Raw genomic sequence first — 115,343 nt, 5'->3', positions numbered from 1 at the left:
GCTCGCCGTGGTCGTCATATTGAGTTCATATACATTGAACTGCCCTTTGTCGGTATGCTTCGAACTGACGACCGTCGCACCGCTCCAAAGGGGGAGGCTTTCCGGATAGCCTGCTTTCATCTCTCCGTTGACGGTCGCTCCGACCTCAGCCACCTGTGAAGCGTCCGCCGCATTCGCAGTGCTTTTTTTCGCGGAACATCCGCTCAGCACCGCAGTGCCTGTGCCCATCAACACGATACACACAAGAACGACCACATATCTACGCTTCACGTTTGCTCCGAATAATGACACCTAGGGGTAGTGCATAAAGATGGTGGCGGAACCGTGTGCGAATCGAACACACCCGAGAAGTTCTTCACCCCTCACGACGGCTTTGAAGGCCGCGTCGCCCACCAGGACGAATCCGGCTCCGAGTTTACAAGCTTTACCATTGTGGGAATAATCACGCCCATTGTCAAACGAGAATTCTCCCATTGCCGATTCGACGCGTAACACCCTGCGAATCGAAGTACTCGAGAAGCGGAATGGCATACTTCCTGCTCAAACCCATTGCAGCGCACAATTCCGAGGCAGATACGGGTGCCTCGGCAGTCGCATCTCGCAGTGCCTTCTTCACGATTTCTTCAGCTTTTGAGACATCTCCGGGCAAAAAATGCAAATCCCCCGCGAGGCGGATGAGTCCCCCTTCGGAGGCGATTCGTCCGAGAATGCGACCGACGAACTTTGAATCCGCCCCCAGCGCTCTCGCCAGTTCAGCGGTCGTTTCGACTTCCAACCCCCGGTGCCCGATACGAGCGAGCGCCTGTCGTGCAATCTCATCTTCGAGCGCATGGATATTCGACGCGGCCCCGGAATGGCTGATTCGACCGGCGACAAGTTCGATTTCCGGCGCTTCGGCGGCGATTTCGGCGAATGCCGCAAAAACCTCCGGTGTCATCCGCGTATCGACTCGGTCTTTGAGCATCGGAAGGGAGAAAGCATGCTCAGAAGGATACCTGTCGTAGAGCGCGAGAAGCTCGGTCTTTATCGCTGCGGCGACATGGTCGTATACGAGAGGATCGACGAACAGCGTCTCTTTGGCGACTTTGATGCGCGCTGCGTTCGAAGTATTGAGCGCAGTTGCAACGCGGCTCCGCTCGCATCCGAGCAGCCCGGCAATCATCGCACTGCTCAGGGGTTCCTTTTTGACGACGAGGAGTTCGCATGCGGCCTTTTCGTAATCTCGACTCGCAAGCGCCTCGAGCAAGTCGTGCTCATCGGCAGAGATTCGCGTACGCTTTGCAGGAGACGCATCGAGGACGACGCCTCCTCCGATGGTGAAAACCGGTGAAAAGCTTCGAATGATGAAATGGTCGAGATAAACGGGAGCTATCGGTTTTTCCAAACGTATCTGAGCGAAGACGCTCCGGTTCGGCCGGATCGACTTTTCGTCGAAGAAAAAAATCTGGCCGACAGTTGCGACGGTTCCATGATGGACGTGAACACGAGTCCCGCTCTTCAACGGCTTGGTGTCGCTTTCCGAGGACTCGGAGCCGATGTAGGTAAAGATTGCGTTGAAGATATTCGTTTCGCGAAGCGCACCCCGCGTGGCAAGCATGTCGCCCCGAGATACCTCGGACTTATCGATATTCGATAGATTGAGTGCGACACGCATTCCGGCCAACGCTTGTTCTACATCGACGTTATGGACTTGGATACCGCGCACGCGGACTTTCTTGTGTGCGGACACCTCTTCCAGCTCATCGCCGAGCACTATCGCCCCCGACCATAACGTGCCCGTCACGACCGTCCCGGCCCCCGAGATGGTGAAAACGCGATCGATCGGAAGCCGAGCGACGGACGTATTGTTTGTCCGTCCCCGCTCAGCAATCTTTTCGGCAGTGTCGTCGAGTGCGCTTAGCAACGCCTCGATGCCGCGTCCGGTCGTCGATGAAACGCGAACGACGGGCGACCCTTCGAGAAGAGTTCCCTCTAAAAGGGTTTCTATATCCATTTCGACGAGATCGGCCCAGTCCGCCTCGACCCTATCGATTTTAGTCAATGCGACGACCGCATGTTCCACACCGAGCAAATTGAGAATGGCCGCATGCTCACGCGTTTGCACCATGATTCCGTCATCGGCAGCGATTACCAGCAATGCGACATCGATTCCGGCGGCACCGGAAACCATGTGGCGCACGAACTTCTCATGTCCGGGAACATCGACGACGCCGAAGTGCACACCTTTCGGTGTCACCAACTCGGCGAAACCGAGTTCGATGGTGATGCCTCGCTCTTTTTCTTCGGCGAGGCGATCGGGGTCCACGCCCGTCAAAGCCTTTATCAAAGTTGATTTTCCGTGGTCGATATGACCGGCGGTGCCCAGAATCAGCGGCGCAGTATTTTGCATAGTTGCTCCACGACGACAGATGCATCATCAGACACGAACGTACGCGGATCGATGAGCAATCTCTCATCGTTTATACGCGCGACGATGGGAACCGGCGAATCGATACGCAAGAGACGCTCGACTTCAGTGGCGGAAACGTCTTCGAATCTCAACGAGAGTACAGCGGTCGGAATGTCGGCCAAAGGCAGCGACCCTCCGCCGGCGCGAGCGATATCGACATCGACGGAAATATCCACAGTGCCGAGTAGACCTTCTTTTCTCAAAGCTTCGAGGAGAGACTCGGCGAGTCCGTTCGCACGTGTCTTGCACTCTTCGAGATCCATCGTCAAAGCGTGAAGCGTGGGAATTTCTTCAACCGCCCTGTCTTCATCGCGATAAATCATCAACGTGGCTTCCAGCGCGGCCAAGGTCATCTTATCGAGACGAAGCACGCGGGCGAGAGGGTGGGCTTTCAACCGGGCAATCGCCTCAGATTTGCCGACGATGATACCTGCCTGGGGACCCCCGAGAAGCTTATCTCCCGAAAAAGTCACGATGCTCGCCCCTGCTTTCACCGATTCGGAAACCGTCGGTTCATAGGGCAAACCGTACTTTCTCAAATCGAGCAAAACACCGGACCCTTGGTCCTCCATAACCGGAATGTCATGTTTCGCACCGAGGTCCACAAGCTCGGCGAGTTCGACTTCCGAAGTGAATCCGATCACGCGGTAATTGGACGAATGGACCTTGAGATACAAACCTGTTTTCTCATTGGTCGCATTTTCGTAGTCTTTAAGATGCGTTTTGTTCGTCGCTCCCACTTCCACCATGTGCGCACCGGACTCCGCCATGATGTCGGGAACACGAAACGAACCGCCGATTTCGACGAGTTGCCCCCGAGAAACGATTGCCTCCCGGCCACGTGAAAAACAAGCGATACACATCATGACCGCCGCCGCATTGTTGTTGACCGCAAGAGCCGCCTCAGCTCCGGTGAGCTCGCAAAGAAGAGACTCTACATGATCATGGCGTGAGCCGCGGACGCCTCTTTCATAGTTGTATTCCAATGTCGAATAATGCGAGGCTACCTCTTGCACCGCTTCGGCGGCCGAATCGGCCAAAATGCTCCGTCCCAAATTCGTGTGAATGATTATACCCGTTGCATTGATGACTCTTCGCAACGAAGGTTGCATACGAATATGTGCACTTGAGATGGTATCCGCCACCACTTCGGCAAGTGACACCGGTTCTGCTCGCGACCCGGTGGCGATGGCAGATCGCATATTTTCTATCGCAGTACGTGCCGAAGTAAGCACCACCGAGCGCGGAACCGCCGGTAGCAGCGCGGCGACTTGTTCCGCGGAGAGAACTTCATCGACCTTGGGCAATGATCTGAAAAGGTCTTGTGTGGTGATGTTTGTTTTCATACTTGCATTGTAGCGTATGTATCCCTGAATCGCGCCTGCGGCTTCAACAAACGGACCCGAAACGAGGCGCTCTTTTAAGAGATTACAATCGAGTCCTCGGCCGTCATGAGCGCTGCGACGGTATCGGGCATCTTTCCCGCCTCACCGACCATCAGTTGCTCACGGATTCCGAAAAAGTCGAGACACGTTCCACAGGCTTTTATCTTCACGCCTCGCGCTTCAACGGCCCTGAGCTCATCGAGGACTTCGGAGCCCTCACACGCCAACTTAACGCCTGCATTCATGAGAGCGAGAACTTCGGGCACCTCTTCCCCCTGCCCCAAACAAGTCAAAAAAACACGTGTGAGAATCGCGCCGAGCTCATCGTTCCCCTTGCCGATTGCGTCTGTTGCAAGCACCATGAATTTTTTCATACCGCCTCCTTTTTGAAAGTGCTGATAGTTATTATAATAATAATTGATATTTGAGAAATATTTCGAGCTAATTAATGGTGATTTTGCCCGGAGTTCCGTGCTCGAACGTTCCGACGACTGCGCATATCGCATCCGAATCGATACGGATGAGATTGTCGTAATACGTTTCAACCTGGTTTTGAGGCATTGCAATCATAAGCCCGCCGCTTGTTTGAGGATCACAGAGAATTTGCATCCACGTGCGGCGCTCCTCCTGAGAATAACTTTCGGCCGACCAGGATAAAAACTCTCGGGTCCAAGCGATGATATCCGCCGTGCGACCCGGAACCACATTCCCGGTTGAAAGTTCATAGACCTGCTCGAGTAGAGGTATGCACTCCGTCTCAATGTGGGCGGCCACACCGCTCGCCTCCGCCATTTCGTGCAGATGACCGGCGAGTCCGAACCCGGTGATGTCGGTAAGGGCATGGACATCGACTCCCTCGAGAGCCTCGCATGCGTATTTATTGAGTTTGGCCATGGATTCGATTGCCTCGTGGGCGGTTGTCTCGTCGGCCACACCGCGCTTAATGGCTGTTCCCCATAGACCGGTGCCAAGCGCCTTGGTGACGACGATTGCGTCAGCCTCACGCGCTCCCTTGTTACGAAGCACCTTGAGAGGATTCACGACTCCGAAGACCGAGAGACCGTACTTCGGTTCTTTATCGTCTATCGTGTGTCCGCCGACGACGACTGCACCGGCTTCCGCGACTTTCTCGGCGCCGCCCCGCACCACTTCGCCGACGATGTCGGGACCCAAAGAACACGGAAACGCAATCATGTTCAACGCGGTGAGCGGTTTGCCTCCCATGGCGTATATGTCCGAAAGCGCGTTGGCCGCGGTGATGCGGCCGAAGTCATAGGGGTCATCGACAATCGGCGTGAAAAAGTCAATCGTCATCAAGCCGGCGATGTCGTCGGTTAGCTTGTAGACAGCCGCATCGTCGCTTGTTTCGAACCCGAGCATGAGATTGTCGCTCTGTCCGGGATCGATTTTATCCAGCACCGCTTTGAGATCCGCCGGACCCCACTTCGCTGCTCAACCGGCTTTGCTCGACATTTGAGTCAGGCGTATTTTTTTTGCTTCATCCATGATTTTGATTATATCCGCAATTCACGGTATCGATTCGAAAAACAGCCGCTCAATCTCGAAAAGATCAAGCGACGTGGTTTTGCAGTGGTAGGGGTGGTGGGATTCGAACCCACACTGTAAGGATTTTAAGTCCTCTTTCTCTGCCGTTGGAATACACCCCCATGCAGTTTTCATGACGTGCGGACGACAATCCGCACACACGCCACGCAATTCACACTTTTCTAGAATAAATCAACACTCAAAATTATGCCATAGAGAATGTCGTAATCGCTAATGGTAAGCATCGAAAGGCGCGAAATCTCCAATACCTGTTCTATTATCAGACATCCGGCCAATATCACCGAAGCTCTTTTCGGTTCGAGCCCCGGCATAGCTTCGCGCTCTTTTTGCGTTTTTGCGCAAAGTTGCTCGATACTATGCGATAAATCCTCGCGCGTTATGACCTTCCCGTGAACGAAAAGAGGATCATAGTCCGCCATCTCATATTTCATGGTCACCAACGTGGTCGCAGTCCCCGCCACCGCGACGAGCTCGCGCGGAGCATGAGGCAACTTCAAGAAATATTCACCGGCGATTTTTTTGATGTAAGTCCGAATGTCTGCAAGTTCTTCCGGTGATACCGGGTCATGACGGATGAACATATCGGTGAGACGACGGGAGCCGATATCCATCGACTGTGCGATGACGGCATCGTTTTCACCGGCTCGAAAAATGAATTCAGTCGAACCTCCGCCGGGATCGATGACGAGGAGATCGTCGCCCCGTCTCCGGTAGGTCGCACCGCGAAAGGAGAGTCTCGCCTCCGTTTGTCCGGAAATGATATGAGGCTCGATGCCGCAGGCGCGCAAGCCGACTTTGAACGCCTCGCCGTTATGTGCGTCGCGAGCCGCACTCGTGGCGGTGCAGATGATCTTGTCGACTTTGCTCTCTGAAATTTTCACCACAAAACGCCGCACTGCTTCATACACGTTTTGCATACCGGTATCACTTAACGCCCCACTCTGAGATAGGCGTGAGCCGAGTTGTGTGATTTCGATATCGCGAACGACCTCGCCGATCACGCCCTCATACACATCGGCGATGAGCAGACGCGCCGTAACGGTGCCGATATCGATTGCAGCTATGCGCATGGTTCTCCCCCTTTGCATGATTCGTTCCCTTCGAAGCGCAATTCTTCAAGAATTTCATTTCCGATAGGATCATGGAGACCCGCCAAGGCATAGGCCACATGGATGTGCAGACATTTCACGCCGTAGATATTGCGTTGCCCGGCCAAACCGACATCTTCGCACACATCATCGTCTTGACCTGAGCTGCGGCATTCAAGAAGACGCACTTCTCGAACTTCCGTATCGAGTCGCTCGAGACAGCTGCGAAGATTCTCCTCACTCGAAACGCGAGCAGCCCACCGGGAAACTCCGCCCTCCGCCTCGATTCGAGAGATTTTTCGAACCAAATGGGGACAGGACAAATACGCCCAGTTCGGAAATCTGTCTCCGTCATCGAGCAACGAGGGGGAAACGATTACTTGGGGAAACTCGAAACGGCAGGTCTTCACGACACGCCACGGCAATCGCGGCGACCGTCCGAGTTGGCGTGAAACAATACTATTTAATCTGGAAGAGTGCATCTAAAAACGGAGTCCATATGCCGAAGGGTTTTGCCGTAACTTCAAGTTCTTGTATTTGCTTCTCGCGTGATTGTTCCGAAACGGTCACTCTTTTCCCACCCTGAAGAACCACCACCATATGATCGCCTTTTTTTACCAGTCCGAGTTGGCTACGGGCGTAATCCTCTGTGCCCTCCGTGGTTTCAAGCGAGACAATTTCTTGTTTTACGGTCACGTTATACTGCTGAACTGCCACGAGTTGCTCGCGCAAAACACGCTCCTGGCGAGCCTCCCGATACAAAATTTTGAGAGGGGCATAATACATGAAGCCGATTGCAGCAAGAATCGCCAAGCTCGCCAAAGGAATCAAAACGCGTTTACGCGCGAAAAATGAAATGCCCGCTTTTTGCGCAGTTGAATCCGCTTTAGTTTTACCGCGTCGACGCGGTGTATCCGACATCGATCAATCCGTCTTCGGAATAAGCATGAGTTGTACTCCATCGTCGACTCTGCGAACGGTTACTTCATCTCGCGCGATTCGATGCGCAGCGGTGCGGAGATTACCATAGAGGCGATTGAGCCCGAGCGGTTCGGTGGCGATGAGTACCGCCCTGTCTCCTCCGGCGACGAAGTAGCGCACAAGCCGAGTCGCCGCCCCCCGAGGAACGGGATAGGGAACGTGGATCGTGCGAGCTTCGAGTTCCCACACACCGTCGAGACGCAAGTCGCGATAAGGACCGACTTTTTCAATCACCAACAATACGGCTCGTTTCATATCATGAATCGATATCTTTTCACTTTCGATGTAAAACTCGGTGCGGACTTGGAAACCCTCGATAGCACAGGCGCGCGAAAGATACGCCCAATCAAGCGAGCCGTCATCCGGTAAAACGACGAGTACCTTTCCGGCTACGAGAGGAGCGATTTCGTTGACGAGCGCAAGCAACCCCGCCCCCCGCCGTGCGGGAAAGGACACTAAAGCGACATCGAAGTGAGCATCCCCGGGAAGATTTTCGGTAAATCCCTCGAAAATCGTCAAGTTCTCGCCGTCACCGAGCGCCTGCAAATCACTGACGAACAGAGGAGACGGCTCGAGTGCGGTGATTCGCGCACCGCATTTGAGCAACCCTTTCGTCAGATGCCCGGGGCCAGGGTCGACCTCGAGCACTTCGATACCTGCGTGTACATAAGGAGCAAGGCCCGAGATGAGCTTTCGAGACAACACGTGTTCGCCGAAAGCCGACCCCTCGTGAATCGCCGCACGTTCACGCCGATCGAGTAACGATTCGAGCGTTGCACCGAAACGAGCATCAGGGGTCAGGAATTTCATAGGAATGTCCTCGCTGGTTCTTTACGCCTTGATATTGTAAAAGGCCTCGAGTCCCGGATAGACGGCTGATTCTCCGAGTTCCTCTTCGATTCTCAGAAGCTGGTTGTACTTCGCGACACGGTCGCTGCGCGCCGGCGCACCCGTTTTGATCTGGCCCGCATTCGTGGCGACTGCCAAATCGGCAATCGTCGTGTCTTCCGTTTCTCCCGAACGGTGCGAGATGATGCACGCATAGCCGGCTTGCTTCGCCGTCTCAATGGCTTCGAGCGTTTCGGTGAGCGTACCGATTTGGTTGACCTTTATGAGGATTGCGTTTGCAACACCGAGCGAAATGCCTTTCTTGAGACGTTCGGTGTTGGTGACGAACAAATCGTCGCCGACGAGTTGGACTCGAGCGCCCAGACGATCGGTCAGCAACTTCCAACCGTCCCAGTCTTCTTCATCCATACCGTCTTCAATTGAAATAATCGGATAGCGATTGCAAAGGTCTTCCCAAAAATCGACCATTTCAGCCGAGCTGAGTTCACGACCCTCACCCTTGAGCATATACACTTTCCGCTCTGCATCATAAATTTCTGAAGCCGCAGGATCGAGCGCGAAACGAATATCCGTTCCCAGCTCATAACCGGCCGTCTCAACCGCCTCGACGATTGCTTGCAAAGCAGCTTCGTTAGAATCGAGATCGGGGGCGAATCCGCCTTCATCACCGACGGCGGTCGAAAGACCGCGAGCCTTGAGAACGCTCTTGAGCGTATGATAAATCTCCGTGCACCAACGAAGCCCTTCCGCAAACGTCGGAGCTCCGACCGGCATGATCATGAACTCTTGCAAATCGACATTGTTGTCGGCGTGGGCCCCTCCGTTCATGATGTTCATCATGGGGACGGGAATTTTTGAAGCATTGACCCCACCGAGGTAACTGTAAAGGGTCAATTCCGTCGATTGCGCCGCCGCTTTTGCAGCGGCGAGGGATACGCCGAGAATGGCGTTTGCCCCAAAGTTGCTTTTATTGGGAGTACCGTCGGCTTCGATGAGAATCGCATCGACGAGACGCTGATCGCTCGCATCGATTCCGATAAGCTCCTCGGCAATCGGACCGTTGACGTTATCCACGGCGGTGAGCACGCCTTTGCCTAAATAGCGCCCTTTATCACCATCGCGAAGTTCAACGGCCTCAAACGCTCCGGTAGAAGCTCCCGAGGGAACTGCAGCACGGCCCATGCACTCATCGTCGAGAACGACCTCGACTTCGAGTGTCGGGTTGCCGCGTGAATCCAAAATTTCGCGTGCGTAAACATCGATTATGTCGCTCATGCCCGTCTCTCCTCTTGTCCTTTGTTCCCCAAATGGATTTTTGCTTGTTGCCAAAACTTTTCTTGCTCTTCGACCGGACATTCATCCAGCGTTTTGTTTTCCTGCGCCGCAAATCTCTCCATATGTTGCCAACGCTCGATGAACTTACGACAGGTGGAGCGTAGCGCCATCTCCGGATCGATAGCATACTTTCGCGCAAGATTAACTACCGTAAACAGTATATCGCCTAGTTCTTCGGATGCCTCGTCCGTTCCGGGTTCCGTTTCACAAAATTCAACGATTTCCTCATCGATTTTGTCGATGACGCCTCCGACCGTCGGCCACTCAAAACCTGCATGAACCGCCTTTTTCGAAATATCGGCGGCGAGCTTTAAGGCAGACAGGGAAAAAGCGACATCGTCGAATAAGCCGGCCGGCACATCGGCGGACGCTTTTTCGCCGCGCTTTATCGCCGCCCACAACACAGCGACATCTTCCTCATTATTTATTTCGCCGATACCGTCCATTCCATGGGCGATTTCAGACGTTCCGTCGCCGAATACGTGCGGATGTCTTCGTATGATTTTTTCTTGCACCGACTCGATGACGTCGGATATATCGAATTCTTGTTCATCGGCGGCGATTCGAGCCTGCAGCACCACCTGCAAAAGCACGTCGCCGAGTTCCTCTTTGAGCGCATCGGGAGTTTTCTTCTCGATGGCATCGACCGCCTCATACGCTTCTTCGAGCATATTCGGAGCTATTGAGATATGCGTTTGTTTTGCATCCCAAGGACATCCGCCGGGAGCCCGCAAAACCGCAATGGTATCGACGAATTCCGCAAAAATGGCGCCGGGATCATCAGCGCCATTTTGATTGTTCACAGGAGACATACCCATCATTTTACTTGGTCGACAGTGTAGCGGCACTTGCACTGCCGCTTGTGGAGGCAGCAGATTTCGCTTTTTTCGCCACGGGGTCGAGAATCTCGATTTTTGCCGAAGATCTCAACTTTTTAACGAGCGTACTGTTCGCTGATTGGCGTTTGGAGGAGAGAAGCGTTTGTACAACGGTTTCTTTTGCGGCCTTGAAGCTTTCTTGCCCGGCTTTACGGGTATCGGTCACTTTGATTATGTGCCATCCGAAGGAGCTCTTCACAAGCCCCGACATTTCGCCTTTCCCGAGCTTGTCGACGGCATTTTGAAATTCAGTCGCGTATGACTGCGTCGGCCAACCGAGATCTCCGCCGTTTTGCGCACTTGCGGTATCGGTCGAATACTCCTTGGCCATGGCGGCGAAATTCGCACCTTCCTGAAGCTGCTCGAGTACTTTCTTCGCGGTCGCTTCGTCTTTGGCGGCGAATAGAATATGCGACGAACGCTTTGCCGCATCGACTTTGAACTTGGTTTTATTGCTGTTGTAATAGGCGAGCGCCTCTTTATCGGTGACAGAGGACACCGGAACGAGTTTGGCAAGAATCGCGTTCGACATGAGCTCCCACTTTACTTCAGCCTGAATCGTATCGAGCGTGTATCCGGCACTTTTCAGCGCTGCCTCGAACTGCGCATCATCGCTATAGCCCGCTTTCAAACTTGCGAGATTTTGCGCCACCACGGCATCGGTGACGGTGATATTTTGTTTCTTCGCCTCTTCCGTGAGCAACTCTTGGTCGACCAACTCATCAAGAAGTGTGGAACGAATCGTCCCTTCACTCGTGCCCGAGCCCGATTTGAAAATCGAAGGTTGTTGAATTTTGAGTTTTGCCACTTCGGCATCGAGCGCCACCGTGGTAATCGGCGTGCCGTTGACTTTCGCGGCGTTCTTGCCGGAATCCGAACACCCGACCAACACACCGGAAAGCAAGGTGACACAGAGAACGGCAACTAGCACATGTGAAGTCGGTCCGTTTTTTTGCATTAACTCTCCCTAAAGCAATTCAAAATTATACCGAATGAAATAAAACGGCGAATCGCATCGCAAAATATAATCAGTTCGAAGCATCAAATAATATAGCACCTACCAGCATGCGCGTTGCCTTTACCACACTCTCTCCATAAGGAATCTTCCATCGAAACATCTTTCGCCTATCATCGTAGAGCGCACCGATGGAACGCAATTCAGCCAAGACATTTTCGTCCGGTTTTGGCATACGCACCTGAATATGCGGTCCGACCACCGTCACCGCGTCCGCTTTGATTTCCGCACAAATCACTTTGATACGCGTCATATCGAACAAATTTTGCGTTTCGACAGGAGGTGTTCCGTGTGCATCGACCATCGCCTGGTAAAGTTTGTCGATACCTTCTTTCGTCGCCAAACCTGCAATGCGTCTGTACAAAACGACGCGCTCGAAGACATCTTCGATGTATTCCTCGGGGATAAACGCCGCTTCGGGCAAATCGACGCGAATCTCCGAAAACACCGGGGCAGCTTCGCCGCGAGCCGCGGCCACCGCCTCAGATATCATACCGGCGAACAAATCGAAACCGACGGCACTGAGCTGGCCGGATTGTTCGGCGCCGATAATCGAGCCGGCACCGCGAATTTCCAAATCCCGCATGGCGATTCTGATACCACTTCCGAGCCCGTCGTTTTCTGCTATTGCCATGAGCCTCTCGATTGCCGTTTGGCTCATTTCGACTCCCAGAGGATACAAAAAATAGGCGAAAGCATGCACATGGCTTCTGCCGACACGTCCTTTAAGCTGGTACAGCTGCGAGAGACCGAGCATGTGGGCGTTTTCGATAACGAGCGTATTCGAGTGTGGGTTATCGATTCCCGATTCGACGATGGTGGTGGCTATGAGCACGTCGATCTCATTGGCGGCGAATTGTTCCATCACTTCTTCGAGTTGGTGTTCAGACATCTGCCCGTGGGCGACGCCGATACGGGCCTCGGGAGCCGCCTTCCTCACGCGCTCGACTGCCGCCTCGATTGTTTTGACACGGTTCGAAACGTAATAGACTTGTCCGTTGCGGGAAAGTTCATTTCGAATGGCGTGTGAAACGACGTCTTCATCCCACTCTCCCACGTGCACCTTCACCGGATACCGATTCGCCGGAGGAGTGTCGATGACACTCATATCGCGCACACCGGATAGCGACATCTGCAACGTGCGCGGAATCGGCGTCGCACTCATGGCGAACACATCGATGTTCGCCCGCATGTTTTTCAACTTCTCCTTGTGTTCGACTCCGAAGCGCTGTTCCTCATCTATGATGAGGAGCCCGAGGTCGTAAGGACTGATATCTTTTGAAAGGAGGCGATGCGTACCGACCAGCACTTTGACGGTGCCTTCGGCGAACTTTTCGACGGCGACGCGCTGCTGGGCCGAAGAACGAAATCTCGAAAGTACCTCCACCTCGATCCCGAAGGGAGCGAAACGCTCCGAAAAGGTCGTGTAATGTTGCTGGGCCAAAATGGTGGTCGGACATAAAATCATCACCTGCTTGCCGTCTTGAACCGCTTTGAACGTAGCGCGAATCGCAACCTCGGTCTTACCGTAACCGACATCGCCGCACACCAGACGATCCATCGGCTTGCTCGACTCCATATCCGCCTTGACATCGGCTATCGCCTCGAGCTGGTCGGGGGTCTCCTCGTAAGGAAACAGCGCCTCCATCTCCGCCTGCCATACGGTATCCTCGCTGAATGCGTACCCTTCGACCTGGCTTCTTCTCGCGTAGAGGTCCACGAGATCGATGGCGAGCTTCTTGGCGGCTGCGCGGGCGCGGGCGGTTGCCTTCGTCCACGACTTCGTGCCGAGTCGCGTGACTTTCGGGGTGCCCCCGTCGGATCCGACGTATTTTGTGACACGATCGATCTGGTCGATCGGTGTGTAGAGCGTATCTCCACCCGCATACTGCAAATGAAGATAATCACGTTCGACGCCGTCGACGATGCGCCTGGTTACTTCTTTGAACAATGCAATGCCGTATGAAGAATGAACGATGTAATCGCCCGGCTTGAAAGGGAACGTGAGCTTGGTGATATCGATATCTTGTCGTTTCTGTATTTTTTTAACCGCACGCGGAAACGCATCACTTTGGGCTATGACGGCGATTCCGGCATCCGGCACGATGAACCCCACCACGGCATCGTGATCGATGAGCTTCACCGAACGGGCTTTGTCACCGACGGGAATCCCTTCGAACACCAGCAGCTCCCCCACGCGTTCGCGAATACGGCGATTCGGCAGACAGAGCGTCACCGAATAACCCGACTGCAGGTAATTTCGAACGGCGGTCACGAGCCGTGCATCGCTTCCGGCGACATCGGGACGTTTGGCGAGAAGAGATACGTCGGCATGCATCGTGTTGAGTGTGGACATCCATGTGAGGCGCCCGCAAGAACCGAAATTCAGTTCCGCCGGCCCCAAGAACAATCCCGACAAGAGTTGCTTTGATTCGAAAGCGTTTTTGAAATTCGCTTTCATCGCAAGAGCGTTATATTCCTCATAGGCCCGCATGGAGACATCGAAAAGGATACGCGGCTCCAAGACTGCGACGCTTGCTTGCGCAGGTAAATACTCGGCGGCCGAGCCCACCCTTTTCACGAGCAGCGGCAAATATCCTTCCATTTCATTGAAGGCGATGCGTTGTGCGATCAGGTCTCGATGGTAAGCGACCATCGGATTGAGAAACGCCGCCTTTTCGAGTGCCATGGTCGCCTCCGCGATCACCTCACCGGTGAGGGAAATCTCGCGCAGGGGATACAGCACGACGTCGCCGGTCGAGCCGAGCGTTTGGCCCGAACCCGGCACCAGTCGCTTCACCGACTCGAGCACATCTCCGAAAAACTCGACACGGACGCTTTGGGTACCGATGGCCGGATGTATATCGAGAACATCTCCGCGCAACGCGAACATTCCTTCATCCGTCGCATAGTCTGCACGGGTATAGCCCATTTCGACGAGTCGTGCCACAACTTCGAGGATATCGATTTCAAGACCGACGGAAAGCTCGAGAGGAGCGAAGAACTCGGGATGGTCGAGCGGAACGGATCTCATGAGCGCTTGCACCGACGCCACGACGACCGCCTCGCGATCGGTCGAGAGGAAATGAAGCGCCCGGACACGACGAGTGACGAGACCGAGCTTAGGCGCTTTATCTTGCCAAGGGAAATCATCGCGCAGAGCCAAGTGGGCCAGCTCATCACCGTCGAAGTACGCCGCGAGGCTTCCGAGCATGGTATCGGCGGCCTCTTCGCTTTCGGTAACGACCAAAATCGTGCGCGGGCGCATCCGAAATTGCGTGAAAATGTACGCCGCCCGAATTATCGTCGGGGTGGCGAGAGAAATATCGTTGCCGGCCGCAAGTTCATTCTCGGTCTCTTTGAATTCGGGCAAACCGCTCAAAGCGGCGACAACGGTATTGGCCAATTGCTTGTTATAACTCATACAGACCTTTCAAATGCGTACCTCTGTAATAGTATAAACTGTGCGTACGTGCGAAAGGAAAAGATGACGAACTATCCTCAACCGACCAGCCGGATAACCTCGGAAATGCGCAAACGTGCAGAGGCTGTCATTGTGCGCTTTTCCGAATACTTCCCACAAGATCCGACTCCGGCATTGCATTTCGCAAATCCCTATCAGTGCGTCGTCTCCATCTCATTGTCCGCGCAAACAACCGATGCCAACGTGAACAAGGTGACTCCGCTGTTGTTTGAAAGGTATCCCGACACAGAAAAGTTGGCTCAGGCATCTCAGGGGGATGTGGAAACCATCATTCATTCCCTCGGTTTTTATCACGACAAAGCAAAAAATATCATCGCGCTCGCACAAAAAGTCCAGTCCGACTTCGGAGGAGAGATCCCCGAGACGATGGAGGAGCTGGTCACCCTTTCGGGCGTCGGCCGAAAAACGGCAAACCTCGTACTATCGGAAAGTTTTCATGTGACGGCGGGAATCGCAGTCGACACGCATGTGTTCAGAGTTTCCCATCGACTCGGGCTTTCGAATGCCACCACTCCGGAGAAAACCGAAGGGGATTTGTGCGCGGTGTTCCCGCAAACGCAATGGCGCATGGTCAACTTCTGGATGATTAACATGGGGCGACGAATCTGTGATGCGAAAAAACCTCAATGCACCGCATGCTTTCTTTCAGACATCTGCCCGAAAAAAAGCGTCACGACCATCGGCTAAAACTCAAGACCCTTCAAGCGATCGAACAAGACATCTTTACGACCGAGAAACTCCCATGGATTGAAAATGATATCGAGAGAACCGCCATCGAGCGGACACCGTTCATCCTCTTCCAAAAGCTCACGAAACGTTTTGCCCGCGCGAGCCTGTTGAAGATCGTCCCATACTTTCATTGCATTTTCTTGAACGACGGCATAGGCGTCTTCGCGAAGCATGCCGGTATCGACAAGCACGAGTAAAACACGTGAGGAATAAATCAGCCCGCGCGTTTTGTTCAAGTTCGCGAGCATGTTTTTCGGATACAACACCATACCGTCGAGAATCCACTCGAGTTTACGCAAAATATAGTCGAGCGCAATCGTCGAGTCCGCGAGCACGACGCGTTCGGCCGACGAATGAGAAATATCACGCTCATGCCAAAGCGCCACATTGTCAAACCCGACCTGCGCATTGGCCTTTATGACACGAGAGAGCCCGCAAATACGTTCGGCGGTGATGGGATTTCGCTTATGGGGCATGGCACTCGAGCCTTTTTGTCCCTTTTTGAAGGGCTCCTCCGCCTCCAGCGTATCGGACTTCTGAAGAGCGCGCACTTCTGTTGCAATCTCTTCTGCAGAAGTCGCGATCGTCGCCAACACGCTGAGGAAAAACGCATGCCTATCGCGCGCGATGACTTGAGTGGAAAGAGGGTCGGGAGTAAGACCGAGATTCTCGCACACGTAGGCTTCGACTTTCGGGTCGATATTGCTATAGGAACCGACGGCGCCCGAAATGGCGCCCACTGCAACTTGTTTGCGGCAAAACTCGAGACGCTCGATGGCACGGTTCATCGCATGCGCCCAACGCCCGAACTTCATGCCCATCGTCATCGGCTCGGCGTGAACGCCGTGCGTACGACCGACGCACAGCATATCTTGCGTCTCAAACGCACGGCGTTGCGCAATGGCGCCGACACGCCTGACATCGTCGATGATGATGTCGATCGCCTGAGTCATTTGGTAGCAAAGCGCCGTATCGCCGAGATCGGAACTGGTCATTCCGTAATGAACCCACTTACTGGGTTCGCCGATGTGTTCCGCCATGTTGGTGAGGAAAGCGATGACATCATGATTGAGCGTCGCCTCAAGTTCATCGATACGCTCGACTTCGAACTGCGCAGTCGCTCGAATCGTCGCAGCCTCTTCGGGCGTGATATCGGCATCGGTGAGTTGTGCCTGAGCCTCACAGGCGAGCACTTCGATTTCTTTCCAAATGCCGAATTTGTTCTCTAGTTCCCAAATTTTTGCCATTTCGGGATAGGAATAACGAGGGATCATTGCCTGACCTTTCTAGCGAAGAGGGTTCACTGTCTCATAAACGACGCCGACCGCGGCACCGACATGCGTGCCGATGACCGGCCGAAGAGGAATTATTTCCACGTCTCGTCCGACGAACGGCTCGATATATTCCCTTTTGAACTTTTCGGCCGGTTCACGCTCCACTATCATGTGAATGCAAATATTTTTCAAACCACCGGCTTTTTGGATATCTTCGGCAAGTTTATCGCGCATGACTGCAAACGCCTTGGGGTATGTTCTGACTTTAGCGTAAGTCGTAGTGACCGCGTTTTCCACAGTCAGCACGGGCACGAGTTTGAGTAGGGAACCGAATAAAGCCGACGCACGTCCGATGCGACCGCCTCGCATGAGATACTCGAGGGATTGCGGAGCGAACAAGAACCGGCTTCTCGCCATGGTATCGCGCGCGGCACGTTCGCACTCATCGAGAGTGCCCCCCTGAGCAGCGCATTCAGCCGCTGACAGCACTGCATAGCCTTCTTGCATGCTGTTCGTCTCGCTGTCCACGATAGAGATTTTAGCGTGTGGTTTTTCTTTTGCAATCATCTCGGCGACCATTTTCGCCGTTTCACATGTACCGCTCATTTCGCTGGAAAGAAAGACCGCGAGAACATCGTCTCCCCCATCGATGATTTCGGAAAAAACCCTTCCGAATTCCTCGGGAGAAGGTTGTGAAGATGTGGGGAGCACGCGCATGTCCTTCAGACGTTCATAAAAAGCCGCGGAATCCATGTCGATTTCTCGGCTGCAGGTATCGCCGTCGTGAATAGAGAGTGAGACTACTCGAATGCCGTAAGTTTTCAATAATTCAGCCGGAATACAGGTAGTTGAATCAGTAACGACCGATACGCCCATAAACATCTCCCGCAGTAGGTGCTCTACGTAGCCACACATACTTATCGTTTGCCGTTGTGTCTTTATAGTATATCGCACGAACCATCGAGATCAGGACGCGCCGACTAAGTCGGAAGATCGGCGCCCTCGTCTTCGAGTTTTCGGAATGTGGCCATTTGGCGGTCCTTTTTCGACTCCTGTTTGATGAAGTACATCTTCTGGTCGGCGGCATGCATGAGTTCGCTGTAGTTCTGCCCGTCGAGCGGGTATTGCGCGATTCCTATACTGGCACGAATGGGAAGAGGGCCCCCGCCATCGCGCACTTGCAGACCACGAGCGAGCGCAGAAGATATCTGCCGAGAGATTTGCTCGGGGCTCGGGTCCGAATCCCGAAGCTCCAAGCACATCGCGAATTCATCTCCACCGACACGACCGATGACCCCGTAACCGTCCGCCGCCGTACGTAATACCACTCCAAAAAAGCGAATGACACGATCGCCGAACGCGTGCCCGTGATCGGTATTGAACATCTTGAAATCATCGATATCGATGAAAAACAGGGTCACCGTCTTGTCAGACCCTTTCGAGTCCTCCAACATCTCGTCGGTCGCATCGTTGAAGGCTCGACTATTCAAGACGCGAGAAAGATCATCCGTACGATTCTGCTCTCTAAGGCGAATCTCCTCGCGTTTGACGGCATCGATATCGGAAAAGGTTCCGAAAGCTCCGTAGTATTCTTGCGACAGATTGTAAAGCGCAACGGTACGAACCTCGAACCACGTATACTCTCCCGATGCGCTTTTGAGACGGACAGAAGCCCTGGAGTTACAATGTCGAATGAAAATATCGTCACAGAATCGCTTGAACTCGGCAACGTCGTCGGGAAACACGATTTCGAGTTTCGAGAATGTGTTCGACACGTTTTCCAGACTCGGATTGAACCCGAACCTCTGGTTGAACAACGGAGCCATCTCCATCGTGTCGGTACCGGCACTCCATTCGAATACTATATAGCGATTTTCTTCGACCATCATACGATAGCGTACCTCGCTGACCCGTAGCTCCCTCTCGCGCTCATCGATATCTTCAACCAAATCATTGAATGCTCGAGAGACCATCCCGATTTCATCGTCTTTGTCGTACTTTATTTTCGTATGTCGGTCTCCGGCGGCAATCGCGTGAATCGCCGGCAAAAAATCCTTTTCAAACGGATCGATCAATCGCCGGGCATGCATATCGGCGACAAAATTAGCCAGTATCAATATGAGGAAAATCACAAGTCCGACGATAAGCGCCGGCGTGACGACCGGTTCGTAAAGCGCGCTCGCTTTTACAAACCCCACCACCACCCACCGAGATCCGGTCGCCACCTGCGCCGCGGCAAGAAACCTGTCTTTACCTATCTCGGTGGAAAACTTCTTCGGTTCGCCCGTACCACGAACGGCTTCCCCGTAAACAATTCCTTGAAACTCCTCATTTTGTGACGATGTTCTCTGCTCCTCGGATAAAATACGTGGATTGCCGACCGCCCCGTTACCTTCGGAATCGAAAATCGCCACTGCTACCATACTGCTTTTTTGAGTCGTCATCATGAGACGTTCAAAATACCCGAGATTGAGAAAAGCGATGATTCTCCCCTTGTATTCCCCGTTCTTAAAACAAGGAGTACTGATGAACATTTCGTCATGAGCCCACGGCAGACCGGAAAAAACCTGTGATGAGACAACCGACGAAACGTACTGGTCTTCGTTATTGTATTGAACGCTCGAACTGTCTTGGGTGAAAACACATCCGACATATTGCGGAAGCGATGAGGCTCTCACTTTATTTTGTTCATCGATCACCATGAAACAGTCAAAATCGTCTGAACTTTCTTTGAAGCTTTTCAAAACATCGCCTTGCGCAGAGTCGTTCCCCTCTGCAAATGCATTTTCAACCGAAGGCGATCGAGCGAGAATTTTTTGATTCGTGATCACATCGGCAAAATACGTGTCGACGGAAAAAGCCGTCGCATCCACAAGACTGGTGGCTTTGCTGTATTCGGAACGATACACTATGCCGTACATCACCGAAGCTGCGACCGAGCCCACTATGAGCAACGGAATCAATGCAAAGGCCAAAAAGCCATATCTGATTCGATTTCTTAGCACAAACCTCTCGTCCCTCTACAGGTGCGTATCGGTATTCATGATACCAGCGGAAGCTGCATGAGCACATCTAGGGGAAGCGGTCGAGACAGCAGGTATCCCTGCCCTTTTTCGCATCCTTTGTTAATGAGCGACTGTTCTTGCGCATCGGTCATGACATCTTGCGCCATTACATGGATACCTAATTTATTTCCAAAGTCCACACTGCATTCCACAAGCATCCGTCGGCGTATGTCCAGCTCCATGGACTCATAATACCGACCTTCGATTTTTATCGCATCGAGAGGTGCGTTTGCAAAACGTACAAGAGCCTCAATTTGAGAGCCGAACTGATCGATGTATACCAAGAGACCCGCCGCTCGCAGCGTCTCAAGCGCCGGAAAAACTTGCTCCAAGATATCGACTATGCCTTCCTCGCTGAATTCGATTGCAACCGAACCCTGTTTGAGTCCATAGTGGGTGAATTTTTCAATGACATATGACACGTAACCCGGATTGAAAAGTTCGAGCGGGGATGCGTTAAACGAAAACACCAAATCTCTATCTGCGTGAGCAGCGGCATCTTTGAATACTTCGTCGACAACCCACCGACCGATTTCGAGAATATGGCCTTCGCTTTCGGCAATGGGCAGGAACTCTCTCGGCAAAAGAACGCCATACTCTGCACTGTGCCATCGCAACAACGCTTCGACCCCCGTCATCTTTTGTGTGCGCAAATCGAATTGAGGTTGATAAACCAACTGCAATTCATCATGCGCAATCGCAAAGGGAAGATTATTTTGAATGAAATTACTTTTTTCCTCACTTTTTTCCATTGCCTGACTATAAAACACAAGGCCTTTCCGGGTGGAACGAGCCTCGTCGAGCGCGCGCTTCGCGACATCGAGAAGCCCTTGTGCATCTTTCCCATTTTCCGGATTCTTATGATAAATATGTGCGCCCATATGCATGGTTACAGTGAGCACGAGCTCGTCGATTCTGATGGGCTCGTTCACCAGTTCTTCGATATCCTGAATATATTCACGGCACTCTCTCCGGGAGTGGAAGCCTGCGCAACTGATAACAAAGAAAGTTCGATCGAAAGAGGTGATAGCGCATTTGCCATCATCGAAAGAAGCGAGCTTCTCGGAGAGCGCCACCACCACTTTTCCAGCAATTCGTCGACTATATACCTGAGGAAATTTCGAAAGCGACTCTATTTCCAGTATCCCTATCACCGCTAATTCATCGGCAGCTAAACCCCTCTTGATGCACTCTATCCTCTCCAAAACGCCTCGTTCATTTTGCGGGACGGCGGCTCGAAGATTTTCTTCGGTCTCGACATCGAAAGGAAGACTTTCCGCCTCTTTCATATGTTTCCTCTCCACCTCGATGACGAGCGTCTCCACAAGGACGAACAACAGCACGGCGATTACTCCGCCGAAGATATCGAGGTAGGTAAAAATATCCTCGACATATGAGTTTGCATTTCGCGTCTGAGTGATAGCGACGATTGACCACCCATTCTGTTTCATAAGGGGGTGATACGCGACTTCATACCCCTGCGACTTAATCACGACCGAGGCGACTCCCGCTTGTTGATTGGTCAAGTCATCGACGAGCTTTTGATAATCTCTCGGAGGCGTTTCTCTTTTTACTTGCTGCAAAAAATCGACATTCCCACGGTCTTTCAAAAGAAAGCGCCTATTTTCGTCCACGACATTCACTTTGTATTCTCCGTCGGTAAGCGATGCCACCGGAGAAGATAAATATTCCGCCGTGTATTGTGAAATGAACGAGACTCCGACTATTGTGCCATTCCAATACAACGGTTGGGCTATGGTGACGATGTCTTTTCCGGAGGATGCATCGGCTATCGCCGAGTTCGATATGGTCGCATTCCCGTCTTTGGACCCCTTGAACCAATCACTGTTCGACGCGTCGAATATCGCACCGGCATAGGTGCGGGCACTGCCGTTGATATCGACGATACCCCCGCGAACGAGGTTATTCTGTTCTCCGAAATATGCCAACGCAGACATTTTCTCATTCAACGGTCGAAAAGGATCCGCAAGCTTTGCAGAGATTTGGAGCGTATTCAATTTCGATTGCATGAGCGTTATTTGATTATCGAGAGTAGAAGCGACGGACCGCGCCGTGAAATCAAGTTTTTGAACCGTGTCGTTTTCAAGCACCGTTCTAATTTCGTGACCACAAAATGCAATCCCGGCAACGGACACCAACAATACAGCAACACCGAACCCAACCAACTTGGGCACTAGATGCCGTATATCGAGTCCATGAAGCAATTTTATTTCCTCCTACCTTGTAATAATACCAAAAATACAAGGTACAAGGTAAGTACTTTCAAACACAGTTGTTACAAGAGCTCCACCATTTCAGACGATGCATGTACACTTATCTCATATATGTTTTGAATCGTTTAGGAGGAGCCATGGCTCACGTTCGCTCATTATTTTTTGAAGGTGCCGCGTCCGAATCGGAAAACAAGGCGCTTCAGGCGGTCAAGCTCGGCCGTCCCAGCAGTTTGATTTGGAACATCACCAATCGCTGCAATCTCAAATGCAATCACTGCTATATGGCCGCCGATGCCCACACGCTTCCCGACCAGCTAACCGACGCCGAATGCATAGACCTCGTGAAGCGTATGAGCGAGGCGAAGGTCCCGGTCGCGTTTTTGAGCGGCGGCGAGCCGATGATGCGCGAAAACTTTTGGGAGATTCTCGAGGCGGTCGCAGCCACCGGTGTCCGTCCCACCATTTCGACGAACTGTACCTTCATCGACGAGAAAAGCGCCAAACGACTCAAGGAAAACGGGGTACGTTGGGTGGCGACTTCGATGTACGGTCCGGAAAAATTCCATGATGACATGGTCGGCGTGCCGGGAACGCACGCAAGAGTAATGAGCGCCATCAAGACTCTTCGGAAAAACGATGTCGGCGTCGTACTCAAGACCGCGCTCACCAAGGAAACATGGAACTATATTTTCGATATCATCCAGATGTGCAAAGATCTCGATTGCGGCATGATTTACATCTGTGACCTCATCACGTCGGGGCGTTCGGAGGGCGAAGAGGACATGCGTGTGACCACTGAACAGTGGCGCGAATTGTGCGATTTCATCGTCGAAGACATCCAAAAGCCCGGCAACGATTTGGATTATGACATCGGCGCCATCCCCTCGGTCATCCCCTACATCGCGGAAAAATTCATCGAACAAGGAATCGATGTCCATAAGGGACTCGAACGTCTCCAAATCTTCTCCGCGTGCCCCGTCGGAAAAGGACATATGACCATCAATTCCGAGGGCGGAGTCATGGCCTGTCAGTTCGCCCAAGATTGGACCGTTGGAAATATCCGAGAGATTTCTTTTGCCGAAGCGACCTCTCGCCTCTTTGAAATCGATACCCAAGAATCCAAGGGGCAGTGCGCCCCCGAGAAGTGCGAATACAGTCGCATCTGCCGCGGCTGCCGCGTCAAGGCCTGGCAGCGCACAGGCGACACCATGGAAGAAGATATATCGTGCATACTTCACCCAAGCGAACGTAAAATACCGACCGCCTATTCAGACAAGGCGATTCCTTGCCAGGGAAGTTGCAGTTAAGCTCAATCTATTTTGAGATATTCAGGAAAAGCCTCACGCCGACACGGAAGAAGACACCGGCTGAGGCTTTTCTTTACGAGCAAATCGATGTTTCGACACGAAATAATACGTCATCAAAGAGACTGCCAATAAGAATCCGAGGGCACCGATAATCCACAGACGCCAGTCTTTTGTAAGCGATTGGGGCAATGCGTCCCACATCGCTTTCATCATCGCCTGCGTTGTGGTCGCAATCCGTCCAGCGATGCCGGCGCTCGCTTTCGCAGAGGCGCTCGCACCGCCGCCGGAAGAATCCGAACTGCTCTCGTTCTTTGTGCTCGATGCGCTCGTACCGACGCCGAAAGAATCCGAAATGCTATCTTTCTTTGTGCTCGATGCGCTCGCACCGGCGGATGCCCCTGAACTGCTATCTTTCTTTGTGCTCGATGCGCTCGCACCGCCGCCGGAAGAATCCGAACTGCTATCTTTCTTTGTGCTCGATGCGCTCGCACCGGCGGATGCCCCTGAACTGTTTTCAGCAACATCGTTTCGACCGAAGCTCGATTGGACGGTAACCCCCGTGCCGATGAGACCTGCGTTGTCTTCGGCGGTCACGGTCACCGCATATGTTCCGTCTTCCACATCCGTCGCCGTGTAATTCGCGCCCATGACGAATATTTCGCGCGTTCCCGAAAATCCCGAGTCTTTCCGAACAATACGAATATGGTAGCCTTTCACGCCCGATACCGCATCGCCCGAACTTTGCCATGAAATCTTCAAATTTTTCTGAGAGGAATCGGATACCGCAGGTTCGACGCTCGCCTTTACGATACTTACTCGACTGGGCGGGGTGTGATCGATATTGAGCGTAAAACTTGTTTCTATTGAATCGTTACCGTACATGTCCGTCGCTGAAATCACGACTTTCCCGCTGCCCTCATCGATAAAAGCAAGCGGAATCGCACCGTAAGAAGTCTGAGTCGCTTCCGTTGTCTCGAGCGAGCCCGCAAGCGTCGTATTTTTCAATGTGACCGCAGGAGCCGACGACTCGATCGACACAATCATACGAACACCTGCATCCGAAGTGATCCATTTACCGAGCGCGACATCGTTTGCCACATTCGAATCGTCGAACTTACAAGTAAGAATCGGTGCGGGAAGCCCCACTGCAACCGGCATCGTCTGCGTCGTGGAGCGATTTCCCGCAAAATCGACCGCCGTGATACCGAGCACATATCGTCCCGCCTTCAGGCCGGTCACGACGCCGTTGGGGCCGTCGAATTCTTTGCTGAAGGTTGCCGCGGTCTCATCACCTTCGGGAGTGACCGTGACTTCATAGCTTTTTATGCCTGAAACTGCATCCGTCGACTCACCGAAAGCACATGAAAATCCATCACTCGCAGGCTCGCTGAAAACGACTTTTCCCGGCATGCTCGGGGGTGTGAAATCAATCCAAACCTCTTGCGCCTGAAGCGTTTCGACTTGTCGATCACTCGTCGATTGATAATAGAGCGAATGTTTGCCTTCGGAGTTGAACGCAATCGGTGTCACATAGTTCGAATCGTTGCCGTCGTCGAGACGATATGTCGTCGTCGTCGCCCATGACGGTGTCTGAAGCGTCACCGTCGTCGGCTGTGCTATCCACGTGGAGAATCCGTCACCCGAAGACAACGTCGCAGAAGTGATGTCACTTTCTTCGAGTGTGGTCATAAACCCGGTGCTTTTAGATGAATCACTCGCCGCGGAGGAGGATGCCTCGGCGGATGCGACCGAAGAGGCCGCATCGGATTGCGTAGCCTCCGCAGAACGCGCGACTCCGAGGAGATCGTCTTTCTGTTGATTCTCCGGCACGATATCGCGCACTGAGTAAACGACGACGAACAGCAGAGCCAATATGGCCGCGGCGATTAAGAATGAAAATGTCTTTTTGCGCTTCATGACCTCATTGTACGCACAAGAAAAGGGACCCTTAAATTACCGGGACGCTTTGTCATCGTTTGGTTGCTCAAATTCACCGAATCTTTACGAATGTCGAAAAGCATTCGTAAGTTCTGACTAGAACGGGCGATATTTTTATCTGCCCATACCCGCATGACCTTTCTTGCGATCTTTCTCGTTGAGAAGTCGCTTGCGCAGACGAATGCTCTTCGGTGTTACTTCGACAAGCTCGCCATCTTCAATATATTCGAGCGCCTCTTCCAAAGTGAAGGTCATCGGAGGCTCGAGAATGATTCCTTTATCGGCCGAGGAGGTACGCATGTTGGTCAGTTGCTTTGCCTTCGCTACGTTTACGACCATATCGCCGGACTTCGAGTGCTCGCCGACGATCATCCCTTCATAACAGACATCGCCCGGTTTTACGAACATCGAACCGCGCTGTTGAAGAGAATCGAGCGCATAGGCAACGGCCTTTTCATTCGACATGGCGATGAGGGAGCCGTTCATACGACCGCTGAGATCTCCTCGGTACGAACCGTACTCTGCAAAATGGTGGAACAGAGTCGCCTCACCGCGCGTGGCGTTGAGAATACGGGTTCGCAACCCCATGACGCCTCGGGAAGCGATTTTAAACTCGAGGTGAACCTGATTATCACGCTGCACCATATCCAACATCTCGCCACCCTTCGCACCGAAAATCTCGATGACTTTACCGGCCAAATCGCTCGGTACATCGACGACGGCGAGCTCAATCGGTTCGATCTTCTTGCCGTGTTCATCCTGTTTGATGATGACGCGAGGACGTCCGACCTGAAATTCATAACCTTCGCGGCGCATGGTCTCCATTAAAACGGTGATATGCAAAACGCCGCGTCCGGCGACTTCCATGCCGGTTTTGTCTTCGGTCTCCGTGATACGCATGGAGATGTTGGATTCGGCCTCGTGCATGAGACGCTCTTTTATCTGACGACCTCCGACAATCGAACCTTCTTGTCCGACAAGGGGGCTTGTCGAGGGCTCGAAGACGACCGACATCGTCGGCTCTTCGACATGAATCGGGTCGAGCTGAATCGGATGCTCACTCGAAGTGAACATATCACCGATGTCGATTCCCTCGACTCCGACGACGGCGACGATATCGCCGGCATGTGCCTCTTCCGCCTCGACGCGGCCGAGCGCTTCGAAGGTGTAGAGTTTCTTCACATTTCCGTCATAGCGGGTACCGTCATTTTTGATGACGAGCACTTTTTCGCCGTCGTGAATCGTGCCGGAGAACAAACGTCCGATTCCGATACGTCCGACATAACTCGAATAATCGATTTTGCACACCTGCAAAGCGAGCGGACCGTTGATATCGACATCCGGTGCCGGGATGTACTCGAGAATCGCATCGAGCAAAGGAACCATATCCATATTGCCGTCGTCGGGTTCGACGCGCGAATACCCGTTGACCGCACTTGTGTAAATCACGGGAAAATCAAGTTGTGAATCGTTAGCGCCGAGTTCGAGCATGAGCTCGAACACCTCGTCGAGAACTTCATGGGGACGAGCACCCGGCCTATCGATTTTGTTAATGACGACCATCGGCTTGAGTTTGTTCTCAAGAGCCTTTTTCAGCACGAACCGTGTTTGTGGCATCGGTCCGTCGAATGCATCCACGATGAGGAGACAGCCGTCGGCCATCTTCAATACACGCTCGACTTCTCCCCCGAAATCCGCGTGACCCGGGGTATCGATGACATTTATCTTTACGTCTTTGTAGCGAATCGAAAAGTTCTTCGCGAGGATAGTGATACCGCGCTCGCGCTCTTGGTCGTTGGAGTCGAGCACACGTTCAGCCACTTCTTGGTTCTCGCGAAATACGTGCGTGGCCTGCAGCAGACGGTCGACCAGCGTTGTTTTTCCGTGGTCGACGTGCGCGATGATTGCAATATTTCTGATGTCGTTTTGCTTCATAAAAAACTAGTACCTTCTCACCGATAGGGAAAAATAAGATGCGCATCACATCTGCGCAAATTTCACGGACATACCATCATACTCGACTTTGAGTAAAAACTTAAATCGGGCTCGATATTACGTGTTAAGGCTTAAACACGGCTGCCGCCCGTGAACGCGATGTCACCGATGGCGTTTATCGTGATGGTCGAAGATGCGGCGTATGCCGAGCGAGGGCCGGCAACCATACATGTATGATTCTCGCCTTCAGAAATACGGTAGGATAGACTTATCTGGTACCCGATTGAAAGTTACTTATGAACATCATTGAATATTATTTATCAATTACATTTTTATCAGTCTGCGGGCTCTTCTTCTCGCTTTTCCCCGTTGACGAACAAAAGGTCGTCTTTGCCTCGGCGCGTGATAACAAGCCGACGGGCAACTTGGCGGCGCTGCTGACCGCCTATAAAAAGCGCTACCCCGACGGCAAAAACGTCATTCTGTTTCGCACCTATTCGTACGGACTGTGGGGAAAAATCTCGTATCTTTTCTCGCTGGTCAAAACGACGTATCACCTTAAAACCGCGCACTACTTTTTTATCGATAACGCGCTCTTCCCTGTTCACGTAATCCCCCATAGAAAGAAGACGAAGGTCATCCAGGTCTGGCACGCGACCGGCGCGCTCAAGAAGTTCGGGCTCGACACGCCCGTCGAAGAACGCAAGGTTGAGAACAGATTCCTGCACAGGGGCTATGACTTCGTCATTGCCGACTCGGAACCTACACGCCAGGCTTATGCCACGGCGTTTGGAATAAGCGAAGACAGGATTCTTGGTCTCGGCAGCCCTCGGACGGACACATTGCTCGCGCCCGATGCGCGACAGAAGGCACGCACGCTCTTATTGACCGAACACCCTGGATTGGCAGGAAAGATCTTATTGCTCTTCGCACCGACTTTTCGCGGATTCAGCGCGGATAAGTCTGCAGCTCAGACATTTAATGTCGAAAGTCTGAAGAATGCTCTCGGTTCAAATTACGCCGTCGTATACAAGCCGCACACCGTGATAAAGGAATCACCCGATACACATTTTGATGCCGTACTCTCATCTAAAAATGATTTAAACGTGTATCTTCCCGCGTTTGACGGACTAATCACCGACTACAGCTCGGTGCTGTTTGAAGCGGCGCTCCTCGGCATGCCGCTCTTCAAGATTTGCGGAGATCTGAAAGACTACCTTAAGCAGAACGGATTCTACATCGATTACCTGCGCGATATTCCCGGCGCCAATTGCCGCACCACCGACGAGCTGAGCGATGCCATCAAAGAGACGCATATCAATACAAGAATGCCCGAACTGGCACAGACAGAATACCGCGCATTCGCTGCGCGCTTTTGCACTTATTCAAAGGGGCATACATGCGAAGCGATTCTCAGTGAGTTTCCTCTCGCCGACGGTGAGAGGAAACAAAGCACGTAAAGCGTCTGGCATTCCTATCTTTCCAATATCTCGTCGACAAAACGTGTGGTACTGTGTCCGTCACACGCACTTAAAAACTTTTGGATGAACCCCCCCATATTGAGAGCGAAATCAAAAGAAGGGTTCAGAATCGCTTCGGCAAGCCCTTCTTGCGAAGTGACAACTGGCCCATAACAGTATGTTGAAAAATTATAGAAGAAGTCTCGCTTGCGCGTGTATTCCTCCCTATCGGGAGTATAAAAAATCACCGGCTTGTTTAAGAGCGCATATTCAAATATCACCGAAGAGTAATCCGTTATAAGCACGTCGGCCATAAAGAGCAGATCGTTGATCTCCCGAATTTCCGACATATCGATTATCCTGTGCTCATTTTCTTGCTGAATGTGTACATCCTGTTTGATAAAGGGGTGGAACTTGATCACGATGACGTAGTCAGAACCGAGAGCCTGTGCCAAAGCGTTGAAATCAATGAACCCGTTCGGATAGTAAGCCGAGTTAACATCGTTTCCCCGATATGTCGGCGCGAACAACACGGTTTTCCGGCCGTCTTTTATGCCACACTTTTGGCGCAGTTCATCACGCTTTCGCTGTTTGTACTTCTCATCAAAGAATATGTCGGTACGAGGAACCCCGATTGGATGTATACGCTGACGGTCAATGCCGAACGCCTCGGCGAAATTGTCGACAACACCCTCTGAGCTCACAATGACATCGGTGTAATTGCGATGTGTCAGCGAGCCTCTGATGGTGGAGCCCTCATGCTCCATACGGGCAAATCCCATGCGCTTAAAAGCGCCGGCTGAATGCCACACCTGGATGAATTTGCTCTGAGGATTAAGCGGCAACGTATACATATACCGGACAAAATCGTCAACGATCACATAGTGGGCATGCGCCACTTGCCGCATGACGTTTTCCATGTCCCGATGGTCGCTTTTGAGAAGGACTGTCGCCTTGAGCGATGTGCTTTTAAGCGCCTTGTTGATGAAGCGAAAATTGCCGTCGAGCTCGTCACGCGTTTGCGAAAGAAAAACAACCTTGTTTTCCCGAATACCGTCTTTCGAGAACTTTCGATAACACGCGATGTTACGGCGGTTCTCGAAGCGCTGTAACTGACGGAAAATCGCCGGCGGACAGAGCCGTTTGAGCTTTTCTATGAAGACAGGCTTATTCATGCAACGCCTTGTAGATAAGATCGACCACGGCTTGCGTTGATTTACCATCACGGCGATCAAAGAACATCTCTGCAAACGGCTTGATCTTCTCAACGGCAAAATCCTTATTCTTGATGGCCGTCACGATGTCGTGTTGTTTCGTCACCAATTTGCCCGGCGCGTAAATATCCAGATCAAAGTAGAAGTCACGTTCGCGAACGTACTTCACGTAATCGAAAACATAGAAAATCATCGGGATTTCAAGCAGCGACGCCTCGAAAACCAGCGACGAATAGTCGGAGATAATGAGGTCGACGACAAACAGAAGGTCATTGATTTCAGTACTGTCAGAAAAATCGTAGACGCGATCTTTATACTCGTCGGACACGGGATGCTTCTCCGTGACAAAGGGATGATGTTTTATCAAGAGCACGTATTCGTCGTCGAGCTGCGACAAAATACTGCCGACGTCGAATTTTTTGAAAGGATAGTAAGCGTCCTCTTTGAGCATGCCCCGAAATGTCGGTGCGAACATGATGAGTTTCTTATCTTTAAGCTCAGGATAATTTCCATAAAAATTCTTCCTGGTATTAGCCGCATATTCCTCATCGAAGAAGACATCCGTGCGCGGGATACCCGTCGGGACGACCACCTTATCGTCAACGCCGAAACCTTCAGAGTGGCACTTGATGCAGTACGAGGAGCTTACCGTGGCATAGTCATAGCTACGATGGTTTCGCGTATCATCAGGCGATCCTTTCGGCTTTCCAGTGCGGGAAAAACCGAAGGTCTTCAACGCGCCGGCTGCGTGCCAAAGTTGCACGAGCCGTGTCGACTTTCGCAGGTCAATATAATGAATTTGAGGAGTAAACTCATCAATTAAAATCACCTTGCTGGTCGCGCAGATATAACAGAACTGAATGATTTTATAAGGATTGCGCATCGAAGTGTTTTTATTAAAGAACGAGACCATCTTAAGCGACGGATCTTTTTCCAGGTATTTGTGCACGAAGGCAAAGTTTCCCGAGAGCTCGCTCCGACGGTACGAAATGTACGCGATTTGATTTTTGTTCACGGGAAATATCCTGCATACCGTGAATATTCCCATATATATAATGCGCCAGAGCTGATTGAGTTTAATCTTGCTATTCGAGAATGAAGCGAACCTCTGATTGCAATGGCCCACAAGTCTCCGAATTTTATTGTCATTCTTAATCGAGGACGAAAGCTCTCCGACACCGACAAACGAAAGCAAGGCCTCCAAAAAGAACCATGGCAAGAGTAAAATACCGAGAACGGTTCCCACCAGATTGTAGGCGAACGTCAAGACAGCCCGAATCGACTTCATTATTCCTTTATTGCGACGCTTGGTCGAGGGGCGTATAAGAATCGCGTTGTCTTTAATCTTGCACTCGAAATTGTTTCTGTCGCATCTGAACTCAACGTTTTCAAAGGTTAAAGGAATTTTCTCATCGTAGACATCTCCCAGCCAAAAGTTGAAAAAGAGTCGCGTGGGAAGATTGTCTTTCCTGGTTTTCCAAAATATCTGAGTGAGATTGTAGGTATAGGTTCCATAAAACGTGCAGCGCCCTGGATAGTTGACAATCGAACTAAAGGGAAACGGAATACGCCGCGTTTCTTTTCCATTATCAAAATATAATACGAGTTTTGGCTTAGGCAGACGTTCGGATATGGACGCCATGTCATTGACGATGCCTTGAATTGCGAGCTCCAACGTGTTGCCCACAATAGATATTTTTTCTATACGGATTTCGTATTTCACCCAAAAACTCCTTGAAGACTAAATGATGGATTCTCGCAGTTTATTAATCGCAGCGTGCCTGTCCATATCACCAAAAACGCTCGACGTGCCGGCAACGAAAATATCGGCACCGCGTTCACGCAGTAACTTTGCATTTTCGAAGCTGATATTTCCATCGACCTCGATCTCGATATCCGGATGTCCCTTCTCAATCAAATACTTTTTGAGCCGAGCGACTTTGTCTATGCTCCCGGGCACGATCTGTTGCCCGGCGAATCCCGGATTGACCGTCATGGCGGCGACGATATCGATGAAGTCCAATATTTCGTCCAAAACGAATATGGGGGTTCCGGGGTTGAGCGCGATTCCCGGCTTCGCGCCGGTCGCCTGAATCGCTTCGAGTGCCTTGATGATATGTCGCGTACTTTCGTAATGGACGATGACGCAATCGCCCGGACCGAAGTTGAACCAACCGATCTTTTCTTCCGGATCGGTGATCATAAGATGAAAATCCATGGGAATGTTCGAGATTTCCCGGATTTTCTTTATGTGATCCATGCCGAGGGCGAAATTCGGAACGAAATGCCCGTCCATGACATCCATGTGAAGATATTCGACATTCTCACTTTCGAGTATGTCGAGGGTCTCGACGAGGTTGCTGATATCGGCGCACATGATCGAGGCGGAGATTTCTCCCGGTTTTTTCGCAGATTCACTCATTGATAAACATCACCTTTACCGTGAACTCGTTTCTGTCGGTAATCGCATCGAATGCCGCTTTATGTTGCTCGAGGCTGAATCTATGGGTGATGAGCTTCGCCAGATCGACATCGTCTCGAGCAATGAATTCCAAAGCATCTTTCCAGTCGTTGGTCTGTGAATTATAACTCGAATTCCACACACCGGTGAGAGTGAGCTCGTTGCGAAGAATCTTCCAGTATGCATTGCGCTCGATGCTCATATCTCCATGAGGATTTCCCACAACGATGATATGTCCCATCTTCTTTGTAACCGACAAAGAAGTTTCAAGAGAAGAATCGCTTCCGACGCATTCGAATACGATATCGGCCCCGCGCTGCGAGGTAATCTCGCGGACGCCGTCAACGACATCCTCCGCTTTAGCATTTATCGCTTTCGAAATGCCGAGAGAACGAACGAACTCCATCTTGCGTTCGCTTGTACCGACGACGACGACTTCCTTCGCCCCGAGTTGCTTGGCCCGCAACGCGATGATGATGCCGATTGTTCCGCTTCCTATAACCACGACCGTGCTCTCGGAGTCAACCTTCGCCTTAGCGACCGCATGCAACGCGACGGCAGTCGGTTCGCACAACGCAGCTTCATCGAAAGAGAGACTATCGGGGAAAATAACCGTATTCCAAAGAGGAACGGCGAGATACTCGGCGAATGCGCCATCGCACCGTGAACCGAAATAACTGTAGTCGAAACAATGCACGTAGCGCTCATCCCGGCAAGAAGGACACACTTTGCAAGGGAGCAACGGAAATACGGCGGCACGTTTCCCGATATACCCACTGTCGACGCCCGCTCCCACCGCGACTATCTCTCCGGCGAACTCATGACCCGGAATTGTGGGAAAATGATACGTTCCCGTCTTCAAGACACGGTCGATATCACTGCTGCAGATACCGCAGGCTCTGATTTTGAGAAGAACTTCGCCCTCGCCGGCAACAGGAGTCTCGACCTCTTTATAGACGAGTTTACCGATATCTTCCAAGACACAAGCTTTCACAAGTAAGCCTCCTCCAGCAATAGACCCCTCGCGACGATTAAATCTTCGGGGGTGGTCAATTTGATGTTGTTGCGGTCACCGGGAATGATGTGGACGGGAATTCCCTTCAGCATACATATTTGCGCGGTTCCAGTAATAATCGCACACTCCTCGTCGGTGAGACTCTCGAGTGATTCTTTCAGTACGTGCAGCTTAAAGCTGTCGGGCGCTTGACCGTGAAAAAGTTTGCTGCGGTCCGGCATCGACTCGACGACTTCTCCGTCGTTAATCCAAAGCATCGTATCGGTGGCGGGCACGGCGGCCACCACCGCAGAATACTCTTTCGCACCGTCGATACTGGCTTCGAGCACTTCTTTGGTGATGAAAGGACGGACGGCATCGTGCAAAACGATGATGTCGTCGTCACTGAGAGGATGACTCTCAACGGCGGCATAGACGGAGTTCGATATGGAATCGAGACGTTCGTTACCGCCCTCGATGACGGTGATGCGGTCACGACAGGGAATATAGGCATCTATCATGTCTTCGAGGTAGGAGACCCAACTGGAGTGGACTGCAATGAAGAGCTTGTCGAACCTTTCGACCTCGAGCATCTTATTAATCGTGAGAATGATAGTCGGCGTCCCATTGAGCTTGATGAATTGCTTCGGTAGGTTACGACTGCGCATGCGCTTGCCTGTTCCTCCGGCTAATACAACACCATATATCACGCGCAATTCCTCCGAATACTTTTGTAATCCAACAACGGCTGATTATACTATAAAGCTCAGCCGCCCATATCTGAATGTGGGTGTTCAGTTCTTGGCGATGTCTGCGAGCTTAATGCTCTCCAGATACTTCATGGTCATCGAATCGAGCTCGCGCCAAATATCATGGATGGGACAGGTCCCCCTACGGGGGCACCAATCGGCCTCGCGTGTGCAGGGCGAACATTCGGGCTTGCCCTGCGTGGATTTTACGATATCCAACAGTGTGATTTCGCTCGTCGACTTCGCGAGAATCGCGCCGCCGCGTGCACCTCTGATCACTTTGACCAGCCCCGCATCGGCTAAATCGCGCTGTATCGCACGTGCGAATTGATAGGGAACATCATCGGCATCCGACAGTACCTTAACGCTCAAAGGACTGCCGAGATCGGTAGCCAGACGAGTCATCATCCTAATCGCGTAATCCGTGCGCCTCTTAACCTCCATGATGCCCCGACCTCTCTCCCGCACGACGTTTATATATAAATTTGCCGGTAATACCGACAAGCGGTCAGTATAGCGCTAAATGTGATGTTCACACTAGCATTGAGCATGGTTTACCACCGAGCGCAAGCAGTATGACGATGACGGGAATCAGCCACGCCCGATTCTTTTTGAAGAACCCTTTCCTAGCCGATTTCTTGGCAAGCTTGTCATCTGAGGCAGACTCTGCGTCACCCGGATAATCTTGAACTTCCAACTCGTTCCCTGAATCCATGTAAGTGCTCCTCCTTAGGTAAGTGCCTCCACTATCCCTCAGTGCCGAAGTGAAAACGTCATACCAGAGGAGTATATTTTTAATCAACCGAAACAATCATTCCCGTTCGGCGAGAAGTCGACCTCCCGACAAACGCATGAACGATTACTCACTCATTTGCATACCCATCGTCGAAGCGAACGCGTTATCGATGGCTGCAATCAAATCGTCCACGTGCTCGAGACCGATTGAAAGCCTGATGGTGCTCGGCGTGATTCCCTGCTCGGCGAGCTCTTCGGGAGTACCCTGCGAGTGAGTCGTCGAATACGGATGGATCACAAGGGATTTCGCATCGGCCACGTTGGCGAGTAGCGAAAAAATATCCAAGTTGTCGATGAACTTTTTGGCCGCTTCTTCTCCACCCTTGATTTCAAAAGTGAATATCGAAGCCGCGCCGTTGGGGAAATAACGGTCGTACAATGCCTTGTGAGGATTTCCTTCAAGGCTCGGATGGTTGACTTTTTCGACAAGCGGATGATTGACGAGATGGTCGAGAATGGCAATCGTGTTCTGTACATGGCGCTCGACACGGATCGAAAGTGTCTCGAGACCTTGCAAGAAGAGGAATGCGTGAAGCGGAGCAATGGTTGCGCCGGTATCGCGCAGCAAAGTCGCACGAATTTTCGTGACGAATGCCGCCGATCCTGCGGCCTCGTAGAAAGAGATGCCGTGATAACTTGGATCGGGCTCGGTCAGCGACGGGAACTTACCGCTGGCAGACCAGTCGAATTTGCCGCTCTCGACGATGACTCCTCCGATTGCTGTACCGTGCCCGCCGATGAATTTGGTCGCCGAGTGCACGACGATATCTGCTCCGTGCTCGAACGGACGGATCAAATAGGGCGTGCCGAACGTGTTGTCGACGACGAGCGGAATACCGTGGGCATGAGCGACCGCCGCGACCGCTTCGATGTCGACGAGTGTCGCATTGGGGTTACCGATGGTCTCGACGAAGAGTGCCTTCGTCTTATCATCGATTGCATCTTCAAAAGCCGAGATGTCGTCGGAATCGACGAACTTCGTGACGATGCCGTAATCGGGTAGCGTGTGCTCGAACAGGTTGAATGTACCGCCGTAGATGGTTTTAGCCGAAACGATGTTGTCTCCGGCATGAGCCAGGTTCAATACCGCATAAGTGACGGCGGCGGCTCCTGAAGCTACGGCCAAGGCGGCCGAGCCCCCCTCAAGCGCTGCAATTCTACGCTCGAAGACATCTTGCGTCGGGTTGGTGAGGCGACCGTAAATGTTACCTGCATCGGCGAGACCGAACCGCGCCTCCGCTTGGGCGGAATCCTTGAACACATACGCCGCAGTCTGATAAATCGGCACCGCACGAGATCCGGTCGCCGAGTCCGGCTCCTCTTGTCCTACATGGAGCTGGAGTGTTTCGAAATGATATTTCTTGTCAGTCATACTATTCCTATCCTATGAATTGAGGAGAAGAGAGATACCTGTCTCCTGTATCCGGGAATACGACCACGATCGTCTTGCCGAAGTTCTCGGGGCGCTTCGACAGCTCGATTGACGCATAAACGGCCGCGCCGGCAGATATTCCCACGAGAATGCCCTCATTATGAGCGACCAACTGAGCGCCGGAAAAAGCGTCGTCGTTTTCCACACTGATAATTTCATCGTAAATTTCCGTATCCAAAACCTTAGGTACAAAACCTGCGCCGATTCCTTGAATCTTATGGGGTCCCGCGTGTCCCTCGGAAAGCACCGGAGACGCCGCGGGCTCAACCGCCACAACCTTTGCATCCGGGTTCTTGCTCTTCAAATACTGTCCGACACCGGTAAGCGTTCCTCCGGTTCCGACACCGGCTACGAATATATCCACTTTGCCCTCTGCATCTTCCCAAATTTCAGGACCGGTAGTCGCAAAGTGAGCTTGAGGGTTGGACGGGTTGTCGAACTGCGCAGGAGTGTAGCTGTCCGGCGTAGCTTCTTGGAGCTCTTTCGCCTTGGCGATTGCGCCCTTCATTCCGGCAGCTCCGTCAGTCAGTACGATTTCGGCACCATACGCCTTCAACAAGTTCCTACGCTCGACGCTCATCGTCTCGGGCATAGTCAATATCGCGCGATAACCTTTTGAGGCCGCCACAGCCGCAAGACCGATTCCGGTGTTTCCACTGGTAGGCTCGATGATGACTGCGCCTGGTTTAAGGACGCCTTGGGCTTCGGCGTCCTCGATCATGGACTTTGCGATACGGTCTTTTACGCTACCTGCAGGATTGAAATACTCCAGTTTCGCCAAGATAGTAGCTTTGAGATCGAGCTTCTTCTCGATATTGGTAAGCTCCAAAAGCGGAGTCTTGCCAACCAGCTCTGTAAAACTCTTGTAAACGGTCATCGCTTCCTCCTAAAAATTATTAACATATATCTCCTATATGTTTACTATGAAATAAAGATAGATAACGTGACTCCTTCTGTCAAGCGATATTTTCAAATAATTTATAAAAACCGCAAACATTACGAAAACGTGACTATATGGAGAAATCCCACGCACCGTCGGGCTTCGCCTGATCGGCAAGTTGCTGAAGGGAGACGGAATCGACATAATCGGAGACCACCTTGTCGAGGCCCTCCCAAAATTTGATTGTTTGACAAACAGGATAACGTTCACACTGATTCTCCGGAGTATCGAGACACGCGACAGGTGCCAAACTTCCCTCGATAACACGTAAGATGTCTCCCGCACTATATTCTTCGGGAGTCCTCGCCAATTTATATCCGCCGTGAGGACCGCGAGCGCTGAGCAAATAACCCGTCTTGCTCAAAGGACTGACAATCTGCTCGAGATATTTCACGGAAATACCCTGTCGCTTCGAAATATCCTTGAGGGCGATCCAATCACCGCTATCATGATTGGCGAGATCGATCATCAAGCGCAGAGCATAACGACCTTTTGTTGATACTTTCATTTCCTACCTCTTCTATATGAAAATTTTATTTATTCCATAATAGCACGGAGGGAAATTATGCGAAATTCATGTTCAATCGGTCGTTCTTGTCTCGAGATTGTCGGCGTCGGTGAGCAGCTCGACTACTTCGGGGGCTTCTTCGTCGGGGAAATACCGCTTCCTGAACGCGAGCGCAACGTTCACTAGGCCGATGAGTACGGGAACCTCCACGAGCGGACCGATGACGGCAGCGAAAGCGGCTCCGCTGTTGATGCCGAAGACGGCGACGCAGACGGCAATGGCGAGCTCGAAGTTATTCGATGCGGCCGTGAATGAAAGCGTCGTCACCTTTTCGTAAGAGAGTCCGGATTTTCTAGCTATGAAGAACACACCGAAAAACATGATGGCGAAATAAAGCAGGAGCGGTATCGCGATTTTCACGACGTCGAGCGGGATCTGGAGGATCAGCTTCCCCTTCAAAGAGAACATGACGAAGATGGTGAAGAGCAGCGCCACGAGCGAGACGGGGCCGACCTTCGGCACGAACACCGTCTCGAACCAGCGAGTTCCCTTGAGTTTGATCAAACCGAACCGCGAGACAACACCCAGTGCGAAAGGAATGCCGAGGTATATCGCGACCGTCGTGGCGATCCTCCCCATCGAAACGTGGACGATCGTTCCCTGAAGTCCGAAAAGCGGAGGCAAAACCGTCACGAATAAGTATGCATAGACGCTGAAGAACAACACCTGCATGATGCTGTTCACAGCCACGAGACCTGCCGCGAACTCCGTATCCCCTTTCGCGAGTCCGTTCCAGATGATCACCATCGCGATGCAGGGTGAAATACCGATGATTATGAGACCCGTCATATAGTGCGGATTCGAGCGCATGGTCGTTATGGCGAGGAGGAACATGACGCTCGGCGCGACGATCCAGTTCATAACCATAGCGAGTCCGAGGGCCTTCTTGTCGCCCATCGCCTTCGGAAGATCCTCGTAATGTACCTTCACAAGTGCCGGATACATCATCGCGATCAATCCGATGGCGAGAGGTATGTTGGTGGTACCGACCGCGAATCTACCGATGAAGTCGGGAATCGCCTTGAAATACGCGCCGACTCCGACTCCGACTCCCATAGCGAGGAAGATCCAGATCGTCAAATACCGATCGAGGAATGAAAGTCTTTTCATTACGTGATTCGCCATCACCATCCACCTTTCGAAATCCGTGTCTTCAAATCGAGTACTTTCCTGTGAATCGACTCGGCCACAGCGGCAAAAGCCTCGTCGCCTTTTCCGGTGGGATCGTCCAGATCCCAGTCCTCGCGATGCGAGCAAGGCAATGACGGACATCGCACCCCGCATCCCATCGTCACCACGATATCGACCGGGGGTATCTCCGCAAGTGTTTTCGGACGCTGCGACTCGTCGATGTCGATTCCGTAAAGACGTTTCACCGTCCTTGCCGCATCCCCATCGATTGATTCCTTTATCTCGGTTCCTGCCGAGAAGCTCTCGAAAACGTCGTCCGCCAGGTGCGCGGCGATCGCTTCGGCTATTTGGCTGCGGCATGAGTTATGCGTACAGACGAACGCGACTTTCGGTAATTTCTCCATTACAGCTCCAACAATTTTTCGCCTTTGATTTCATCGGGACTCCATGCGATCACGGCAAAATTACCGTCCGTGTGCCGCGCGACCTCATCGATCCACTCGATCTCATGCTGTGCTTTCGCCGAAAGAAGCGCATTCGTCGAATTCGCAAGATAGAGTGAAGAGTTTATGACCCACCATTTCGTTGTGATGTCGGCACGGCGCAAATCCTCCTCGAGCCTGAGCGCCTCAAAGACCGGCGTAGCCTCAGGCAAAGTGACGATGATGACTTCGGTTTCCTCGGAGCGCAAACGCGGCAGCAATCTTGCAACCGATTCGGGAACCTCACCTTGTGTACGCTCGACTTCATGGCTGTAACTTTGCGTCGAGTCCAGAAGCAAGAGGGTGTGCCCCGTCGGAGCGGTATCGATCACGACGATTCGGTCGCTTGCTTTTTCGACTATTTCGGCAAATGCACGAAAAACCGCGATTTCTTGTGTACACGGAGAGCGTAAGTCTTCTTCTATATAGGCCAAATCATCTTTCGACATCGTCTCGCGAGCTTTGTCCAAAACCTCTACCCTGTACCGCGCAAGCTCGGCCTGCTCGTCGATTCGACTCATGGTCAAAGAAGCGCCTTCCTCCACCACGAATTTGAGGTGGGCGGCAGGATCGGTCGTTGCAAGATGCACCTTTTTACCGCGCGCGACGAGGTTGAGCGCAATCGCCGCAGCAACCGTCGTCTTCCCGACGCCACCCTTGCCCATGGTGAATATAACTTTTCTCTCATTACGGACCAAATCGTCGACCACGGCGGAAAGGCGCGAGATCTCGCCGGCTTCAAGCGTGAATTTTCTCGAGTCGACCGCATCGGCGGTAAGCAACGCCCGTATATTGGCGAGGCCCAATACATTGTAGGAGCGCAACGGAACATAATATGTCGCTAAGGTCGAGAGGGCCTTCGGTGCATCGGCGAGCGCACGCTGCTGCTTGAGGGAGAAAGCTTCCGACACGGAGTCGTCATAGTCGGCGAGTAGACCGTTGATGATGAGGAACTGATTTTTAGCACCGAGCTCAGACAACTCGGACGAGGCCTTGGCCGCCTCTTTGAGAGGAGTCTGTTCGGGACGAGAAACCAACACGAGGGTGGTCAGCGCGGCATCGGAAAGCGTTGCGACGGCGTGCCCGTAAACTTCCTTTTTTTCTTCGAGCCCGGCAAGTTGCCCGAGGCAAGAAGCCCCATGGGTACTTGTCTCGATGAATCCACTCCACGCCGACGGCAGTTGAAGCATTCTCAACGTATGCCCGGTCGGAGCGGTATCGAAAATGATATGGTCGTACGCTTGCGCGACATCGCTCTCGGTAAGGTATTTGGAAAACTCATTGAAAGCGGCGATTTCAACGGTACAGGAACCCGATAGCTGTTCTTCCATATTGGTGATGACGGATTCGGGGAGTTTTCCTCGGTAGGGACCGACGACACTCTCGCGATATTCCGCCGCCGCTTGTATCGGATCGAGATTCGCCACTACGAGATTCGGCACTTCTTCGAGCGCAATTCCTTTATTGGAAATGTCGGTATGAAATACATCTTGGAGGTTCGAGGCGGGATCCGTGCTGACGAGGAGCACGTTCTTACCCGCATCGGCAAGACCGACGGCGACAGCACAAGCCACTGAAGTTTTTCCGACGCCGCCTTTGCCGGTAAAGAACAGATACTTCGTAAAAACAATCGAATCCAAGCTTAGAGATAACATACGATGTCCTCCGAAATCAACAGCATTTTGATGAGGATGAGCAACCGCAACTTTTCTTTTCATTTTCTTCCACCGGCTTAACATCTTCGGGCGCTCCGACTGCAGAGGCACTGAAAAAATCAGCCTCGAGGTCAAAAACATCAGCGAGCTCATCATTGCTCGGATAACGTCCTGCAATGACGATGACATCGTCGAGCACGACAATCGGCAGCGCGTCGGCGCCTTCGGCGTTCACAAACTCATTGACGATGGAGTTGTCGATGAACTCTTGAGGCGCGCTTGAGAGATTGAAGCGGTCGACCTTTATCCCACGTTTATTCAAGGCTTCGAGCGACGTCGAAATCCTCAGCAGTTCAGAATCGATACTCACGCCGCACAGGCCGGTTGAGCAACACATGGCCGGTTCGAAGATTTGCAGTTTTTTCATACAATCCACTCCTTAGTCGTCAGTTCGTTTGCATGTTCCACCTGTTTTACGGTTCGCACACCCTCGGTTTTTCATCGACGGGAGGCGCGACGATTTCACAGAGCAGTGCGATTATCCGCTCGCCGCCGGATTTGCTTAAAGCGTAATAAGACCACTTGCCCTCTCTCCTTATCTCGACCACTCCGGAGGCACTCAACAGCCCCATATGATAGGAAAGCGTCGGTTGACTGATTTGCAGTCCTTCAAGCAAATCGCACGAACACTGCTCACCATCGCGGAGCCGGTTGAGTATTTTGAGGCGGTTTTCATCGCAAAAAGCTTTGAACAGCAACGCGTTCTTTTGGAAATCCTGCACCACGGTTCACCTCATATTGATAGAATTCGATATGAGGTGAGTATCGTTCACATATCGATGTTTGTCAATATGAAATATCGGTCCCTCTGTCGGAATCGAGCGGTCGCACGTTGCGTCGCCCATATTGAATATCGCCTCCCGCATGGGTAGACTGACGGCAACATAAAAAAATAATTCGATATACCGTCATCGGAGACTAAGCTCATGAACATTATCGAAATGAAGCATCTCACCAAGTACTACGGGAAAGAACGCGGCATAATCGACGTCAACCTTGCAATCGAACAAGGTGAGGTGTTCGGGTTCATCGGACCGAACGGGGCCGGGAAATCGACGGCGATTCGCACCTTGCTCGGGCTTATCCGCCCCAGCAGCGGAAGCGCGACGATTTTCGGAAAAAGTTGCATCGAATTTCCGCAAATCAAACAAGACCTCGGCTATCTCCCTTCGGAGGTTTTTTACTATGACGACATGCGCGTCATCGATTTGCTGGAGTACTCGGCCAGTTTTTACGATAAAGACTGTTCTCGACGAATCGCCGAGCTTGCAGATATCCTCGACCTCAATTTGAAAAAGAAAATCGACAGCCTCTCTTACGGAAATAAAAAGAAGGTCGGCATCGTACAAGGGCTTCTCCACGAACCGAAACTCATCGTACTCGATGAGCCTACCGGCGGTCTCGACCCGCTCATGCAACAGAAATTCTTCGAAATCATCGTGAATGAAAACAAAAAAGGTGCCACCGTTTTTTTCTCCTCACACATTCTTTCCGAAGTCCAGAAAATGTGCGACCGGGTCGCCTTCATCAAAGAAGGCAGAATCATCAAGTCGGAGAAAATAAGCGACATGCAGGATAACAGTTATAAAAAGATCGATATCAAGGCGAAAACAACGCTTTCAGACGATTTATTCACGCTCGCGGGAATTGAAGGCCTATCCGTACACGGAAACTCCGCCGAGTTTATTTTCAGGGGTGACATCAATGACATACTGCGGAAAATCTCCCCTATCGATTTGACCAACCTGACTATCGAAGAGCCCGATCTCGAGGAAATATTCCTCCACTATTATGAACACGGAGAAGAACCCGAAGACGGGTCGGACGGCACGACGGAAAAATCGGAGTGAGCTCGATGAACATCTTTCTCTACGAACTCAAAGCCGCACGCAAGTCGATTGTCATATGGACGAGTTCGCTTATCGGTATAGCACTCCTCTACCTCTCGTTTTATAGAGGAATCGCAAACGATGCGACCGCATGCAAAGCCGTTATGAGCAGTTATCCGCCCGCTTTGCGCGCGTTGCTCGGGGTATCGGTCGATTTGCTGACATCGCCTTCGGGATATTATGCGATGGTGGTTTCCTTCGTTGTCTTGTGTGGGGCGATTCAGGCCATGAATCTGGGGCTCTCGATTTTATTCAAGGAAACACAGAACGGAACGGTCGATTTTCTCTATGTGAAACCGATTTCGCGCCTGAAAATAATATCATCGAAATTGAGCGCCGCGCTTATCACGGTCGCAATCACCGATCTCATATACTTCTGCGCTGCACTGGGAATGATGTCGATTGTTACGAATAATGAATTCAATGTAAAGGTATTCGTGTTGCTCAACGTGCCGTTGCTCTTCATCCAACTCATATTTTTCAGCTTGGGAGCGGGTATCTCGGCTTTTCTTAATCGATCCCGATCCATTCTGCCGATATCTTTAAGCACGGTGTTCGGATTTTACTTTTTGGGAACATTCGTCGCTACAGACGGTGGCAAATATGGCCGACTGATATCTCCGTTTAAGTATTTCGACAGCAATTTCATTATTTTCAACGGTCGCTATGAAACACTCCCCTTGGTGGCGACCGCGGTACTTGCGGCGGTCGGGCTGGGAGTCGCCTACTTCGTGTATGGACGCAAAGATTTGCAGGGGCGAGCTTGATATGAGCATTTTCTTGCGAGAACTGAGGACGAACCTGAAACCGCTCATTCTCTGGAGCGTCGGTATGATTTTGCTCGTCCTGACCGGCATGGCGGACTATAGTGCTTTATCTTCGACCGCACTCAGCGGATCGCTCATCAAAGACATTCCCGCGTCGATTCGCGCCTTATTCGGTTTCGGCTCATTCGATGTCACGAAAATGAGCGGGTACTTCGCCTTTCTGTTCCTGTACCTCGAAATAACCGTGGCGTTTCACGGGGTGACTTTGGGAGCCGGTATCATCGCAAAGGAGGAACGCTTGGGAACCGCGGAATTTCTCGTCACCAAACCGATCTCTCGAAGCGGTATCCTCACAGCCAAGCTGTGCGCCGCACTGATGAATATCACCGTTCTCAATCTCGTAACGCTCGCCTCGTCGCTCGTCATCGTTCCCCTCTACAATAAAAACGCCTCCATTACTGCAGAAATCCTTCGGCTCATGGTTTCGATGTTTTTCGTTCAGTTGCTCTTTCTCGCAATCGGTGCGGTATTCGCCGCCGTAATAAAAAACAACGGTCACGCGAGCGCGATCGCCTCTTGGTTCGTTGTGTTCGCCTATGCGATATATGTAGCTACGAATCTCAACGACGGCATACGTTTTTTGAATATCCTTTCGCCGTTCAAGTACTTCGACACCGCGAGCATCGCAAACGGAAAGGGGCTCGATTCTTTGATGGCAATGCTCTCTTTGCTGCTTGTCGTAATCTGTTCGGGCATCGCCTATTATGCATACGAAAGACGCGACATTCACAGCTGAAAAAATAAAGGTTGCCAACTTACTTGTGCAATCATAGAATGGCTGCTTGTTGAATTCGCCATAAATGAAAGCTTTGGTAACGATGTCAAACTTCAGAAAGTGGAAAAAACGTCTGAAAAACGATCTCCTCGGTCGTCCTTTGAGCAACGACGAGTCGGTTCAACAAAGGCTCTCCAACCCGATTGCTTTAGCAGTATTCGCCAGTGACGCCATGTCATCCGTTGCCTACGCCGGGCAAGAAATCATCCTCGTATTGGCGGTCGCCGGCACTATGGCGCTCAAGCTCGCATGGCCGATTTCCTTGGCTATCGCAGCTTTGCTCATTCTAGTCGTATTATCTTACCGACAAACCATCAAGTCATACCCGCACGGCGGAGGCTCCTACACCGTTGCGAAGGAGAATCTCGGTACCATGCCGAGCCTTCTCACCGGCAGTTCGTTGCTTGTAGATTATGTGCTGACGGTCGCCGTTTCAATTTCGGCCGGAACCGCCGCAATCACCTCGGCGTTTCCCGTACTCTATCCCCACCGCGTCCTGCTCGCGCTCTTCTTCCTCTTGTTGTTGGCTTTCGCCAACCTGCGAGGGACAAAAGAATCGGGTGCGATTTTCACTTTTCCGACCTATGCATTCATTATTTTGCTTGCAATTACCATCTGTTTCGGAATATTTCGCTATCTGACAATCGGCCCGGCTGCCATCAGGGTGCCGGCGTCCGGTGAAATCCATGCGATTACGAGCAACATCACGCTCTTTTTGATTGCACGGGCATTTTCTTCGGGGTGCACCGCAATGACCGGCGTCGAGGCAATCGCCGGCGGTGTCCAGGCATTTAAGGAACCTGAATGGAAAAACGCCCGTAAAACATTGACAGTCATGGCGGGAATCTTGGTGACGCTGTTTATCGGGCTTTCTTGGCTGGCCGTGCATGCGGGGGTTCATCCCAGCGAAACCGATACCGTCATAAGCCAGATATCCCGACAGCTTTACGGAGATGGCATACTCTACTACCTGCTGTCATTCGCAACCATGGGAATCTTGGTACTTGCTGCAAACACGGCTTACGCCGACTTTCCGAGACAGGCCTCGTTTATGGCAGTCGATGGGTTTTTGCCACATCGGTTCAGAGACCTCGGTCATCGTCTGGTGTTCAGCACCGGTTTGATTGTGCTCACCGTCTCCGCAGCAGCGCTCATCTTCATATTCCACGCCCAAACGAGCGCCCTTATTCCTTTATATGCCGTCGGGGTGTTCACCTCCTTCACCATCTCACAAATCGGAATGATCGTTCATCACCTCCGCGAGCGAGAGGATGGGTGGCGGGCAGGGACCGTGTTCAACGCCGTCGGAGCGGTTGCGACATTCGCCGTTCTTCTGGTGATCGCCGTCACGAAATTTACGAGCGGTGCCTGGATGGTGCTCATCATCATTCCCGTCATCATCGGGATATTCCTTTATGTGAAACATCATTACAACAAAGCCGAAGAAGCGGCTGCCATTCCCGCCGAGAATGTCGAAAACGAGTTCAGAAATCTCGTCAGCACGCGGAAAAACCATGTCGTGGTGCTCGCAAAAGATTTCGACAAGCGCCTCTTGGTCGTGTTGCGTTTCGCCAAAGCCAATATCGCCGGCGATATTCGTGCGCTGCATATTTCAGTCGACAATTCAGCGAGTACATTCCGTAAACAATGGGAGGCATACGAAATCGACATGCCGCTCGACGTCGTCGATTCCCCTTACCGCCAAGTCATCGATCCTCTTCTCGAATATATAAGAGAGATGCGCACCTGCGGAGATACCGTAACCGTCGTATTGGGAGAGTTCGCTCCCGACGATTCGGTCGATGCGGTATTGCACGATCAGACTTCGGCCTACATCAAATGGGCGCTATTCAGAGAACCGAAGACGATTGTCGTCAGTGTGCCCTTCATCTTCAAGGACTGACTCACTCGATTACCACAGCCCGACGATTAAACAATCAGGCGATCCATACGAGATAAAGCGCTGCAATAATCAGGCTGGCCCCTCCGAATTTCGTAATCATAGCGGCATAGCGCGAAAACGACCTCATACGTGATAAAGAACCGGATGCCAGCCCAATAATCAATAACGGGACCCCTTTGCCGAGTCCGAATACGAACAACAGCGCAGCGCCCTTGCCCACACTCCCCATAGTCACCGCTATAGTTGCGATTGCAGCGAGAATCGGCGTCGAGCAAGGTGATGCAACCAGTCCGAACAGTGCGCCGAAGAAAAACGCCCCGATGAAGCCTTTCTTTTCGGGTCGTCGTGTCGGCAGAAATGCATTTATTCGGTCTACTGGAATACTTATGATCCCCAGCATTTGAAGTCCGATAACGGCACAGATTCCGGCAACCGCATAGGTCGCCCACGCGCCTAGGAGCAAAGCATGCCCGACGAATCCGGCAGCCGCACCCAACAGTGCGAACGTCGTGCTCATTCCTAAAACAAATATCGCAGAAAGCAAGATATTCTTTTTAAAGAGGCCCCCAGACGTGGTGTGAACCCCAATGCCATTTTGTGCTGTCCCTGTCACGTACCCGAATACCGCCGGAAGCATCGGGAGGACGCACGGTCCGAATCCGGCAAGTACCCCTCCGAAAAAAGCAATAGCGAAGGTGGCGATACCTCCGGTAGAACCTGAGACAAGATTGTTCGCGAGCGCCTGCAGGTTCATTTGCTCTTAACCAAGGTATCGAGTCGTGACCTCATCTGAGACTCCGTCAAAACACCGGTGTAAGAATCGGTGGCTTGCCCGCCTGACCCGATGAAAAATGATGTCGGTATGTATTGGAAAGCAAATTTCGTCGCAAGTGCCTGCCCGGAAGCGTCATCCGTGATTGCGTTCACAAATACGACTCGTTTCTGATAATCCGGCATGACCTTTTCGGCGACGGCAGATATCTCAACACAGGGATCGCATGTGAGGGAATGAAACAACACATATACCGGTTTCCCCGTTTTAAGCGCAGCAGTATAATCCGACACCGCGTCGTTGCGAACCGAAGTAAGAGAGCCCGTCGCAAAAGAATTGCTTGATGCCGCCCGGTCTATCTTCGATGACGAACTTGATTGAACAGCAACGGTCGGAATCGTGAGATTTTTTACTAAGAGGACAATCGCTACGAGCAATACCAGTACCACAATAGTTAAAATGGGAACGACTTTCCGTGAATCCTCCATCACGCCATCACGGCACTCTTCATCGCCGTCATCTTGGCCAAAATCTGATCGGCGGTCGACATTTCGATGTGATCATACATGGTGGTGTTCCTTTTGTTCGTGCCGGGGTATTCCGGCGTGTAGCTGAGGGGGGATCGAAGCGTCGCGTCTAGTGTAGCACCGCGTTGAACAGATAGCCGATCGCCATGATGCCGACCGCGTTGATGCCGAAGTACACGGCGATGAGCTTGGGCTTGATCACCTTGTGAATATGCATGCTCTGCTTGTTTCGGTGGCCGAGCATCAGCCAGAACAACGCTAGCGTCAGTAGCAGCAGCGCAAGTCCGCTGGCAACCGATGTGAACATCGCGGCGTTGACGCCAAGAATCGTTGCATCGGCCCAGGATACTGAGTCGGTCATTCGGTCACCTCTTGTCCAGCCCTTGGTGTTTTATCCCAAATAGACTTCGGTTCAATCAGCCTCTTGTAGGGATGAGGTCACCGCTCGGGACAGATCGATCGTGTATATGCGCCTGTAAAGAGTGTGTCGAAGGTGGCCCCGTGCCATCCACCGTTATGCATAAAGAGTGCGTCCTTATGCATCATATAAGCGTGCTATTTGCATGATTGGTTTCAGTTCTGTATGCTCGGTACATACCCGGTTCATTTGCCGCGTGTTTGTACGACTTGTTTTCGCCGTCCATCGCGCCCCGCGGCATGTATGCCAAACGGCGAACCGGGAGCGTCCGAACCCAACCGAACGGAGGCCTACGAAATGATGAAGATGCGTAATGTACTACTTACTATTGTGATGCTCGTAGCCATATCCCTCATCTCTGGATGCGGCACTACCAGCACGGCTGGCACCAGCACAGACACGGAGAAATTCGTGTTCGCCAACTCCGGGGCCTACAAGCCCTTCAGTTTTGACAAAGGCGGAACGATCGTCGGATTCGACGTGGACATCGCCAATGAGATCGCAAAGCGGATCGGCCGAGAGCCGGTCATGCATTCGCCGGTTCCCTTTGACGCGCTGATCCAGGGGCTCAAGGCGGGTAAGTACGACGCGCTCGTGGCTTCGCATGGCATCACTGACGAGCGCAAGAAAGTCGTTGACTTCTCACGACCGTACTACCGCTCGGGAGCACAGATCTTTGTAGCCGATAGCAACTCATCGATCAACTCTGGCTCTGATCTCAGGGGCAAGAAGATCGGCGTCGTCAAGGCGTCGACGTATCTCGAGCTCGCAAACACGCTGACCGACGAGGGCAAGGTCACTACCTACGACAGTGATGTCATCGCGCTTTCAGACCTGCGCACCGGCCGCGTCGATGCAGTCATCACCGACAAGCTTGTCGGTCTGATCGCCAAGAACGGCTCTGGCCTCAAGATCAAGGCCGTGGGCGACATCCTCAAGCAAGACGAGATGGGAATCGTCGTCCAGAAGGGCGACACCAAGCTCCTGAGCTCGATCAACACCGCCCTGGACGCCATGATCGCCGATGGCACCTACGAAAAGATCAGCATGCGCTGGTTTAACGAGAACATCCTCGGCGAGTAACGCTCATGCCTGCTCTCGGCCAAAGCCGGGACTGGGACCATATCTCACGGGGCCGGCCGCTGATGGCGGCCCCGTTCTTGTCAGGAGACACACGTGGCCTTTTTCAGTTTCATACAGGAGTACTTCTGGGGCTTTTTGATGGCGACGCGTTTGACTCTACTGATAACCGTGGTATCCCTTGCGCTCGCCACGATCATCGGACTGCTATTCGCGTTCCTTAAGATCTCTAGAAACCGCGTTGCCAATCTCATAGCTGACGGCTACATCGGGCTCACTCGAGGCATGCCGTTGATCGTGCAGCTGATGTTTCTCTACTTCGGCATCAGCAAGCTACTTGTGCTCAGCCCATTTTGGGCAGGCACGCTCGCACTTGCGTTCCACTCCGGCGGCTACGTTGCCGAGATACTCCGAGGCGCGATCCAGAACATCGATAGCGGCCAGACGGAAGCAGCACGTTCTCTCGGAATGACGCGCCGCAAGACCATGATGCTCATAGTCCTGCCGCAGGCGTTCCGTCGCGCCCTGCCACCTCTCGGTAACCAGTTCATCATCGGCCTCAAGGACAGCACGCTGGTCGCCTACCTTGGCGTCCCGGAGCTCTTCAGTAAGGCCATGACAGCGGCGGCTGCCAACTACCGTCCGTTCGAGACCTACCTCATGGCTGGCACCTACTATCTCGTGTTGGTCATCGCGTTCACGTGGATGGTCAACAAACTCGAGAAGCGGCTCACGCCCGACCGACAGGAGGCCACGGTATGAGTGTCATTGATATCAAAGGCTTACATAAGAGTTTTGGCGACCTGCACATTCTCAAAGGTATGGACCTTACGATCGAGACAGGCCAGGTGGTCGTCATCATCGGACCGTCTGGCTCCGGCAAGAGCACGTTCTTGCGATGCATCAACTTTCTCGAATTCCCGGATGAGGGAGAGATTCGCGTAAACGGCGAGCTCATCGACCCCAAGACAAGCAACCTGGACAAGGTCCGGCAGCACATGGGCATGGTGTTTCAGCAGTTCCAGCTATTCCCCCACAAAAACGTGCTGCACAACATCACCATCGGGCCAATCAACGTGAAGGGTGTGTCCAACAAGAAAGCGGTCGCCACTGCACGCGAACTGCTCAAGAAAGTCGGCCTGCCTGACAGGGAGAAGGCCTGGCCCTCTCAGCTCTCAGGCGGTCAGAAGCAGCGTGTCGCTATCGCTCGAGCGCTCGCCATGGATCCCGACATCATGCTCTTCGACGAGGTGACCTCAGCGCTCGATCCGGAGCTCGTAAACGAAGTGCAGCAGGTCATGCAAGACCTCGCAGCGGGCGGAATGACGATGGTCATAGTCACGCACGAGATGGGCTTCGCCAGAGAGATGGCCGACCAAGTGGTCATGATGGATGACGGTCTCATCGTCGAGCAAGGCACCCCCGAGCAGATATTCGACAATCCGCAGGAAGAGAGGACGCAGGCTTTCCTAAGCCAGCTGTTCTAGTCACAGAAAGGAGCGCCATCATCCAGTGAACTATTTTGGCTTCGCGGTAACGGTCTTTGCAGGCTTTCTGGCCATCTCGAATCCGATCGCTAGCACGCCGATGTTTCTCAGCATCACGAGTGAGGAGACCAACGAGATGCGCAAGACGATCGCGCTCAGGGCGGTCGTTGTGGCCTTTGTGATCATCGCGGTCCTGTGTGTGACCGGTAACGTCATATTCGAGATTCTTGGCATCACGGTGAGCGCGCTTCAGCTCACCGGTGGCTCCATCGCGTTCGTCATCGGCTTCCGGATGCTTCAGGGCGACTCGTCGACCATTCAGAATCCGAGGTTGCATGGCATGGACTCTCAGGACTTCACTACCACGCTGGACATGGCTATATCTCCGCTGGCCGTCCCCATCCTCGTCGGCCCCGGTACCATCGCCACGGCTCTGAGCTACACCGGGCACGGCGATCCCATCAAAGTCGTGCTGACGATCGCGGCGTTCGGCGTGCTGTGCGTTGTCACATACCTGCTGTTCGTGTTTGGCAAACCACTCGTTCGCTGGCTTGGGCGCACAGGCACTCGCGCGCTCAATCGGCTCATGGGACTGGTTCTTGCTGTTGTGGGCGTACAATTGCTCCTCAAAGGAATCGGCGGAGCGCTCAAGTTGTTCGGATACTAGGATGGTCCCGAACAGCGTGCGGAAACCCGGTAGCGCCGTCAACCCATAGACCCGAGCGGCGTCTGGGGATTAGGCTCGATATCACTGCCGTCGATCAACACGGTCGGCGATCCTCGAAAACCCACGACGACCCCGTGCTCCTCATCCTCGACGCCGATGTCCTCGACCGCGACATCGGCGCGCACCCGCCCGATGCCTTCAGAGAGCGCCTCCATCGGCGTCATCGGTGATGGCGTTGACGAACGTCACCTTGCCTTCATACTCCATAACCACCTGGTCAGCGACAGCGGATATCTGGATGCATGGGTCGCACGTGAGCGAGTGGAAGAGCACGTAGATCGGCTTGCCCGTCTTCAGGGCGGTATCGTATACCGCAACAGGGTCGTCGCGCACCAGAGTGCAGCTGCAGGGTCTTGCGGACAGGTACACCTGTGTCTTCTGTGTTCAATCTAACACCCCTTCGTGTCTCAACCTGTCACATGTCCGCCATTGTGCTCGCTTCTTCTTGAGAGGCGTCGCGAAAACGAGCTCCCCAGTCTTTGCCGATAATGAGTTCCATCAGAGGAGCCATGATGAACGCCGACACGAACAGAAGCCCTTCGCAAAGCAGCGTGAACTTCCAACCGAAGAGCCGCAGTTCGAGCTGGATCATGGGCAGCTTGATCGCCCAAGTCGAGACGATGGCTACGACGACGCCGATCCGAGCTCCCTTAGCGAGCAGCGCGGCCGTGATGCCCGGTAAGATGTAGTCGGTGCTTGTCATCGCTATTCCTTTGTCCTTCCCGATCGCCTTCTGGGGACACAGGTTCTCGCAGATCCCGGTACTCACTTCTTCTCGCCGTCCTGCACCGCCAGTGCGCACATGCCTCCGGCGCAACCTCCCACCGCACATTCGACCTCGAGCGTGGGGTGACCGATCCCGAAGCGCTCCTTGAGCATCTCCTTGACCGTACGCACAACTGTCGTGACATCCGATAGCCGTCCGTCGTCGACCTCGAGGTGCGCGGAGAGGGCGACCTCGGTCGAGGAGATCGACCACACGTGGAGCGCATGCACGCCCTTCACCCCGACCTCGGCCTCCATCGCCTCGGAGATCTCCCAGAAGTCGAGACCCTCGGGTGAGCCCTCCGCTAGGATATGGACGCTCGATTTCACGATGCCCCATGCCTCATTGACCATCCAGATCGACAGTGCGATCGAAACGAGCGCATCAGCCGCATTGAAATGAAACGCCCATATAAGAAAGCCGCCGATAACGACGCCGAGCGAAGTGACCGCGTCGGCGACGAGATGGAGAAACGCGCTTCGGGCATTGAGGCTGTCGTGACCCTTGAGCAGCCAGGCGGCCGCAGTGTTTGCAAGCATCCCGACGCCTGCCACCAACATGACCGTCGCGCCGCCAACCGAAACGGGGTGAAGCAGGCGCAAGATCCCTTCAAACGCAACGAACACGGCAATCGCGATCAACGCGGCCGCGTTGAAGAATGCGACCAGGACCTCAACACGTCGAAAACCGAAAGTGTGAGCGGGTGATGGGGCCTGCTTGCCGACCCGGTTGGCGCCGTAACTCAGCAGCAGCGAGACGACATCGCTCAGGTTGTGGGCCGCGTCCGACAGCAGGCCGAGGCTGTTGGCGAGTAGGCCGCCGATGATCTGGACGACGAAGATCCCGAGGTTGATGGCGACACCGATGAGCAGCTTCGCGCCCAGGGTGTCCGGCGCTGCGTGCACGTGAGCATGCCCCGCGTGGTCGTGACCGGCGTGATCGTGTCCGGCGTGATCGTGGTCGTCAGGCATTGTCGGCAGATACCTCACCGAGGGAGTCCACTAGGATGCGCAGCCCGTCGAGCGAGTTCGAGAACACTGTCGAGGCCAGCGCGAACCGCGCTGCGACGAGCGCGTCGACTATCTCGATGGGCTCGATACCCTGTCGGAGCGCCTGCTCGATCTGGACCTTCAGGCACGACGGCGTGCCACTGCCGGCGACCGCGGCAATCGCGATGAGCTGACGGTACTTGTCCGGGATCGAACTGCCTTCGCTGGCGAAGCGCTTGCTCCGCGCCTGCTCCACGACCATGGACGGCTTGATCTTAGACAGCAACGCCATGGTCTCAGGCGTCCCGCCCATCTCCTGCGCCATCTTCGCCAAGACCTGCTCAGCGGTCGGTACCTCGGTGTGGTCATGCATGGTTGTACTCCTTCTGTCTGGCCGGATCATTCCGGCGTGTAGCTGAGGGGGGATCGAAGCGCCGCGTCTAGTGCAGCACCGCGTTGAACAGATAGCCGATCGCCATGATGCCGATCGCGTTGATGCCGAAGTAGACAGCGATGAGCTTGGGCTTGAGCACCTTGCGTAGGATAATCGCCTCGGGAAGCGACAGGCCGACGACGGCCATCATGAAGGCGAGCACGGTGCCCATCGCCATACCCTTCTCCACCAGCACACTCACGAGCGGGATGACACCGGCAGCGTTGCTGTAGAGAGGCACGCCGACGAGTATCGCGATCGGCACCGCGAACGGATTGCTCGGCCCCGCGTACTTCGCGAGAAAGTCGGCGGGGATGTAGCCGTGCATGACCGCACCGAGTGCGATACCGACAACGACGTAGGGCCAGACCTTCCCGACAATTTCTCCAACGTAGTCTCTGGCGTACTTGAATTTCTCCGGCCAGGTCTGCTCGGCGAGCTCGCCTGCGTCACCCATCCGGATCTTGTAGACGTACTCCTCCACCCAGCTCTCAAGTCCAAGCTTGCCGATGATGATGCCGCTCGTAATTGCGATGAGCAGACCGGAAACTATGTAGAGCACCGTGATCTTCCAGCCGAACAGGCCCCAAAGCAAGATGATCGCGATCTCGTTGATCATCGGACTCGCCACCAGAAACGAGAACGTCACGCCCAGCGGCACGCCGCTCTCAACGAAACCGATGAACAGTGGGACCGCCGAACACGAGCAGAACGGCGTCACGATGCCGAGCAGCGCCGCCGCGATGTTACCTCCGTAGAGCCTGGAGTGCGACAGGAGCTTGCGAGTCTTCTCCGGCGGGAAGAACGACCGGATGATCGCGACGAAGAAGATGACAACGGCAAGGAGGATAAGCACCTTGGGCACGTCGAACAGGAAGAAGTCGAGCGACAGGCCGAGTTTGCCGGTCTTATCCAACCCGAACACGGTATAGGTCAGCCAATCGGCCAGTAGCTGAAGTGGGTAGAACGGATCCATCGCAATGCTCCAATCATTTGTTGAGCGCTATGCCGTTGGGCGAGACAGAAGAGTCACGACCTCGTCGTAGGATGGGACGCGACCCGCGAGAACGAGCTTCTCGTCAATCACCAGCGCCGGAGTCGACATGACGCCGAAGCTCATAATCTCTTGAATATCGGTAACTTTCAACACCTGCGCTGTCATCCCGGTCTTTGCAATAACTTCTTGCACCACGGCCTCCAACTTCTTGCATTTCGAACATCCCGTTCCCAATACTTTGATTTCCATCTGATTCCTCCTATTTCGAATTTTATAGAACTAATATCGCAGCATGGTGCGACTGCCGATCAAGTTTTGAACTACAGTTTGTTTAAAAAGTCTGTGACGATTTTCAACGTGTCGCGATTCAATGAATAATACGACCACAATCCGTCTTTGCGCTCGAATATGAGACCGGCATCGCGCAAAGCTGAAATATGATGTGAAATAGTCGAAGCCGAAAGTCCGATCCGCTCGGATACTTTACAGGCGCATATCTCTTCAGGTGCGCAACAGGTCTTTTCACCTGCGTGCGCCGCATCGCTTAACATCTGAAGGATATCTCGACGATGTTTTGAGGCGAGCGCTTTAAAAATAGCATCGCATGTATCGATGTCGGACATCATTTCATCACCTACCCGCATTCCATTTCCTTTGCCTGCACTGACATTGAATATAAATTCAATCTATTAGTTCGAACATTTTCGAACTAATAGAAAGTTACCACCGAAATCATGATGAGTCAAGCAAACGACATGAGCAAATTGAACGAATGGTATTCTTGGATGCCCCCCCTCACCGACTAGATTCCCGCCGGTCCCTGTGTATCTTTTTCTCGCTGGAGGTTTGCCTGCCTACGGAAGTTGAGTGCTTCGACGGCAAGTGAGAACAAAATGGCGAAATACACATAGTTTCGATTGATTTCATCACCGAAGCCATCGGCGATGAGCAAAACTCCCACCAACACCAAGAATGCCAAAGCGAGCATTTTAAGCGACGGGTGGCGCTCGATGAATTCCGAAAGTACTTCGGCAAAAAACATCATGCCCACTATGGCGACGGTCATCGCTATTATTATCAAAATGTATTCCTTCGTGAGACCGACCGCAGTGAGCACGGAATCCATGGCGAACACCATATCGATAATCATGATTTGGAGGATAACTCCCACCAAGGCTCCGCTTCCGGCTGGCTTTTCATTCGCTTCGTCTTCATCCGTCTCTCTCAATTCAGTTGCCTTGTAAATCTCGGTGACGGACTTAAACGTCAAAAATAAGCCACCGGCTAGCAATATGAGTTGCTTTGCATTGAACGCATGCCCAAAAATCGCAAATACCTGCATGTCGAGGCGAAGCAACCACGATATGCCGAGCACCATAACGATACGACCGAGCAACGCCAAACCGAGACCGGCTTTCCTCGTAAACGATCGCTTATCGGCCGGAGCGCCTTGAGAGACTATCGCCAAGAAAATGATGTTGTCGACGCTCAGTACCAACTCGAGCACGATCAACGTGAAAAGTATCACAACGGACTGTATTGAAAACAACTCATTCATTCATAAATCCTTTCATTGAAATGATGTAATACGGCTTCGGCACAGCGAATGCCATCGACTCCCGCCGACATAATGCCGCCGGCATAACCGGCACCTTCTCCGCACGGGTATACGCCACGCAAATTCGACTGCAACGACTCGTCCCGCACCACACGAACCGGAGATGAGGATCTCGTTTCGACTCCGGTGAGAATGGCATCTCTTGTCGCGAAGCCCCGCAAACGACGATCGAAAATCGGGGCCGCCTCGCGCAATGAATCCACGACATAACCCGGGAGGCATTTCGAAAGATCGGTATAGCGCACCCCGAGAGGATACGTCGGTGCTACACCGCCGGGACCCGACGATGCCTCGCCCCGCATGAAATCTCCGAGAAGCTGCGCCGGGGCATGAAAGTTTCTCCCACCGAGTTCAAAAGCCGCTTGTTCCCATTTGCGTTGATAATAAATCCCGGCGAGCGGATGCTGACTTTCGAAATCACCGGGGACGACATTCACAAGAAATGCCGCGTTTGAATTCGCACCGCTTCGCGCGAACCGGCTCATACCGTTTGTGACGACACCGCCGGGCTCACTTGCAGCCGCCACGACCTCTCCGCCCGGGCACATACAAAATGTATAGACACTTCGACCCGATGGCAGATGACATGACAGCTTGTAATCTGCGGCACCGAGCGCCGGGTGTCCGACCGCCGTGCCGTATTGTGCGCGATTGATCATTTCTTGGTCATGCTCTATTCGCACACCGAGAGAAAACGCCTTTTGCGCCAAGTCGGCGCCGGTCCGATGAAGCATCTCGAAGGTGTCACGCGCACTATGGCCCGTGGCCAAAATGAGCACCTGAGCGGGCAGTTCTTCCCGATGACCATCCTCACCCTCCACGATGATGCCCTCGAGCTCACTTCGCTCATTAATAAGGATCTCGTCGAGTCGTGTCTTGAAGCGAATTTCTCCGCCGCGTCGCTCGATTTCTTTGCGAATGGCGATCACCGCACCCGTGAGGAGGTCCGTGCCGATATGCGGCTTTGCTTGCCACAAGATTTCTTCAGGTGCCCCGGCCTCGACGAATGTCTCCAAAACGATACGGCACCGGGGATTATGGGTGTTCGTCGTCAGTTTCCCGTCGGAGAACGTACCGGCTCCGCCCTCGCCGAACTGAATGTTGGAAGCAGCGTCCAGCGTTCCCTCACGGACGAATGCGCTCACTGCGCTCATACGCTCTTCGACAGTCGCCCCGCGCTCGAGAACAATCGGTCGTGCGCCGGCCCGTGCCAGTGACAAAGCGGCAAACAACCCCGCGGGACCGGTCCCCACTACTATGGGGCGCACACGCGGGGGAGTCTTCAGCTCCGGGAGAACGGAAGGCTGCATGGGCGTTGACAGCAGAACTTCAGCGTCACCGAGCCGCCTTACGAGAGACTCCTCGTTCGGTCTTTCGGCTTCCTCTCGAGAGTCGGCGCTTTGTTTGAGCACCACTCCAAGCGTGACGACGAAATGAATGTCTGTCTTGTGGCGTGCATCGATCGACCGTTTGAGTAATTTGATGCTCTCGATATGCTCCGGAACAATCCCCAACCGCTTTGCGGCGACTTGTTCCAGTTCAGCCTCGTTACCGGGAGCAAAAACTGCGAGAGGAAACTTGAGGTTTCGTATCTCAATCATGATGGTGCCCGGCTGCGAATCGTGCGGCGCCCATTCCGGCGACAAGGCCTGAGGCCCATGCCCAATGGAGATTATATCCGCCGCATCTTCCATCGATGTCGAGCACTTCGCCGGCTGCGAACAGTCCCTCGTCGCGCTCTGAGGTCATCGTGCGCGAATCAAACTCAGCAACCGATACGCCGCCCCGAGTGACTTGCGCCTGCTTCGCATCACCGAGTCCGAGCACGCGTAGCCTGAAGTCTTTCAACAAACCGGCGAGTTTTTCACTCGGCAAGTACTCCGAAAGCACATTCGACTCTATGCCGGCTGCACGCAATACGACCTCTGCGAGGCGCGAATGAAGCATACCCTCAAAATAAGACTCGGCCGTTCTTTCGGGAAAAGCGGCGCGCCGTGCGCAAAGCGCGTCCACGAGTTCGCCTGCCGATGTGTCGGGGAAAAAGTCTATCGAAAGTAACGCATGAGGCACAAGAAAACGAGAGAGATCGAAAACCATGATGCCGCTGACTCCGTAATCACGAAACAGAAGTTCACCAGTTTCGCACGCAACCGTCTCGCCGCCGTCGGCGGACAAGATCGAAGCGACACATTTTACACGAATCCCCGATAGCCCTCGGATGAGTTGCGTTTCCGTTTTTATCGGGCAAAGAATCGGCATGAATTTTTCTTCCGAATATCCCTTGTCGGCAAGGATGGAGGAACCGCCTCCCACAGTGATGACGAGCGCATCAGCGACGACTTTTTCGCCGCCGCGTGCAGTTACCGCAAAGCCTTTTTCGACCGGTGCTCCCGCCGACTTTCCTTCAACCGATACCGCTTCGAAATCGCTGCGCTCTTTCACGCCGAGCCGCTTACACTCGAGTCGTAAAACGTTGAGCACGGAGTTGGCACTATTTGTAATCGGATACACGCGCCCCTGCTCATCCGCATACGTGAGGAGGCCCAGGCTGTCGAAAAATGCACGGATATCATCGCAGGAATATCGTGCGAGAACCGGAGCGACGAAGTCGGAATGGTTGTAGGCATCAAGCGACAATCGGGTGTTCGTGAGATTGCAACGACCGTTTCCAGTCGCCAATATCTTTTTGCCGAGTCGGGTATTCGCTTCAAGAATCGTGACGTCTGCGCCCGAGCGTGCAGCAGAAATCGCCGCCGCAAGACCCGACGCTCCTCCGCCGACGACCAATACACTCGGATTCGACATCCATTCCCCTTTCCACTCGATTCGGCAGCAGTGGTTTACGTTTGCCCGAAAGGCATTTGTTTTGCGATGATTCTGAGCGGCTACCGCTTTTCGGCCGTCACCATCGAATGCTTCGGTAGACCGGCGTGAACGGTGGCCGAATCAAAGCCGATGTGCATGAGCAGCTCGATAATCGACTCGGGAGTGGCGCGAATATCTTGCGGTGGGCCGCCGGGCAAATCGTTTTGCGCCCAATCGACGATGAGAAGTTTACCGCCCGGGCGCACTATGCGTAATACTTCAGTATATGTGCCCAAAGGATCGGCCAACTCATGATGCAGGTTTATCATCACCGCAATATCCATCGTTTCGGTATCGAGAGGAATGATCACCTCAGCGCTTTGCACGGTGGTGATACGGGATTTGAGCGAGGATGGAGTATTCTCTGCAATGTATTCGAGCATAACTGCCTCAATGTCGACTGCATATACCTGCGCATTCGGCGCCATCTCGGCAAAACGCGCCGAGAAGAGCCCGGTTCCGGCACCGATGTCGACTATGTCTTGCGGGTCCGGACTTCCAAGTGCCTCCCACATGAGCTCCGGCACGAGAGTCTCAAAACGCGCCTTATCATCGAGTTTTTTGATTTTTTTCGTATCGAATTTCTGGAAATCCATGTAAACCTTTCCGAACAATCGCCGGCGCACCCGAGTTGTTTCCATGAGCTACTAGAATACCTCAATAACAAGAGTATTCTAGCTACGTGGCTAAATATTTTCGATGGGAGCAAAATGAAGAAACTACTCATCTTTTTTACATTGTCCGTGGCAATGCTCGCGCTTTTGACAGGTTGCGGGAACAAAAAGGCAGATATCGGAATCGGCGGAAAACAGTTCACCGGCGGGGGCGCCACGATACTTTTCGAGGGTGCGAATATCGTTGCCGGAAATATCGACATCAACACACTAACGGGAAGATATGTTCTCGGCGAGGCCGATTCCAAAGGGGTCCGGCCTCTATCCATCAAGAACGTTGACTTTCTCGATAGCGCTCCGGATGACAACAGCGAACCTATTATCGAGATGCTCGAGACCCAGGTTGCAAAATATGCGATCGTCGGGAAAAAGAGTTACCTGGAGGATAGCGCGGGAAATGTACTGCTGACAGAGGTGCCTGTATCTCAACAAACCGGCGTCACCGACGGGATCGACGGCCTCAAACAATAGCTAGTCAATTTCCAATTGGGCAACACGATTGAATACTCATATTGGTATAATGAACGCGAAATATTATCCAAACAAAGGGGCGAGGGACAATGGCAAAGATTATATCAGTATCGGATACGACGGTTAAAATCGGACAGGATGACGGTTCTTTGAGGGAAGTACGGCTTGAGGACTGTAATTTTGTTCCTGAGGTCGGAGATCGGGTCGAAATTTTTTCCAATGAAATCTCAGTTCAAGTCGTCAAAGCCGAGCCCAAGCCGGAGCCTGTGGCACAAAAAGAAACCAAACCGGCCGGCGAAGGCATCAACATCACCATTTCCAACGACAACAACACGACAGGCGTTTCGGGTCCGACCTATGTTCAGACCGGTAAAGTCGTCAATAAAGTCGCGTACGTCCTTCTCGCCATATTGTTGGGCAGCATAGGCGTTCATAAATTCTATGCCGGGAAAACTGGAATGGGAATACTCTACTTGGTATTTTGCTGGACGGGCCTACCTGCCATCGCAGGCCTGATCGAAGGCGTAATCGCGCTCATTAAACCGGCGGACGCGAATGGCAACATCATCGTATAGCGTCGCAAAAACCACGTATGCATCTACTGAGAAGGCCGGGAACTGAATAGTTTCCGGCCTTTTAGCAGAGCGAATTTTGAATGTCACCGGTGGTTCGGGCCGATTCGAGGCTCGAACTCGCTGATCTCGAACTTGGTGGTGACCACGCATTGCGGTCCAAGGCAACCCTTGACCGAACAATACTTCTGCGTCGATAAATCGATTGCCTGCGCGACAGCCTTCTCGCCCACACCGACACCGGTCACGAAATAGGTTATCTCGATAGCCTCGTAGTAATGCGGATAATCAGCCGTATACGTCTCGCCGGTGATTTCGACCTCGAAGCCCCGCACGTCTTCACGCTTTTTCTCGAGAATCGAGATGATGTCGATTCCTGAACAACCGGCGAGTCCCAACAAAACAAGCTCAAGCGGACGCCAACCGGTGTTCTCCCCTCCAGCACTCGGAGGTGTATCGAGAACTATTCCATGTCCGTTCTCATCGCTGCCCACGAACTGACGATTAGCCGTCCAACGCGCTGTTATCTTATCCATCTTCGACTCCCTACCTGCCAAGCTTGAGTATCAGCCGACTCTTGTGAATTAAAATCTGTACACCAAACGACGCATGCTGAACTCTTTGCCGGGCTCGACTTTAAACCTCAGACTTTCGGTGAACATCGGAATCGAAGGGTCATCGGCACGGACATCACCGTGAATCTCTTCGAGGTTGCGGTCCTGCGCGACCTCGATAAGCACCTCGACCAACTTCTTTCCGATGCCCTTGCGCTGATAGTTATCATGGACGAGCACGGCGAATTCGCCCTCGGTCGCATCGGCCGACTTGAGCGTGAGGCGTCCCACTCCGATCATCTGCTTCTCCCCACCGGCGTTCGGTTTGGAGAATACGGCGAGCGCGATTTCGCGATCATAATCGATATGGCAATACCGTACGAGCATCGCCTTAGTCACTTCATTGACCGAACCGAAGAAACGATACTCGGCGGTCGTCGGTGAAAGTGATTCGATCATCTTAGTCCATGAATACTCGTCTTCGGGCCTGATGGCACGGATTTCGAACTGCTCGTCGCCTTCCGTAAGGTTCCACTTATACGTGCTCGGATACATCGGCAAGATGAGATGCGCGCCGGGAACCGTATCGCCGTCGACATTTTCAGCATCGATGACGATGCGGGCATCGAGAGCACAGAGGCCGTCTGCGCGTACTTGGAGCGGGTTGATATCCATCTCGAGAATTTCAGGAAAATCGACGAGGAGATAGCTCACCTTGACGAGTACCTGCTCGAGCGCAGTCATATCGACCGGTTCCGAACCGCGATACCCCTCGAGGAGTTTTGAAACTTTGGTTCTTTTGACCATGGAATGAGCGAGAGCTTGGTTGAGCGGCGGAAACTCGACGGCGATGTCGCGATAGAGTTCGACGCCCGTTCCGCCCATACCGAACATCACGACAGGACCGAATGTCGGGTCTTGTTTCGCACCGACGATGACCTCATGACCGCCACGACTCATTTCTTGGACCGTCACACCGATAATCTCGGCATCGGGCGCAGCAATCTTGACACGATCGATGATCTTCGAGAACTGGATGCCGGCCTCGGAAGCGGAACGTACGTTGAGCGCGATACCGCCGACGTCGCTCTTGTGCGTGATATCGTTACTGAAAATCTTAAGGACAACAGGGAACCCGATTTCCTCGGCGGCTTTTTCCGCAGCCTCGGCACTGGTGCAAATGACGGTCTTTACCGCCGGGATTTGATAAGCAGCCAAAACATTTTTCGCCTCGAACTCGCTGAGAATCGAGCGTCCTTCGTCGGCAACCTGCTTGAATATACCCTTGACCGTATCGCGATCGGGCTCGAAATCGGGCAGAATGTCTGCCGGAGTTTCGTAGAGAGTCTCGAGACTGCGCGTGTACTCATACATGTTCATGTACGCTTTGACGGCATCCTCGGGAGTGGCGAAAACCGGAACATGTGCCTTATGGAAGATTTCGATGGCTTCTTTGACCATGATCTCGCCCATGAAAGAAGTGAGGAGAGGCTTGTCATTGGAACGCGCCACCTCGACGAGCAGGTGCGCGGTGGTCGTGGGGTCGCTTGTCGCCTGGGGCGTGAGAATCGCCAAAACACCGTCGCAATTGGGATCATCCATCAAGGCCTGCGTTCCGGCAGCGAAACGATCGGGCAAAGCGTCTCCGCCGACGTCGACGGGGTTGCCGCGCGCGTTGAAGTCGCTGAGTACCGCACGAAGACGCTCATCGGTCTCGGGTGCAATCTCGGCAAGCTCTCCTCCGAGTCCGATAAGTCTGTCGCTGGCCATGACTCCGGGACCGCCCGCGTTGGTGACGATGCCGAGGCGATTGCCCTTCGGACTGCTGACGCGACTGAGCGCCTCGCTCGAGTCGAACAGGTCGGAAATCTCATCGACGCGTACGACACCTGCGCGACGGAATACGGCGCTGTAAAGTGTATCGTCTCCAGCGAGCGCGCCCGTATGACTTGCGGCCGCCAAGGCGCTGCGCGCGGTACGTCCGCTTTTGACGACGATGATGGGCTTGCTCTTGGCAAAACGACGAGCAGCGCTCATGAAACTGCGCGCATCGGTAATCGATTCGATGTACATGATGATACTCGTGGTGTTGGGGTCGTCACCAAAGTAATCGATGAGGTCGCCAAAATCGACATCGGTCATTCCACCGGCGCTGACGAATGCACTGAAACCGACGTTGTTGGCCGTCGCCCAATCCAAAATCGCCGTACCGAGCGCACCGGACTGGCTGATGAAAGCGACGCGCCCGCTGCCGGGAACGATGTTGGCGAATGTGGTGTTGATGTTGAGAGGAGGTCTCGCATAGCCCAGACAGTTCGGCCCGAGGATGCGAATGCCGTACTCCTCGGCGATTGCCTTAACTTCTTGTTCAAGCTTCAGCCCCGCGGAACCGGCCTCTTTGAAGCCCGCCGTCACGATAACGGCTGCTCCGACTCCGGCTTCGCCGCACTGGCGAATGGTCGCGGGAACGGCCTTTGCGGGAACGGCGATTACCGCCAAGTCGACTTGGCTCGGAACGTCGTTGATTGACGGGTATGCTTTGATGCCTTGTACTGACGGCGCCGTGATATTCACGGGAAATACCACACCGTCATACTCAGCGGTGATGATATTTCTCAGTAGGATATGTCCCACCGAGCCTTTCTTGCTTGAGGCGCCGATTACGGCAATACTCTTCGGATTGAACAGCTTGTCTAAATCGTGTTTACTCATAGACCTACCCATTACTAGTAGAGTGGACTTTACCTATTCGTCAATGCCGACGTATCAGTTAATGTTACAAATAAATCGTTCCCCTTGTCAACGAGGAAAACGGACAACGAAACGTGCTTTTCGCCATCTTTTATGAGATGTCTCGGGCTTTGACAAGCTCGGAAGCAAAGGAAAAAACTTCGGATGGATCGTCTTGACGCTTCACCAATGCCGAGCCGACCACGATTCCATCGGCAATCCGTGCAACTGCCGCGACATGTTCAGGCGTCGAGATTCCGAAACCGACTGCGACCGGTAATACAGTTGCATCTCTCACACGTGATACGAGAGCCGTGAGTTCCTCCGGCAACTCCGATCGTTCACCGGTGACCCCCAGACTCGAAACGCAATACACGAAACCGCTCGAATACAAGGCCACCTTCTCGAGTCGCGCGGGAGTCGATGTCGGAGCAGCCAAGAAAACGGTGTCGAGATCGTGCGCCGCACGTAACCAAGGCCCCGCCATCTCGGGAGGCATATCGGGAACGATGACGCCCCCCACTCCGGCCGCACGCAAGGCATCGGCAACCTTCGGCAATCCCATGCGCATCAAAGGATTCAGATAGGTCATAAGCGCAACGGGAGGCGCATCGGGGCCGGCTTCTTTGAGAAAATCGGCTGCCAAGGCAATCGTCTCGGCCAGGCCGAAGCCTCCCTCGTTGGCTTGACGCGCCTTATCGGCGGCATTCCGAATCACGGGTCCGTCAGCCAAGGGATCGGCAAACGGCACCCCGAGCTCGATGAGATCGCTTCCCGCATCGGCGAGAGCGTGCAACGAGGCGAGCGAGGTCTCACGCGTCGGATAACCGGCCATCAGATACGTGACAAGGGCCGGGTGACCTTTTGAAAAAGCCCTCCCCAGACGTTGTGCGCCATCGCGGTTCGATTCGTCCTGCATTCGACTATTCTCCACCGAGCCCCGCCTCCCTCACGATATCGATATCTTTGTCACCGCGGCCGGAAAGGGTGACCACGACCGTTGCCTGTGGACCATACTTTTCAGCCAGACCGGGCAACAGCGCGAGCGCATGGCTGCTTTCGATGGCGGGAATGATTCCTTCGGTCAACGTGAGGAGCTCGAATGCTTTCAGCGCCTCCGTATCGCTGACGGGTTCATAACGCACGAACCCTTCATCTTTGAAGAACGCGTGCTCGGGACCGACGCCGGGATAATCGAGCCCGGCAGAGATCGAATAGGCCTCGAGCGGATTGCCGGCCTCGTCTTGCAACAGATAGCTGTAAAAACCGTGCATGATACCCGGACTGCCGAGCGTGAGCGATGCACCGGTTTCGCCCGTGTCCAGCCCCTTACCGGCCGCCTCAGCACCGACGAGTTCGGTGTCTGCGAACTGCGCGCCCGCCGAAACGAACGGGTAAAAAGTCCCGATTGCGTTGCTTCCGCCCCCGACGCATGCGCACACCGCATCGACGTGACCTATGTTCTTTTCAGCAAGTTGCGCGATGATTTCATTGCCGATGACCGACTGGAAATCGCGCACCATCAAAGGATACGGATGAGGGCCGACGGCCGAGCCGAGAACATAAAAGGTATCTTCGACACGCTCGACCCAGTGGCGCAAAGCCGCGGTGACCGCGTTGGCAAGCGTCCCGGAACCTTCATCGACGGGGATGACCTCGGCACCGAGAAGACGCATCTTATAGACGTTGAGCGACTGCCGGCGAATGTCTTCGACGCCCATGAACACGGCGCATTCAAGCCCCATGAGCGCCGCGGTCGTCGCGGTCGCCACTCCGTGCTGACCGGCACCGGTCTCGGCAATGACGCGCTTTTTGCCCATGCGCTTGGCCAGCAGACATTGTCCGAGCGTATTGTTGATTTTATGCGCCCCCGTGTGGCAGAGATCTTCGCGCTTCAACAACACCCGCCCTAATCCTACCGCCTCGGCCAATCGTTTCGCGGAATAAAGCGGCGTCTCACGTCCGACATAATTGACGTAAAGATCAGTGAGCTCAGCCGCAAACGCCTCATCCTCGCGCGCCTCTTTATAGGCAGCCGTGAGTTCGATAAGCGCGGGCATTACGGTTTCAGGCACGAATCGTCCGCCGTAGGGACCGTAAAAACCTTCTGCATCGGGTCCGAAATACGCCTCTTGGGCATTAGGAAATAACGTACTCATAGTAGCTGCTCCTCACAATCGACACTGCGAACCGCGTCGCAGAATGAATTCATTTCATCTCTGTCCTTTTCGCCCGGCGATTTCTCTACTCCGGAAGATACATCCACGCCGGCCGGCCGCGATATTCTTATACAATCGGCAACGTTTCTCGAGGTGAGACCACCCGCCACAAGCACCTGAGCCCACTGCGGAGGCACACCGACGGTCTCCCACGAAAATGTCTGCGAAGTCCCCCCTGCTTGCCCGGGAACGTGGGTGTCGAGCAAAAATGTCGACGCCGCACCGCGATAGCGCTCTAAAAGTCGCCAGGAAAAATTCTTCCCGACGGGAATCATCTTTATTACGGGAACGGTAACGGCCGCACAGTAATCGGGGGACTCGCTCCCGCTGAGCTGGACTGCGGACAGGCCACATCGCTTGACTACGTCGTTGACGAAGGAGAGTTCGGCATTCACGAATACCCCCACGCGCTCAACAGTCTGCCCACCGAAAACCGGGGCACCGCCGTAACCGGCCCCTATCGAGGGAACGACTGCGAATATTTCCATCGCTTCTTCGACGGTGACGCGACGTTTCGAGGGAGCCAGTATCACGCCGATGGCATCGGCGCCGGCCTTGACGGCCGCCTCGGCATCTTGTCGGCGAGTGATTCCGCATATTTTGACAAGCGTGTGTTTCATGATAGCTTCGCCTGTTTGTCGGATGGTTCGATTGCCCCCGCGTGGCACGCCTGTCAGCGAATTGAGCGTGGCGGCCGGATCTTGTGCCCGCATGAGCATCTCGCCGACAAGCACGGCGTTTGCAGAAGCGCCCGCGGCCTGTTCCACGTCGGCTTTGCTCTTGACTCCGCTCGCGCTCACCACGACAAGGCCCATCCCGGCAGCGGCTCGCACCACTTCGAGCGCGCGCGAACGATCGACTTTGAGCGTATGCAAATCGCGACTGTTCACTCCGATGATTCGAGCACCCGCATCGTGCGCCGCCGCGAGTTCGGTTTCATCGACCACCTCCACCAGTGCGCTCATCCCGACCTCGTGCACCGCGGCAAGATATTCTTCGAGCTTATCTCCGAGCACATTGACCATGAGTAGTATCGCGTCGGCTCCGAGAGCGCGAGCGACGTAAACTTGCGTGAGATCGACGACGAAATCTTTGCATAAAACGGGAAGTTCCACCGCATCTCGCACCAGCGCCAAATCTTCGAACGAACCTGCGAAACTTTCCGGCTCGGTGAGCACGCTCACCGCGGCCGCGCCGCCCTCTTGATACCTGCGGGCTTGCTCGGCGACGTTTTTATCGGGAGCGATACGGCCCACACTCGGAGAAGCCTTTTTCACCTCGGCGATGATTCCGACATCCGTGCGAGACGACAACGCGGCCTCGAAGCTATGCGAAGACACACGACTCAAGGCGTGTTGCTTGAGCTCGACTACCGAACGCGTACCGTATTCGACTGCGATGCGAGCGGTTCTGCGCTCCACCATATTCGTCAAGAAGTTCATTCCACTTCCGCCTTTGCGAGCTGCTGCGACAAAGCCACCAACGCGTCGAGCGCGGCAAGCGCTTTACCGGAATCGATACTTTCCTTTGCGAGTTTCACGCCCTGGATCACATCGTCCACTTTGCCGGCGGCGACGAGTGCCGTGGCGGCGTTGAGCAGCACGATGTTGCGTCGCGCGCCCTGCTCTCCGGCAAGGATCTTTCGCAGAATATCGGCGTTTTCCTCCACCGTGCCTCCGGCGATATCGGCAACGCTTCCCCGCCTCAAACCGACGCTTTCGGGCGTGATTTCATAGAGGAAGACGTGACCGTCGTGGTAGTCGGCCACGGTGGTGACGCCGTCTCCCGATACCTCGTCCATCCCGGGATGTCCGTTGACGATTATGGCCCGCTCGGCTCCGAGACGCCCGGCGACTTCTGCCATCATGGGCGCCAACTTCGCGTCATAGACGCCGAGAAGCTGGCGTTTTGCGCCGGCCGGATTGGTGAGGGGACCGAGTATGTTGAACACCGTGCGTATACCGATTTCACGACGCGTCGGCCCCGCATGGCGCATACTTGCGTGCAGAGCTTGGGCGAACAGGAAACCGATACCGATTTCATCGACGCAGCGCGCCACATCCGTCGGATTCAGCGTCAAATCGACGCCGAGAACTTCGAGCACATCGGCGCTTCCCGACGACGAGGAAACCGCACGGTTGCCGTGCTTGGCGACCGGCACTCCGGCGCCTGCGACCACGAAAGCCGCGGTCGTCGATATGTTGAACGTATGCAATCCGTCGCCGCCGGTTCCGCAGGTATCGATATAGCCCGAAACCTTCGGTGCGACGGGGGTGGCGCGATCGCGCATCGCCCGGGCGAATCCGACGATTTCATCGACGGTCTCACCCTTCATGCGGATGGCGACTATGAGCGCGCTGATTTGTGAGGCGGTCGCCTCGCCGTCCATGATTTCTCCCATGACACGTTGTGCTTCGATTTCGGAAAGTGAGCCCCCCGACGCGACACGTGCGATGCCGCCGACGATGGTGTCGACCTCGGTCGCCGCAACACTGGCTCTTTGCGAGCCGCCCGACGCCGAAACGATTGAAGGTGCACCGCTCACATGATGGGACAGTGGAACCTCATCGGCGATATCGAGGAAGTTGGCGAGTAGTTTCGTCCCTTCCGGAGTGAGCACGCTTTCGGGATGGAATTGCACTCCGAATACGGGGAGGGAAACGTGTTGCAGCCCCATGATGGTGCCGTCGGCGGTTCGCGCGGTCACGTTCAAAACATCCGGCACACTCTCGTTTGCGACTCGAAGCGAATGATACCGAGTCGCGGAAAACGGATTCGGAACACCGGCAAACACACCGGAACCGTCATGGATCACCTTGTCGGCTTTTCCGTGTACCGGCTTATCGGCACGCTCCACCGATGCCCCGAAGACCTCCGCGATCGACTGGTGTCCCAAACACACGCCGAGCACCGGAATACCGGCATCGGCAGCCGCCCTTATGACATCGCGCGAAATACCCGCGTCATCGGGCGTCCCCGGCCCCGGAGATATAACCACGCCTTTCGGATTGAGCGCAAGCGCTTCCCGAGCGGTCAACACGTCGTTGCGACGCACCTCGACTTGTGCCCCGAGTGCCGACAAAAGTTGCACCAGGTTATAGGTGAATGAATCGTAATTATCGATGATGAGAATCATTGCGCATCACCACCTTCCACCGGGTGTGCGGAGTCGGGCGCGGCTTTTTCGTTTCCTTTGTCGAACACTTTCGTGCTCCTCATACCGGCGGCAAGTTCGAGAGCGCGATGCAGAGCACGGGCCTTATGGAGGCACTCCTCGTATTCGCTCTCGGGATCGGAGTCGGCAACGATTCCCGCGCCGGCTTGCAAATAGGCGGTGCCGTTGGCGATAGCCACCGTTCTGATGGTGATGCACATGTCCATAGCGCCGTCGAGCCCGATGTAGCCGACCGTACCGGCATAGGGTCCGCGCGCTTCTTTTTCGAGCTCGGCGATAATCTCCATCGCACGGACTTTGGGAGCACCCGAAACCGTACCCGCCGGAAACGTCGCCTCGAGAGCATCGAATGCATCTTTATCCGCGGCAAGCGTACCGGTGACATTGCTCACGATGTGCATGACATGACTGTAATACTCGACATCCATGAGCTCATCGACGCTCACCGATCCCGGTGTCGACACCCGGCTGATGTCGTTGCGGCCGAGATCGACCAGCATGACATGCTCGGCCCGCTCTTTCTCGTCGTCGAGCAAATCGGCGCGTAACTTGCTGTCCTCTGCGGCACTCTTGCCGCGAGGACGAGTGCCGGCCAAAGGACGTGTGAGAACCGTGTCACCTTCGAGTCGAACGAGCGGTTCGGGGCTGGAACCCACAAGCGTCACGTCGCGTGTTCGCACGTAGAACATGTAAGGGCTGGGGTTGACGGCGCGCAATACGCGGTAAAGATCGAGCCCGTCGCCTTCGAAGGGAGTGGTGAAACGTTGCGAAAGAACGATTTGGAAAATGTCGCCGGCCAGAATATGCTCCTTGGCCGTGTTGACTTGTTCGATGAAATCCTCATGGCTCGTGTGCGCCGTGAGAGGAACGTCCGTACTGGCACCGACCACACCGAGCTCGGCGCCGCGCGGTCCGGCATCGATGCGTTGCAAATAGGCATCAATGCGCTTGGTCGCAGCCTCGTAAGCAAGTTCGGGAGCACCTCCCGGCCGAGTCGGCGTGATGACCTGCATGATGCGACGAGCATGATCGAATGCGACGACGACGTCTGTCATCATGAAGCAAAAATCAGGCGCGCCTATCTGATCGTTGGGGTGGCGAGGAACTTTTTCAAACGATGCGGCCGTCTCGTAGCCGACGTAACCGACTGCTCCGCCCACGAAAAGCGGCAGCCCCGGAATGCGCGCGACTTTACCTACAGAAAGTTCGCGTGACACGACGCGCAAGGGATCCTCCGCGTATTCTCCGTGTACCATCTCCCCGTCGATGAGCACTTCGTGCCCTCGCGCGGTGATGACCGATCTGTCCCCGACGCCGATGAAACTGTACCGGCCGAGGCGTTCGCCGCCGACGACGCTTTCAAGGAGAAACGCGTGTTCCTCCCCTTCCGAAAGCGCCATGAATGCGCTGATCGGCGTCGCGAGATCGGCATAGACCTCGCGGACGACCGGCACGACATCGTATTCGGATGCGAGTCTGATGTACTCTTCTTTGCTTGGTGTGAACATATGGAACCATCCTTCCCGAACGTATGAGGATTTCTACTTCGGGAAGCAAAAAACCTCCCGTCAGCCAAGGGACGAGAAGATTTCTCGCGGTACCACCCTTGTTGACCAAACCGGGAGGTTCGGACCACTTAGAACTGTCAGCTTATCGGCAACAAGATCTCCGATGTATGCACGGCCCACTGCAAGAGTGGAACACATCAGCATTAATGCATGCTGAAGGCTCGGGGGCCCATTCGGCTTGTCCGTTCGCGCCGGGATTCCACTATCCCCGGTTCTCTGGTGCGTCGGTTCCTGCCTACTATTCCCCATCGCGTACACTGCTGTACAAGTGTCCGCAAGTATATACCGATAAAATAAATCACGCAAGAGTACGACTAAAATATCTCCACACTTGCGTAACTCGGGCCTCTAACGGGTAGACTACATATATATACCAACTATTGCATCGAGAGGAAAATCATGGATTCCTTTTCACAGAACTATCGGTCGCTTCTCACCGAACGTCATCAACCACCGTGCATATCGATTTATCTCCCTACTCACCTGAATTATCCCGATAACCTTCAAGACCCCATTCGATTTCGCAATTCGATTCACCGGGTTGAAAAGAGTCTGAGCCAGAAATATCCAGATGCCGATGCAGACACGCTCCTCGCCCCGCTTAAAAAGCTGGCCGAAGATAAAGAATTTTGGAACAACACCCACAGCGGGCTCGCGGTTCTTGCCGCCGGTGGAGAATCACAAGTATATTCGCTACAAGCCTCGGTCGCAGAGGCGGTCGTGGTAGACGATAGGTTCTTCACAAAACCGTTGGTTGACATCTTGGAACCGATGGAGCGTTATCACGTCCTCGGCGTGGAGCTGAACAAGATATACCTTTTCGAAGGTACCAGATACTCGATTCGTGAAATCGAACTGCACGCGGATGCGCCGAAAACCATCGAAGATGCACTCGGTGCTTTACTTACCGAGAAGTACACCACGATTTCCTCCGGAGCGAGAGGAGCTCCATCGACGTTCCACGGGACGGGTGCGCGCAAAGATGAGGTCGATTCCGATGCTACGAGATACTTCCGCATCATCGACCGGTGGATGCTCGAACGCTACTCCCGTCCTTCGGGGCTGCCGCTCATCCTGGCATCGCTCCCTGAGCATCAGAAGGAGTTCCACAGCATCAGTAAAAACCCGGACCTCGAGGCGGAGGGAATCGAAGCCGATCCGGCCTCCCTGACGGGCGAAGAGATGCGTGAACAGGCGACCAAGATCATCGAGCGACATCGTATTGAGTTTGAAGGCGAAATACTCGACCGCTTCAACACAGTTTACGGGCACGGTGGTTCAAGTAGTGACATCGCTGAAATCGCTCATGCTGCAGTGGATGGCAGGGTCTGGACGCTCCTCATGGAGTCCGGTCGAACGGTCCGAGGGACGCTTGATGAAAAAACCGGGTCGGTCGAATATCTTGATGAAGAAGATGCTCCCGAACTTCTCGAACAACTTGCAGAGATGTCTATCCGAAACGGCGGTGAAATTGTGGTACTTCCACCCAGCCGAATGCCTTCGACAAGCGGCGCGGCGGCGATTTTCAGGTTCTGATTCGTCTATGAAGCATATCTCACCACGGTGAATCGGTAGATGTGCACCTTCTCGTCAGGCCTGATCCCACCTTTTTGTCTACAGATGGCAATCTGTTCCGCGACGCTGTCGACGCCTTCGAGATGAGGCAACAACACACCTCGGCGTCCATCATCGGTGGCGACGATCACCCCGTAGATTTGCGGGTCGAGCACGGACAAGTCGGTGGTCGGCACCGGCGGCTCTAGAACGTCGACACTCACATCCAGCGCGTCGAACTCCTCACGGATCACCGGAAAGAACCGCGGATCATAAGCAGCGGAGGATATCGCGTTTTCTATGACTTCCTCGGCGAGGCTTTCCCGAACCGGCTCTATCGTGCCGATGCAACCGCGCAACGATCCGTCCTTCTCATGCAAAGTGACGAAACACGCAGCCTTCTTATCCAGGCTCGGAGGCAGGCCGTCGGGAACAGACATCGTCGCACCCGTATCGAGATACTGTCGTATGGCCTCTCCGGCCAGTCCCAAAATGTCCATTCTTCATTCCACCTCAAAAGTCGCAACGAGATACCCCACACCGAAAGGACCCTCGAAGGACAACACCCGGGATTCGACTTCCAATCCTTCGAGCGCGCCCAAGAGGAAGAGTATCGACCTCAAACCGCACTCGGCGCCTTCCTCCAAAGTGACCGGATCGATATCGAGAAGCGCCTGCGCATCGCGTTCGCGCACCGCTTTGATGATGATGTCGTCGATTACCGGACCGGAGGGGTGGTATCCGTAGGGGCCGTCGCTTTCAAGGACGTGCGACAGATCGCCCGAGGCGATGATGGCGCATCTCCTTCCATCCAGCTTTAGCTGGGCTCCGACCTTCTTGCCGGTATCGTAGTAATACTCGTACGAGGGGTTCGTCACCAGTATCTTCTCGATATCGACGTCTTGACGGAGATGTTTGCGCAGGTAATGGAGGGGAACCTCGAAACCGTAATCACGATGAGGCGAGATGATTATCACCCTCTCGGGATCGGCTTCACCGAGTTTCTCAGCGGCCGCCTCCAAAGCCTCGACGGTCCGCTTCACCTTCACGAGGTCGTCCCCGCCGATTTCAGGGATGATCAACGGCGGGTGAGGCGATATCACACCGAATACCAACATCGATTGCCTCCTTAGACATTGCCGATATGGATATGTTCCAGACCGAGGTCGCGACCGATTTCGGCGGCGAGCTCAAGGGTTTCGATGGGGGTGACCGGCGTTTGCGGCATCTTCCACGCCGGGAAAAAGCGGGATATATGCCAGGGGACATCCTCGCCGACTTCTTTGGCGATAAACTCGGCGACCGCACGCAATTGGTCTTTTCTGTCGTTGACTTCCGGGATGACCAACGTGGTGATCTCGAGATGGATGCCGAGCCGCTTGATCGCAACCAGGTTCTCCATCACGAACTTCGCCCTGCCGCCGCAATACCTTTGGTAGACGGCATCATCGGGGCCTTTGAAGTCGACGTTGATCGCATCGAGATACGGAGCGATCGCCTCAAGTGCCTCGGGGGTCATATAGCCGTTGCTCACCCAGACGTTCTTGAGCCCGGCCTCGCGCGCCACCTTCATCGTATCGAGCGCGTACTCGATGAATATCGTCGGTTCGGTATACGTGTATGAGATGGACGGGCACCCGTAGTCGAGCGCCTGAGCGACATGCTCCTGTGGGCTGATGTCCGACCCCATGATGAGACCGTTCGGCTTCGAGCTCTGGGATATCTCCCAATTCTGGCACCAGTCACACTTGAAGTTGCATCCGACGGTGGCGAAGGAGTAGGTGGTCGTGCCGGGCATGAAATGGAAGAGCGGTTTCTTCTCGATGGGGTCGATACTCACGGAGACGGCCTTGCCATAGTTCAAAGCATAGAGCACGCCCCCGCTATTCTCGCGGACACCGCAGATGCCGCGCTTGCCGTCTTTGATGCGGCAGCGATGGTTGCACACCCCGCACACGACGACGTGCTCGGGTTCCCTGGTATATAGGATCGCCTCTTCCATAGGGTGATTATACCCACATGAAAGAGGCTTTTGATACCGATTTCACAGCGCAGACGCATTTTCGATTTTCGAAATCTACTCGACAAATCTCCTTTATTCTCGTTTTCGAGTTGACAAGACTATGCCACTGGTTTATAAATCATACTATTCATATATGATTTATATGAATATATGAGCAACGTATCGAGATAGAGCTGAAAGGGTTGGAAGTTTTGGATCTCGTCTTCATGAAAACATATGCTCCGCTCTTCGTCACAGCCGCGAAATTGACGTTGTCCATCTCGTTTTGGGGCATTCTGTTCGCACTCGTCGTCGGATTGTTTTGCGGGCTCATCCTCTACTTCAAAATCCCGGTAGCGAGTCGTATCGTATCGGGATATATCGAGCTATCGCGCAACACTCCCCTCCTCGTCCAACTCTTCCTCCTCTATTTCGGTCTCCCGAAATTGGGAATCATCATCAGCTCCGAAGGGTGTGCGATTATCGGTCTGACGTTCTTGGGCGGAAGTTACATGGCCGAAGTTTTCAGAAGCGGTCTTGAATCCGTGGAGAAAAGCCAGATCGAATCGGGCATGAGCATCGGTCTCAACCGACTGCAAATCGTTCGCTATGTCGTATTACCCCAAGCGCTCTCGGTTTCCGTTCCCGCCCTTTTTGCAAACGTCATCTTTCTCATAAAGGAAACTTCCGTGTTCAGCGCCGTTGCTTTAGCCGACTTGATGTATGTCGCGAAGGACCTCATCGGGCTCTATTACAAAACCAACGAAGCTCTTCTCATGTTGGTAATCGCTTATTTGGTGGTACTGTTGCCGATCTCGCTTCTCTCATCGCTCTTGGAGAGGAGGCTTCGCTATGCAGGATTTGGGAATTAAAGTCCTCTTCGAGGGCAGTAACTTCACGCGCCTGCTTTCCGGACTCTGGGTCACGGTCGAGATCTCGCTCGTTTCCGTGGCGATTTCCCTCGTTTTGGGCGTCTTGCTGGGCATGGTGATGACACTCAAGAATCCGATAACGAAAGTTCTCACCAAAATATTCCTCGAATTCAATCGTCTGATGCCCCAGTTGGTGTCGTTGTTCCTCGTGTATTTCGGGCTGACCACTGCGTTCGGCATCGACCTCTCCGGACAGACCTCGGCGATAATCGTCTTTTCTTTGTGGGGCACCGCCGAAATGGGCGATTTGGTCCGAAGCGCACTGATTTCAATCCCGAAACATCAGTACGACAGCAGCGCCGCGCTCGGCCTCACAAAGCTACAGGCCTATCGCTATGTTGTCATTCCCCAAACTCTGCGACGCCTGACTCCGCCGGCCATAAACCTGACCACACGCATGATAAAAACCACCTCGCTCGTCGTTCTCATCGGTGTCGTAGAAGTTCTCAAGGTCGGACAGCAGATAATCGATGCCAACCGCTATACCACTCCCGATGCTGCATTGTGGATCTACGGGGTCATTTTCTTCCTTTATTTCATCGTCTGTTATCCGATTTCCAAATTGGCCGGCAGATTAGAAAAACAATGGAAGAATTGAGGTGAAAATGATGACAAAAAATGTAAACACATTGCTCGAAATCGAGCATTTGCAAAAGAAATACGAAGATGCCGAAGTTCTGAAGGACATATCCTTTAAGGTCGATATCGGTGAAGTGACCGTGGTGATAGGCCCTTCGGGCAGCGGCAAAAGTACTCTTCTGCGATGTATCAACGGGCTGGAGGATATCCAGTCCGGGAGAATTATTTTGGATGGGCAATCGATAACAGACGGGAAGACGAAATGGAGCCTGATCCGACAAAAAATCGGTATGGTATTCCAAAGCTACGATCTGTTTCCCAATATGACTGTTTTAGAAAATGTACTGCTCGGTCCCACCAAGGTGCAGAAACGAACGAAACAAGAAGCGACGGCTTCCGCCGAACAAAAACTGCTCCGGGTCGGACTCTTAGAAAAAAGAGATGCTTATCCTCGTCAGCTCTCCGGCGGTCAGAAACAGCGCGTAGCTATCGTTCGCGCCCTTATGATGGAGCCGGAAGTCATGCTTTTCGATGAAGTCACGGCAGCGCTCGATCCCGAGATGGTTCGCGAAGTGCTCGACGTGATACTTGAGCTTGCAAAGGGTGGCATGACAATGGTAATCGTCACCCATGAAATGCAGTTCGCTCAAGCGATTGCCGACCGCATCATATTTATCGATGACGGTGAGATCGTCGAAACCGGCAAACCCGAAGAGTTCTTCACTCAACCGAAGACCGAACGAGCACAGAAGTTTTTGAATATGTTTACTTTCGAATAATGAATAGAGGAACCAGTATGAAAAAACCAATCAGATTCACAGCACTTGCACTTACGCTTGTTCTAGCATTCGCCCTGCTTGCGGGATGCAGCGGAACCAAGGGCAAAACCGCAACGACAAGTGCCGCTTCAAGCACTACTTCGACGACCGGGGAGGCACGATCAGTTGCTGAAATCAAGAAAAGCGGCAAAGTCATCATCGGCGTATTCAGTGATAAAGCGCCATTCGGATACATCGACTCAAATGGTGTCTATCAAGGATACGATGTATATTTCGGTAACCGCATCGCAAAAGATCTCGGCGTGAAGGCCGAGTACGTTTCAGTGGAGCCGGCGAGCCGCGTCGAATATTTGAAGGCCGGCAAAGTCGACATCATTTTGGCGAACTTCACCGTTACCGCGGAGCGTGCGCAGTCCGTAGATTTCGCTCTCCCTTACATGAAAGTGGCAATCGGCGTCGTCAGCCCGACGAAGTCTGAGATCACAAAGCCCGAACAACTCAACGGCAAGACTTTGATCATTGCAAAAGGTACGACTGCGGAGACCTTCTTTTCAAAGAACTACCCGAAGGTCAAACTGTTGAAATTCGACCAGTACGCCGAAGCCTATAACGCGCTGCTCGACGGACGTGGAGACGCTTTCTCCACCGACAACACCGAAGTACTGGCGTGGGCATTGAAGAATAAAGGCTACTCCGCCGGCATCGACAACCTCGGCAGCCAAGACACCATCGCCCCTGCTGTTAAAAAGGGCAATACCGACTTGCTGAACTGGATTAATGCCGAGACCAAGACGCTCGGAAATGAGAAGTTCTTCCATGCAGACTACGCCAAGACATTGGCACCTGTTTACGGCAGTGCCGTATCTCCCGAAAAGCTCGTCGTCGAAGGTGGAATAGTTAAATAAGCATCATCGAAAAAGCGCACGCACGGACCCGGGCGACGGAGCCCGACTGATGCGACCTTTATCAAACAAAGCAGCAGGGAACTTTTCCCTGCTGCTTTGTCGTGAGAGTCTAGTAATCCTTCTCCCGTATCGCATCGATATGCGCCTGCTTTTGGGCGGCAGTGGCATGCGCGTACTGGTTGAGCTCAGCATAGATATTTCCTATATCCGCCAACGAAAGGGCGAGTGGAGTTTGTTTTACCGTCGCCCCCACCGCTTTCGCAAGGTTCTGTCTTTGAAGAACCCACGTGTTTTCTTTGGACACGGATATTTTTTTGAGTTCGCATTTTTCGCTGAAGACGACGTAACTATAATAAGGGACATCGTTGTAGCTCTTTAAATTAGCCTTGAGGTGCTTGATGTGACCTGAATTTTGCCATACAGGATTGGCAAACCGATTCTTCTGTCTGTTTTCGAGTGATTGCGTCCACATTTTGTCGGTGTCTTTCCCGAATATCCAACCGGAATAATTTTTCGATTCGATGACGAAAATGCCCATCGGGTGAATCATGAGGAGATCGACTTCAGATGTTCCGCCCGCATCGGTCGGTAGATAGACATTGAACAAAAACCGCTTATGCCCGGGAACTTTCTCCAACTTGCGGAAACTCAGATATTCTCCGTGCGCGCCCTTATCGAAACGTACTTTGAACCATGGCGCACCCGTTTCGCGCCGATAAATTGTATCCCTATATCCGAGGAAAAATATCAGCATCCACACCATAGGAGGAATAAGAATAGCGAAGATTACCAAAATAAATAAAAACATACGGGTCGTCCCCCTCTGCCTATTTGTCCTCGATAGTATCCTCGCGTCACGAAAACGTCACAGCGACAAATATTATTATAAGCATAGCAAAAGCAAAGGGAAATGCCGGTTTGCCAAGAGGGACCGACCGCTATTTTGCCAATCTTATGTATTGCTTTACGAACTCGACTGAAACATCGACACCGATTATTTGAACTATTTATTAACACATAACGTGTTGATATAAACACAATATGTGTTAATATCAACATTAACGAAAGGACTCCGTCATGACACCGATATTAGAGGGAATTTACGGAAATAGAGCCGCCGCACAAGTTTTGCTTTTCATCCAAGCATACGGTTCCGGATACGCTTCCCGAATTGCGACCATATTTGATACACAGCAGACAAGCATTTACCGACAGCTCATTCGGCTTGAGGCAAGCGGAGTGTTGGTCAGTCGCACCGTCGGAAAAACCCGCGTCTTTGAATTCAACGATCGAAACCCTTCAGTGAGAAATCTTCGCCAATCCCTTGCACGCGAGCTTGACCTTCTCCCCGACGACCAAGTAAAGAAATACTTTCGTCAGCGACAACGGCCCCGTCGAACAGGAAAGAGGCTATAGCGGTGACACCCATTGGCAAGGAAACCACTTTGGAAGAAATTGCAGCGATTGTCAGCCAAACACTTGAGACGGCCGGCATCATTGCCACACTTTCAGGGGGCGGTGCTGTAACAATCTACAGCATGAATGACTATATGAGTTTCGACCTCGATTTTGTTACCAGCGAGAGAAACTCCATCATTGCTGATGCGATTGCTCCTTTAGGATTTCATCAAGTCATCAGAACTAGGCAGTTCGAACATCCTGACTCGGAATATTATCTTGAGTTCCCTCCTGGTCCACTTTCTTTCGGCGAAACCGTCATTCTTGAACAAGATATGCACCTCATACACACCGACTACGGGACGCTAAGAATTGTGACCCCGACACAAAGCATAATGGATCGCATCGCGGCCTACGTTCATTGGACAGATAACCAGTCCTTCGATCAAGCTATCGCCATTGCCCGGAAGAACAAAATCGACTGGGAAGCCCTAAATAAATGGAGCACTAAAGAAACTATCGACCCAGCGGTCATCGAACGCTTAAAAACCCACGTGAATCGAGGACTATCTCAATGAAAAACAGCTTGTATCCTCTCGACCCTGCATTTTTCGATCCCGAGATCTCTCCGGCAGATGACTTCTTCGGTTATGTGAACGGTGGCTGGTCGGTCGAAAATCCCGTGCCGCCCGCCTACGGTTCGTGGGGCGCTTTCAATGAAGTCAACGAGCGGAACCTTGATATTTTGCATCGCCTGTTAAACGATGCCGCCGAAAACTCCCCTGCGAACGGCACGGCATCGCAGATGACCGGTGACTACTTTTCCTCCGCCATGGATGAGGCGTCGATTTCGCAAGCGGGAACAACGCCACTCGACGAATTCCTCGCACGGATATCCTCTCTCAGTTCACTCGAAGATGTGCGCGCGGTCGTGGTCGAACTGAACAGAATCGGCGTCGGCCCGCTCATGGATATCGGTATAGCTCCTGATTTCGAGAATGCAGACGCGTATCTGCTCTACGTCGGACAAGGCGGAACCGGACTACCCGAACGCGATTACTATATTCGCGACGATGAGCGTTCCCTGCAGCTTCGTGAAGCGTACGAGGCGCATATCGCACGCCAACTGACGAATCTCGGCGATTCGCAAGAAAGTGCGGCCGACGCGGCAAAGCGTATCGTCGCTTTCGAAACCCGCCTGGCACAAGTTTCCTATCCTGCCGAGAAAATGCGCGACGTTCAACTCACCATGAATCGTTATGAGGTATCCGCACTCGACGATTTGATGCCGACGCTCAAGCTCACGGCACTCATCACCGCGCTCAGCCCATCTGTTACGACAGTATGCATCGACAATCCGGGGTTCTTCACCGGTCTTCAAGCGACACTTGACGAAGCCCCTTTGAGCACCGTGCGCGATTATCTGCGCTGGAATCTCATTCGTGCCTACGCCTCCGCCCTGCCCGCCGAGTTTGAACAAGAATCGTTCGACTTTTACGGACGCACTTTGGGCGGACAGAAAAAAATGCGCCCGCGATGGAAGCGGATCCTCGACGCGATGAGCACAGACCTCGGAGAACTCGTTTCGCAACTCTATGTCGATGAAGCGTTCTCCGCAGAATCGAAGAGTCGCTGCGAACATATGGTCGACCGTCTGCTTTCGGCGATGGGCGACTCGATTCGAAACGCCGAGTGGATGTCTGAGGACACCAAGCCAAAAGGGCTTGAGAAGCTCGCGGATTTCAAATATAAAATCGGATTTCCCGACACGTGGAAAGATTACTCGGGGCTTACCGTCGGTCGGACATCGTATGCCGAAAATCGCATGCGCTGCGCCGCTTTCGAGCACGACCGCCAAATCGGCCGCCTCGGGCAACCTGTCAATCGCAACGAATGGGCCATGCCGCCGCATACGGTCAATGCGTACTATCACCCGCTCCTCAACGAAATCGTTTTTCCCGCCGGCATTTTGCAGCCACCGTTCTTTTACGCCGATGCCGACGATGCCGTAAACTTCGGCGCAATCGGTGCGGTCATCGGTCATGAAATCACCCACGGCTTCGACGACCAGGGCAGCCACTTCGACACAAACGGGTCGCTTCGCGATTGGTGGACCGAGAGTGACCGCCTCGAATTCGATCGTCGTGCCCACGTGCTCGTCGACCAGTTCGACGCCTATGGAGTCGTCGACGACCTGCATGTCAACGGCCGCCTCACATTGGGCGAAAACATAGCGGATTTGGGCGGCCTTTCGCTCGCGCTTGTCGCGCTGCGCGATGTCGGAGGCGACACGGGCGAACCGATTGACGGCTTCACTCCCCGGCAACGATTCTTCATGGCATGGGCGACCGTTTGGCACATGAATTACACCGATGAATACGCGCGCCTGCTCGTCAATATCGACCCGCATTCTCCTGCACGGTTTCGCGTGAATGCACCGCTTTCCAACACCCCGGCGTTTGCCGAGGCGTTCGACATTCCGGAAGGCTCCGCCATGAGACGTCCAGAATCGCTACGAGCCCATATCTGGTAGGTCGAAGCTGTGCAACCCCCGAGGAGGCGGGGTTTTACTGCCGCAACAACAACCGTCTGCGGAACAAAACCACCCTACAAAAATAAAAAAATAGGCAATTTGCAAAAACTAAGCGATACTTGAATGAAATCTCCGAGCTAGTAATTCTAACCGGCATTAGATATGCGCGCATGATTATTAGACGATAGGGTGCTCTTGGAAACGGGTGTGCCTTCCATTATTTGAAAAGGAGTAAATATGAGTTTGGTTAAGAACAGGGTTAAGTTTCTTTGCGCGGCGTTACTGGTGGCACTATCGGTGTTTGTTCTTTCGGGATGCGGAGCAAAGGCGCCTCAGAAGGTCACAAAAGCGCCAACTCCGAAGCAGGTAAATATGGTCCTTGCTTCAACCACATCCACGCAAGATTCAGGTTTATTCGATGTGTTGATTCCTGCCTTCGAAAAGGCGAATCCAACAATCAAGGTTCAAGTTGTAGCAATCGGAACCGGAGAGGCGATCCAAAAGGGTCGCGACGGTGATGCAGACTGCTTGCTCGTCCACGCGAAGTCGGATGAAGAGCAGTTCGTAAAAGACGGCTATGCAGATTCACGTGCGGACGTCATGTACAACCAATTCGTGATTGTCGGCCCCGCAAACGATCCCGCAAAGATTGCAGGATCAAAGACCGCCGCTGAGGCATTCAAAAAAATCGCCGACGAGAAAGCGAAGTTCGTCTCACGTGCCGATGACTCGGGGACGAATAAAAAAGAACTTAAGATTTGGAAGGCTGCGGGCATCACCCCAAGCGGTTCCTGGTATAAGAAGTCAGGGCAAGGCATGGGCGAAACGCTCAAGATGGTTGATGAGCTGGGCGCTTACACTCTCACCGATCAGGCTACTTATCTGGTAATGGAGAAAGAAAAGGCTATCGAAAGCAAGGTCCTCTTTGCGGGTGCGCCTGACTTGTTTAACCAGTATGGCGTTCTCGTCGTAAAGGGTGCAAAGCAAGAAGCTGCGGCTCAGACCTTCCATGATTGGATTTTGTCAAAAGAAGCCCAGCAGACGGTCATCAAAAACTTCGGCACGGCAGACTTCGGCAGTCCGTTGTTCACACCAAACGCGAAGTAGTTGCTTGCACAGTTATGATAGATTTTGCTAAATTCTCAATATTTACGGACGCCATCAAGGGCGGATTCGGTCTGCTGAGCTCGGGAGTCATCGACGTCTGGACGATTGTCCTCACATCGCTTAAGGTCTCGTCGCTTGCCGTGTCCATCGCTCTGTTGATCGGCATCCCGTTTGGCTATTACTTGGGAACACGGCGATCTGTCAGTCGAACTACCGCGCTCGTTATTGCTAATGCCGGTATGGGTTTACCACCGACGGTGGTCGGCCTGTTTATATCAATGTTGTTATCACGGAGGGGCCCTTTAGGAGATTTAGGGCTCCTCTACTCTCAAACAGCGATGGTTATCGCACAGATTGTTATTGCAGCACCGATTGTAGCCGCAATTGTCGCCTCGGGCGTTTCCGCCGTGCCCGCGCAGCTCAGGCTCCAAGTGCGCTCACTTGGAGCAAGCCGCATTCAAGAGGCGGTTCTCACACTGAAAGAAAGCAGAATGGTGCTATTTGCCGCGGTTGCGGCAGGATTTGGATCGATTATCTCCGAAGTCGGCGCCGTGCAAATGGTCGGCGGCAATCTTGAGGGAGAAACGCGCGTCATGACGACCGCGATTGTGCAGTTTACGCGCATGGGCAATTATCCTGAGGCGGTGGCGCTCGCCATCGTTTTACTGGCGATCATCATTGCGGTCAATGTATTCGTGACGCTCGGCCAGACAAGCAGCGATCGACATACTAAGGCGATAAATTAATGAAATTATCAGCTCACGATATCGTTGCTCAGAGAAAGTCGTTCCGGCTTGATATTCCGTCTTTCACGCTGAAAAAGGGAGAAATTAAGGCGATTTTAGGACCCTCCGGCTCAGGAAAAACGATGCTTCTCTCCATTTTGGGCGGACTCGAAAACCCGACGCAAGGGTCGGTCGAACTTGATGGACGCCCGCTTACGCGTCAGGTCGCACGCAAGAACATCGCCGCGGTTTTCCAGTTCCCGTATCTCATCAAGGGAACGGTGATTCAAAACGTCTCATACGGTCTCAAACTGCGCCATCTCTCCCACGCGGAATATGGACCACTGGTTGAGGAAGCACTTACGCTCGTAGGACTCGAAGGGTATGAGAATCGTTCGGTGCACGAGCTTTCCGGCGGCGAGCAGCAGCGCGTCGCGTTCGCGCGCGCTTTGGTGCTCAAGCCCGCTGTGCTCCTTCTCGACGAACCGCTCTCGTCTCTCGACACGAATCTGAAAGAGCATATCTCCGTGGAGTTTTCCCATATCCTGCGCTCACAGAAGATGAGCGCGGTCTATGTTACGCATGACCGCAAAGAGGCGCTGAGCGTCGCCGACACCCTTGCCGTCATGTCGCACGGTGAGATTATCTCCGAAGTAGACGTCAATCATTTTTATCGGGCGGCGGAAAACCCGGAGGCGCGCGAATTTCTCAATTTATCGACTCCGTTGCATGTTGAATTTGAGGGGAGTATTTCTTCAGACGGCACTGTGGTAGAGCTCCATTTGGGCAGCGAAAATCTACCTGTCACATTGGCACCTGAAGAAATAAATGGATTTAAGCATAAAATGGAAGGGGGAAGTAAGCTCAACATCTTTGTTGCGCCCGAAGATGTTTTGCTTCTTGCCGAGGATGAGAAAGTCCCCGATGTTGCTCGATGGCTGCCGACAAACGGCACGGTCCTGAGCATTTTCGAGCAAGGGGAACGGGCGCGGGTATTGGTGCAAACACCTCTTGGAAATGTTGAATCTCATATTTCGAGAGAGCACTGCAAGAGACTCGGGCTCAAAGCCGGCGTTCACGTTCACACTATTCTCACTTTTTACCACCTTGAATTCCCGCAACATAAAAAATAAGATCAAAGGTTAAAATCTTGACTGAAAATGAGACCATATCGCTTCCGATAACCACCGTCATCCTGGCGGGCGGTCGCTCCATGCGCATGGGCATGGATAAAACGCAGATTCCATTGGGAGGCCTGCCGCTCGTTGCGCGCGCGGTCGCCAACGCCGGGGCGTTTTCAAATCATGTCGTCGTGGTCACGAACCGCGTCGAAGATTTGCCGACGGAGTATTTGCCCGAAGACCTCACGGTGCTCAAAGACAGCGTAGCCTATCAGGGCCCGCTTGGCGGACTCGCCACTGCTCTGGCAGAAGTAAAAGACGAATGGGTACTCGCATGCGCCGCCGATATGCCGTGGATTATGCCGCAGGTCGTGGAGGAACTCTACCGCCACACCGACGGTTACGACGTGGTCCTCGCATCGGGGCCCGACGGACCCGAGCCGCTCTGCGCGCTGTATCGCACCGCGACGGTAGCTCCCGTCGCCGACAAAGCGATTGCTTCGGGCAGGCGCCGACTTATTGCGCTGTTCGATGAACTGAGGGTCTGTGAGATTCCGATTGAGCATATCCAAAAAATCGACCCGGACCTCAGGTCGTTCTTCGACATCAACACGCAAGTCGAGCTTGCCGAGGCGCGCGAGCTTGCCGACAAAATGGGCCTTTCCACTCCCGAACAGGACGAGGAACTGCTCGAGAGGCTCGCATCGCTGCCCTATGCTGAAAAGCCTCAGCCGGTGCGCGTCATGATGTCGGAGGAGACCGGACGCCAGATGCCGTCCGAGACGCCGATCACCATTTACCTCAACGATGTCGAGGTGGCGACGGTTCAGGCGACTGTTACGCACATCGATGATATGGCCATCGGGTTTCTCATCACCGAGGGTCTCTTAACCGACCGCGAAAAGTTCAAGGGCGTCGACGTTGATAAGAAGCGCGGCTTCGTCTACGTCACTTCCGATGAGGACGTGCCCGATGGCCTCGTATACAAGACGCGCTACGTAACGAGCGGCTGCGGTAAAGGCACCACGTTTTCGAGCCTCGGTCACGCACGCGGGCTTGAACCTATCACGCAGATGATTCATGTCGGTCCGGCGGACCTCTATCGCTGGATGGCCGAGATGTCGGCGCGCAGCGATGAGTACCGCGAGCATGGAGGTAGTCATTCGTGCGGTCTCGTCGTCAACAACGAGCTGCTCGCGGTACGCGAAGACGTCGGCAGACACAACGCAGCCGATAAGTTGCTCGGACACGCATGGCGCGAGCGCGTCGATATGACGCACGCAATCCTGCTTTCGACCGGTCGCATTTCTTACGAAATGATTGTCAAAGCAGCGAAATGCCGCATTCCCTTTGTTGCGTCGCGCAGCGCGGCGACCGACTTGGCGGCGGAAATCGCCGAGACTCTCGGTATCACCCTGGGCGGATACGTTCGCGGCGGAAAAGTGGTCATCTACGCTCATCCCGAGCGTCTGATACCACCGGAAGAATTTGAGAACGAAGAAGGCTGACACAATGCAGACACAGACACAGACACAGACACACGGAACGCAAAACTTAATCGCTGTCGAGGACGCGCGGGAACAGGTGCTCTCTCTCGTCGACGTTTTAGATGCCGAAGAAGTCGACGCGCTCGGCTCTTTGGAGCGCATCCTCGCACAGGATGTTTTGAGCGACATCGACATCGCACCTTTCGATAACTCGGCGATGGACGGTTTCGCCGTGCTTACCAAAGATTTCGCGGGTGCTCAAACTCCCGTGCAGCTCAAGATTACCGAGCACATCGGCGCCGGCGATTGGCCGGAGCATCCGATTACCGCAGGCACCGCAATGCGTATCATGACTGGAGCGCCAATGCCCGAAGGCGCGGACGCCGTGATAAAAATCGAGGATACCGAAATCATCGAGGGCGATGGCCTCATCGGATCTAAAGTCGCGTTTCCGGTGCCGCCGCGCAAAGGCGACAATATACGCAAAGCCGGGGAGGAAGCCAAAGCCGGAGAAACCGTTCTAAACCGCGGCGAGCGCGTAACTCCCGCAGCCGTCGGCCTTCTCGCTTCCACGGGACACAGCACGGTGAAAGTCTACCGCCGTCCCCGCGTGGCGATTTTATCAACCGGATCCGAACTCGTCGAAATCGCCGAAAAACCCGCGCGCGGAAAAATCCGCAATTCAAACAGCTACTCTCTGGCCGCTCAGGTTCTTGAGGCAGGCGGAATTCCTCTGCGTTTTCCGCTCATCAAAGACACCTACGAGGCAACGGAAGAAGCAATTCTCGAAGCCGCCCAAGACGCCGACTTCATCATCACCAGCGGCGGCGTTTCGGTGGGCGACTTCGATTATGTAAAACCCGTGCTTGAGAAGCTGGGAAAGATGCTGTTCAGTGCCGTCAATATGCGTCCCGGAAAGCCTCAAACGCTCGGAGTGATACCCACTACCGGGAAGCCCGCGATTCCGTTTTTCGGTCTCCCCGGTAATCCGACTTCAACGTTTGTCGGGTTCGAGACGTTTGTCCGACCCGCACTGTTGAAGATGCAAGGAGCAACCGAGCTCTTGCGTCCGACATGCACCGCCGTTCTCGCTCATGACGTCAAGAAACGCCAGGGCAGAAGGTATTTCCTGCGCGGTACCGTCGAATTGCAGCCGGACGGAACCTATGCCGCCCACGTGGAAGGGAGCCAGTCCTCAGCGCTGCTCACCTCGGCGCATCGCGGCAACTGTTTCATCGTGTTACCCGAAGGCCTCGACCCCGCACACAAGGGCCAAGAGGTTACATGTATTCGTCTCGATATGAAAGAAGGAATTGCATAATGGCACATTCAGAAGACAAGCCGAAGATTGATTTGACCACCGGCAAAATCGCGGAAGTAGCCGCGGATCTCAAGAAAGATATTCTCGAAAGCACCGAGGACGGTCGCATTCAGTGCGAGAGCGCGCGCGGTCTTGCTCACAAGTACGGCGTTTCCACGAAATCGGTGGGTGCGATGATCGACGAGATGGACATCAGGGTTTACGACTGCGGACTCGGCTGTTTTTAACGGAGGCCACTCATGAATCGGACACCGGTAGTTACATTCGTCGGCAAGAGCAACTCGGGAAAAACGACATTTCTCGAGAAGGTGATCGCCTGTTTGACCGAGCGGGGCTACCGTGTCGCGACGGTGAAGCACCACGCTCACGCGACCGATGTGGATACTGAGAAGAAAGACTCCTGGCGCCATGCGCGTGCGGGTGCCGTTGTCAGTATGGTGTCGAGCCCGATGCAGTTCAGCGTGGTGCGCAAGGTTGAGAGCGAAGTCACCATGGAGGAGTGCATCAAGCAGGCGCAGGAGGCCGGTTGCGACATTCTGCTCGCCGAAGGATTTAAAAAACTGGACCTGCCCAAAGTCGAGTTGTCCCGCAAAGAACGCAGCGATGAGCCGATATGCGAGCCCGACGAGGTCGAGGCATTCGTTACGAACAATCCCGCGCTCGCTCGGAAATTCGCGGACACGGTTCCGGTCTATGATTTAAACGATAGCGAAGGTTTTTGCAATTTTTTGGCGCGCCGCTTCATCGAAAGGCAAAAAAATGATTAAGGATAGCCACGGACGCACGATAAACTATTTGCGCATATCGGTCACCGACCGGTGCAATTTGCGCTGTATTTACTGCATGCCGGAAAACGGCATAATCCCTAAAGCGCACGATGAGATTCTGACCTATGAGGAGCTTCTTGCGCTCGCGCGAGAAGCCGTCGCCATGGGTATCTCGCACATTCGTCTTACCGGCGGGGAGCCGCTCGTTCGTCAGGGCCTTAGCGACCTCGTTCGCGAGCTGCACAAGCTCGACGGACTCGATGATATTTCGCTGACCACCAACGGAATTCTACTCCCGCGTTACGCCGAGGAGCTTAAAGAAGCAGGACTCGACCGCGTCAATATCTCGCTCGATACGCTTGATCCCGACGTCTACAAAACCATCACCCGTCGTGGGGAACTTTCAGATGTGTTCAAGGGTATCGAAGCCGCTTTCGAGGCTGGCCTGAGCCCCATCAAACTCAACGCGGTAGGCGTGCGACCCTTCATCAAGGATCCGTATGGTTTCGCAAAACTCTCGTTCGACCGACCGCTGCACATCCGCTTTATCGAGTACATGCCCATTGGGCATTCGTCGGGCGTCGACGGGCAGGGCTGGGCCGCCGAGGAGGCCGTCAGTAGCGAGGAGATTTTCAAGCAAATCTCCTCAACCGCCGAAGAGCACGGGATGGGCGCGCTCATCCCGCTTGAAGAAGGTCAAGGTCCCATCGGTGTCGGACCGGCGTCTTATTATAGGTTCGAGGGAGCGCAAGGTACCGTCGGGTTCATCTCGCCGATGTCGCGCCACTTCTGCGCGAGTTGCAACCGCCTCAGGCTCACCTCCGACGGTAAGCTGCGTCCGTGTCTGTTCTCGGACGCCGAGATCGACGTGCGCGATGCGCTTCGCCGAAAGGATACCGAAGGTGTGCGTGCGATTTTGCAAGAAGCATTGAAAATGAAGCCCAAAAATCATGACGCACACAACTTCACCCAAAAAGACATGGCGGCGATTGGAGGATAGATGAAAGACATGACGAAACTAACCCACATCGCCCAAGACGGCTCTGCAAAAATGGTCGATGTCGGAGACAAAGAAAGCACACAGCGCATCGCACGCGTATCAGGAAAGATATTTATGAATAAGGCGACGTATGACGCCGTTGTGGGCGCGCAGATAAAGAAGGGCGATGTCTTAGGCACCGCGCGAATCGCGGGCATTATGGCGGCCAAGAAGACGTCTGATTTGATTCCGCTCTGTCACCCGCTCGCGCTCACTTCCGTCGACGTTGATTTTGAGCCCATCGAGGACAGCGAAATCGCCACCTACGGTTTTTGCGTTAACAGCACGGCGCGCGTCACCGGTAAAACCGGCGTCGAGATGGAGGCCCTCACCGCGGCTTCGGTTGCATGTCTGACCATTTACGACATGTGCAAAGCTATGGATCGCGGTATGGAAATAAGTTCGATTATGCTTGAGGAAAAGCGCGGAGGCGCTAGTGGCATATTTTTAAAAGGAGAAGACAATGGGACAAGTAGTATCAGTTAACCTATCGGAAAAAAAGACCGTCCGAAAAAAGTGCTACACGTCGGGAGAACTGATTTTCGACCGAGGCTTTGAAGGCGACGCGCATGCGGGAGACTGGCACCGCCAGGTTTCGCTGTTAGCCACTGAGTCAATAAAAAAGATGCAGGACAAAGGGCTCGACGTGGGCGCGGGTGATTTTGCTGAAAACATCACGACCGAGGGCGTCGATTTGTTGGAGTGGCCGGTCGGCACACTGTTCTCCGTCGGCGAATCCATATTGGAACTGAGCCAGATTGGCAAGATCTGCCACAACAAGTGCGCCATTTACTACCAGGCTGGCGACTGCGTCATGCCGCGCGAAGGCATCTTCGCCGTCGTGAGAAAAGCCGCGAAGATTTCGGTTGGCGACGAGATCAAACTCATCAAGCTCGGCGATGGAACCTGCGACCGTACCCCGCGCATCCTGCTCTTTTCACTCATCACCGTTTCCGATACCCGCACGCTTGAAGACGATACGGCCGGAGCCGCGCTCGAAAAACTCGTACGCGAAAAGGGCCACAACATCGGTCCGCGCGTTATCGTTAAGGATGACCAAGCGGCAATCGAGGAGGCGCTCGTCGAGGCGGTCGACAATCTGAAAGCCGACATCGTCATCACCTGTGGAGGTACGGGAGTCAGCCTGCGCGACGTGACGCCTGAGGCGACGGCTAACGTTTGTAACAAAATGGCTCCGGGAATCTCTGAAGTAATCCGCGCGAAATCCTACGAGGTCACGCACCACGCGATTTTGTCGCGCGCTGTTTCAGGCCTGCGAGGAACATCGCTGATCATCAACTTCCCCGGCTCGAAGAAAGCGGCTATCGAGTCGTTCGGATTCATTCAGGATCAGTTCGAGCATGCGATTGAGATGGTCCACGGGTCAGGGCACTAAATGGCGCTCCTGCGAGGATCGACTTCATAAGACAAAAAATAATCCCCTTTCGGGGATTATTTTTTATGTGACGATGATTATTCCTATTTGGCTTTTAGAACAGCTTCTTCGAGCGGAAGCATAAGAAGCTCATTGGCGCGAAGGTCGCTTTTGACGGGCTCGAGTGATTCGAGCATGATCTTTTGCGTACCACCGCACTTCTTACACCGGTAGATACGTTTGTTCATATCTTTCTCGTCGAAATGAAAAGTAAGGTCTTCGGGGTTGGTGCTTCCGCACCGTGTGCACTTGATGCGGGGGTAATTCCAGCTCGAACCGCAGAACGAGCAGTGCAGCGCACGTGGTGACCCCTTCGCTGCGCCCTCATCTTTGAGAACTCCGATTGTCGTCGGGGATCCGCACACAGGGCAGTTGCCCGTTTTAAATCCCGGTTCTTTCGGGATTTCGATTTTTGAAGCGGCGTGCGTTGCGGTCGGCTCGAGTACCGTCACCACTGCAAGGCTGATATAGTGATAAGCCTCTGATTCTGCGGGGACATCAAGCTGTTTCGCAAGTTCATTTATTAACTGTTCAGGCTCGGTAAAAAGCGACTCGAGCATCTTTTCGGAAAGACTCAGTTCGCCTTCGTCGTATTTCACGCGCAACTCGGTAAGCTTTTTGCTTACCTCTGTAAGCTCTTTAACATATAAGCCGATGTAAGCAAGGGAAGATTCAACATTATCAAGGACGTACTTCTGGGTGAGGCTGGGTGCTTCAAGAGAAAATGCGACCGTTCCGTTCTTCATCGCCTCGGTAAGTTTTTCGGGCTCTGCAGGAGTCCAGTCAACAGGTTCGATCGATTCCTCGAGATCCCACAGACCGGTGAAAAATGAGACGTAAGGTTTTCCCAGTTCTTCAATGTTGTTTTCCAGAGCTTTTTTACTTTGAGAGAGATCCATTTTTCTCCTAAGGGTCTTTTCCTAGTGTGGGTAGCCCTTTCGTAAGGGCTACCCACAGGGCAGAAGGAAGTACAGACAAGCGTTATTTCTCTACGATGTTTTCTCCAGAAGCGATTTCCTCGTCAGCCCAGTGGCCCCAGTGATAAAGGGCGTCCGACTCGGTTACCAGGCCGTCTCCGAACATAACACGCGAAACGCGGTGATATGGTTGGAAGATGCCGCCACCGAGGAAAATATGAATCGGGAACATTATACCGATACCCAGGAAGCACAGGTCATGGCCGGCAAGCCAGATCTGATAGAGCTCGGGGGATACGATATTGGAGCCGGCCCAGAGAAGAATACCGGAAAGGGCGATGCCAAAGATGCAGAGGTACATCAAGATATCTGAAAAACGCTGTCCAGACTTGACGAACTGCTGCTTTGGCATGTGGTACTTCTTCGGATTGAGCATATAGGGGAAGAACAACTTCATGAACTCTTTGTCATCGTCATCCCACTTCATAAAGAGGTTGTGGAATGTATGCTTGAGGTTCGCCGGACGGATAATCCAGGAAATCGCCGGAATCATGATGAAGCAGACCGCGAAAATCCGGTGGATAATCGTTGCCGTTTTCAACGTGTCATAGCCGACAAGTCGTCCCAAGCCCGGGATAAAGAGAAGAAGTCCGGTAAGTCCGAGAACGACTCCTCCGACTGAGAAAGCCCAATGGTTTGCACGCGCGAATTTGTCGTGGCGTTTAATGTACTTAGTCATTATTCTCCTCCCCTCTCCTGTTTGGATGCTTCTGCAGCAGTATCGCCGATACCATCCTTGGCCAAAGGCTCGTCGTGATCGATAGGAACGCCCTTATCGTAGGTGGTTCCCGTCTTTGGATCGTAGGACAGGTCTTCAGGACCATGCTCAGCGCCGCGTCCCCTAAACCATGCGAGGGCAGAAAATCCTGCGACGGCGAGCGCGCCGATTCCGGTAATCGGTTTCATGTACTTTGAAGCAAGCGTGAGAGCGCTTACCTTTGGATCCTCCGGCAGGCCAGCCGCCTTCGCTCCGTAAGGGAGAACCTGGATAACATGCAGGCCGCCCATTTCCTTGATGCCGTAAACAACCGCATCCGGCTTGGTCGGCTTGATTTCCTCAACCCGAGCTTTTGCCCGAGCGATCAATTCATAACGATCGCCGAAGTCGAGCGCGCCGGTCGGGCAGGTGCTAACGCAGGCCGGCCTTTTTCCGTTTTCGATACGGTCCAAGCACATCCAGCATTTCCGTGTTTTGTTATCGCGCTCACGGAGCTTCGGTACGCTGAAGGGGCATGCGGCAACGCAATACTCGCAGCCGATGCAGAGCTCCTTGTCGATAACGACGGCTCCCTGAGGAGTTTTGTGGCAGGCGCCTGAAGGGCAGACGCTTACGCAAGCGGCGTCAGTGCAGTGCTGGCAGGAGACGCGTCCAAACGCCCAACGGAAGTCACCTTTTGAATCCTCGCCCTCATCAAAACCGATGTGGAGCCAGGTGTCTCCGCTGTTGTTCGGGGGGTATTCAAATGAATCGCTGAACTTAACATCCTCAGTACTCAACGCAGAAGGAAGCTGGTTCCACTGCTTGCAGGCAACCTGACATCCTTTGCAGGCCGTACACTTTGATGCATCGTAATAAATCGCAACATCTTTAGCTTCTATAGTCATTTGAATCACCCCGCCTTCCTGATATCGACAAGAAACGCTTTCGATTCAGGAATAGATGAATTCGGATCGCCGAAATTCGGCGTGAGCGAGTTCGCGCTTTCGCCGGTGGCGATTCCGAGTTTGCCCCAATGCCAAGGCATGGTTATCTCATAAACAGTTTTACCGCTGAGTTTGAACGGCTTGAGGCGCTTCGTTACCATCGCTTTTACAACGATCTTTCCGCGATTGTTGAATACCTCGACTTCATCGCCGCTTTTAATGCCCTTTTCCTTAGCTAATTCTTCAGGAATTTCGACGAACATGAATGGCATCGCCTCTGCGAGCCACGGGCTGTTTCGCGTAAAGTTACCTGTCTGCCAATGCTCGACAACACGAATAGTCGAGCAGACAATCGGATACTTGGACGCATCGCCTTTTTTGGCTGAATCGAAAACCATCGCGAGCGGGTTGGACTCGGTCTTTGACAGCTTGTTCTTAACGGGGGACTCGACCGGTTCGTAATGCTCGGTAAACGGGCCTTCTTTCATACCCGCGGCGAAGAGTCGTCCGACAAGTTCGGTGTTCATAAAGAACGCCGTGCACTTCTCCGGTGGGATACCGATGAAGGTGCCGTCAGGCTGGGACTTTTGGAATCCGAAGTCGGGGACATCGTTGCGATCCCAGTTGCCTACCTTGGTGTTCCACTCGACCAACATACGTTTCGGGTTGCGGGCTTTACCGGTGTCTTTAAAGGTAGACGCGCGGTTGTAAAGAACGCGACGGTTCATCGGCCACGCCCATGCCCACTGCGGGAACTGGTTTAAGCCGCCCGTGCCGTTTGCCAGGGTGGCGTCGCTCGAATCGCGCGCGCCGCATGGCTGATCGGCTGGGTTATCCGAGTCGTTGTTGTTGAAGGAACCGGAGTAAATCCAGTTCATGCAAGCGGTTGAGCCATCGGCGGTGAGAGAAACCAAGTTGGGGATCTTCTTATTATCGACCGTGGTGTAACCGTTTATCGCGTGGGCGACTTTGCGAGAACTGAACTCTCCGTTCTCATCGAGGTAATCCCAGCTCGTCTTGAGAATAGGATCGGGGAACGCGCCTCCTTCGGTTGAGTAGAGACCTTTCAGCTCTTCGTGGAGCAAGGTTATGATCTCGCCATCGTCCTTTGACTCTCCCAAAGGCTCAATAGCCTTGTAGCGCCACTGGACCAAGCGACCCGAATTGGAAACGGTGCCTTCTTTTTCGATGTGCGAGCATGCGGGGAGGAGGAACACCTCGGTGTTAATGCTTGCAGGATCGGGAGCATCTTCGCCGGCGGTAATCGGGAGCTTCCAAAAGCCGGCGGTATCGGTCTCCATAAGGTCGGTGCAAACCAGCCAGTCAAGTTTTGAGATGGCTTTCCTTGTGAAGTTACCGTTAGGTCCGCCGAGCGCGGGGTTTTGGCCCCAGCAGAAGAGCCCCTTGATGGTTCCCTCGTTCATGGCCTCGAACAAAGGCATCCACGAATAGTTCTTCGGCTCGATCTTCGGCAACAGGTCGTAGCAATAGTCATTGCTTGCCGTTGCGTTTGCGCCGTAGAATTCGCGGAGCATTGCGACTATGAACTTCGCCCTGTTCGTTGAATAACCGGCAGCCGTTGTCTCAACAGAGAGATAGTCGCTGAGTGTCGGGTGCTTGGCTGCAGCGGGTACGCTGAGATAACCGGGGAGGTTATTGAAGAGAAGAGCCCAGTCGGTTGAACCCTGGACGTTTCCTTCTCCACGCAACGCATTGATTCCGCCACCGGCGATACCCATGTTACCGAGTAAGAGCTGGATGATTGAGAGTCCGCGGATGTTCTGAGAACCAATTGTGTGCTGGGTGAGTCCCATAGCGTACACGAAGGTAGCTGAACGATCATCGGTGCAGGTGCTCGCGACAACCTTAGCTAATTCCTCGAACTGCTCCTTGGTCATACCGACGACATCCTCGACCATCTGAGGGGTGTAACGCTCATAGTGCTTCTTCATCAACTGGAATACGCACTGAGGATCTTGCAGGGTCGGGTCTTGCTTTACGGTAGGAATCTTCGGGGTGGTGAATTTCGGAACATTCTTGCCCTTGGTCCATGCGAACGCACCGGTTGCTGAAGTGTCCCAATCGGCCAGCGAAGCTACCTGATATGCCCACTGTGTAGTGTCATACGAAAATTTACCGTCCTTTTCAGTCCAGCCAGCGAACATACCGTCTTCAAAGTTGTAACCGGGATTGATGAGGTAAGACGCGTTCGTATACGACTTAACGTACTCCTCGTTTACGAGGTTGTTCTGAAGCAGGTAGTTTGTGATCGCACCGAAGAGCGCGATATCCGTGCCTGAACGAAGCGGATAGTATTTGTCAGCGACCGCCGCACTTTTCGTGTAACGAGGATCGATAACGATAAAAGTTGCTCCATGCTCACGTGCTTTCAAGATGTGACGCAAGGTAGCAGGGTGGTTCTCGGCAGGGTTAGCACCACAAGCGACAATGACGTCTGAATTGGCCATGTCGGTAAAGTGGTTGGTCATCGCGCCGCGCCCAAATGAGTTTCCAAGACCGGAAACAGATGAGCTGTGTCAAATACGGGCTTGATGCTCGATGTAGACGATACCGAGAGAACGCGCGAGTTTTGCGAGAACAGCGCATTCCTCGTTGTCAAGGGCGGCTCCTCCGAGCCATCCTATGGCGTTTGTGCGGTTCACCGTTACGCCGCTTTCATTTTTTGTTTCAAAAGTTTTGTCGCGAAGGCTCTTGGTTCTTTTCGCAATTTCTTGAATCGCTTTTTGCCAAGAAATTTCCTTCCATTCGGAAGAACCCTTCGCACGATACATCGGTGTTGTGAGCCTTGCAGGGTTCGGCTTTACTGCCCCTGTCTTCGGGTCATAGATATTCACAACATTGAATTGTGCCATGCCCTTTGCGCACATACCACCTTGGTTAATCGGGTGATCGGGATCACCCTCAAAGTTAACGAGTTTCCCGTCAACAACTGAACAGATACCGCCACAACCAACAGAACAATAACAACAGATGGTGGTTGTTTCGGTGGCCCCCTTAATTCTCAATGCAAGAGGCTTGTACGCTTCAGCAGCGAAACCGGAATCAGCAGAGATTAGTCCACCAACCGTGCCCGCCGCGAAAGCAGCACCAAAGCCTGATACTTTGAGAAAGTCTCTACGGGAGATATTATCCATAGTTCACCTCTCTCTTAACTCACTTAAAAGAATCGACTGAAACAAGTTCTTTGCTTGTCAGGCTGCTCCTTTCTCGCAATATTCAGTTATCGGTATCCCTGTGAATTCAGTTATCGGTATCCCTGTGAAGGAATGGCGCGACGTCGGGCACAAGATAGGTTTAGGGTAGCATATATATCTGAGTTGGCGTGAACTTAATTGTGGAACCTCCTTAGTGCCGTTCCCTGCGCGCCATCGGAAATTTAGCGGTCGTTCTCTGCGCGCCATCGGAAATTTTTGGTAAATTATGAACAATTGCTATATCGTTTGATGTATCGATTGTTCATAAAAGGAGACTTGCATGACACGTAAAATCTATATGGACGAGGCTACTACGTCGTGGCCGAAAAGCAAAGCCACGATTGACGCGTTAGCTCAAAGCGCCGATGTTCTCGGGAGCTCTTCGCGTGGGCTTCCTTCGCTCGCCGATAGAGAACTTGCCCACGCGCGCAGTGTGGTAGCTCATTATTTTTCGTGCGACTCAGCCGATAATTTCATTTTCGTTCCGGGCGCGACGTACGGAACTAATCTTGTGCTTAAAGGTTACTTAAAACCGGGCGACAAAGTGCTCGTGAGCATTTCGGAGCACAACGCTGTTTTGCGTCCGCTTGCCGAGCTTGCGGCTTGCGGAGTCGAGGTCGAGTGGCTGGCGTCGGATGCAGCGGGACGCGTAGATGTTTCCGAGTTGGAGCAGTCTCTCGCTCATGACGACAGGGCGGCGGCGATTATCTGCCAGCATGGCTCTAACGTTACCGGTTTGCTCCAACCCGTGGAGGAGATTTGCGCATTGGGGAATAAGCACGGCATCCCCGTTATCGTGGACGGCGCACAGGCCGGTGGTCACATCCCCGTCAACCTCGCGACACTGAACCCTGCCGCCTGGATTTGCTCAGGTCACAAGGGTCTGCGCGGCGTTAAAGGCATCGGCGTTCTGTATTTGCGAGAAGATTTCAAGCCGCAGCCCCTCATTACGGGGGGCACGGGTTTTGGCGATGAGTCGGTCCCCCCGCTGGAAAGGCCGACATCTTATGAAGCGGGGACCGAGCCGCTGCCGGCCATCATGGCGTTGAGGGCAGCCCTTGAAAACGAGAATCGTTCGCTCGAAGAGATCGAGCGTGAAGAAGCTGAGAGAACGAAGGCGCTTATCGAGGGAATCGGCGGTATCGAGGGGATACGCGTTCTCGGAGCGGGGGGCGGTCGTCGTTTGCCGATTGTTTCGGTAACCTCGGATCGTCATTCACCCGATGAACTCGCTTTTATGTTGTCACGCAAGTACGGGATTGCAACACGTCCCGGTATTCATTGCGCTCCGAAGTTGCATAAACACCTCGAGACGTTTCAATCGGGGGGAGCGGTGCGGTTCAGTTTTTCACACGAAACGTCATTCGAGGATATCGAATCGACAATCCGAGCGCTCACTGAAATTTTTCGCTAGCCGCCACGAACGCGGAGGCCGGGAAGGTCCGCAGGCACGTTACAAGCCACGGGACGAAGTCCTGCGGCCGCTCCCTCATCAGGATATCCAAGTGCTTCGGGTCGAAGAAGGCTATTTCGGACACCTCGGCAGGATTGGGAGAGAGGTCGCCGCAGGTGCGACCTGCAAACACGTGGCAAAGCTCATGCTCGCATCCGATGCCCTGATACTGGGCTCTGTACACGAAGTGTCCAAGCGAGTTGAGTTCCGCCGCGCAACCCACCTCCTCTTGCAGGTGTCTACGGGCAGCTTCCAAGATATCTTCCCCCGGCCTCGGATGACCTGCGCAGGTGTCTGCCCAGTAGAGCGGCCACAGCAGCTTGTGCTCGCTTCGTCGGCACAACACCAGCCGGCCGGCCTCGTCGATGAGCAGCACCATAAACGCTCGGTGCAGGCTGCAGTCGAGCCCGTGGGCGGCGATTCGCGAAACGGGTCCTACCTCGTTGTCGTCTCGGTCCACGCAGATCACTTCCTCATCTCGGCGCCATGCGGCGGTCGTGGTGCCTGAGACCGCAGGCTCGGTGGGCGGTTCGTTTCGTGCCGTCATGCACCCTGACCTTTCTCCTGTTGAGGCGCGGTGTCGCTCAAGGTCAATTTGTGACCCATCCTGTCTCTCTTGGTGCGCAGGTATTGGTAGTCCTCGGGGCACGCCTCGATCTCGAGCGGGACCTGCTCCGTGATGGTGAGGCCATAGCCTTCGATCCCAACGATCTTGCTCGGATTGTTGGTCATCAACCGGATAGATCTGAGACCCAGGTCGACGAGGATCTGCGCGCCGATACTGTAGTCGCGGAGGTCGGCGGGGAAGCCGAGTTCTTCGTTGGCCTCGACCGTGTCGTAGCCGTGCTCCTGCAATTCGTAGGCCTTCAGTTTGTTGGACAGACCGATGCCACGGCCCTCATGCCCGACGATATAGAGGACCACGCCCTCGCCTTGGGCCTGCACTCGCTTCATCGCCTCGTCGAGTTGGGCACCGCAGTCGCAACGCAGCGAGTGCAGGACGTCCCCGGTGAGGCACTCCGAGTGAACGCGGACGAGCACATTCTCTTTGCCGGCGACGTCACCGACGACAAGGGCGACATGGGTCTGATCGTCCACACGGCTCGTGTAGCCGTACGCGGTGAACTCACCGAAGCGCGTGGGCAGATTGACCGTTGACGTGCGGTCGACGAGCTTCTCAGTGCGCCGCCGGTAGCCGATGAGATCGGCCACGGTGATCATCTTGAGGCCGTGCTCCTGCGTAAAGGCCTCGAGTTGAGGACGACGGGCCATCGTGCCGTCGGAATTGAGGATCTCACAGATGACTCCGGCAGGGATCAGGCCGGCGAGGCGCGCGAGATCGATGGCGGCCTCCGTGTGCCCTGCGCGCTCAAGCACGCCGCCGGAGCGGGCCTTGAGCGGGAACACGTGCCCGGGCATCGAAATGTCCTCAGGACGCGTGGCCGGGTCGATTGCGGCGAGCACCGTGTTACAGCGGTCGGCGGACGAGATGCCGGTCGTGATCTTGCCGGCCCCGATCGCGACGTGGAAAGCGGTGCCCTGCTCCGAGGTGTTCGTCTCGGTCATCGGCGGGATCTTGAGTTCCGCCAGGCGCTCCCCCGTCAGCGGGAGGCACACGAGACCGCGACCCTGGGTGATCATGAAGTTGATGGCGTCGGGAGTAGCCTTGGACGCGGCCATGACGAGGTCGCCCTCGTTCTCGCGATCCTCATCATCGACCACCACGAGCATGCGGCCGGCAGCGATGTCGGCGAGCCCCTCCTTGATTGTTGAAAACGGCGAGCTGGGGATCACAGCGCTCACACACCCTTCTTCGGTATCGAGATGTACACACGATGCGGGGCTCCCGGACCGGGAGCCCCGCTGCGATAATGCCTCGAGGGGACCCCCGAGCCGCTCCGGTGCTGCTACTTCTTCTCGAACAGCGACGGCGCCCACTTGGCGGGGTCGACGTCCATGAACTCGGCGCGCTTGAACTTGTCCTTCAGCTTAAACGGCACCGTACAGTCGAAGATTGTCTTGCACGAGATACCCTTGTCGCGGAGCGCCGGGTTGTACTCGGGGCTCTGAGACGGGTCCAGCGGGTGACAGCGCACGCCGGGGATGAAGATCGTGTCGATGTCGCCCTGGTACCGGGTGTTCAGCGACCACATCACATCGTTGCTGTCGAACGGGTCGACGTCCTCGTCGACGAGCACCACGTGCTTGAGCTCCGAGAACGCTGAGAACGCGAGCAGGGCGGCCTGACGCTGGCGCCCCTCGTCGCTCGGCACCGTCTTCTTGAACTGCATGACGGCCATGTACTTTCCGCCACCGGACGAGTGCGAGTAGACGTTGAGCAGACGTCCGGGCATGGCCCGCTCGACCATGCTGAGGATGCTTGCCTCGGTCGGGATGCCCGCGAGATTGACGTGCTCCTCGCTAGGGCCGATCACGGTCTGCATGATCGGGTTGGTGCGATGCGTGATGGCCGTGACTTTGATGACGGGCAGCTCGGCGACGGCGCCGCCGGTGTAGCCCGGGAACTCGGGCATGGCCTTGCCGGTGTTGGTGTTCTGGTCCTCACGGACACGCACGCCGGGGATGAGCTCGCCCTCGATGACGTACTCGGCATTCGCGATGGCCTTCTCGTCGATCGTCAGGCACTGGACCAGTTCCACAGCACGCTTGCGGATGGCTCCGGCGATGCTCAGCTCGTTGAATCCGAGCGGGGTCGTCGGCGGCTCGAAGCACGCGGCGATCTCGGCCGCGGGATCGACGCCGATGCTGATGGAGATCGGGAGCGCCTTGCCGGCCTTCTCGGCCTTCTCGCGGAAGACCGTCAGGTGACGGGCGCCCGGGACGAAGTACATCGAGATCTCGTCGGCGCTTTGCAGGCACAGCCGGTGGATCGTCACGTCGGACTCGCCCGTCTCCGGGTCGGAGGCGTAGCACATGCCCATCGTCACGTAGGGGCCGGCGTCCTCGGTCGTGTTCGTGGGCGCGGGAAGCAGCTTCCGGATGTCGAACCCGGGCTCGGTCGCAAGATGCACCACTTCCTGACACAGGGCCTTGTCCGCGCCGACCGTGATCGGTGCGATCGCGTTGGCGACGGCATCCTTGAGCAGGAAGCCGAGGCGCTTCGGGTCGCAGCCGAGCATGATGCCGACGCGCTCGCGGCTCGCGAGCACCCCGATGGCGACGCGCGCGCCTTCGTGACCCTTGACGTTATTGAATACCATCATGGGGCCGATGCGTGTGGGTCGCATGACGGTGCCGCCGGCTCCCACGTGGCGGTACACACCGGACAGCTCGGCGTTCGGATCGACTAGGACATCGGTCTCGAGCAGCTGGCCCGGATGCGACTTCAGGAGCTCCAGGATGGAGCGGAAGTCGGTGTCGGAGTTGGTGTTGTTCTCAGCCATAAAACCCTCCTTCGTGTTGGTGTTGTTCTCAGTCATCAAGCCCTCCTTCGGACGGTTCGCCCATCTCGCTTGCTATGCGGCGCTTCACATCCGCGAGCACCGCGATGTAGTTCTCGTTGAGTAGCCGGATATCGTCGGCGGTGGCGCCGTCCACGTGGAGGCCCGCCGCCACGTTCACGCGACAGCCGAACTCCGTGGCCAACTCGAGGGCGGCCGCTCGTGCAAGCCCGTCCTCCTTGTGACCGGTGACGCACAGGACGCTCGCCGACGCGGACGGAGCCGAGTTGTCGGCCAGGCTCGGCCGGGGGATCCCCAAAGCAACCGCCCCGATGTGATGGGCTTCCCCGCCACCGAAGCAGACCGAGACGTCGGGACCGCAGAACACAATCGCAGCCTCAACACGATGAGGGGCCTCGCCATGACCGACAGCTATGAGCTTCATCAGATATCAGCACCTTCCCACGGCACGAACTTGTCGTGCTCGAGGCCGAAGAACCGCAGGACCTTGCCCACGACATGGTCTATCTGATCCTCGAGGGTCACGGGGCCGTTGTAGAACGTGAGCATGGGCGGGACGATGACGCAACCCAGGTCGGCCGCCGTCGCCATGTTGCGAAGGTGAACCTTGCCGAACGGCATCTCCCGAGGCACCAGCACGACCCTGCGCTCTTCCTTCAGGCACACGTCGACCGCACGCACGAGCAGGTTGGCAGCGTAACCGGCCGAGATGCCCGCGAGCGTCTTCATGGAGCACGGGATGACGATCATGCCATCGGTCTTGAACGACCCGCTCGAGATGCAAGCGGCGAGGTTCGCGTCGTCATGGACCACGTCGGCGAGCGCGTAGAGGTCGTCCAGCGACTTGTCGCATTCGAGCGCCCACGTCTTGTGAGCTCCCGCGGTCACGACGAGGTGGACCTCGACATCCTCGTGCTGCTTGAGGGCGGACAGCAGGTAGTAGCCCATCACCACACCGCTCGCACCCGATACTCCAACGATAATCCGCATGATCGTCACTCCCAATCTAGTCGTGCAATGCCCGGAATGTCAGCCTTTGTGGAGGAAACCGGTGAACGTCCACCACGGGATCTCGACGCCCATCGTCACGATGAACACGCCGAGCGTGAGAGGCAGTCCGAGACGGAGCGTCTCCTTCTGCGTGTAGCCGCCCGTGTCCTCGGCGGCGCCGACGAGCATGTTGAGGTGCTGGAACGGCAGCAAGTAGTGCGACGCGATCGCCGTGTAGACGAGCAGCGTCGGAACCAGCGGGTTGAGGCCCATGGCCTGCGAGAAGACGAGAATCGCCGGTACGGCGACGCCCATGACCGCGATGACGCTGCCGAGCAGCATGTGGATCACGATGGCGATGATGGTGACGACCGCCGCGAACAGGAACAAGTTCGTCGGGGCGGTGGATGGCAGCAACGTGTGGGCGATCCACGCGTTCATGCCAGTGGCGCCACCGACGGTGCCGATCGCGATGGCCGCGGTCAGGAAGATGAGCACCTGCATCGGGACCTGGGCCCAGTCCTTCGGCTTCAGGATGTTGCCGATGATCGGCATGCTCATGAGCATCGCGATAATCAGGGTGACCCAACCGATGTCGATGCCGTGCACGCTGTTCGTCATCCACAGGGTGATGGCGATGGTGAGCCAGACGATGGTGCGGATCTCAATGCCGCTCAGCTTGCCCAGACCCGCGATCTTGTCGCGGATCTCATCCTTGTTGATGGTGACCTCTTGCGAGGGCTTGAAGAGCACGAGGATGAGCAGGCAGGTGATGACGCTGGCGACGATGGCGGGGATGCCCATCTGGATGAACCAGCCGACCCAACTGAGCTCGACGCCGGAAGCCGCGATGGCCAGCGGGTTGATGACGGAGTCGCCCGTCAGGAAGATCAGCGAGACCGGCACCGACGCCGCGAAGACGGTCAGACCGATCTTAATCGCATCCACCCGCGGGATTTTCGAGCTGGAGATGACGACTGCCATGACCGACATGATCAGGAAAGCGCGCGGCCAGGGATGCGGGATGAGCAGGCTCAGCCCGAAGGTCAGGATGAAGATACCGACGATGATGCTCCGATACGACTTCACGAACCGCAGCATATAGTTGTAGGCGATGCGCTCGCCCAACCCCGACGTCTTGACCGCTGTCGCGATCAGGTAGGCGCCGATGACGAGCCACATGGTCGTGCCGGTCCATGACTTGAACACGACGGCCGCCGTTGCGACCGCGGACGGGACGGCCTTGGCCGTCGCTGTAGCCGCGATGCCCGGGATGACCTTGAAGATGACCAGCAGCGCCAAGAACACACCTGAAGTGTAGCCGGGCTGTGTGATCTGGAACGCCCACCAGACGACGGTCATGAGCGTGAGGGCCAGAGTGATGTGCCCACCCGTGCTCAGTGCCGCGGCGGGGATCGGAATAAGCCAGATGACAGCGGCGACAAGGATTCCGAGCACGAAGCCGATCTCACGCTTCGTGATTAAATGCTTGATCTGTTCCACTTTTTCTCCTTCTTGTTGTTGGCCGATGCACGGACACTCCCCGTGTCGTACGCACCGGGTTTGAGGTGAACACACCGGACGGACGGTCCGCGGAAACTGCGGTGCAGCTCCCCCGGACCGGCTCCGAAGTCTAGATGTCGAGCGGCGGAATCGGCGGAATGACTCCGAGCCCCGCGATCATATCGTCGGTGAGCTTGAACTTCTCAATCACGACGGGCGTCTCTGTCGAGCGCCAGGAGTACCAGCAGTTCTCACACACGAAGACCTCCCAGACATCCCCCACCGGGGACTTGACCATCGTCCGGGTTTTCTCGCTGTCACAGCGCGGACACTTCATGTAGTACCTCCTTAAGTCTTATCGTTCGTTTCGCTACACAGGATGCTTCCAGCGCAGCCGGGCCGGACTATTTGTCTTCAATGGCCTTCTGCAGGTCGCGGATGATGGTCATGTACTTCTCGGTGTCCACCGGGTCCTTGAGCAGCTCGACCGTGCGGGGGTTGGGCTCCGGAGGAACAGGAGTGGTGGCGTCGATGATCATCTTGGTGGTCATGCCGGCTGGGTAGCTCGACGGATCGAGCGGCATCCCGGCGGCGTTTTCGATGAGCGTGACGTCCTTCGAAGGCTGGACGCGCGTGGTCAGCGCCCACATGACCTGCTCGAGATTGAACGGGTCGACGAACTCGTCGACGATGATCACAATCTTGGAGTACGGCATGCCATGTGGCGTGGAGAGCAGGCGCATGGCGACACCTTTGGCGTAGCCGCCATAGCGGCATTTGGTGGAGATGATAACGCCGATGCCGTGGCTGTACATGGCGTTCACGGCGACGACCTCGGGAAAGCTCTCTTTGATCTGCTTGTAGAGCGGCACGCTGGTGTTGAGAGCCATCAGGTAGTCGATCTCGGTCCAGGGCATGCCCAGGTAGAGGTTCTCGAAGATCGGGTCGGTGCGGTACGTGACGTGGGTGATCTGTACCTCGCACTGCAGACGGGCGCCTGAGTAGGAACCCGGGAACTCGCCGAACGGACCTTCGACGACGCGAGCGCGAGGGATGATGTAGCCCTCAAGCACGACCTCGGCGCCGGCCGGGACGAACAGGTGCGGTGCGGTGTCGGCCTTGACGATGTCGGTCGGGACGCCGTCCTGCAGCGCGCCAACGAACTCGTACTCGTTCTGGCTGTAGCCCACAGGGGTCGAGGCCATGAACGTCACGAGCGGCGTGTTGCCCAGGGAGATAGCGATCGGCAGACGCTCGTTCTTGCGCTCGGCCTTCTCAAGCTGGACCGCGATGTCGTGCATAGCCAGCGCCTGGATGCCGAGACGATCCTTGTCCTTGACCTGGATGCGATAGGTGCCGACGTTCTGCTTGTTGAAGTCGTCGGGGAACTCCGGGTCGCCGGAGACGACGGACGCCTTCGAGAGGAAGAAGCCACCGTCCTGTTCGTTGATGCGGTAGAGCGGCAGAATCTCGAAGAGGTTGATATCCTCCGACATAGTGTTCTGCTTGCACGGCGCCTCATCACGGGAGACGACGTTGGGAGGGACCGGGAACTTGTCCCAGCGACGGTTGAGTTCCTCGAACTGCGCCTTTGTGGAGGTATCCTTGGGCATGCCCATCATGAGTGCATGGTTCTGCCACGAGCCGTGGACATTCGTGACGACCTGGCCCTTGTAGCCCTTGATCTTCTCGAAGAGGACCGCGGGGCCGTTCGGAACGCGCGATGCGGCACGACCCGCAGCGCCGATATCCGGCTCGGGGTCGACCTCCTCCTTCACACGAACCAACTGGCCCTCCTCTTCGAGGGTCGCCAAGAACTCCCGTAAATCCTTGTAGGTCTTTGCCATCTGAACTCCTTTCTCAGTGCATCTAATTAATCGCTTGCGGGATCCCGGATACTGCGTCCCGCGCGGCCAGAGATGATGCCACCGGGTTACGCAGGCATCCGAACGCACTTCGACTGTGGCCTCCCCCACGCGCTTGTGCAATTCGGTCTGAGCGTTCCGGGTTGCCGATTGCGAAAGACCCCTGTTGGCAGACCGCGGCCATGAGCAGGAGGGAAAGACGGGTTGCCTCGATGGAAACGCGCAGGCCCGCAGCCGCCGGATGTCGGCCCTGCGCGAGTGTAAAATAATTGGTATCATTTGTGCAGTGCACGGTCGATGACCGCGCGCAAGGCCCCCGCCCACAGGACGGCGCCGGCCCCCAACAGAGGGATTCGCCTATGAACTTCGCGCAACTCAAATACTTCCTCGCGGTCACGCGCTTCAGGAGTTTCTGCCATGCCGCCGAGAGCGCCTACGTGTCGCAGTCGGCCCTCTCCAAGCAGATCAAGGCGATGGAGGAGGAGCTCGGCACCGAGTTGTTCGTCCGGGGTTCGGCCGGCGTCTCCCTGACCCCGGCCGGGGAGACGTTCCTCCAGTTTGCCAACAGCACCTCGACGAACTACGAGAACGTCATCATGCGGCTGGCGCAGTACAGCGATTCCGCCCAGCTCAGAGTACGTGTGGGGGCACTTCCGCTCACGAGCGCCTATGACCTCGTCACGGACCTCGCGGACTTTCAGGCCGATAACCTCGGCGTCCAGGTTGACCTCTGCGAGCGCAACCAGGAGGAGATTCTCAAGAGGCTCGAGTTGCACCGCCTCGACATCGCGATCCTGCGGACTGACCTGGTCTCACCCGACGAGTACGACTGCATCCCGCTCATCCGCGACGAGATCGTGATCGTGTGCTCGAACCAGCATCCTCTCGCCCGCCAGCAGCGCGTCTCAATCGAGGAGCTCAAGGACGCGCGCTTTGTGATGCTCAATGAGCACTCGGGCGTCTACATCGCGTTCGCCGAGGAATGCGGCAAGCACGACTTCTTCCCGAACGTCACGTTCACTCACACGCGCCACGAACCCCTCATCGCCGCCGTGGCGCGGAACATCGGGATCACCGCGCTCCCCCGCGGGCTGACGCACGGCGGGAACGAGTCGTCGATCACCTGCGTCCCGCTCCGCGAACCGCTCTACACCGTGATCGGGCTCGTGATTCCCAAGGACCGCGCCCTCACCGCGCCCGCGCAGCGGCTGGTCGAGCACTTCTCCTCGAGGTACATGACCCCGCTGGAGACGTGGACGCGGAAGCCCACGCCGATTCACAAGTCGACTGAGAAGTAATTCTGTAAGTAAGAGAGCAAAAGGTTCCAATAGAAACGCCCGCCCCTCGTCATCGGGGGGCGGGCGTCTTCATGTCATTATCTGGCGGAGGAGGAGGAGTTTGAACCCTCGCTACGGGGGTTGCCCGTAGAACGGTTTTCAAAGAGGATTATCGGTACGGATTCACGCTGTCAAACCAGCCTCACCGAGAGTCTCGATCAACTCTCCAACCAACGCTGCGCATGAACTGGCAATCACGTCGGCTGGTTCCGCCGGCGCAGCCGCCTCACCAGCCATCAGACTGGCAGGGCTATCAGGGTCGCCGAAGAGTCTCGGAAGCGCGTCAATTGCCGTTTCAGTTACGTCCTTCGACAACTCGTTGCCTAAGAGCCGTCTGAGACCATCGACCAACTCCTCAATCTTCACCGCACGAAGTAGCCGCAGCACATCGAGAGCATCTTTGTACTTTCGTCTGTCGCGACCAGTCGCTGCTTGATTTTCTCGCTCATTAAGCTTAATGACCTTTGCGACCAACAGTGAGGCCGAACCCGCCACCTTTATCTCGAACGAACGATTATCGGCTGGGTCAAACGAGGAGATGGTGTGGATCTCGCAGTCAACCAGACAGCCTTCAATCCCAGACACTTTGAGCACTGAGCCCAGTTCCTGACCCTCGATCCTTGCTGCGCGTCTACCGCCACCTCCCAGTACCGCGGGAACTAGAAGATCCACTTTCACTACAGCTGACACGCCGGATATCACCCGCAGGGATGACCAGGTGCCAACAGGAATCCCGCTTCCGTTCTCCTCACGGAAGAACCCAGCTTCTCTCATAGCCACAGCCAATACAGGGTCTTCGACGAGCCACGAAGGATCAAAAGCGACGTCCGCATCCGTGGTGGATTCAGCAACCGCAAGACCGGCATTCCCGGTATGCAGGTAGATTGCCTGCGCCCCGACAAGCACCACGGCTACCCGCTGAGGGCCAAACGCCTCTAGGGCATCCAGTAGCGCTTGACGCGCAACGACATATTCTTGGCTAAGTTCTCCAGACATTCTCGTTCCTTCTCATCCAGTCCAAGAGCTCCTCAGCCTCTGATGGATTGCGACCCGAGCCCGTAAGCAGATCAACAACCGCTTGGCTGGGAGCGACGTACCGCACCCCTTCATCAATCCTCACTCTATCGAAGACGAAGTCACCTCTGGGTACCAAAAGCATTACATTCGCGCCCGTTTCGGCTGGCACCAGCCCCAGGGAGTCGGCAGCAGTTGCTGCATCGTCGACAAAAGCGACCCCCAACCTTGCAGGAGCCACAGGTGCCAGTCGTGCCGCAGCGAGGGAGCCCGTTACCGCATAGCGCATACCGGTTGGGAGTGTCTGCAACCGCGAAAGGAAATTTCCGAGTCCGCGAGGGTCGAGATACATGTAATACCTATTCGAACCGATCATTGAGTAATCGCGAGACCATGCCCTGAGCAACCCGTTCCAATCGACCTGCTGAACGCCCCCCCGCGAACTCCGCTGAACCAAATCCTCGCGTCCAAGAAGATTGAGCACACGGGAAACATTCCCGGGGTCCGTCTTTGCAAATTCAGCAATCTGTCGGACTCCCAAGGGCAGGCGGAGATCCACCAGAGTGCGCACAATCTTGGCCGTCTTGATTCCACGCAGAGACCGCATCGGTCGAGATGACTTGTCGGGGTCCTTCGAAGCTCCCTGCGTACGTATGCAAACAACAGGTTTTTCGATAGTCACATAACTGTTGCCCGTGAAGTCCAGGTAGTTGAGGTCGCTATCGCGTAGCTTCTCACGAGTGCGTTCGCTCAAGTAGGGTGCCGCCACAAGAAATTCCCCCATTGGTTTTTCCATCGCTGACGAGTCGACCCACGACCGCATCTGTTCAACCACACGAGGCACGACGGCTGGCTCCAGTCGACGCATAATCTTGACGAATATCCTTATGCGCCGGCTGTCAGGGGTTTGGACCTCCAACACAGCGTCGGGACCTCGCTGATTCTCAACCCGCCCAAGAAGGCAAACTCGCCACGTGTGGGGTAGCTGTTCCTGCAGCCGTTTCTGCACCTCGATCGGTGTTGGGGTGTTGTCTGGATATGCCGTGTTGTTCATCATGCACAATAGTATAAATCCAGACAACAAAACCGTCAAGCGCCCCCATTTTCCTAGTGTGTTGTCTCGAAATTATATGTTGCGCAATCCGCACAACACCATTGTTTGAGGCAACAACCACCTTGCCTACCAGCCCACAAAACCGAATGGGATCCCCCTCACCCATGAAAACCCTAATCGCCTCAGACCTAACGATGACGCGTGCCTTATATCCATTGGGAGTGAGTGTCATTCTGGATGTCTTCATAAGTCAGCGAAAGTAGGAACGATTTACAATATGCAAGTTTCCTAACATACAAAAAGCAAGCAAACCGACTTACAAAAAGCAACTAGAGCGGCATATCACAAAAAGTGTTGGCACAGCATTTGCGTATCATGGGGACGGAAAGGTGACACAGATCGAACCATATTTTGACGTAAAAATGCATGAATGACATGACAGTATATGATGGCATATAAAAAGAAAACTGCAGGCCCGGAAAGCGCCTGACAGTATAAAAAATCGCTGGCGGAGGAGGAGGGATTCGAACCCTCGCTACGGGGGTTGCCCGTAGAACGGTTTTCGAGACCGCCGCATTCAACCACTCTGCCACCCCTCCGCATGGGGCAACACCTTGCTCGTGTTTGCGTTCATTATGATAGCAGAAGATGGGTGAGCCGACTTCAAAAAACCGAAAGCCCGCAGAAATCGATACTCGCATGAACAGCATCCGGCAGGTGAGAACCGCGCCGTAAATGACCATACACGAAAAATGCAACTTATATTACCAACTTCCCCCCGCAAGACCCGGCTAAATCCGTTACCCTGAAACAATACAAACTGACACTATGACTCAATGCGCCACATATATCGGAGGAAACATGAGCGATTATCAACGAGATACCCTATGCGTCCAAGCGGGTTGGCACCCTGCCAACGGAGAACCGCGCGTACTTCCGATTTATCAGAGCACGACGTTCAAGTACGATTCGACCGAGCAGATGGGCCGCCTCTTCGATTTGGAAGAAAGCGGATACTTTTACACGCGCCTCCAAAACCCCACAAACGATGCAGTCGCAGAAAAAATCGCAGAGCTCGAAGGCGGTGTCGCGGCGATGCTCACCTCTTCCGGACAGGCTGCGAACTTTTTCGCGACGTTCAACCTTTGCAGTGCCGGAGACCACATCGTGTCCGCCGCTTCGATTTACGGCGGAACATTCAACCTGTTCGGCGTGACCATGAAAAAGATGGGCATCGACGTCACGTTCGTCGACTCCGATGCGCCTCTCGAGGAACTCCGCAAGGCTATCCGCCCAAACACCAAATGTGTGTTCGGAGAAACCGTCGCAAACCCCTCGCTGACGGTACTCGACATTGAAAAGTTCGCGACGCTCGCCCATGAAGCCGGCGTTCCGCTCATCGTTGACAATACGTTCCCCACGCCCATCAATTGTCGCCCGTTTGAGTGGGGCGCCGATATCGTCACGCACTCCACCACCAAATATATGGATGGGCACGCCAGCGCGGTCGGCGGCGCGATAGTCGACAGCGGCAATTTCGATTGGGATGCCCACGCCGATAAGTTCCCCGGTCTCACCGAGCCCGACGAGAGTTATCACGGCGTAACCTATACCGAACGTTTCGGCAAGGGCGCCTATATCACCAAGGCGACCGTTCAGGTTATGCGCGACCTCGGTTCGACTCAGGCTCCGCAAAATGCGTTCCTCCTCAACCTCGGGTTGGAAACATTGTCGCTTCGAATGCAGAGGCATTGCGCAAATGCTTTGGAGGTGGCGCAGTGGTTGAAAAACCGCGATGACATCGAACTCGTGAACTTCCCGGGACTACCCGGCGACCGTTACTACGAACTCGCACGAAAGTACATGCCGAACGGCACGTGCGGTGTCATCTCCTTTGAAATCAAGGGTGGACGAGCAGTGGCCGTGAAGTTCATGGATTCACTCAAGCTTGCGGCGATCGTGACACACGTGGCCGATGCTCGGACGTGCGTACTCCACCCCGCGAGCCATACGCACCGCCAGCTCAACGACGAACAACTCCGTGCTTGCGGCGTAACTCCCGGGATGATTCGCTTTTCGGTCGGCATCGAAGATCCGAGAGACATCATCGCCGATTTGGAGCAAGCACTTTCTTAAAGAATGGACTGAAGTTTTATGCCTGTAAAAATAAAAGACGGTTTACCCGCGGTAGACGTTCTCGCAAAAGAGAACGTCTTCGTGATGACTGATAAACGTGCATCGAAACAAGATATCCGACCGCTGAAAATAGTGGTTCTCAATCTGATGCCGACGAAAGAAACGACCGAGACTCAGATCTTGCGCGTGCTGGGCAACTCGCCGCTCCAAGTCGAGGTGACGTTCCTGCACACCGCGACCTACAAACCGACGCATAGCGACCCGATGCATCTGCATGTGTTTTACAACACATTCGATAACATCAAGGAGCAAAAGTTCGACGGCTTGATAATCACGGGAGCGCCGGTCGAGCACCTCGCTTTCAACGAGGTCGAATACTGGGATGAGCTGGTCGAGATCATGAACTGGGCGGATGAGAACGTCTACTCCACCCTCCACATCTGTTGGGCCGCTCAAGCCGGGCTTTACCACTATTACGGTATCGATAAGCGCACGCTCAGCGAGAAAGTCTTCGGTATCTTCTCGCACACGGTCACCGACGACAAGAACAAGCTCACACGTGGGTTCGACGACACATTCAATGCTCCCCACTCGCGTCACACAACCGTGCTCTACCAAGACATCATCGACTGCGCAGAGATAGAACTTCTCGCCTACTCCGATGAGGCCGGGGCATTTCTCATGGCTTCGAAGGACGGCAGGCGTGTGTTCGTAACCGGTCACAGCGAGTACGATGCCGACACGTTGAAACTCGAGTACGAGCGCGACAAGGCGGCAGGCCTCGACATTGAGACTCCTCACAATTATTTCCCTGACGACGATCCCCAACGCGAGCCGAAAATGACGTGGAGAGCGCATGCCAGTCTGCTGTTCAGCAATTGGGTAAACTATTGTGTATATCAAGAAACGCCTTATGACCTCGACGAGTTGGCGACCCGTGAAAAAATCAAAGCGGCGAGCAACGCCTGAAACTGCCGATATCTGAACTACAACTTCATTCGTTGTCACTCACGTCGGATTCCGCAGACAATGTCTGCTGAATTTGCTTTGCACCCTGTTCGAGTGCGACAAAGTGGTCGAAGTCACTCTCGAACAGGCGGTCTTGTATGATGCGGTATTTTTCAAACGGTCGGCGTCCATAGCCCACCCCTGAGTGGTGTAGTCTTTGACTATGGCATTAGCCCACTTACGGAATTGAACGGCATGTTCGTTATTCACTTTGAAGCCGACTGTGATTATCATTTGCAGGTTGTAGTGCTCAACCTCGCGTGAGCCCTCGTTTTGAACTATAAAGTATTTCTTTATAGTTGCCCCCCGGTCAAGCTCGCTGTCGGCGAAAATTTTCTTGATATGCTGACCGACGTTCTGAATACTGACATCGTATAGCACAGACATCATTTTCTGCGTCAACTATATGTTCTCGTCCTCGTAACGCATTTCGACACTCTGCTCGTTAGCGCCTGTCGCCGCGACGAATGTCAGGTACTCAGCTGCGCTGGAACGAACTGTGATTTCGTTCTTTTTCTTCTTCGCCATACTATACTTTCACTGGCGCGGATATCCCGAATCTCTTCGAGCAAGTCATCAAAATAGCGCGTACTGAACCGCGAGCCATATTTGAATCGGTCATCGTCGATTGCAAATCCTTTTTGAATATACTGATGCAGAATGTTCGTTGCCCATTGGCGGAACTGTGTGCCACGTTCGGAATTGACGCGATAGCCGACCGCAATGATCGCTTCTAACGAATAGCAATGAACGGTTCTTGCGACCTCTCGTTCACCCTCTTTTTGAACTACCGAGAATTCCTCGGTAGTTGCGGTTTCATCCAATTCGTGTTCTGCATAAATGTTTTTAAGATGCAGCGATATATTGTCGGCGGCACAGCCAAACACAATACACACAGGGGCACAATGGGCCCGCTCTGACACCTCCGAAAACACCAAAATCATTCCGGACTATAACTAGGGCCCGCCTATGCATTCAAGCGTCTACGCGAGCTTCAAAATGAAGGCAACATCGTAAAGATTTGGCCCGTGGTACCCGACGCTCGTGGCAAGCGCTTGAATCCACAAACAGGTGGCCGACTCGTACGCACGTTCACAACAACGAACGATGTGCCACGCATCACAATCATGTCACTGCGACACAGCTTTGCTACGGCCGCCGTACGTTCTGGGATGAATGTTGCTAGTGTCAGCAAATGGCTTGGCCACTGCGACGTTACAACAACTCTGAATAAGTACGTGCGTCCGCTGCTCACCAACTTGCACGATGATGTGGCAATTATCGATAAAGGGTATGAAGCGGCAGCTGGCAGTTAACTCTTATATAAACAAAAAACAGGCTGACATCACAAACTCATAATGCCACCCTGCAAAACAGTAATCTGTTTTTTTATGTGCTCTTATTATCCGTATTTGGGAACCACTTGTCAATGACAGTTTTTATAAAGAGAAAGCTGGTGCTAATGGTTTCATTTTTTTCATAATAATCTATATTTCTAAACATCCTAGTAGTAACCAATTGCAGACTTCGGCTCACATGTTGCTGTACCCCGTCACTTGCAACAAAGTATGTATGAGCAAACAATAATGTCACTATATGTTGAATCTTTGTATTACTCATTTTCTTTATGCGCGAATCTGGCGTTAGCCCAACTTTAGCCAATGCCCGCGTAACTAAATCATGGGTTTTGAAGGGCGGCTTACCTGGGCTCAAATCATTAATCACGCAGCTATTATGCGCTGCGGCATTTCGCAAACTTTTCACCCCAAGTAATAAAAAATGTTCACTTTTTAAACTGTCGCTGTCGAATCTTTTCCAGCAAAATCTATAGAAATGGACTAACGTTCCAAACGATATTATCTCCAAAAAAGCCCATACGGGATAGTTGCCAGAAAATTTAGTCGCGATGCCGCCGCAATAACAGCTATCTTCTTGTCGCTTCAAACCGCCAATTAGTATATTTTTGCTCGTATCGTCAAGACTATTAATGTAGTCTTTGACAATCGAGTACCCGTCTTCCCCTTTGTCACTTATTAGTTTTAAGAGCCGCACTTTCGCAAAATGCTCAACATCAAGAGTCATATGTAACAGCAAGTAACGTAGTTCCATATCGATAATGGCAAGATCCTGCAATTTCCCAAAATCTAAATCAATATATTTCCCTTTATTTTTACCTTCGAGATATTTTTCGAATCCCGTTCGATATGCACGCAGCTTAAAGTAATTATTATTTTTTGAAAGATACTGTAGCGCATCTTTTTCGGAACAAATATAGAAATTCACATTCTTACTTCTAAGGTGTTTAATCTGCTCTTCGATATTTAGTATCGGACTATCAGCTTGCTCCATACATCCTCCCACAGAATCGTTTCAATGTATGAATGATAACACTGCTATGCAGAGACCTTGCCTCCTGCCCTTTTCCCGCCATTTGTGTCGCATCCTGCCCTCAAATGCCATTATTTCCGTTGACTTTAGGCAGTACTTGCAACTTTGACAAATAAAAAACAGCGCTTTGACCTGCGGTTATAAGCCGATTAAGTCAAAGCGCT

110 protein-coding genes, 3 tRNA genes, 3 pseudogenes, 1 riboswitch and 1 other annotated feature (1 of these 118 running past the window's edge) are annotated in these 115,343 nt (G+C 54.0%); of the genes and pseudogenes, 36 read left to right on the top strand and 80 right to left on the bottom strand.

The window, feature by feature from the left end:
- The 15 genes from JJE36_01615 to mfd all read right to left on the bottom strand — a co-directional run.
- On the bottom strand, nucleotides 1-270 hold the 5' portion of the coding sequence (locus JJE36_01615; GenBank protein ID MBK5211014.1) for a hypothetical protein. 183 nt of this gene lie to the left of the window's left edge; 270 of the gene's 453 nt are visible here — the first part of the coding sequence; its start codon is at nucleotides 268-270; its stop codon lies off the left edge, out of view.
- Between the two features lie 44 nt (nucleotides 271-314).
- Nucleotides 315-411: transfer RNA gene (locus tag JJE36_01610), tRNA-Sec, on the bottom strand.
- Nucleotides 412-454: 43 nt separating this feature from the next.
- On the bottom strand, nucleotides 455-2,389 hold the full coding sequence (gene selB / locus JJE36_01605) for a selenocysteine-specific translation elongation factor (protein MBK5211013.1): 1,935 nt from the start codon (nucleotides 2,387-2,389) through the stop codon (nucleotides 455-457).
- Nucleotides 2,368-3,783, bottom strand: a complete 1,416-nt coding sequence (locus tag JJE36_01600; protein MBK5211012.1) for an L-seryl-tRNA(Sec) selenium transferase — start codon at nucleotides 3,781-3,783, stop codon at nucleotides 2,368-2,370. The genes selB and JJE36_01600 overlap by 22 nt, the downstream gene beginning before the upstream one ends.
- 86 nt (nucleotides 3,784-3,869) lie before the next feature.
- Entirely contained in the window at nucleotides 3,870-4,208 is a 339-nt protein-coding gene (yedF, locus tag JJE36_01595) for a sulfurtransferase-like selenium metabolism protein YedF (protein MBK5211011.1), read from the bottom strand.
- A gap of 67 nt (nucleotides 4,209-4,275) precedes the next feature.
- The gene (selD, locus tag JJE36_01590; protein ID MBK5211010.1) at nucleotides 4,276-5,253 is read right to left on the bottom strand and encodes a selenide, water dikinase SelD; all 978 of its coding nucleotides are present in this window, start codon (nucleotides 5,251-5,253) and stop codon (nucleotides 4,276-4,278) included.
- A gap of 172 nt (nucleotides 5,254-5,425) precedes the next feature.
- Nucleotides 5,426-5,501: transfer RNA gene (locus JJE36_01585), tRNA-Leu, on the bottom strand.
- A gap of 60 nt (nucleotides 5,502-5,561) precedes the next feature.
- The gene (locus JJE36_01580; GenBank protein MBK5211009.1) at nucleotides 5,562-6,470 is read right to left on the bottom strand and encodes a Ppx/GppA family phosphatase; all 909 of its coding nucleotides are present in this window, start codon (nucleotides 6,468-6,470) and stop codon (nucleotides 5,562-5,564) included.
- The gene (locus tag JJE36_01575; GenBank protein ID MBK5211008.1) at nucleotides 6,461-6,898 is read right to left on the bottom strand and encodes a DUF501 domain-containing protein; all 438 of its coding nucleotides are present in this window, start codon (nucleotides 6,896-6,898) and stop codon (nucleotides 6,461-6,463) included. The genes JJE36_01580 and JJE36_01575 overlap by 10 nt, the downstream gene beginning before the upstream one ends.
- Before the next feature lie 49 nt (nucleotides 6,899-6,947).
- On the bottom strand, nucleotides 6,948-7,409 hold the full coding sequence (locus JJE36_01570; protein ID MBK5211007.1) for a septum formation initiator family protein: 462 nt from the start codon (nucleotides 7,407-7,409) through the stop codon (nucleotides 6,948-6,950).
- 3 nt (nucleotides 7,410-7,412) lie between these two features.
- Complete coding sequence (locus tag JJE36_01565; GenBank protein ID MBK5211006.1) at nucleotides 7,413-8,279, bottom strand: hypothetical protein; 867 nt, start codon at nucleotides 8,277-8,279, stop codon at nucleotides 7,413-7,415.
- 21 nt (nucleotides 8,280-8,300) lie between these two features.
- On the bottom strand, nucleotides 8,301-9,593 hold the full coding sequence (eno, locus tag JJE36_01560) for a phosphopyruvate hydratase (protein MBK5211005.1): 1,293 nt from the start codon (nucleotides 9,591-9,593) through the stop codon (nucleotides 8,301-8,303).
- Nucleotides 9,590-10,465: a nucleoside triphosphate pyrophosphohydrolase gene (gene mazG, locus JJE36_01555; protein MBK5211004.1), complete on the bottom strand. Its 876-nt coding sequence runs from the start codon at nucleotides 10,463-10,465 to the stop codon at nucleotides 9,590-9,592. The genes eno and mazG overlap by 4 nt, the downstream gene beginning before the upstream one ends.
- Nucleotides 10,466-10,475: 10 nt before the next feature.
- Nucleotides 10,476-11,489: a peptidylprolyl isomerase gene (locus JJE36_01550; protein MBK5211003.1), complete on the bottom strand. Its 1,014-nt coding sequence runs from the start codon at nucleotides 11,487-11,489 to the stop codon at nucleotides 10,476-10,478.
- Nucleotides 11,490-11,559: 70 nt separating this feature from the next.
- Entirely contained in the window at nucleotides 11,560-14,970 is a 3,411-nt protein-coding gene (gene mfd / locus JJE36_01545) for a transcription-repair coupling factor (GenBank protein ID MBK5211002.1), read from the bottom strand.
- A gap of 105 nt (nucleotides 14,971-15,075) precedes the next feature.
- Between mfd and nth the strand changes: the two genes are divergently transcribed.
- Nucleotides 15,076-15,717 carry an endonuclease III gene (gene nth, locus JJE36_01540; GenBank protein MBK5211001.1) on the top strand — a complete coding sequence of 214 codons (642 nt, stop codon included), beginning with the start codon at nucleotides 15,076-15,078 and terminating at the stop codon, nucleotides 15,715-15,717.
- Here nth and JJE36_01535 read toward each other — a convergent pair.
- From JJE36_01535 to JJE36_01520, 4 genes are all read right to left on the bottom strand, one after another.
- Complete coding sequence (locus JJE36_01535) at nucleotides 15,714-17,033, bottom strand: adenylosuccinate lyase (GenBank protein MBK5211000.1); 1,320 nt, start codon at nucleotides 17,031-17,033, stop codon at nucleotides 15,714-15,716. The two genes, nth and JJE36_01535, sit on opposite strands and share 4 nt — an antisense overlap.
- A 12-nt stretch (nucleotides 17,034-17,045) precedes the next feature.
- Nucleotides 17,046-17,909: a DegV family protein gene (locus JJE36_01530; protein MBK5210999.1), complete on the bottom strand. Its 864-nt coding sequence runs from the start codon at nucleotides 17,907-17,909 to the stop codon at nucleotides 17,046-17,048.
- A 104-nt stretch (nucleotides 17,910-18,013) separates the two neighbouring features.
- Complete coding sequence (locus JJE36_01525; GenBank protein ID MBK5210998.1) at nucleotides 18,014-20,008, bottom strand: diguanylate cyclase; 1,995 nt, start codon at nucleotides 20,006-20,008, stop codon at nucleotides 18,014-18,016.
- A 65-nt stretch (nucleotides 20,009-20,073) separates the two neighbouring features.
- Entirely contained in the window at nucleotides 20,074-22,293 is a 2,220-nt protein-coding gene (locus tag JJE36_01520) for a GGDEF domain-containing protein (protein ID MBK5210997.1), read from the bottom strand.
- Nucleotides 22,294-22,469: 176 nt separating this feature from the next.
- Between JJE36_01520 and JJE36_01515 the strand changes: the two genes are divergently transcribed.
- Nucleotides 22,470-23,639 carry a radical SAM protein gene (locus JJE36_01515; protein ID MBK5210996.1) on the top strand — a complete coding sequence of 390 codons (1,170 nt, stop codon included), beginning with the start codon at nucleotides 22,470-22,472 and terminating at the stop codon, nucleotides 23,637-23,639.
- A gap of 33 nt (nucleotides 23,640-23,672) precedes the next feature.
- Here JJE36_01515 and JJE36_01510 read toward each other — a convergent pair whose 3' ends face one another.
- Nucleotides 23,673-25,556, bottom strand: coding sequence for a hypothetical protein (locus JJE36_01510; protein MBK5210995.1), 1,884 nt, complete (start codon nucleotides 25,554-25,556; stop codon nucleotides 23,673-23,675).
- Nucleotides 25,557-25,691: 135 nt separating this feature from the next.
- Nucleotides 25,692-27,512, bottom strand: a complete 1,821-nt coding sequence (typA, locus tag JJE36_01505) for a translational GTPase TypA (GenBank protein MBK5210994.1) — start codon at nucleotides 27,510-27,512, stop codon at nucleotides 25,692-25,694.
- A gap of 296 nt (nucleotides 27,513-27,808) precedes the next feature.
- Between typA and JJE36_01500 the strand changes: the two genes are divergently transcribed.
- Nucleotides 27,809-28,972, top strand: coding sequence for a CDP-glycerol glycerophosphotransferase family protein (locus JJE36_01500; protein MBK5210993.1), 1,164 nt, complete (start codon nucleotides 27,809-27,811; stop codon nucleotides 28,970-28,972).
- Nucleotides 28,973-28,986: 14 nt separating this feature from the next.
- Here JJE36_01500 and JJE36_01495 read toward each other — a convergent pair whose 3' ends face one another.
- The 15 genes from JJE36_01495 to JJE36_01425 all read right to left on the bottom strand — a co-directional run bounded on the left by JJE36_01495 (nucleotide 28,987) and on the right by JJE36_01425 (nucleotide 42,178).
- Nucleotides 28,987-30,147, bottom strand: a complete 1,161-nt coding sequence (locus tag JJE36_01495; protein MBK5210992.1) for a CDP-glycerol glycerophosphotransferase family protein — start codon at nucleotides 30,145-30,147, stop codon at nucleotides 28,987-28,989.
- Entirely contained in the window at nucleotides 30,140-31,909 is a 1,770-nt protein-coding gene (locus tag JJE36_01490; protein ID MBK5210991.1) for a CDP-glycerol glycerophosphotransferase family protein, read from the bottom strand. The genes JJE36_01495 and JJE36_01490 overlap by 8 nt, the downstream gene beginning before the upstream one ends.
- Nucleotides 31,910-31,927: 18 nt before the next feature.
- The gene (gene rpe / locus JJE36_01485; GenBank protein ID MBK5210990.1) at nucleotides 31,928-32,608 is read right to left on the bottom strand and encodes a ribulose-phosphate 3-epimerase; all 681 of its coding nucleotides are present in this window, start codon (nucleotides 32,606-32,608) and stop codon (nucleotides 31,928-31,930) included.
- Nucleotides 32,601-33,641, bottom strand: coding sequence for a galactitol-1-phosphate 5-dehydrogenase (locus JJE36_01480; protein ID MBK5210989.1), 1,041 nt, complete (start codon nucleotides 33,639-33,641; stop codon nucleotides 32,601-32,603). The genes rpe and JJE36_01480 overlap by 8 nt, the downstream gene beginning before the upstream one ends.
- A complete protein-coding gene (locus JJE36_01475) occupies nucleotides 33,638-34,351 on the bottom strand; it encodes a 2-C-methyl-D-erythritol 4-phosphate cytidylyltransferase (GenBank protein MBK5210988.1) in 714 nt (237 codons plus the stop codon). The genes JJE36_01480 and JJE36_01475 overlap by 4 nt, the downstream gene beginning before the upstream one ends.
- 84 nt (nucleotides 34,352-34,435) lie before the next feature.
- Complete coding sequence (locus JJE36_01470) at nucleotides 34,436-34,834, bottom strand: Rrf2 family transcriptional regulator (protein ID MBK5210987.1); 399 nt, start codon at nucleotides 34,832-34,834, stop codon at nucleotides 34,436-34,438.
- 88 nt (nucleotides 34,835-34,922) lie between these two features.
- On the bottom strand, nucleotides 34,923-35,105 hold the full coding sequence (locus JJE36_01465) for a hypothetical protein (GenBank protein MBK5210986.1): 183 nt from the start codon (nucleotides 35,103-35,105) through the stop codon (nucleotides 34,923-34,925).
- 144 nt (nucleotides 35,106-35,249) lie between these two features.
- Nucleotides 35,250-36,557: an O-acetylhomoserine aminocarboxypropyltransferase/cysteine synthase gene (locus tag JJE36_01460; protein MBK5210985.1), complete on the bottom strand. Its 1,308-nt coding sequence runs from the start codon at nucleotides 36,555-36,557 to the stop codon at nucleotides 35,250-35,252.
- Between the two features lie 7 nt (nucleotides 36,558-36,564).
- Nucleotides 36,565-37,494, bottom strand: a complete 930-nt coding sequence (cysK, locus tag JJE36_01455; GenBank protein MBK5210984.1) for a cysteine synthase A — start codon at nucleotides 37,492-37,494, stop codon at nucleotides 36,565-36,567.
- A gap of 133 nt (nucleotides 37,495-37,627) precedes the next feature.
- Nucleotides 37,628-38,065 carry an Rrf2 family transcriptional regulator gene (locus JJE36_01450; protein MBK5210983.1) on the bottom strand — a complete coding sequence of 146 codons (438 nt, stop codon included), beginning with the start codon at nucleotides 38,063-38,065 and terminating at the stop codon, nucleotides 37,628-37,630.
- A 72-nt stretch (nucleotides 38,066-38,137) separates the two neighbouring features.
- The gene (gene arsB, locus JJE36_01445; protein ID MBK5210982.1) at nucleotides 38,138-39,235 is read right to left on the bottom strand and encodes an ACR3 family arsenite efflux transporter; all 1,098 of its coding nucleotides are present in this window, start codon (nucleotides 39,233-39,235) and stop codon (nucleotides 38,138-38,140) included.
- A gap of 14 nt (nucleotides 39,236-39,249) precedes the next feature.
- On the bottom strand, nucleotides 39,250-39,660 hold the full coding sequence (locus tag JJE36_01440; protein MBK5210981.1) for an arsenate reductase ArsC: 411 nt from the start codon (nucleotides 39,658-39,660) through the stop codon (nucleotides 39,250-39,252).
- Complete coding sequence (gene arsA / locus JJE36_01435) at nucleotides 39,660-41,393, bottom strand: arsenical pump-driving ATPase (GenBank protein MBK5210980.1); 1,734 nt, start codon at nucleotides 41,391-41,393, stop codon at nucleotides 39,660-39,662. The genes JJE36_01440 and arsA overlap by 1 nt, the downstream gene beginning before the upstream one ends.
- A 16-nt stretch (nucleotides 41,394-41,409) precedes the next feature.
- The gene (arsD, locus tag JJE36_01430; GenBank protein ID MBK5210979.1) at nucleotides 41,410-41,820 is read right to left on the bottom strand and encodes an arsenite efflux transporter metallochaperone ArsD; all 411 of its coding nucleotides are present in this window, start codon (nucleotides 41,818-41,820) and stop codon (nucleotides 41,410-41,412) included.
- A gap of 46 nt (nucleotides 41,821-41,866) precedes the next feature.
- Nucleotides 41,867-42,178 carry a winged helix-turn-helix transcriptional regulator gene (locus tag JJE36_01425; GenBank protein ID MBK5210978.1) on the bottom strand — a complete coding sequence of 104 codons (312 nt, stop codon included), beginning with the start codon at nucleotides 42,176-42,178 and terminating at the stop codon, nucleotides 41,867-41,869.
- A 201-nt stretch (nucleotides 42,179-42,379) separates the two neighbouring features.
- Here JJE36_01425 and JJE36_01420 point away from each other — a divergent pair, with 201 nt between their 5' ends.
- From JJE36_01420 to JJE36_01405, 4 genes are all read left to right on the top strand, one after another.
- The gene (locus tag JJE36_01420) at nucleotides 42,380-43,303 is read left to right on the top strand and encodes an ABC transporter ATP-binding protein (GenBank protein MBK5210977.1); all 924 of its coding nucleotides are present in this window, start codon (nucleotides 42,380-42,382) and stop codon (nucleotides 43,301-43,303) included.
- A 5-nt stretch (nucleotides 43,304-43,308) separates the two neighbouring features.
- The gene (locus JJE36_01415) at nucleotides 43,309-44,109 is read left to right on the top strand and encodes an ABC transporter permease subunit (GenBank protein MBK5210976.1); all 801 of its coding nucleotides are present in this window, start codon (nucleotides 43,309-43,311) and stop codon (nucleotides 44,107-44,109) included.
- Between the two features lies 1 nt (nucleotide 44,110).
- The gene (locus JJE36_01410) at nucleotides 44,111-44,905 is read left to right on the top strand and encodes an ABC transporter permease subunit (GenBank protein MBK5210975.1); all 795 of its coding nucleotides are present in this window, start codon (nucleotides 44,111-44,113) and stop codon (nucleotides 44,903-44,905) included.
- A 64-nt stretch (nucleotides 44,906-44,969) separates the two neighbouring features.
- Complete coding sequence (locus JJE36_01405; protein ID MBK5210974.1) at nucleotides 44,970-46,847, top strand: APC family permease; 1,878 nt, start codon at nucleotides 44,970-44,972, stop codon at nucleotides 46,845-46,847.
- Between the two features lie 34 nt (nucleotides 46,848-46,881).
- On the opposite strand, the gene JJE36_01400 is transcribed toward JJE36_01405, so the two are convergent.
- The 3 genes from JJE36_01400 to JJE36_01390 all read right to left on the bottom strand — a co-directional run bounded on the left by JJE36_01400 (nucleotide 46,882) and on the right by JJE36_01390 (nucleotide 48,507).
- Nucleotides 46,882-47,601 (bottom strand): sulfite exporter TauE/SafE family protein, encoded by a 720-nt coding sequence (locus JJE36_01400; GenBank protein MBK5210973.1) that lies wholly within the window; start codon nucleotides 47,599-47,601, stop codon nucleotides 46,882-46,884.
- A complete protein-coding gene (locus JJE36_01395; GenBank protein MBK5210972.1) occupies nucleotides 47,598-48,110 on the bottom strand; it encodes a hypothetical protein in 513 nt (170 codons plus the stop codon). The genes JJE36_01400 and JJE36_01395 overlap by 4 nt, the downstream gene beginning before the upstream one ends.
- Nucleotides 48,111-48,255: 145 nt before the next feature.
- Nucleotides 48,256-48,507 (bottom strand): hypothetical protein, encoded by a 252-nt coding sequence (locus JJE36_01390; GenBank protein ID MBK5210971.1) that lies wholly within the window; start codon nucleotides 48,505-48,507, stop codon nucleotides 48,256-48,258.
- A 363-nt stretch (nucleotides 48,508-48,870) separates the two neighbouring features.
- On the opposite strand from JJE36_01390, the gene JJE36_01385 reads away from it, so the two are divergent.
- The 4 genes from JJE36_01385 (at nucleotide 48,871) to JJE36_01370 (ending at nucleotide 51,798) form a co-directional block, all read left to right on the top strand.
- Nucleotides 48,871-49,647, top strand: a complete 777-nt coding sequence (locus JJE36_01385) for a transporter substrate-binding domain-containing protein (GenBank protein ID MBK5210970.1) — start codon at nucleotides 48,871-48,873, stop codon at nucleotides 49,645-49,647.
- Nucleotides 49,648-49,785: 138 nt separating this feature from the next.
- On the top strand, nucleotides 49,786-50,406 hold the full coding sequence (locus tag JJE36_01380; protein ID MBK5210969.1) for an amino acid ABC transporter permease: 621 nt from the start codon (nucleotides 49,786-49,788) through the stop codon (nucleotides 50,404-50,406).
- Nucleotides 50,403-51,131 carry an amino acid ABC transporter ATP-binding protein gene (locus tag JJE36_01375; GenBank protein MBK5210968.1) on the top strand — a complete coding sequence of 243 codons (729 nt, stop codon included), beginning with the start codon at nucleotides 50,403-50,405 and terminating at the stop codon, nucleotides 51,129-51,131. Before JJE36_01380 ends, JJE36_01375 begins: the two co-directional genes overlap by 4 nt.
- Nucleotides 51,132-51,156: 25 nt before the next feature.
- Nucleotides 51,157-51,798: a MarC family protein gene (locus tag JJE36_01370; protein MBK5210967.1), complete on the top strand. Its 642-nt coding sequence runs from the start codon at nucleotides 51,157-51,159 to the stop codon at nucleotides 51,796-51,798.
- Between the two features lie 38 nt (nucleotides 51,799-51,836).
- On the opposite strand, the gene JJE36_01365 is transcribed toward JJE36_01370, so the two are convergent.
- The 12 genes from JJE36_01365 to JJE36_01310 form a co-directional block, all read right to left on the bottom strand.
- Complete coding sequence (locus tag JJE36_01365) at nucleotides 51,837-52,022, bottom strand: hypothetical protein (GenBank protein ID MBK5210966.1); 186 nt, start codon at nucleotides 52,020-52,022, stop codon at nucleotides 51,837-51,839.
- Entirely contained in the window at nucleotides 51,997-52,191 is a 195-nt protein-coding gene (locus JJE36_01360; GenBank protein MBK5210965.1) for a thioredoxin family protein, read from the bottom strand. The genes JJE36_01365 and JJE36_01360 overlap by 26 nt, the downstream gene beginning before the upstream one ends.
- Before the next feature lie 82 nt (nucleotides 52,192-52,273).
- Complete coding sequence (locus JJE36_01355; protein ID MBK5210964.1) at nucleotides 52,274-52,561, bottom strand: hypothetical protein; 288 nt, start codon at nucleotides 52,559-52,561, stop codon at nucleotides 52,274-52,276.
- Between the two features lie 62 nt (nucleotides 52,562-52,623).
- On the bottom strand, nucleotides 52,624-53,595 hold the full coding sequence (locus tag JJE36_01350; protein MBK5210963.1) for a cation transporter: 972 nt from the start codon (nucleotides 53,593-53,595) through the stop codon (nucleotides 52,624-52,626).
- Nucleotides 53,588-53,986 carry a carboxymuconolactone decarboxylase family protein gene (locus tag JJE36_01345; protein MBK5210962.1) on the bottom strand — a complete coding sequence of 133 codons (399 nt, stop codon included), beginning with the start codon at nucleotides 53,984-53,986 and terminating at the stop codon, nucleotides 53,588-53,590. Before JJE36_01345 ends, JJE36_01350 begins: the two co-directional genes overlap by 8 nt.
- Before the next feature lie 67 nt (nucleotides 53,987-54,053).
- Complete coding sequence (locus JJE36_01340; protein ID MBK5210961.1) at nucleotides 54,054-55,022, bottom strand: permease; 969 nt, start codon at nucleotides 55,020-55,022, stop codon at nucleotides 54,054-54,056.
- 27 nt (nucleotides 55,023-55,049) lie between these two features.
- Nucleotides 55,050-55,292: a TM0996/MTH895 family glutaredoxin-like protein gene (locus JJE36_01335; GenBank protein ID MBK5210960.1), complete on the bottom strand. Its 243-nt coding sequence runs from the start codon at nucleotides 55,290-55,292 to the stop codon at nucleotides 55,050-55,052.
- Between the two features lie 71 nt (nucleotides 55,293-55,363).
- Nucleotides 55,364-55,669, bottom strand: a complete 306-nt coding sequence (locus tag JJE36_01330; protein MBK5210959.1) for a winged helix-turn-helix transcriptional regulator — start codon at nucleotides 55,667-55,669, stop codon at nucleotides 55,364-55,366.
- A gap of 176 nt (nucleotides 55,670-55,845) precedes the next feature.
- Entirely contained in the window at nucleotides 55,846-56,601 is a 756-nt protein-coding gene (locus tag JJE36_01325; GenBank protein MBK5210958.1) for a TerC family protein, read from the bottom strand.
- Nucleotides 56,598-58,262 (bottom strand): FAD-dependent oxidoreductase, encoded by a 1,665-nt coding sequence (locus JJE36_01320; protein MBK5210957.1) that lies wholly within the window; start codon nucleotides 58,260-58,262, stop codon nucleotides 56,598-56,600. The genes JJE36_01325 and JJE36_01320 overlap by 4 nt, the downstream gene beginning before the upstream one ends.
- Nucleotides 58,255-59,466, bottom strand: coding sequence for an aminoacetone oxidase family FAD-binding enzyme (locus JJE36_01315; GenBank protein ID MBK5210956.1), 1,212 nt, complete (start codon nucleotides 59,464-59,466; stop codon nucleotides 58,255-58,257). Before JJE36_01315 ends, JJE36_01320 begins: the two co-directional genes overlap by 8 nt.
- 80 nt (nucleotides 59,467-59,546) lie before the next feature.
- Entirely contained in the window at nucleotides 59,547-60,122 is a 576-nt protein-coding gene (locus JJE36_01310; GenBank protein MBK5210955.1) for a methyltransferase domain-containing protein, read from the bottom strand.
- A gap of 114 nt (nucleotides 60,123-60,236) precedes the next feature.
- Between JJE36_01310 and JJE36_01305 the strand changes: the two genes are divergently transcribed.
- Nucleotides 60,237-60,671, top strand: a complete 435-nt coding sequence (locus JJE36_01305; protein MBK5210954.1) for a hypothetical protein — start codon at nucleotides 60,237-60,239, stop codon at nucleotides 60,669-60,671.
- An 89-nt stretch (nucleotides 60,672-60,760) separates the two neighbouring features.
- Entirely contained in the window at nucleotides 60,761-61,246 is a 486-nt protein-coding gene (locus JJE36_01300) for a TM2 domain-containing protein (GenBank protein ID MBK5210953.1), read from the top strand.
- An 83-nt stretch (nucleotides 61,247-61,329) separates the two neighbouring features.
- Here the strand turns inward: JJE36_01300 and JJE36_01295 are convergent, their stop codons facing one another.
- The 7 genes from JJE36_01295 to trpE all read right to left on the bottom strand — a co-directional run bounded on the left by JJE36_01295 (nucleotide 61,330) and on the right by trpE (nucleotide 71,429).
- Nucleotides 61,330-61,779 (bottom strand): OsmC family protein, encoded by a 450-nt coding sequence (locus JJE36_01295; protein ID MBK5210952.1) that lies wholly within the window; start codon nucleotides 61,777-61,779, stop codon nucleotides 61,330-61,332.
- A 48-nt stretch (nucleotides 61,780-61,827) separates the two neighbouring features.
- Nucleotides 61,828-64,509 carry a GNAT family N-acetyltransferase gene (locus JJE36_01290; protein ID MBK5210951.1) on the bottom strand — a complete coding sequence of 894 codons (2,682 nt, stop codon included), beginning with the start codon at nucleotides 64,507-64,509 and terminating at the stop codon, nucleotides 61,828-61,830.
- 130 nt (nucleotides 64,510-64,639) lie between these two features.
- Nucleotides 64,640-65,446, bottom strand: coding sequence for a tryptophan synthase subunit alpha (locus JJE36_01285; GenBank protein MBK5210950.1), 807 nt, complete (start codon nucleotides 65,444-65,446; stop codon nucleotides 64,640-64,642).
- Between the two features lie 4 nt (nucleotides 65,447-65,450).
- Complete coding sequence (gene trpB / locus JJE36_01280) at nucleotides 65,451-66,686, bottom strand: tryptophan synthase subunit beta (GenBank protein MBK5210949.1); 1,236 nt, start codon at nucleotides 66,684-66,686, stop codon at nucleotides 65,451-65,453.
- Nucleotides 66,683-68,188, bottom strand: coding sequence for a bifunctional indole-3-glycerol phosphate synthase/phosphoribosylanthranilate isomerase (locus tag JJE36_01275; protein MBK5210948.1), 1,506 nt, complete (start codon nucleotides 68,186-68,188; stop codon nucleotides 66,683-66,685). The genes trpB and JJE36_01275 overlap by 4 nt, the downstream gene beginning before the upstream one ends.
- Nucleotides 68,185-69,882: an anthranilate phosphoribosyltransferase gene (gene trpD / locus JJE36_01270; protein ID MBK5210947.1), complete on the bottom strand. Its 1,698-nt coding sequence runs from the start codon at nucleotides 69,880-69,882 to the stop codon at nucleotides 68,185-68,187. The genes JJE36_01275 and trpD overlap by 4 nt, the downstream gene beginning before the upstream one ends.
- Nucleotides 69,879-71,429 (bottom strand): anthranilate synthase component I, encoded by a 1,551-nt coding sequence (trpE, locus tag JJE36_01265; GenBank protein MBK5210946.1) that lies wholly within the window; start codon nucleotides 71,427-71,429, stop codon nucleotides 69,879-69,881. Before trpE ends, trpD begins: the two co-directional genes overlap by 4 nt.
- A 64-nt stretch (nucleotides 71,430-71,493) precedes the next feature.
- Nucleotides 71,494-71,747, bottom strand: a binding site (T-box leader).
- A 141-nt stretch (nucleotides 71,748-71,888) separates the two neighbouring features.
- Between trpE and JJE36_01260 the strand changes: the two genes are divergently transcribed.
- A complete protein-coding gene (locus JJE36_01260; GenBank protein MBK5210945.1) occupies nucleotides 71,889-73,025 on the top strand; it encodes a hypothetical protein in 1,137 nt (378 codons plus the stop codon).
- Nucleotides 73,026-73,030: 5 nt separating this feature from the next.
- Here JJE36_01260 and amrA read toward each other — a convergent pair.
- The 3 genes and pseudogenes from amrA to amrS form a co-directional block, all read right to left on the bottom strand.
- A pseudogene (gene amrA, locus JJE36_01255) lies at nucleotides 73,031-73,555 on the bottom strand (AmmeMemoRadiSam system protein A).
- A 12-nt stretch (nucleotides 73,556-73,567) separates the two neighbouring features.
- A pseudogene (gene amrB / locus JJE36_01250) lies at nucleotides 73,568-74,161 on the bottom strand (AmmeMemoRadiSam system protein B).
- A gap of 11 nt (nucleotides 74,162-74,172) precedes the next feature.
- Nucleotides 74,173-75,045, bottom strand: coding sequence for an AmmeMemoRadiSam system radical SAM enzyme (amrS, locus tag JJE36_01245; GenBank protein MBK5210944.1), 873 nt, complete (start codon nucleotides 75,043-75,045; stop codon nucleotides 74,173-74,175).
- 212 nt (nucleotides 75,046-75,257) lie between these two features.
- Between amrS and JJE36_01240 the strand changes: the two genes are divergently transcribed.
- Genes JJE36_01240 through JJE36_01225 form a run of 4 tightly spaced genes read left to right on the top strand, consistent with a single transcriptional unit; the run spans nucleotide 75,258 to nucleotide 78,240 of the window.
- A complete protein-coding gene (locus JJE36_01240) occupies nucleotides 75,258-75,917 on the top strand; it encodes an amino acid ABC transporter permease (GenBank protein ID MBK5210943.1) in 660 nt (219 codons plus the stop codon).
- The gene (locus JJE36_01235) at nucleotides 75,898-76,575 is read left to right on the top strand and encodes an amino acid ABC transporter permease (GenBank protein ID MBK5210942.1); all 678 of its coding nucleotides are present in this window, start codon (nucleotides 75,898-75,900) and stop codon (nucleotides 76,573-76,575) included. Before JJE36_01240 ends, JJE36_01235 begins: the two co-directional genes overlap by 20 nt.
- A gap of 31 nt (nucleotides 76,576-76,606) precedes the next feature.
- Complete coding sequence (locus JJE36_01230; GenBank protein ID MBK5210941.1) at nucleotides 76,607-77,335, top strand: amino acid ABC transporter ATP-binding protein; 729 nt, start codon at nucleotides 76,607-76,609, stop codon at nucleotides 77,333-77,335.
- Nucleotides 77,336-77,352: 17 nt separating this feature from the next.
- On the top strand, nucleotides 77,353-78,240 hold the full coding sequence (locus JJE36_01225; protein ID MBK5210940.1) for a cysteine ABC transporter substrate-binding protein: 888 nt from the start codon (nucleotides 77,353-77,355) through the stop codon (nucleotides 78,238-78,240).
- Between the two features lie 109 nt (nucleotides 78,241-78,349).
- Here JJE36_01225 and JJE36_01220 read toward each other — a convergent pair whose 3' ends face one another.
- Nucleotides 78,350-79,048 carry an NERD domain-containing protein gene (locus JJE36_01220; GenBank protein ID MBK5210939.1) on the bottom strand — a complete coding sequence of 233 codons (699 nt, stop codon included), beginning with the start codon at nucleotides 79,046-79,048 and terminating at the stop codon, nucleotides 78,350-78,352.
- A 269-nt stretch (nucleotides 79,049-79,317) separates the two neighbouring features.
- Between JJE36_01220 and JJE36_01215 the strand changes: the two genes are divergently transcribed.
- The 13 genes from JJE36_01215 (at nucleotide 79,318) to JJE36_01155 (ending at nucleotide 91,134) form a co-directional block, all read left to right on the top strand.
- Entirely contained in the window at nucleotides 79,318-79,656 is a 339-nt protein-coding gene (locus JJE36_01215) for an ArsR family transcriptional regulator (GenBank protein ID MBK5210938.1), read from the top strand.
- Nucleotides 79,657-79,685: 29 nt separating this feature from the next.
- Nucleotides 79,686-80,216: a hypothetical protein gene (locus tag JJE36_01210; GenBank protein MBK5210937.1), complete on the top strand. Its 531-nt coding sequence runs from the start codon at nucleotides 79,686-79,688 to the stop codon at nucleotides 80,214-80,216.
- Nucleotides 80,213-82,171 (top strand): M13 family metallopeptidase, encoded by a 1,959-nt coding sequence (locus JJE36_01205; GenBank protein MBK5210936.1) that lies wholly within the window; start codon nucleotides 80,213-80,215, stop codon nucleotides 82,169-82,171. Before JJE36_01210 ends, JJE36_01205 begins: the two co-directional genes overlap by 4 nt.
- Before the next feature lie 118 nt (nucleotides 82,172-82,289).
- Nucleotides 82,290-82,419: riboswitch (molybdenum cofactor riboswitch) on the top strand.
- Entirely contained in the window at nucleotides 82,409-83,278 is an 870-nt protein-coding gene (locus JJE36_01200; protein ID MBK5210935.1) for an extracellular solute-binding protein, read from the top strand. It overlaps the preceding riboswitch by 11 nt.
- Nucleotides 83,279-83,292: 14 nt before the next feature.
- Nucleotides 83,293-84,024 carry an ABC transporter permease gene (locus JJE36_01195; GenBank protein ID MBK5210934.1) on the top strand — a complete coding sequence of 244 codons (732 nt, stop codon included), beginning with the start codon at nucleotides 83,293-83,295 and terminating at the stop codon, nucleotides 84,022-84,024.
- On the top strand, nucleotides 84,024-85,136 hold the full coding sequence (locus JJE36_01190) for an ABC transporter ATP-binding protein (protein MBK5210933.1): 1,113 nt from the start codon (nucleotides 84,024-84,026) through the stop codon (nucleotides 85,134-85,136). Before JJE36_01195 ends, JJE36_01190 begins: the two co-directional genes overlap by 1 nt.
- A gap of 17 nt (nucleotides 85,137-85,153) precedes the next feature.
- Complete coding sequence (fdhD, locus tag JJE36_01185; protein MBK5210932.1) at nucleotides 85,154-86,632, top strand: formate dehydrogenase accessory sulfurtransferase FdhD; 1,479 nt, start codon at nucleotides 85,154-85,156, stop codon at nucleotides 86,630-86,632.
- Between the two features lie 4 nt (nucleotides 86,633-86,636).
- Nucleotides 86,637-87,932 (top strand): molybdopterin molybdotransferase MoeA, encoded by a 1,296-nt coding sequence (locus JJE36_01180; GenBank protein MBK5210931.1) that lies wholly within the window; start codon nucleotides 86,637-86,639, stop codon nucleotides 87,930-87,932.
- The gene (locus JJE36_01175) at nucleotides 87,932-88,159 is read left to right on the top strand and encodes a hypothetical protein (protein ID MBK5210930.1); all 228 of its coding nucleotides are present in this window, start codon (nucleotides 87,932-87,934) and stop codon (nucleotides 88,157-88,159) included. The genes JJE36_01180 and JJE36_01175 overlap by 1 nt, the downstream gene beginning before the upstream one ends.
- A 12-nt stretch (nucleotides 88,160-88,171) precedes the next feature.
- Nucleotides 88,172-88,699 (top strand): molybdopterin-guanine dinucleotide biosynthesis protein B, encoded by a 528-nt coding sequence (mobB, locus tag JJE36_01170; GenBank protein MBK5210929.1) that lies wholly within the window; start codon nucleotides 88,172-88,174, stop codon nucleotides 88,697-88,699.
- Complete coding sequence (moaA, locus tag JJE36_01165; GenBank protein ID MBK5210928.1) at nucleotides 88,695-89,699, top strand: GTP 3',8-cyclase MoaA; 1,005 nt, start codon at nucleotides 88,695-88,697, stop codon at nucleotides 89,697-89,699. The genes mobB and moaA overlap by 5 nt, the downstream gene beginning before the upstream one ends.
- Before the next feature lie 9 nt (nucleotides 89,700-89,708).
- Nucleotides 89,709-90,224 (top strand): cyclic pyranopterin monophosphate synthase MoaC, encoded by a 516-nt coding sequence (gene moaC / locus JJE36_01160; protein MBK5210927.1) that lies wholly within the window; start codon nucleotides 89,709-89,711, stop codon nucleotides 90,222-90,224.
- Nucleotides 90,202-91,134 carry a molybdenum cofactor biosynthesis protein gene (locus JJE36_01155; GenBank protein MBK5210926.1) on the top strand — a complete coding sequence of 311 codons (933 nt, stop codon included), beginning with the start codon at nucleotides 90,202-90,204 and terminating at the stop codon, nucleotides 91,132-91,134. Before moaC ends, JJE36_01155 begins: the two co-directional genes overlap by 23 nt.
- 83 nt (nucleotides 91,135-91,217) lie before the next feature.
- On the opposite strand, the gene JJE36_01150 is transcribed toward JJE36_01155, so the two are convergent.
- The 4 genes from JJE36_01150 to JJE36_01135 all read right to left on the bottom strand — a co-directional run bounded on the left by JJE36_01150 (nucleotide 91,218) and on the right by JJE36_01135 (nucleotide 96,949).
- Nucleotides 91,218-92,072, bottom strand: a complete 855-nt coding sequence (locus JJE36_01150) for a formate dehydrogenase accessory protein FdhE (GenBank protein ID MBK5210925.1) — start codon at nucleotides 92,070-92,072, stop codon at nucleotides 91,218-91,220.
- Nucleotides 92,073-92,154: 82 nt separating this feature from the next.
- A complete protein-coding gene (locus JJE36_01145) occupies nucleotides 92,155-92,829 on the bottom strand; it encodes a cytochrome b/b6 domain-containing protein (protein MBK5210924.1) in 675 nt (224 codons plus the stop codon).
- Nucleotides 92,829-93,755: a 4Fe-4S dicluster domain-containing protein gene (locus tag JJE36_01140; GenBank protein ID MBK5210923.1), complete on the bottom strand. Its 927-nt coding sequence runs from the start codon at nucleotides 93,753-93,755 to the stop codon at nucleotides 92,829-92,831. Before JJE36_01140 ends, JJE36_01145 begins: the two co-directional genes overlap by 1 nt.
- A gap of 5 nt (nucleotides 93,756-93,760) precedes the next feature.
- Nucleotides 93,761-96,949 carry a molybdopterin-dependent oxidoreductase gene (locus JJE36_01135; protein ID MBK5210922.1) on the bottom strand — a complete coding sequence of 1,063 codons (3,189 nt, stop codon included), beginning with the start codon at nucleotides 96,947-96,949 and terminating at the stop codon, nucleotides 93,761-93,763.
- Between the two features lie 340 nt (nucleotides 96,950-97,289).
- Here JJE36_01135 and JJE36_01130 point away from each other — a divergent pair, with 340 nt between their 5' ends.
- Nucleotides 97,290-98,423, top strand: a complete 1,134-nt coding sequence (locus JJE36_01130; protein ID MBK5210921.1) for an aminotransferase class V-fold PLP-dependent enzyme — start codon at nucleotides 97,290-97,292, stop codon at nucleotides 98,421-98,423.
- Here the strand turns inward: JJE36_01130 and idi are convergent.
- The 8 genes from idi to JJE36_01090 all read right to left on the bottom strand — a co-directional run bounded on the left by idi (nucleotide 98,404) and on the right by JJE36_01090 (nucleotide 106,224).
- Entirely contained in the window at nucleotides 98,404-99,009 is a 606-nt protein-coding gene (idi, locus tag JJE36_01125; protein ID MBK5210920.1) for an isopentenyl-diphosphate Delta-isomerase, read from the bottom strand. The two genes, JJE36_01130 and idi, sit on opposite strands and share 20 nt — an antisense overlap.
- Nucleotides 99,006-100,253: a bifunctional 3,4-dihydroxy-2-butanone-4-phosphate synthase/GTP cyclohydrolase II gene (locus tag JJE36_01120; protein MBK5210919.1), complete on the bottom strand. Its 1,248-nt coding sequence runs from the start codon at nucleotides 100,251-100,253 to the stop codon at nucleotides 99,006-99,008. The genes idi and JJE36_01120 overlap by 4 nt, the downstream gene beginning before the upstream one ends.
- Nucleotides 100,254-100,369: 116 nt before the next feature.
- The gene (locus tag JJE36_01115) at nucleotides 100,370-101,866 is read right to left on the bottom strand and encodes a UbiD family decarboxylase (GenBank protein MBK5210918.1); all 1,497 of its coding nucleotides are present in this window, start codon (nucleotides 101,864-101,866) and stop codon (nucleotides 100,370-100,372) included.
- Nucleotides 101,867-101,894: 28 nt separating this feature from the next.
- The gene (locus JJE36_01110) at nucleotides 101,895-102,308 is read right to left on the bottom strand and encodes a hypothetical protein (protein MBK5210917.1); all 414 of its coding nucleotides are present in this window, start codon (nucleotides 102,306-102,308) and stop codon (nucleotides 101,895-101,897) included.
- On the bottom strand, nucleotides 102,308-102,877 hold the full coding sequence (locus tag JJE36_01105; GenBank protein MBK5210916.1) for a UbiX family flavin prenyltransferase: 570 nt from the start codon (nucleotides 102,875-102,877) through the stop codon (nucleotides 102,308-102,310). The genes JJE36_01110 and JJE36_01105 overlap by 1 nt, the downstream gene beginning before the upstream one ends.
- Nucleotides 102,878-102,913: 36 nt before the next feature.
- The gene (locus JJE36_01100) at nucleotides 102,914-104,356 is read right to left on the bottom strand and encodes an anion permease (GenBank protein ID MBK5210915.1); all 1,443 of its coding nucleotides are present in this window, start codon (nucleotides 104,354-104,356) and stop codon (nucleotides 102,914-102,916) included.
- A gap of 151 nt (nucleotides 104,357-104,507) precedes the next feature.
- Nucleotides 104,508-104,714, bottom strand: coding sequence for a vanillic acid non-oxidative decarboxylation protein (locus JJE36_01095; protein ID MBK5210914.1), 207 nt, complete (start codon nucleotides 104,712-104,714; stop codon nucleotides 104,508-104,510).
- A 67-nt stretch (nucleotides 104,715-104,781) separates the two neighbouring features.
- Nucleotides 104,782-106,224: a UbiD family decarboxylase gene (locus JJE36_01090; GenBank protein MBK5210913.1), complete on the bottom strand. Its 1,443-nt coding sequence runs from the start codon at nucleotides 106,222-106,224 to the stop codon at nucleotides 104,782-104,784.
- Between the two features lie 377 nt (nucleotides 106,225-106,601).
- Between JJE36_01090 and JJE36_01085 the strand changes: the two genes are divergently transcribed.
- Entirely contained in the window at nucleotides 106,602-107,540 is a 939-nt protein-coding gene (locus tag JJE36_01085) for a LysR family transcriptional regulator (protein MBK5210912.1), read from the top strand.
- A 162-nt stretch (nucleotides 107,541-107,702) separates the two neighbouring features.
- Here JJE36_01085 and JJE36_01080 read toward each other — a convergent pair whose 3' ends face one another.
- The 3 genes from JJE36_01080 to JJE36_01070 all read right to left on the bottom strand — a co-directional run bounded on the left by JJE36_01080 (nucleotide 107,703) and on the right by JJE36_01070 (nucleotide 110,246).
- Nucleotides 107,703-108,575 carry a hypothetical protein gene (locus JJE36_01080; GenBank protein MBK5210911.1) on the bottom strand — a complete coding sequence of 291 codons (873 nt, stop codon included), beginning with the start codon at nucleotides 108,573-108,575 and terminating at the stop codon, nucleotides 107,703-107,705.
- Complete coding sequence (locus JJE36_01075) at nucleotides 108,559-109,377, bottom strand: hypothetical protein (GenBank protein ID MBK5210910.1); 819 nt, start codon at nucleotides 109,375-109,377, stop codon at nucleotides 108,559-108,561. The genes JJE36_01080 and JJE36_01075 overlap by 17 nt, the downstream gene beginning before the upstream one ends.
- A gap of 776 nt (nucleotides 109,378-110,153) precedes the next feature.
- Nucleotides 110,154-110,246 (bottom strand) — tRNA-Ser (locus JJE36_01070).
- A 262-nt stretch (nucleotides 110,247-110,508) separates the two neighbouring features.
- On the opposite strand from JJE36_01070, the gene JJE36_01065 reads away from it, so the two are divergent.
- Nucleotides 110,509-111,783 carry an O-acetylhomoserine aminocarboxypropyltransferase/cysteine synthase gene (locus tag JJE36_01065; GenBank protein MBK5210909.1) on the top strand — a complete coding sequence of 425 codons (1,275 nt, stop codon included), beginning with the start codon at nucleotides 110,509-110,511 and terminating at the stop codon, nucleotides 111,781-111,783.
- 18 nt (nucleotides 111,784-111,801) lie between these two features.
- The gene (gene metA, locus JJE36_01060) at nucleotides 111,802-112,752 is read left to right on the top strand and encodes a homoserine O-succinyltransferase (GenBank protein MBK5210908.1); all 951 of its coding nucleotides are present in this window, start codon (nucleotides 111,802-111,804) and stop codon (nucleotides 112,750-112,752) included.
- 39 nt (nucleotides 112,753-112,791) lie between these two features.
- Here metA and JJE36_01055 read toward each other — a convergent pair.
- Nucleotides 112,792-113,319, bottom strand: a pseudogene (locus JJE36_01055) (virulence RhuM family protein).
- Nucleotides 113,262-113,735 carry a virulence RhuM family protein gene (locus JJE36_01050; GenBank protein ID MBK5210907.1) on the bottom strand — a complete coding sequence of 158 codons (474 nt, stop codon included), beginning with the start codon at nucleotides 113,733-113,735 and terminating at the stop codon, nucleotides 113,262-113,264. Before JJE36_01050 ends, JJE36_01055 begins: the two are co-directional and overlap by 58 nt.
- Nucleotides 113,736-113,846: 111 nt before the next feature.
- On the opposite strand from JJE36_01050, the gene JJE36_01045 reads away from it, so the two are divergent.
- Complete coding sequence (locus JJE36_01045; GenBank protein ID MBK5210906.1) at nucleotides 113,847-114,107, top strand: tyrosine-type recombinase/integrase; 261 nt, start codon at nucleotides 113,847-113,849, stop codon at nucleotides 114,105-114,107.
- A 73-nt stretch (nucleotides 114,108-114,180) separates the two neighbouring features.
- On the opposite strand, the gene JJE36_01040 is transcribed toward JJE36_01045, so the two are convergent.
- Complete coding sequence (locus tag JJE36_01040) at nucleotides 114,181-115,140, bottom strand: Abi family protein (GenBank protein MBK5210905.1); 960 nt, start codon at nucleotides 115,138-115,140, stop codon at nucleotides 114,181-114,183.
- Nucleotides 115,141-115,343: the final 203 nt, after the last annotated feature.

It is taken from the genome of Coriobacteriia bacterium (assembly GCA_016649875.1).
Lineage (GTDB): Bacteria > Actinomycetota > Coriobacteriia > WRKU01 > JAENWW01 > JAENWW01.
Note: the sequence above shows the minus strand (reverse complement) of the source record. Positions and strands in the feature narration are given on the sequence as shown.

What these genes read in the sequence shown, in the direction of transcription:
- selB (MBK5211013.1), bottom strand. Translation starts at nt 2,389, where the DNA reads ATGCAAAATACTGCGCCGCTGATTCTGGGCACCGCCGGTCATATCGAC.
- yedF (MBK5211011.1), bottom strand. Translation starts at nt 4,208, where the DNA reads ATGAAAAAATTCATGGTGCTTGCAACAGACGCAATCGGCAAGGGGAAC.
- JJE36_01580 (MBK5211009.1), bottom strand. Translation starts at nt 6,470, where the DNA reads ATGCGCATAGCTGCAATCGATATCGGCACCGTTACGGCGCGTCTGCTC.
- JJE36_01570 (MBK5211007.1), bottom strand. Translation starts at nt 7,409, where the DNA reads ATGTCGGATACACCGCGTCGACGCGGTAAAACTAAAGCGGATTCAACT.
- JJE36_01565 (MBK5211006.1), bottom strand. Translation starts at nt 8,279, where the DNA reads ATGAAATTCCTGACCCCTGATGCTCGTTTCGGTGCAACGCTCGAATCG.
- eno (MBK5211005.1), bottom strand. Translation starts at nt 9,593, where the DNA reads ATGAGCGACATAATCGATGTTTACGCACGCGAAATTTTGGATTCACGC.
- mazG (MBK5211004.1), bottom strand. Translation starts at nt 10,465, where the DNA reads ATGTCTCCTGTGAACAATCAAAATGGCGCTGATGATCCCGGCGCCATT.
- JJE36_01550 (MBK5211003.1), bottom strand. Translation starts at nt 11,489, where the DNA reads ATGCAAAAAAACGGACCGACTTCACATGTGCTAGTTGCCGTTCTCTGT.
- mfd (MBK5211002.1), bottom strand. Translation starts at nt 14,970, where the DNA reads ATGAGTTATAACAAGCAATTGGCCAATACCGTTGTCGCCGCTTTGAGC.
- nth (MBK5211001.1), top strand. Translation starts at nt 15,076, where the DNA reads ATGCGCAAACGTGCAGAGGCTGTCATTGTGCGCTTTTCCGAATACTTC.
- JJE36_01535 (MBK5211000.1), bottom strand. Translation starts at nt 17,033, where the DNA reads ATGATCCCTCGTTATTCCTATCCCGAAATGGCAAAAATTTGGGAACTA.
- JJE36_01530 (MBK5210999.1), bottom strand. Translation starts at nt 17,909, where the DNA reads ATGGGCGTATCGGTCGTTACTGATTCAACTACCTGTATTCCGGCTGAA.
- JJE36_01515 (MBK5210996.1), top strand. Translation starts at nt 22,470, where the DNA reads ATGGCTCACGTTCGCTCATTATTTTTTGAAGGTGCCGCGTCCGAATCG.
- JJE36_01510 (MBK5210995.1), bottom strand. Translation starts at nt 25,556, where the DNA reads ATGAAGCGCAAAAAGACATTTTCATTCTTAATCGCCGCGGCCATATTG.
- typA (MBK5210994.1), bottom strand. Translation starts at nt 27,512, where the DNA reads ATGAAGCAAAACGACATCAGAAATATTGCAATCATCGCGCACGTCGAC.
- JJE36_01500 (MBK5210993.1), top strand. Translation starts at nt 27,809, where the DNA reads ATGAACATCATTGAATATTATTTATCAATTACATTTTTATCAGTCTGC.
- JJE36_01495 (MBK5210992.1), bottom strand. Translation starts at nt 30,147, where the DNA reads ATGAATAAGCCTGTCTTCATAGAAAAGCTCAAACGGCTCTGTCCGCCG.
- rpe (MBK5210990.1), bottom strand. Translation starts at nt 32,608, where the DNA reads ATGAGTGAATCTGCGAAAAAACCGGGAGAAATCTCCGCCTCGATCATG.
- JJE36_01470 (MBK5210987.1), bottom strand. Translation starts at nt 34,834, where the DNA reads ATGGAGGTTAAGAGGCGCACGGATTACGCGATTAGGATGATGACTCGT.
- JJE36_01465 (MBK5210986.1), bottom strand. Translation starts at nt 35,105, where the DNA reads ATGGATTCAGGGAACGAGTTGGAAGTTCAAGATTATCCGGGTGACGCA.
- JJE36_01460 (MBK5210985.1), bottom strand. Translation starts at nt 36,557, where the DNA reads ATGACTGACAAGAAATATCATTTCGAAACACTCCAGCTCCATGTAGGA.
- cysK (MBK5210984.1), bottom strand. Translation starts at nt 37,494, where the DNA reads ATGACCGTTTACAAGAGTTTTACAGAGCTGGTTGGCAAGACTCCGCTT.
- JJE36_01450 (MBK5210983.1), bottom strand. Translation starts at nt 38,065, where the DNA reads ATGAAAGTATCAACAAAAGGTCGTTATGCTCTGCGCTTGATGATCGAT.
- arsB (MBK5210982.1), bottom strand. Translation starts at nt 39,235, where the DNA reads ATGAAAAGACTTTCATTCCTCGATCGGTATTTGACGATCTGGATCTTC.
- JJE36_01440 (MBK5210981.1), bottom strand. Translation starts at nt 39,660, where the DNA reads ATGGAGAAATTACCGAAAGTCGCGTTCGTCTGTACGCATAACTCATGC.
- arsA (MBK5210980.1), bottom strand. Translation starts at nt 41,393, where the DNA reads ATGTTATCTCTAAGCTTGGATTCGATTGTTTTTACGAAGTATCTGTTC.
- arsD (MBK5210979.1), bottom strand. Translation starts at nt 41,820, where the DNA reads ATGAAAAAACTGCAAATCTTCGAACCGGCCATGTGTTGCTCAACCGGC.
- JJE36_01420 (MBK5210977.1), top strand. Translation starts at nt 42,380, where the DNA reads ATGAACATTATCGAAATGAAGCATCTCACCAAGTACTACGGGAAAGAA.
- JJE36_01415 (MBK5210976.1), top strand. Translation starts at nt 43,309, where the DNA reads ATGAACATCTTTCTCTACGAACTCAAAGCCGCACGCAAGTCGATTGTC.
- JJE36_01410 (MBK5210975.1), top strand. Translation starts at nt 44,111, where the DNA reads ATGAGCATTTTCTTGCGAGAACTGAGGACGAACCTGAAACCGCTCATT.
- JJE36_01405 (MBK5210974.1), top strand. Translation starts at nt 44,970, where the DNA reads ATGAAAGCTTTGGTAACGATGTCAAACTTCAGAAAGTGGAAAAAACGT.
- JJE36_01400 (MBK5210973.1), bottom strand. Translation starts at nt 47,601, where the DNA reads ATGAACCTGCAGGCGCTCGCGAACAATCTTGTCTCAGGTTCTACCGGA.
- JJE36_01390 (MBK5210971.1), bottom strand. Translation starts at nt 48,507, where the DNA reads ATGACCGACTCAGTATCCTGGGCCGATGCAACGATTCTTGGCGTCAAC.
- JJE36_01385 (MBK5210970.1), top strand. Translation starts at nt 48,871, where the DNA reads ATGCGTAATGTACTACTTACTATTGTGATGCTCGTAGCCATATCCCTC.
- JJE36_01380 (MBK5210969.1), top strand. Translation starts at nt 49,786, where the DNA reads ATGGCGACGCGTTTGACTCTACTGATAACCGTGGTATCCCTTGCGCTC.
- JJE36_01375 (MBK5210968.1), top strand. Translation starts at nt 50,403, where the DNA reads ATGAGTGTCATTGATATCAAAGGCTTACATAAGAGTTTTGGCGACCTG.
- JJE36_01365 (MBK5210966.1), bottom strand. Translation starts at nt 52,022, where the DNA reads ATGACGCCGATGGAGGCGCTCTCTGAAGGCATCGGGCGGGTGCGCGCC.
- JJE36_01355 (MBK5210964.1), bottom strand. Translation starts at nt 52,561, where the DNA reads ATGACAAGCACCGACTACATCTTACCGGGCATCACGGCCGCGCTGCTC.
- JJE36_01350 (MBK5210963.1), bottom strand. Translation starts at nt 53,595, where the DNA reads ATGCCTGACGACCACGATCACGCCGGACACGATCACGCCGGTCACGAC.
- JJE36_01345 (MBK5210962.1), bottom strand. Translation starts at nt 53,986, where the DNA reads ATGCATGACCACACCGAGGTACCGACCGCTGAGCAGGTCTTGGCGAAG.
- JJE36_01340 (MBK5210961.1), bottom strand. Translation starts at nt 55,022, where the DNA reads ATGGATCCGTTCTACCCACTTCAGCTACTGGCCGATTGGCTGACCTAT.
- JJE36_01335 (MBK5210960.1), bottom strand. Translation starts at nt 55,292, where the DNA reads ATGGAAATCAAAGTATTGGGAACGGGATGTTCGAAATGCAAGAAGTTG.
- JJE36_01330 (MBK5210959.1), bottom strand. Translation starts at nt 55,669, where the DNA reads ATGATGTCCGACATCGATACATGCGATGCTATTTTTAAAGCGCTCGCC.
- JJE36_01325 (MBK5210958.1), bottom strand. Translation starts at nt 56,601, where the DNA reads ATGAATGAGTTGTTTTCAATACAGTCCGTTGTGATACTTTTCACGTTG.
- JJE36_01320 (MBK5210957.1), bottom strand. Translation starts at nt 58,262, where the DNA reads ATGATTGAGATACGAAACCTCAAGTTTCCTCTCGCAGTTTTTGCTCCC.
- JJE36_01315 (MBK5210956.1), bottom strand. Translation starts at nt 59,466, where the DNA reads ATGTCGAATCCGAGTGTATTGGTCGTCGGCGGAGGAGCGTCGGGTCTT.
- JJE36_01310 (MBK5210955.1), bottom strand. Translation starts at nt 60,122, where the DNA reads ATGGATTTCCAGAAATTCGATACGAAAAAAATCAAAAAACTCGATGAT.
- JJE36_01305 (MBK5210954.1), top strand. Translation starts at nt 60,237, where the DNA reads ATGAAGAAACTACTCATCTTTTTTACATTGTCCGTGGCAATGCTCGCG.
- JJE36_01300 (MBK5210953.1), top strand. Translation starts at nt 60,761, where the DNA reads ATGGCAAAGATTATATCAGTATCGGATACGACGGTTAAAATCGGACAG.
- JJE36_01295 (MBK5210952.1), bottom strand. Translation starts at nt 61,779, where the DNA reads ATGGATAAGATAACAGCGCGTTGGACGGCTAATCGTCAGTTCGTGGGC.
- JJE36_01290 (MBK5210951.1), bottom strand. Translation starts at nt 64,509, where the DNA reads ATGAGTAAACACGATTTAGACAAGCTGTTCAATCCGAAGAGTATTGCC.
- JJE36_01285 (MBK5210950.1), bottom strand. Translation starts at nt 65,446, where the DNA reads ATGCAGGACGAATCGAACCGCGATGGCGCACAACGTCTGGGGAGGGCT.
- trpB (MBK5210949.1), bottom strand. Translation starts at nt 66,686, where the DNA reads ATGAGTACGTTATTTCCTAATGCCCAAGAGGCGTATTTCGGACCCGAT.
- JJE36_01275 (MBK5210948.1), bottom strand. Translation starts at nt 68,188, where the DNA reads ATGAACTTCTTGACGAATATGGTGGAGCGCAGAACCGCTCGCATCGCA.
- trpD (MBK5210947.1), bottom strand. Translation starts at nt 69,882, where the DNA reads ATGATTCTCATCATCGATAATTACGATTCATTCACCTATAACCTGGTG.
- trpE (MBK5210946.1), bottom strand. Translation starts at nt 71,429, where the DNA reads ATGTTCACACCAAGCAAAGAAGAGTACATCAGACTCGCATCCGAATAC.
- JJE36_01260 (MBK5210945.1), top strand. Translation starts at nt 71,889, where the DNA reads ATGGATTCCTTTTCACAGAACTATCGGTCGCTTCTCACCGAACGTCAT.
- amrS (MBK5210944.1), bottom strand. Translation starts at nt 75,045, where the DNA reads ATGGAAGAGGCGATCCTATATACCAGGGAACCCGAGCACGTCGTCGTG.
- JJE36_01235 (MBK5210942.1), top strand. Translation starts at nt 75,898, where the DNA reads ATGCAGGATTTGGGAATTAAAGTCCTCTTCGAGGGCAGTAACTTCACG.
- JJE36_01225 (MBK5210940.1), top strand. Translation starts at nt 77,353, where the DNA reads ATGAAAAAACCAATCAGATTCACAGCACTTGCACTTACGCTTGTTCTA.
- JJE36_01220 (MBK5210939.1), bottom strand. Translation starts at nt 79,048, where the DNA reads ATGTTTTTATTTATTTTGGTAATCTTCGCTATTCTTATTCCTCCTATG.
- JJE36_01215 (MBK5210938.1), top strand. Translation starts at nt 79,318, where the DNA reads ATGACACCGATATTAGAGGGAATTTACGGAAATAGAGCCGCCGCACAA.
- JJE36_01205 (MBK5210936.1), top strand. Translation starts at nt 80,213, where the DNA reads ATGAAAAACAGCTTGTATCCTCTCGACCCTGCATTTTTCGATCCCGAG.
- JJE36_01200 (MBK5210935.1), top strand. Translation starts at nt 82,409, where the DNA reads ATGAGTTTGGTTAAGAACAGGGTTAAGTTTCTTTGCGCGGCGTTACTG.
- JJE36_01195 (MBK5210934.1), top strand. Translation starts at nt 83,293, where the DNA reads ATGATAGATTTTGCTAAATTCTCAATATTTACGGACGCCATCAAGGGC.
- JJE36_01190 (MBK5210933.1), top strand. Translation starts at nt 84,024, where the DNA reads ATGAAATTATCAGCTCACGATATCGTTGCTCAGAGAAAGTCGTTCCGG.
- JJE36_01180 (MBK5210931.1), top strand. Translation starts at nt 86,637, where the DNA reads ATGCAGACACAGACACAGACACAGACACACGGAACGCAAAACTTAATC.
- JJE36_01175 (MBK5210930.1), top strand. Translation starts at nt 87,932, where the DNA reads ATGGCACATTCAGAAGACAAGCCGAAGATTGATTTGACCACCGGCAAA.
- mobB (MBK5210929.1), top strand. Translation starts at nt 88,172, where the DNA reads ATGAATCGGACACCGGTAGTTACATTCGTCGGCAAGAGCAACTCGGGA.
- moaC (MBK5210927.1), top strand. Translation starts at nt 89,709, where the DNA reads ATGACGAAACTAACCCACATCGCCCAAGACGGCTCTGCAAAAATGGTC.
- JJE36_01155 (MBK5210926.1), top strand. Translation starts at nt 90,202, where the DNA reads ATGGGACAAGTAGTATCAGTTAACCTATCGGAAAAAAAGACCGTCCGA.
- JJE36_01150 (MBK5210925.1), bottom strand. Translation starts at nt 92,072, where the DNA reads ATGGATCTCTCTCAAAGTAAAAAAGCTCTGGAAAACAACATTGAAGAA.
- JJE36_01145 (MBK5210924.1), bottom strand. Translation starts at nt 92,829, where the DNA reads ATGACTAAGTACATTAAACGCCACGACAAATTCGCGCGTGCAAACCAT.
- JJE36_01140 (MBK5210923.1), bottom strand. Translation starts at nt 93,755, where the DNA reads ATGACTATAGAAGCTAAAGATGTTGCGATTTATTACGATGCATCAAAG.
- JJE36_01130 (MBK5210921.1), top strand. Translation starts at nt 97,290, where the DNA reads ATGACACGTAAAATCTATATGGACGAGGCTACTACGTCGTGGCCGAAA.
- idi (MBK5210920.1), bottom strand. Translation starts at nt 99,009, where the DNA reads ATGACGGCACGAAACGAACCGCCCACCGAGCCTGCGGTCTCAGGCACC.
- JJE36_01115 (MBK5210918.1), bottom strand. Translation starts at nt 101,866, where the DNA reads ATGGCTGAGAACAACACCAACTCCGACACCGACTTCCGCTCCATCCTG.
- JJE36_01110 (MBK5210917.1), bottom strand. Translation starts at nt 102,308, where the DNA reads ATGAAGCTCATAGCTGTCGGTCATGGCGAGGCCCCTCATCGTGTTGAG.
- JJE36_01095 (MBK5210914.1), bottom strand. Translation starts at nt 104,714, where the DNA reads ATGAAGTGTCCGCGCTGTGACAGCGAGAAAACCCGGACGATGGTCAAG.
- JJE36_01090 (MBK5210913.1), bottom strand. Translation starts at nt 106,224, where the DNA reads ATGGCAAAGACCTACAAGGATTTACGGGAGTTCTTGGCGACCCTCGAA.
- JJE36_01085 (MBK5210912.1), top strand. Translation starts at nt 106,602, where the DNA reads ATGAACTTCGCGCAACTCAAATACTTCCTCGCGGTCACGCGCTTCAGG.
- JJE36_01080 (MBK5210911.1), bottom strand. Translation starts at nt 108,575, where the DNA reads ATGTCTGGAGAACTTAGCCAAGAATATGTCGTTGCGCGTCAAGCGCTA.
- JJE36_01075 (MBK5210910.1), bottom strand. Translation starts at nt 109,377, where the DNA reads ATGGGGGAATTTCTTGTGGCGGCACCCTACTTGAGCGAACGCACTCGT.
- JJE36_01065 (MBK5210909.1), top strand. Translation starts at nt 110,509, where the DNA reads ATGAGCGATTATCAACGAGATACCCTATGCGTCCAAGCGGGTTGGCAC.
- metA (MBK5210908.1), top strand. Translation starts at nt 111,802, where the DNA reads ATGCCTGTAAAAATAAAAGACGGTTTACCCGCGGTAGACGTTCTCGCA.
- JJE36_01050 (MBK5210907.1), bottom strand. Translation starts at nt 113,735, where the DNA reads ATGATTTTGGTGTTTTCGGAGGTGTCAGAGCGGGCCCATTGTGCCCCT.
- JJE36_01040 (MBK5210905.1), bottom strand. Translation starts at nt 115,140, where the DNA reads ATGGAGCAAGCTGATAGTCCGATACTAAATATCGAAGAGCAGATTAAA.